Raw genomic sequence first — 87,040 nt, 5'->3', positions numbered from 1 at the left:
CCGTGTTCGGTTTTGACAAAAGCCACTTAAATAACAAGGACAAAACAGACTGTGTCCTTAACTTCGGCAGAATCGCAGCATAAACTGTCCGAAGTATTGTCAGAAAACAGGCCGAAAACAGCAGTTGGCATAATTTTCCCAGGCGTTGGGATTATTTTTTTTCGGGTGAAGGCCAGCCCGCGCACCTTTGGGCATCATTTCACCAAAACCCATTTCCCCATGCGCCGTCACCTCTACTACACCCGCTGCCTGTTCCTCCTGCTTCTGTTCACCGCGCTGCTGTCCCCGTGGGCATTGGCCCAGCCCGGCACCACCGTGAAAGGCCAGGTGCTGGAGGCTAAAACCCAGAAACCGGTGGGTTTCGCCACTATTCTGCTGGTGCAGCTGCCAGACTCCAGCGTGGCCAATTCTATGATGGCAGATGAGGCGGGCACGTACGTGTTTGAGAAAGTGGCCGCCGGCCGATACCTGGTAAAGGCCAGCCGCATTGACTTCAACACCGCCGTGAGCCAGCCGTTTGCCGTGAAGGGGCAGCCGGTGCAGGTACCGGCCTTACAAGCCCTGGAGAAAACCACCGCACTCAAAGAGGTGGTGGTGCAGGGCCAGCGCCCCTTGCTGGAACAGCAGGCTGACCGCCTCATCCTGAACGTGGAGAAACTGAATACCGCCGGCGACAATGCCCTGGAAGTACTTAAAAACGCCCCCGGCGTGCGCCTGGACAAAGATGACAACATTCTCTTTAGGGGCAGCGGCAGCGTGAACGTGATGCTCAACGGCAAGATGACCTACATGAGCGGCACCGAGTTGAGCAACTACCTCAAATCCTTACCCGCCTCGGCGGTAAGTAAGGTGGAACTCATTGCCAACCCACCGGCTTCTTATGACGCGGCGGGCACGGCGGGCGTGATCAACATCCAGCTCAAGCGCGAACTCACCAAAGGCATGAACGGCACCCTGAGCGTGGGCACCGGCTACGGCAAATATGAAAAGGCGTGGGCGGGCATCAACCTGAACTACAACCTGGGCAAGTTCAGCTTTTACACCCGCCTCAACACCGGCCACTACAACTCATACAACCGCCTCACCATGGAGCGCACCATCAGAGACAGCCTGTACCGGTCTGTGAACTTCTGGCACCCCAAAACCAAAAGCGTGAACGTAGTGGCGGGCGGCGACTGGTTCATCCATAAGCAGCACACCGTGGGCCTCATGCTCAAAGGCTACACCTCGCCAGAGAACACGCTCACCACCAGCAACTCAGTGAATTATGACGTGCCGGGCAACGCCATTGGCAGCGTGCAGATGAACAACCCCAGAGACGTGGCCTCTCACAACTACAGCCTCAACGCCAACTATAAGTTTGACATAGACACCACCGGCCGCTCCCTCTCCTTTGACGCTGATTTTGTGCGCTACCGCAACGGGGCAGACGAGCTGTTCACCAACCAGTACCTGGGGGCCGCCGTGACCGGCGAAAGGGAACTGGAGCAACTGCAGAGCTTCTCAGACGCCGCCATCCGTATTTTTGCTGTGAAGCTGGACTACGTGCACCCGCTGGGCAGCAACTGGAAAGCCGAGACCGGCTGGAAAAGCAGCTGGGTGCAGAATGACTCAGACATCAGGTTTGAGCGCCGCCAGGAAACCGGCTGGCAGAATGACGCGGGCCGCACCAACCACTTTCTGTATGACGAGAACATCAACGCCGGTTATCTGAGCCTGAGCAAGAAATTCAGCAAACAGCTGAGCTTCAAGGCGGGCCTGCGGGCCGAGCAGACCATCTCCGAAGGTACTTCGCTCACTACCCAGAATGTGGCCAACCGCAACTACTGGGAGCTGTTCCCCAGCGCTTTTGTGAGTTACAGCCCCAAAGATGACCACCAGTTCTCCACCTCGTACAGCCGCCGTATCAGCAGGCCCAACTACCGCAGCCTGAACCCGTTCACGTTCTACTCAGACCCGTACACCGGCCTCAAGGGCAACCCGTTCCTGCAACCGTCGTTCTCCCACTCGTTCCAGTTCAACTACATCTTCAAAGGTTTCCAGCTGTTGGGCATCAGTTACCTGGAGCAGAAAGATTTTGTGATGGAAGTGGTGCGCCAGAATGATGTTACCAAGGAAAGCATCAGCACGCCACAGAACCTGGCCCGCGCCACGTCTTTGAGCTTCAGCAGCGGCGGTACCCTGCCCGTGAAGAAATGGTGGAACGCCAACCTGCAGGTGCAGGCCAGCCTGAACAAGGTAAACACACCCGTGCAGGGTGAGCAGTACAACCAGGAGCAGTTCTCCTGGGACCTCAGCACCGACCATAACTTTGTGCTGCCTAAGAACTTCAGCGTGCAGATTGCCGGGTACTACAGTTCCCCGTCTGTGTCTGGGCTTTTCCAGAACAAGGCCAACTACCAGTTGAACCTGGGCGGCAAGAAGACCTTTCTGGACGGCCGCGCCACCGTGAGCCTCAAACTCAACGACATCTTTAACACCTCCCGTTTCAGGGCCCACCTGCACTATGACAACGTGAACATGTACTGGCAGAACGAGTGGGAAAGCCGCCGCCTCAACCTGAGCTTCGACTACAAATTTGGGAACAGCAAAATCAAGACCGCCCGCAACCGCAGAACAGGAACCGGTGACGAAGAAAACCGGGTAAGCAAGTAACCTTAGCGTGGCTACCAACTTCTGGCCCTGCACTTTTGCTCGCAACGGTCCCTCAGCTTTGATAGTTGAGGGGCCGTGTTTTCGGCCTGTTTTGGCCAAAACAGGCGAAAAACGCAAAAGCCGGGGTTGGAGAATGAAACTTGCCCAAACGTTCACAGCAGCTGCGATCACCACGGTGTCTTTGGAAATGGCTGATGGTGGATTACTGATGCGGTTGAGTCAGGCAACTGGCGCGAGACTGCTGTCTCGTGCCAAGGATGGTGCGAGTCTCCAGACTCGCCGGGAGCCGCGGGGAGATCAGCTATGCGTGAGAATACCCCTACCCCTCCAGGGAGGGGAGTAATCAGGCATGCGTGGATCAGCAGGTGTAAACATCCCCCTTCGCCCCCTTCTAAGGGGGAGTATCTGCTATTGATGTAAGGCACGGAAGTAACTTCCGCGCCTTAGTGGGAAACAGAGAGTTACTGAGAAAGCTGCAGTCAGTGGGGAATGGGGTATTGGAAAAGAAGGAGTAGTAGGAATAGCAGAAGAACAGCGCCCTAAAAGCTAGTTTGCGTTTTGGGTCTGTTTTCTGGAAAACAGGCCCGAAACAGAACAGAAGCCCCACCAACTGCACCACCAGTTAATTGTACCTAAGAATTACCGCAGACCCTTATACCTCCTCATCAGTGCCTGCGGGAGCGGGCGACGCAGAAGCCGCAGGCGCCGAGGAGCTTAGCGGGAGCACGGACAGACGGTTCAAAACCGTAATGGCCACAGCAGCTATGAAAAAATAGCGGTATCCAGGTGCGAAATTAAATGAAGCCCCTCCTGTTTGAGCGGCAGCGAGTCAGGGGCTTCTTGATTCTTTTGGTTAGGTTGAGCATCAAGAATCAACGTGACAAACGCAGGCAGAAAGCAACTGCAGTCAAAGGCTTGGCAGGAACGGGAATGGGAGCAAAAGGTAATTTAAGGTAAAAGTTCCCTCGGCAGGATCAGGAAGACGTTGTAGGGTAGGTTCAACAGGAACAAAAGCTGCTATAGAACAAAATAAGGAGAACCAGCTGCAAGCACCCCAACCCTTCCCGGGAGGGGAGTTATCTTCAATGCGTAAGAGACAAGGCGGTGCCTGGTCTCTACTAAAATCACCGCAACAACCGTCATTTGTCCTATCCCAATCTGCCTGCGGCACGTACCTTTGTAGTAGACTTAACCACCGGAAGCCATGTTAGGGAAAGGTTCTAAACTATACAGCATTGCCAAACTCAAATGCCCCCGCTGCCACGAAGGCGATTTATTTGAGAACAACAACCTCCTGAGCTGGAGCAGGTTCTCGCAGATGAAAGACCATTGCTCTGTGTGCCAGCAGGTGTACGAGCCGGAGCCGGGCTATTACTACGGCGCCATGTACGTGAGCTACGGCCTCACCACCGCCCCTACCCTTGCGTTTGTGGTGCTCATGATGCTCTACTCAGGCGAAGTAACCCTTTGGTCCCTCATGGCGGCCCTGGTGTTGAGCCTGGTGCTCTTTCTGCCGGCCATTTTCAAACTTTCCCGGGCCATCTGGATTAACATCTTCATCAGCTACAACCCCACCGCCGCCAGCAGTCCGCAGGCGCGGGGGCATTAACCAAAGTTGCTGTTTATAGGCTATTTTTGGTAATTTCGGGCGAAACCAGCGCGGCGCACACCGCTTGGCGTATGCCCGAAAAACTCCCTGTCTACCGTATTCCTGATTTTACCGCCGCCCGCGCCCTGACCCAGGGCTTTCACGTGGTAGACCTGCAGACCCACCGGCAGAAGCACGCCTTTGTGCAGGCCCCGCACAAGCACGACTTTTACCTGTTGCTCTATCTCCGGCAGGGCCGGGGTACCCACACCATTGATTTCACCGAGTACCCCATACAACCGCACACCGTTTTCTTTCTAACGCCCGGCCAGGTGCACGCCTGGGACCTGGCCCCAGACACGCAGGTACGTTGCTGTTCTTTTCACCGGAGTTTTTCCCCAACGGGCAGGAAACAGAGAAACTGAGACAGTTTCCGTTCTTCAGGGCCTGGCAACAACTGCCGTTGGTCACCCTTTCGGCGGCAGAAGCCGCCCCCGTTGAGCAGCTTTTTCAGAACCTGCTGCAAGAATACCAGACGCCCCAGCCACTGCAGACAGACGCCCTGAAAAGCTACCTGCACCTGCTTTTGATCCAGCTCTTGCGCCTGTACCCCAGCCAGTCCCCTCTGTCTGGCAGCACCACATGGCCCTTCCAGCTGTACCAGCTGGAGACGCTGGTGGAGCGGCATTACCGGGAGCACCGCCCCGTTTCGTTCTACGCCCAGGCCCTGCATCTCACCGCTAAGTACCTGAACGAGCTCTGCAAAGAGAACCTGGGCAAAACCACCTCAGATTTACTGCAGGAGCGGCTGGTACTGGAAGCCAAGCGGTTGCTCATCCATTCGCCGCACCTCAACATTGCACAGGTGGCGCAGGCCCTGGGGTTTGAAGACAATTCCTATTTCAGCCGGTTTTTCAAGAAAGAGGCAGGGCGCACCCCTGAGCAGTTCCGGCGGCAGGGGTAAATACTGATTCTGCCCGCCATTTCTGGTTTTGAACAACCAATTACCGCGGGCGGCGGTTTAAAGAACCGGTATCCAGCATTTGTCCCCATGGCCCGCTCACTTTTTCTTCTCGTAAGTTTATTCATTTTCGCCTGCTTCCCCCGGGCCACCAAAGCCCAACAGGTAACGGGCCCCAAGGGAGAAGTCTTCATGGTGCGGGTAGTCAAGGCTCACCTCAGCGACCCCTGGGAGGTGACGTACGGGCCGGACCAGCACCTGTGGGTCACAGAGGCAAAAGGGTACCGGGTAAACCGGATCAATCCTGCCACCGGCGCTCAAACCGTACTGCTGGACCTGAACAACGCCAAAAACTTCCCCCGGTATGACAAGGTCCCAGACAGCCTGGACGGGGGCAAGCCCTGGCCGCAGGGCGGGTTGATGGGTCTAGCCCTGCACCCGCAGCTGCTCACCGGAAAACCGTATGTGTACCTTGCCTACGCCTACCGTTTCGCGGGGGCCAACCAGCCGGGCGATGGCTGTGACCCCAACTTTGGCGGCTGCCATTTCACCATGAGGGTGGTGCGGTATGACTATGACCAGAAGGCACAGAAACTGGCAAACCCCACAATTCTCTGTGACAGCATACCCGGCAGCAATGACCACAACTCTGGCCGGCTACTCATTGCCCCCGTGAACGGAAAGCACTTCTTATTTTACACCGTGGGCGACATGGGCGCCGGGCAATTTAAAAATGTAGGCCGCCCCAACCATGCGCAGCAGATCAGCAGCTATGAAGGGAAAGTGCTTCGGTTCAACCTGGAGCCAGACAGGGACCGAGGCGGCTTTGACCGCTGGATCCCCAATGACAATCCGTTTACCAAACCAGGGAAGCAGAACGCCGTCTGGACCTACGGCCACCGCAACGCCCAAGGCCTGGCGTACGCCGAAATTGGGGGAGTTGGCCAGATTTACACCAGTGAACACGGCCCTTTCTCAGACGACGAGATCAACCTGCTAGAGAAAGGCAAGAACTACGGCCACCCGCTTATTATTGGGTACAATGACAACAACTACAACGGCTTGGCGGCGGGTGTGAGCAGCCACTCCCACCTTCCCGGCGAATGGCACACCACCTACCCCACCATCACCAGTGAGAACGCCAATGCGGCGGCCATTGGGAAAGACACCTACCGAGATCCTCTTCTCAGTCTCTACCCCCACTCAAACGCTTTCCTCCAGCGCATTCTGGAGCAGGAGCGAAGCGGGGGGAAGGCCTCGCCGGAGTGGCCGTCAGATGCGCCCAGCAGCATTGAGGTGTATACGGCCTCGGCCATACCCGGCTGGCAGAACTCGCTGCTCATTCCCACCCTTAAAACCGGGAAACTGATCAGGGTAAAACTCAATGCTTCGGGCACCGCCGTGACAGGTGACACCCTCTCTTACTTCCATCAATCCCAAACCCGCTACCGCGATCTGGCCCTCTCCCCAGACGGTAAAAAAATCTATCTGGCCGTAGACAGCTCCTCGGTCACTTCCGGCCCCTCGGGCGAAGACCCCAAAGGCAACCAGTACCGCGGGGCGATTCTGGAATTCACGTACCTGAGAGGCGGGAAATCAGGGAAAGGCGCTACCGCCCCCCTTCCGGTAGACCGGAAACCAGCGGGCACCAAAGAAGCGGTTCGGCCAGCTAAGAAAAGAAGAATAGAATGAGTTTTCCGTTTTCGGCCTGTTTTCTGAAAAACAGGTTGAAAATGGCTTTTGGCACTATTTAGACCTGAACTTTTGCTTACCAATCAGCAACTGGAAAAACAGCACAAAATCTGACGCCAGACTGTAGAGCGGGTATTGGAACGTGGCCGGCCTATTTTTCTCAAAGAAGAAGTGCCCCACCCACGCAAACCCGTAGCCAATCACCGGCAACCCCCACAGCCACGCATACCGCCCCAATACCAACGCCGCTATGAGCAGTATCAGAAGCAAGCCGGTTCCGGTAAAATGCAGCACCCGGCTGGTGGTGTTCTGGTGCTCTGAGAGGTAGAACAGGTAGAACTCTTTGAAGGAGGTGAGGCGGGGTGAGGGGTTGGCCATGGCAATTCACAGTTACTGTTTTTCTATTTGTACGAAGTGCCCATGATGTTGATTCCTGTTGCGATAGTAGCACATCTTATACCTTTCCTGTTTTTAAGCTATTTTCTTAAAAGTAGCTGAAAAACAGGAAAGGCAATTTGAGTATCTTGGTCGAATAAATCAATTTCTTCATTTCTTACCTATGAGGCGGCCTATTTACCTCTATCTTCTATTTCTCCTTTTTGCCTTTCCAGCTTTCGCTCAAACCGGGGAGAACTCCAATGCTAAAATTTATATTGCGGTAGAGGAAATGCCTGAATTCCCGGGTGGGAATGATTCATTGATCTACTACATCAGGGATAATTTTATCTTACCTAGGTACGCTTCTTCACCAGATACTTTGGCTACCATCTATGTAACGTTTGTGGTAGATTATTTTGGGTATGTACAGGATGTGCAGAACTTAAACAGGGTTCATCCTCGTGTAGACCAAAATGCAGTGAATGTTATAAAGGGAATGCCCCAGTGGAAACCAGGAAGGCAGGACGGGGAACCGGTCAATGTAAAATACACGGTTCCTATCAGGGTGCCCGCTCCAAGATCTATTCCTAGCTTTTTGCGTGGGAAATCTCCCTTTATAGAACTTGCCTATGATGAAGAAGCATATGAGGCAGGTGTCTTTCTGGGAACAATGGAGAACCCGGAATTTCCTAAAGGTGAAAAAGCCCTGGCCAGCTTTATCAGGCAACACTACAAAATTCCTGCAACAGCGGCACAGAAAAAAGTAAGCGGCACCGCAAAACTATCTTTCATAGTGACACCCGCCGGAAAGGTTACCAGAATCAAAACCATGTCAAACCTTGGCCATGGCATTGAAGAAAACCTCACCGAAACCCTTAGCCAAATGCCTGCCTGGAAACCAGGTGTAGATAAAGGGCTCCCCCAGTTCGTGAAAAGAACCCTTGAGTTTCAAATCACTAATGGGAAAGCGACTTTCAAAGCCATTGTTCCTTCTGAATATGACCAAGTAGATTTTGATTAAAAAGATCTTGTAAGCAAACCAAAAAAGCAGCGATAGTCAGTTTTTACTGTTCGCCCACAAGATCTTTCCAAGATGACCAGGAGGTGTGACTTCAGGTTTGTGACGTACAGAACAACTCAAATCCCCTTCGCCTTTTTCCGCTCCGCGAAGTACGACTCCACTTCCTCCCGGCTCTTGGCGTTGAAGGTCATCTCTGCTGTTAAACCGCCTTTTCGGCCTACCAACACGCCGTAGCGCATGTCTTCGTAGCCGCGCATGCTGTGGGCGTCTGGGTTGATGCTGAGCAGCACGTTTTGGCTAAGGGCGTACTCTACCCAGCGCCAGTCCAGGTCTAACCGCCAGGGATTGGCGTTGATTTCAATGATCACCTGGTGTTCGGCGCAGGCGTCAATGACGGCTTTGTGGTCAATGGGGTAGCCTTCGCGGCGCAGGAGCAGACGGCCGGTGGGGTGCCCCAGCATGGTGGTGTACGGGTTGGCAATGGCGGTGAGCAGGCGGTCGGTGGCTTTGATGATGTCCATTTTGAGGTTGCTGTGAATGGAAGCCACAATGAAGTCAAAAGACGCTAAGACCTCCGGGTCATAGTCTAAGGAACCATCGGCTAGAATATCTGACTCAATGCCTTTGAAGATTTTGAACGGACCCAGCTCCTGGTTCAGGCGGTCTATCTCTTTGTGCTGCTCTTTGATCCTGAATTCCTGCAGGCCGTTGGCGTAGTAGGCAGATTTGGAGTGGTCACAGATGCCCAGGTACTCATAGCCCAGCTGCTGGCAATGCACGGCCATCTGCTCCAGCGTATGGGCCCCGTCTGAGTAGGTGCTGTGGTTGTGCACCGTACCCTTCAGGTCAGCGTCTGTGAGCAGGGCGGGCAGCTTGTTTTCTTTGGCCAACTCCAGCACGCGCGCGCTTTCCCTTAGCTCCGGCGCAATGAACGGCAGGCTGACCCGCTGAAAGATTTCTTCTTCAGAAATGGCTGGTTCGCCGTAGGCTTCGGCCATGAGGGTGTCGCCGTTCTCATTCACGGGCAGCCCCAGCCAGTGCGGGTTGGCCGAATACAAGAACACCTGGTTCGCAAACCGCCGCTCCGGCACCAGCCGCACCTCCAGCTTCACGCCTGAGGCGTCATGCGCCCCCCGCCACACAAAGGGGCCGGAGAGGTTTTCCAGCGGCGTCACCCCCGGCAACTCCTGCAGGAAAGCCGGCCAGTGGCTGTCTTCTTTCAGGCTGATCAGGAACTGCAGGGTCTCTACGGTTTCCAGGTTGCGGCGTACCTCCCCCACCACTTCGGCGGAAGCCGTTTCTGGCCTGTTTTTCAGAAATTGGAGCAAATCCAGCGCCAGCGGCTCGGCCTCGGCCCACAGCAGTTTGCCTTTGTTGGCCTCAGTGTACTGCAGCCCCTCCAGAATGGTCTGCTGGGTTTTCGCCCCGAAGCCTTTCAGCTTAGAGATCTCATTTTTCTCACACGCCTCCCGCAGCCCTTCAATGGTTTCCACACCCAGGTCTTTCCAGATGGTTTTGATTTTCTTGGGGCCAATGCCTTTAATGCTGAGCATCTGCACTACGCCCTCGGGGGTGGTTTCCAGCAGGCGGTTCAGGTCTGCGTGGCTGCCGGTCTGCACGGCTTCCAGAATCTTGGCGGCCATGCCTTTGCCAATACCGTCCAGCTTCTCCAGTTGTGATTGGCTCATCTGGTGAATGGGCTGCTCTAGGCGCTCCAGCACCATGACGGCGCTGGTATAGGATCTTATCTTGAACGGGTTCTCGTCATGCAGCTCCATGAGTGAAGCCGTGAGCCGGAACATACGGATGAGTTCTTTGTTTTCCACGGAAAAGATTGGCTAAGGGTGGTCAAGCAAAGATACAAAGTTAGTCCTGAGTTCTGAGTCCTGAGTGCTGAGTAGGGGCTAAACCGCTTCTTCTTGTCAAGCCGTTACCCGCCTCTGGCGAGTGCGCGCCCTCAACCTGCTGTTTTAGGGCTGTTTTTGGGAAAACAGCCCTAAAACAGAAAAAGCTGCCAGAAAAATCTATGGTTTAAACTAAATCCAGCCCCCAGAACTCAAGTCTATAAACTCAGAACTCATAAAACAGAACTATTTATTATCTTGTGCCTAGTTTACCAGGATATGCGTCTTTGGCAAACTCACCCTATGAAGAAACTGTCTTTGCTTTGCCTTTTCATGTTGGGCCTGATGGCGTTTCAATGCCGCACCGGTGCCGCCTTACCAGACGCGGTGTATGGCCAGACCTGGCTGTACTCGTATGAGGAAGACTCCGCCGATGTGCGCACCTACCGCCCCAACACCTTCCGGTTTCCGCCGTCGCGCGGGCGTACCGGGTTTATGCTGAAGCAGGACGGCACCTTTATACACTATGGCATTGCCCCGGCAGATGGTCTGGAGGAGCAGCCCGGTACCTGGAAGGCAACTTCAAAAAACCAGATACAGGTTACGTTCTCAGATACCAGCAGGCAGCCTGCTAAACTTGAAATCATCTCAGCGGCTCCCACGGTTTTAAAAGTGCGCCGGTTAACCCCTGAAGAAAATTAGTATCCACCTTTATTCAACTTGTCTTGTACCTGCCACACAGGTCCTTGTTTTTACCTTATGAATTACTGGCTAGTAAAGTCTGAACCTGAAAAATACGCCTGGTCTGATCTGGAGCGTGATGGCCACACCACCTGGGACGGGGTAAGAAATTACCAGGCCCGCAACAATCTGCAGGCTATGAAAGAAGGGGATCTGGTTCTCTATTACCACAGTGTCTCTGAGAAAGCCATTCTGGGTATTGCCAAAGTGGCCAAAGAAGCGTACCCAGACCCCACGGCAGATGATCCCAGATGGCTGGCGGTCACGTTGGCGCCAGAGAAAGCGTTTGCCACACCGGTAACCCTGGACCAGATCAAAAAAGAAGAGCAGCTGCAGAACATTGCCTTGCTGCGGCAGTCGCGGCTTTCTGTCATGCCGGTCACCCCAACTGAGTTTGATTACCTGCTCAAGCTGGGGAACTAGCGTTACCTGAGTTTTGGCTGGCCCCGCTGGCATTTCTACGTGTTATAATCTTTCACTGGCACCCTCTTTTTATGTCACTACTCATCAGAAGCATTACCAAGTGGAGCCTGTTCCTAGCCTGCTGGAGCATCTGCCTTAGTAGCCAGGCACAAAAGAAACATAAAGAAAAGGAAAAACCGGCGGCCCCGGCCCAGACTTTCAGGGCTGAGCTGAAAAGTGATTCTTATGAAGAAGACCACCTGGTACAGCCGTTGCCAGACTCTACCCTTCTGGTCATCACCACCAAGCGCAGCACCTGGTTCTCTAAAGAGGATTTTGTACTGACTAAATTCTCTAAACGCCTGGAGCAGGTGTGGAGCACCAAGCATGAACAGCTCAACGGCACCAGCCTGGAGTATGTGACGGCTGACCAACAGAACATTTACCTCCTTTTTTCCACCAGGGAGCTCAAGAAGCTGATGCTCTACAAAGTAGACCCGGCCACAGGAGCCGCTTTCTATTCTGAGCACAAGCTGCCCACCGCGTATATTGACCTACGAGACATGAAAGCCCTAGACGGGCAGGTTTTTCTCTACGGATTGGAGCACATGAAACTCAACATGCTGCACCTTAACCCGGCAGAAGAGGAAATACGGCTGCTGCCGGCTGTTTTTGGCACAGAAGATGACCTGGGCGAATTCAGGGTTGACACGCTGACCAAGACAGTGGAGTTTGTGGTGGGCGAAACCAACGGTTGGCGCTCCCGGGTGCAAACCAAACGCATGACCTCCCTGGGCGAGGTAGTGGGCACGTATTTCCTCCAGCCCCGCGACATAGACAACAACCTGCAGCCGGCCCGCCTCACCCCCGGTGATACGCTCTCCAAACTTTTAATTGGCACCTTTGGCTACCGCACCACTATTTTCTCTAAAGGGCTTTTTACGGGTGATCTTGCCGGCAACCTGAAATACTATGAGTTCAGCCAGCTGAAGCATTTCTTTGAGTACACCACTCCAGGCAGACAAAAACGGCTCAGAGAAAAATTTGCCAAACGGGAAGCAAAAGGCAAACCTATGATCCTGCGGTACCGGTTGCTGCTGCACCCCCTTATGCCCCACCCCCAGGGATATGCGCTGGTGGGCGAAATCTACTACCCGCAGTACAACAACAATGGCTACACCAGCCCCGGCCCATCAGATTTCGGGAACGGACCGTTTACCCGGCGCGTTTCTGAAGGGTTCCGGTTTAGCCATGCCATTGCCTGTGTCTTTGACCGCCAGGGTAACCTGATCTGGGACAACGCCTTTAAGCTGCAAAATAAAACCTACCCTGTACTGGCCCCTACCATTGAAGCGGGTGTGATGCCCAACGGGCATATAGCCATGGTCTACCCAGAAGATGAGTTTCTCAGATTCAAAACCCTCCAGCCCAATGTCTCCCTCTCCAATGAGGAGAAAGTAGAGGTACGCCTGCAGGAGGAGACAGACAAAAAGGTGACCAGCAACAATGAAGGAATTGTACACTGGTACGGGGGCAATTTTGTGGCGTTCGGGTTTCAGCGAATCAGGCCCGCCGCCGGAGATGCCCGCACCGTGTTCTACCTCCAGAACGTGGTGTTTGAATAAGCGCCAGGGCCTGACCCTCCTTTTCACACTAAACCCCACGCCTTCAATCTGACACCTCGTTTATGTCTTTACCTCTTCGGCTGCTTTTCTTAAAGGTGCTCCTGATGGGGTTTCTTTTCCTGCCAAAGCCGTCTGTTTTGGCCCAGCCAATGAAGTTAGGCGTACGAACCGAGATGGAAAGTTCACCTTTTAGTGACCGCCACTGGCTACAGCCGCTCCCAGACAGTTCCCTCCTGCTGGTTACCACCAGGTCTGGGTCTGTCACCAAAAAAGACCATTTTCTGGTAAGCAAACTCAACCACCAACTGCAACCCGTGTGGCAACAGAGGTTTGAGCAGCAACCACTTACCAAACTGGTTGGAGTATCATCTGACTCTCAGCTCTTTTATTTATTATTCTCCATAAGTGGCACCCCTTCCCTTTTGCTGTACCAGATTTCCAGTTCCACAGGCCAGGCCTGGCTTACCCGCCATGAGCAGACAGCAGGTAACGTGACCATTACCGGAATGAGTGTGGCAGCGGGGCAGCTACTGATCTGCGCACAACAGCAGCGAACCGGAACCACCCTTCTATTGGCCCTTGACCCGGCTCAACAGCAGCTTTCTTTGCTGCCTGCCATGTATCACTCAAAAGAACAACTGACAGATGTAAGAACTGACCATGCCCTTCGCCTCACTGACCTGGTAGCCACTGAAACCAACAGCCTACAGTCCAGGTTTAAAATCAACCAGATTTCCCCCAGGGGCGATTTAAAGGAAAGCCTGGTGGTACCGGCCCAGCTGAACAGCGTTTTTCAGCAAGCCAGAATTACAACGGGCATTACCCCTTCAAAACAGATCATTGGCACCTACGGTGACAGGGGCAGCTCTTTTACCAAGGGCATCTTCAGCTCAGGCCTGGCAGGCAACGCTACCTTCTATGAGTTAGGCCAACTACAGCATATTTTTGAGTATGAGCATACCCCTAAGCTCCAGCGGCTCAAGAGAAGGTACAACCGCCAGAAAGCAAAAGGCAAAGACTTCTCCCTACGGCAACAGGTGTATCTCCACCAGGCAACGGCCCATCCCGCAGGTTTTTCTGTGGTGGCCGAAGTATATAAAACCATCTACAGCAAAGTTCCTTTTGAACCCGGGCCAGCGTATACGCAGGTAGCCAACTCTTCTGTCACCGTTGGCTCTAAGCAGCAAGGGTTTTTCCAATTTAGATCAGAGCATGCACCCACCACTACCATGCTGCAGGGGAAACGGATCTATGTCAGCTACCGGTTTCAAGCCGCACTCATTCTGGTCTTTGACCAGGGGGGCAATTTAATAGAAGAGGGCAGTATAGCGCTCCAGCACCATAAAACCACTGTCTCGCCCACAGTCACCTCAGCGGTAAATCCTCAGGGAGAGTTGGCCCTGGCGTATGTAAAAGACGGTTCCTTGCACTATTCCCTTTTCCGCAACTCATCCTGGCGCCTACAGCCACCGGTTGCCCTGCAGCAAGACGGGTATGAGGGAAAGCCTATTCTGAAGGAGCCAGACGGGGTGCTGCCCTGGTATAACCAAAATCTTCTGGCGTATGGGTACAGGCGTCTGCCCACCAAGGAAGGAAAGAGCAAATCGGTTCTGTTTTTACAGCGCATTCTTTTCCAGTGAGGGTTTTTCAGCAGATTAAATCTGGTTTTTACTACTTCGGCTTCTGGTAAGTCTTTATATTTGCCCAAAACCCGGACCATGCATAAACGCCTCATTGTTCCGCACGCTCTGTTTCAGATCATGATCAGGCGCCTGGCGCACCAACTGATTGAGACGCACCGTGATTTCTCTGACTCTGTCATTTTAGGCCTGCAACCCCGCGGTATCTATGCCGCAGACCGTCTGCAAAAGACCCTCCAGGAAATACTAGGGGTGACGGTGCAAACCGGTTATCTGGACATCACCTTCCACCGAGATGATTTTAGACGCCGGGCTGCCCCTTTGGCCCCCAATGCCACCAAAGTAGATTTCTCTTTAGAGGGTAAGCGCGTCATTCTGGTAGATGATGTGCTGTACACCGGCCGCTCAGTACGGGCAGCTTTAGACGCCATGATTTCTTACGGCCGCCCGGCGCAGGTGGAGCTGCTGGTGCTTATTGACCGCCAGTATACCCGCGATCTGCCCATTGAGGCTACTTATACCGGCCAGCGTGTTGATTCACAGCACTCCCAGCGGGTAGAAGTAGCGTGGCAAGGACCCAACTCTGCAGAAGATGCCATCTGGCTTTTAACCATTACCCCAGACCAAGAATAACCCATGCAACAGCTTAGCGTCCGGCACCTGTTGGGCATCAAAGACATTACCCCACAAGACATCCAGCTCATTTTTGAGACGGCAGACCAGTTCAAGGAGGTATTGAACCGGCCTATCAAGAAAGTGCCCAGCTTACGGGACGTCACCATTGCCAACGTTTTCTTTGAGAACTCCACCCGCACCCGTCTTTCTTTTGAGCTGGCAGAGAAACGGCTTTCAGCCGATGTGATCAACTTCTCAGCCTCCGGGTCATCTGTAAAGAAGGGCGAGACGCTGCTGGATACGGTCAACAACATTCTGGCCATGAAGGTAGACATGATAGTGATGCGGCACAGCAGCCCCGGCGCCCCCCACTTCCTGTCCCGCAAGATCACCGCCAACATTGTCAACGCCGGAGACGGCACCCATGAGCACCCCACCCAGGCCCTGTTAGACTCCTTCTCCATTAGAGAGCGATTGGGCGAAGTAGGCGGTAAAAAAATAGCCATCATTGGTGATATCACCCATTCCCGGGTTGCCCTTTCCAACATCTTCGCCTTGCAGAAACAGGGGGCTGAAGTGGCGGTGTGCGGCCCGCCCACGCTTCTGCCCAAACACATTGGCGAGCTGGGGGTAAAGGTGTTTTGGAACGTGCGCGAAGCCCTGCAGTGGTGTGACGTGGCCAACGTGTTGCGCATCCAGCTGGAGCGCCAGACCGGAAAGCTGTTCCCGTCACTGCGCGAGTACGCCCTTTACTTCGGGATCAATAAAAAGATGCTGGATGAGCTGAACAAAGAAATTGTGCTCATGCACCCGGGGCCTATTAACCGGGGCGTGGAACTTACCTCAGACGCCGCTGACTCCCACCACTCTGTCATTCTGGATCAGGTGGAGAACGGGGTGGCCATTAGAATGGCCGTCCTGTACCTGCTGGCCAGCAAAGGATAAGGTACCCCAACTTGCTTAGTGATTCCCGTTTTGGGGCTGTTTTTGTAAAAACAGCCCCAAAAGGGAATTTTGCGTTGTGCCGTCATGGGGCAGCCTACTAAATAATTTTCCTTTTCACTGAATGAAAACCAAGCATTTGGTGTCTCCTCAGAAAGTCCTGTTTAAAACTATGAAAAATGAGCTTGTTAATCCCTTCGGCAGAGTGTACATCACCGTGGAAGAGGATTTTAACAACCGGTTGATCTATGTGAACTGGATGGGCTATTTAACCGAGGAGAACGTGAAAGCTGGCGCCAAAGCCTACACCGAAGCCCTTGCCCAAGCCGGTTTCAACTGCGTACTGAATGATACCCGCCTGATTGTGGGCTCCTGGAACCACTCCATGAATTGGGTTTTAAATGAATGGGCACCTGCCGCCGCCAAAGCCGGGTTAAAACGCATTGCCATGCTCGCGAATCCAGACACGTTTGGAGGATCAACTGCGGCCACTTTTATCAATGAGTTGAAAGTGTTTGAAGCAAAGGCCTTTGATGCTATTGAAGAAGCCCAACAATGGCTTTCCAGCTATTACCCTGCTTAAAGTGCTACTTACCTTCTCTAAAAAAGGAGAGAGCCCGCCATTAGTAGCGGACTCTCTCCTTTTTTGTTTTAGCTGTGTTAGAATGGCAACGGAATGGTGAGCGGCTGGTTCAGCTCAAAGTCATACAAAGTCATGAGCCTGAGGTTGTAGTAGGCGTTCCAGAAGTTTCTGAGCGAGCCCACGTACCCTCTTCTAGCTGAATCACGTTCTGCCGCCGCCTGGTTCAGCTCCAGCAGCCCAATCTTTTCCTCCAGATACCTGTCTTTGGCACCCTGGTACCGGCGTTCAGCCAGTTCATTGGCTTTCTGCGCCACTTTCATCTGCTCCCGCAGCATCTTGAACCGCTTGATCTGCAGGTACACATCCTGGTCAAAGTTCACCTGCTGCTGCTGCAAATTGGCCTTTACCAGTTTCTGGTTGGCTTTGGCGGTTCCAATTCTACTCTTGGTTCGGCCCCAGTCCATGATGGGGAGGGTAAAGCCTAGCCGTACCCGCTGCTGCTCAGCCGGATCTCTATAAGCCTCCGCCACCTCAATGGCCTGCTGGGTAAGACCGTACTGCAGAAACAGGTTCGCGTTGAAACCGGTCTGGCCTTCTGCCACCGCCACTCCCCTTTCAGCCTCCAGCTCCTCACGCTGCATACCAATGACCCTGGCCCGGTATTTTTTTGCCTGGGCAAGGGCAAACTCCTCATCTACCGGAAACTGCGGGATCAAGTCTGGGGTTGTCAACCTGATAGGGTAGTCATCTGTAATGCCCAGAAAAACCTTGAGCCGCAGGGTACTGGTTTCCATGTCCAGCACGGCCTGCTCCAGGCTTTGCCGGGAGGTGAGCAAACTCAGCTCCAGCTGCAACAGTTCATTTTCCCCAATTCGCCCTTCTTTAAACCTGATTTGCGAAAGCTTGAAAAGAGTGTCATTATTGGCCACGTTTTTACGGGCAATGTCATAGCTCAGCTGGTTCTGCAGCAGAGTAAAATACATGTCTGTGGCCCGCACGGCCAGCTCTTCCATGTCTTCCCAGAAATTACGCTTGGCTTCCTCAAACCGGAGGGGCTCCAGCTTCTTGTCCCATTTCAGGCCGTTGAACCCAAAGATGGGCTGGCTGTAGGTGATGTTGGCCGGGTTGGTGGAGTAAGCCTTCTTCTGCACAAACCGGTCTGGCCGGGAGGGTCTGAAGTCATCAATGCGCTGCAGGTTGGAGTTGATAGAGATCACCCCGCCGGTTAGGCCAATGTTCTGACTCAGCGCCAGCTGCGCCGTAGAGGTGGAGATGTCCCGGTCCTGAAACTTTAAGCTACCGTCTGGCTGTAGAACCGGCTCAATACTCTTGGTATAATCTGGCAGCGTGGCGTACAGGGTTAACTGCGGCAGGTAATTACTCTTGAACGTATGGAATTGCCAGGTGCGGTTCTCCAGCGTAGTCAGGGCCTGCTGGTAGCCCGGAGACAGTTCTTTGGCCATTTTCACCACCTCTTCCAGGCTGTAGCGGCGGGTATTGGGGTCTTCCACCTCCTCAGGCAGGGTGGGCTTCTGGTGCTGCACCGGTGGCGCCGGAATCACTTTCTTTGGGACAGGCTTTCGGCGCTGCGCCTCTGCCAGAAAGGTAAAAAGAACAAGGCATATGATTCCCCCCCACTTGACCACACGGCTTATTCTTGCTACTGGTGTCACGCTTATTTGTAAACTTTGATTCAAATAGATTGTAAAAAAAACCAGATGGACGGCTTCCATAAGCAAGCCCGTCTGGAGGGACATGCTGTTTTAGGGCTGTTTTACCAAAAACAGCCCTAAAACAGGAAATGGAATAGAGGAAAGGTTAACCGCGCATCTCGCGCTCAATGTCTTCCAGTTCCAGCGGAATATTCTCCATGAGGTCTACCGGGCCGTTGTGGGTAATGAGTATGTCATTCTCCAGCCGTATGCCCAAGCCTTCTTCCCTGATATAAATCCCGGGCTCGCAGGTAAAGACCATACCCTCTTCAAACGGACGGTATTTATCGCCCACGTCATGCACGTCTAACCCCAAAAAGTGCGAGGTGCCGTGCGGGAAGTATTTCTTGTAGAGCGGGGCCTCTGGGTTCTGGTTGTTCACGTCTTCCTCAGTGAGCAGGTCCAGTTTAATCAGCTCGTTCTCCATGACCTTGCCCACAAACTTATGGTACTGGTCCAGGGTGTTGCCGGGCACCAGCATCTGCTTGGCGGTTTTCATGACATGCAGCACAGCGTTGTAAACCTCTGCCTGGCGCTTGGTGAATTTCCCGTTCACGGGTATGGAGCGGGTAAGGTCAGCGGCGTAGTTGGCATACTCGGCCCCAAAGTCCAGCAACAGCACGTCGCCGTCCTGGCACTCCCTGAAATTGTCAACGTAGTGCAGAATGCAGGCGTTGGCGCCAGAGGCGATGATAGACCCGTAGGCCGGCCCGCGGGAGCGGTTGCGCAGGAACTCGTGGCTGATTTCGGCCTCAATCTCATACTCCATCACGCCCGGTTTCACAAACTTTAGCAGGCGTCTGAACGCTTTCTCAGTGATGTTGCAGGCGGTGCGCATGAGCTCAATCTCACGCGGGTGCTTCCTGGAGCGCAGGTAGTGCAGGTACTGGGTGCTGCGGCAGTAGTTGTGCAGCGGGAATTTTTCTTTGATCTTCTTGATGAACCGCGCATCACGGGTCTCTACCTCTACCACGGCACGCAGTGCTCGTTTGAGTTGAGGTACACGTTCTCTGCGTACGGCATGAGCGCGTTGAGAATGCTGTCAAACTCATGGGTCCAGAAGATGGTCTGGATGCCAGACACCTCCCGGGCCTGCTCCTTGGTGAGCTTGTAGCCTTCCCAGGTGAGAATGTGGTCATTGGTTTCGCGCACAAAAAGGATCTCCCGCAGGCGCTCCTCCCGCGCATCTGGGAACAGCAGCAACACGCTCTCCTCCTGGTCAATGCCGCTGAGCCACAGCAGGTCGCTGCTCTGCCTGAACGGCATGGTGCCGTCTGCGTTGGTGGGCATGACATCATTGGAATGGAAGACGGCCAGCGACTGGGGCTTGAGGTAAGATATGAACTGCTGGCGGTTATGGATGTAGAGGTCTTTCCCGACGGACTCGTACTTCATGGCGGTGTCTTTTGTGTTGTTCTCTGGTTGGCGCAGCCCCTGTTTTTGACCTGTTTTTCAGAAAACAGCCCTAAAACAGGAACCCGTTTGAAGCTTAAATGTATGACAATAAATGATAATTTGCAGGCAAATACACTTCTATAACTTCTGTTGGGCGTGCGCTATTGTACCGTAATTCTTTTTTTCTGGATCTTTTCCCTTTCCTGTCTCACCGGTTTGCCCGCCCTGGCCCAGCAGCGGTATTGGGTGCAGTTTAAAGACAAACCCGCCCCGGCTTCGCCCGAAGGAAACCCCCAAACCCGGCGGCAGCTGGCAGACACCCCCGTTCACCAACCCTACCTGGACAGTCTGGCGCAGTGCGGAATAAAAGTGACAGGAGTCTCCAAATGGCTCAACGCCGCCGCCGTCACCGCTTCCCCGGCCCAGGTTGCCCACCTGAAGCAGATCGCTTTTGTGCAAGACATGGCACCCATTTCCGGGTTTTTCCGGCCTAGCGGCCGAAGCTCCCCTACGCCTCCTAAACTGCTGGCCAAAGGCGTGGCGCAACTGCAACCCGGCCCGCTTTTGGCCGCCGGCCTTACCGGCAAAGGGGTAAAGATTGGCGTGATTGATGCGGGGTTTTACCAGGCCTCTGAGAAGCCGGGCTTGCAGCCTCTTTTTGCGGCCGGCCGCATCAAAGCATTTAAAGATTTTGTGAACCCCGCCCAGACCGCACCTTACACCCAGCGGGAGAGTTATTTAGATTTTCACGGCACCGACGTTCTCTTAGCCATAGGCGGCTTTGACCCAGACCAACAACTCTTAACCGGCCTGGCTCCCCACGCAGACTATTACCTGGCCCGTACCGACCACGGCGGCCGGGAGAACCGCGTAGAAGAGGAGAACTTTGTGCGGGCGCTGGAGTGGCTGGATAGTCTGGGGGTACGTCTGGTGAATTCCTCTCTGGGCTACGCCCTGGGTTTTGACAACCCCGCTGAGAACTACCGCCCCCGCCAAATGGATGGCACCAGCTTTATTGCCCGCGCCGTGCAGACAGCCATTGAGCAGAAAGGCATGACCATTGTTGTCTCTGCCGGAAATGACGGAAACAACCGGAACTGGCAGATTATTGGTACCCCCGCAGATGCCCCCGGTACCATTGCCGTTGGCGCCACCGGCTACAGCACCTGGACCCGCCAAGGCTACAGCGGCATTGGCCCCACCTTTATACCATATCTCAAACCAGACGTGGCCTGTTTCGCCAAAGACGGCACCTCTTTCTCGGCCCCCTTAATCACGGGTTTAGCCGCCTGTCTGTTGGAAATGAACCCCAACCTCACCTCAGCCCAGCTAACAGACATTCTCAGGCGAAGCGGCCACTTGTACCCGTTTGGCAACAACTACCTGGGGTATGGCGTGCCACACGCAGGAAACGCACTGGCACTGGCCAAAGCCCCCACACCACCACCCCTAGAGAAAGCACTGGTGACCGCCCATGGTAATGCGTTTACCTTTAAAGACCCTACCTTTTTTTCCGAAGGCAAAGGGGCAATCGTTTTGTTTAGAAAAAGCTCCCCCACCCTGGTACTAGAGCAACAGACGCAGCCTTCCTTCACCAGAAAGATCAAACTGAAACGCCTGCCCAATGAAACCCGCACCACGCTCCAGAAAGGCCGCCAGGTGGTGGAGGTGGAGTGGGTTACGCCTTAAACCCTGCTATACTTTTTCAAAGATGGTATTTCTGGGGCGCTGGGGTTTCAGCTCTCTCCCATTCAGGTAGATTTTGCCTTTTTCTACGTCAACCAGATACTCCAGCTCTGGGTTGTACGGGAGGCTGTACCCGGTCTCCGGATCAAAGACCTTGCCCAGCTGTAGGTAGTAGCGCAAACCAGTAGCGATGTCTACGCTGTAGCTTTGCCATTTTTTCAGGGCGTTGGGCAAAGGCATGGCGCTACGGCTGCTATCAGGGGTGTACGTGGGCATAGGCACCTGCTTTGCCTGGCGTTGGTGGTGTCTGTCTTCAAAGGCTTTGAACCTGGCCAGAAACTCTGTCAAGCCAGCGGGAGGCGTCTGCGCCTGGGCCGCCCCTGCCCCAAGAAGAAGGCAAAAGGCCAAAACCATCTTTACTGCTTTCATCTTTCCTCAGGTTTAATTAAAAAATACGCTGCCGCCGGGCAAAAATGTACACCACCTCTGCCTGCACCTATTCCTTTTACGAAGATAAGCAACTGGCGCTTTGGCTGGAAAAGAAAAAAGCACCTTTACTTTGGCTATCTGTTTTGGGCCTGTTTTCAGAAAAAGAGCCCGAAAACGGAAACGTTCTCGGGCTCTGGAGGGCAACACGTACTATAAACAAAAAACTAATTGGCCTCAAACCGGTAAGGCAGGGTGTATTTTACATTCACCGCCTTCCCGTTCTGCTTTCCAGGTTGCCATTTGGGCATACCTTCAATGGCTTTGACCACTTGTTGGTCTACCACGGGGTGTAGCTTTTTCAGTACTTGCACCTGCTTGGTCACGCCGGCGGTGTCCACTACAAAAGAAGCCACCACGCTGCCGTTTACCTTTAACTGCCGCACCTCTTCAGAATTCCCCACCTGCTCTTTCAGGTAGATCATCATGGCGGTAATGCCCCCAGGGTATACTGGCATCTGCTCCACCGCAATATACACCTTGTCCTCTGCCACGGCTTTGGCTGCAAACGGAACATCTTTGGCCGGAGAATCTTTCTGGGCTATTCTGTAAGGGATGGTGTACCTCACGGCCACTGGCTTCCCGTTCTGGGTACCGGGTTCCCAATTGGGCATGGCGGTAATGACCCGCACCATTTCCTTACCTAGTTCGGGATTTAGACTTTTCAGCACCTCCACTTGCGTGATATTACCCTTGTTAGTCACCACAAAAGAAGCAATCATGGTGCCATGAACTCCCTGCCTCATGGCTTCTTTAGGCATTACAAAGTTTTCTGCCAAGTACTTGAACATTGCCTTTTGACCACCTGGAAATTCGGGCATTTTCTCTACGGCAATATAAATCTTGTCTCCTTCTGCGGTGGTGGTGGTGGCAAAGGATGCAGCAGGCGCCTTTGCCTTTTTGGCCTGCTCTGCCTTGTATTGCGCGAAAGTCTGCCCAGCCAGAACTTTATGCACACGTGCCAGGCTAATGGTCTCTATATGCGGCACCGGTTTCCCGTTTTCCAGCGCAGGAGACCATCTGGGCATCCTTTTGATCACAGCGGCCAGTTCCCGGACCAAGGCACTGGTTAGAGCCGCTGAGTGCAGGGGCTTACTTTCTACTGACACGCCGGTTACCTGGCTTACATATCCGTCTTTGTTGATGAGTACTTCGGCTTTGCCGAGCCAGGCAAACGTAAGGGGCTTGTTTCTGTCTTCGCGCAGTTCAAACAGGAGCTCCGGAAGCTGAAAATTGCTGGCTATGAAATTGGTCTTCGCGCCTTCGCCGCCCGGGAACTCAGCCGGCCTGGTTATCCCCGCCAGGTTCGCCTCAGTGCTTACCTGCGTCTTTTGCTGCACGCCGGCATTGGCAGAGCGGGGCACAAACTCTGTACTAACAGAGGCAATAGTTATGGTAGTACTGGAAGCAACCGCTTTGCCGTCCTTCACCGCGGGTGACCATTTGGGCATGCTGGCTACCATCCGGCTGAATTCCTGCCGTACCGCCTCCTGTACCTTAGCATGGTTGGGAGACACCTCTAACTGGACGGGTCGTTTGAAGACAGCTGAGCCGTCTGCTTTGACTTCCACCTCAACAGACCCAACCACCCGTACGGGATCATTGCCTCTGCGCAGCTCAAACGCTACCGCCGGTAAATAAAAGTGACTCTTCACATACTGCTTTAACCCCTCCTGACCACCGGGAAACTGGGCACTCTGATTGTCCTGCGCCCCAAATGAAAGCCAGCCAGAAGCATTTTGCTGCTGCGGGGAGAGCGGCACCAGCGATGCCGGGCGGGTAGCCGCCACTAGAACCACTAACCCCAGCAAAAAGGGGACCACCAGCAGCAGCCGGCCAAATCTGGGGGAATGGTGTTGCTTTTTCATCATCTTAATGCGGCTTAGGGTGAGTGATTTGTTGAAAAAAAAGTAGCTGGCCACGCTCAGGTCTAGCTTCTGGAAAACCTGTTTCAGCAGCAGGGAAGAGTACACCTGCGTGTCTGTCTGGCTTACCACACGGGCATCTGCAATAAACTCATGGGTCTCCTCAAGAGCCCGCTTGTACAGCACCAGCAGCGGGTTAAACCAGAAGACAATGCCCAGCAGACTGGCGAAAAGAATATCCCAGCTGTGGCACTGGGCAATATGCACCTGCTCGTGCTCCAGAATCTGGTCGCGTTCTAGGGTGGTAAGGGGCTGGCTGTTGTCAAAATAGATGCTGCGCAGGAAGGAGAAAGTGGGCAACCGGCCGTTGGTGTAATAGACAGGGACTTTATCTGCCAGAAAAAAGACAGACCCTTCTTTATGCGCAAACCGGTGCAATTGAACCAGCTGGAAAGCCAACCTGCCCGCAAAGAACAGCGCGCCCGCACCGTAAAGGAGATAGAGCACGAGCCAATACCCCAAACTGTCATCTTCTACCTGTACCTGCGCCCCCCAGGCCACATCAGCGGTCTCTACGGCAAATGCAACAGGAACCGCCTCTGCCACTGGTTCTGCTGGCTGCGCAAAAAGGCTCACCACCGGCAGCTGCAACAGCGGCAGCACCACCGCCAACAGCAACGCCCCCAGCAGATAGAAACGGTTGAACTGGAAACTTGTCTCCTTCCTGAGCACCAGCACAAAAAAGAGGTAGAAGAGCAACAGAACTCCCGTTGACTCTAACAGGTACTGCAGGAGGGCATCATTCATCTTTGTCTTGGTTAAGGTCGTTCTTTACATGCTTGAGCATTTCCTCCAGTTCCTGCAGGTCCATGTTCTCCTCTTTGGCGAAAAAGGAAACCAGCTTCTTAAAGGAGCCGCCAAAATAGCCGCCCAGAAAGTTCTTCAGGTAGAAGTGGCGGTACTCGTCTCTGGCCACCAGCGGGAAGTACTCATGGGTCTTGCCGTAGGCCTTGTAGGAGACAAAGCCCTTCTTCTCCAGAATGCGCACAATGGTGGAGACGGTGTTGTAAGCGGGCTTGGGCTCCGGCAGCTGGTCCAGAATGTCTTTGACAAACCCCTGGTTAATGTTCCAGAGCACTTGCATGACCTGCTCCTCGGCCTTGGTGAGTTCTTTCATAGTAGTGTTGCGCTTGTCTATCCCAAACATAAAACTAAATACTTAGTTTTCAAACTATAAGTTTAGTTTATTTTACTTTTTATTCCCTGCCCTTATATCTTATGTAAGAAAAAGCGGTCCCGCCTGACTAATAGCTGGGCCTCCCGGGAGGTGCGGGAGAGCAGCCTCCCGGCCTTGCCCAACGCGCACAGTTGCAGGATGCCGGCATTTTCTTTTAATTTTGCCTTCAGCTTATGAAGATAGGATACGACGCCAAACGCGCTTTCACCAATGCCTCTGGCCTGGGCAACTACAGCCGATATGTCATCTCTGGCATGATGGTGCATTTCCCCGGTGACCAGTACGCGTTGTTCACCCCCCGGCAGAAAGAGCTCTTCAAGCAATTTTACCCGCCCGTGGCCAGAACCCAGGTGATTCTGCCAGTCGGGCTGGGCAAACGCCTCTCCTCTATGTGGCGCACCTTTGGCCTGCGGGCGGCATTGCCTAAGCACGGGGTGCAGGTCTACCACGGCCTCAGCAATGAGCTGCCCTACGGCATTGACCGCACCAAGACCAAGCTGGTGGTCACCATTCATGACCTTATCTTCCTGCGGTTCCCAGAGCTCTACCCGGCCATTGACCGCTACATTTACCGCAAGAAATTCAAAGACGCCTGTGACACCGCCCACCAGATTGTAGCCATCAGTCAGCAGACGGCGCAGGACCTGGAAGAATTTTTTGGCGTGCCGAAGGAGAAGGTGCAGGTGGTTTACCAGGACTGCGATCCTGTTTTTCAGCAGTTTTTTGAAAAAAAGGCCCAAAACGCGGTTCGCGCAAAGTACAGTCTGCCCGCTGAGTTCATCCTGTGCGTGGGCACGCTGGAAAAGCGCAAGAACCAGCTGCACCTTCTAAAAGGCTGGCACGCGGCGGGCGCGCCGGTGCCGCTGGTGTTCATTGGGCGCAAGACTGATTACTATAAGGAGCTGCAGGCGTTCATTACCCGGCACAGGCTAGAGGAGAAGGTGCACTTTCTGCCGTACATCCCGTTCCAGGAGCTGCCCGTGATCTACCAGCTGGCCACACTGTTTGTGTACCCGTCAATCTTTGAGGGCTTCGGGATTCCCATAGTAGAGGCCTTGAACTGCGGCGTGCCGGTAATCACCTCCACCGGTTCCTGCTTTGCCGAGGCCGGGGGCCCTGCCGCCCGCTACGTCTCCCCCACTGACACAGACGCCATGTCTCAGGCCATTCAGGAAATCCTGGGCAGCCCTGAACTCCAAAAGGAAATGGTGAAGAAAGGGCTGGAACACGCCCTGTCTTTCAGGCCGGAGGTGACAATCCCCCAGCTGCACCAAGTGTATGAACGGGTGTTGAAATATTAATTCCTGTAAAGTGTATACAGAAAGGTTAACCGCTGTTTTTGGCCTGTTTTGGCCAAAATAGCCTGAAAACGCAAACCTGCGGCAGCCCCTCTGCTGGCGCGAGTCTCCAGACTCGTGACCTTTTGTGGGTGGAGTCTCCAGACTCCCGTTTAACTTTTTGTGGTTCCCGGCGAGTCTGGAGACTCGCATCACTTTTTGTCCCGAGTCAGGAGACTCGCGCCAGCGCATGAATATTTTACAATTAACCATCAGCAATTTCAAAAGACCTTGTAGCGTCCGGAGGACCTGCGAGCGTCTGTGCCAATAGCCGCTGCTTTTACCAATTGGACACTAGTACCCTCATCCTAACCTTCTCCCAGAGGGAGAAGGAACACCGCAATTTGCGTTTCTGGCCTGTTTTCTGGAAATCAGGCAGAAACGCTCTTTCAATTCTCCTCATTTCCAAATTTTCAAATCTTCTCATTTTCACATTGCACTCCTGCACGGCAACGCTTTGAATTCCTAATTACCAATTCTTAATTCTCCACTCCGTACCTTTGCAGGCTGTTTACTCCCGTTGGAATGAATGGCCCCGCAATAGTGTTTCAATTGTAAACGCAGAAGAAGAACTTGACTAAATTACCAGATTACCATATCCATACCCTTTCCAACGGCATTAGGGTGCTGCACAAGCAGGTGCCGCACACCAAGATTGCGCACTGTGGTTTTATGATGGACATTGGCTCCCGAGACGAGCTCCCGCATGAACAGGGACTGGCCCATTTCTGGGAACACATGGCCTTCAAAGGCACCCAAAAGCGTAAATCGTTCCATATCCTGAACCGGCTGGAGACGGTGGGCGGCGAACTGAACGCCTACACCACCAAAGAGAAAATCAGCTTCTACGCCTCGGTGCTGGAAAACCACTTTGAGAAGGCCTTTGAGCTGCTCACAGACATCACGTTCAACTCTACTTTTCCGTCTAAAGAGATTGAGAAGGAGCGCGGCGTGATCCTGGAGGAGATGGCCATGTACCTGGACACGCCCGAAGACGCCATTGTAGACGAGTTTGACGACGTGGTTTTTAAAAACCACCCGCTGGGCAATAACATTTTGGGCACCCGCGAAAGTGTGAGCCGTTTTCAGAAGGAAGATTTCCAGGCTTTTATTGACCGCAACCTCAGCACAGACCGGCTGGTGTTCTGCTCAGTGAGCAACTGGCCCATTGAGCGCGTAGTGAAGCTGGCTGAAAAATATCTAGGCCAGATACCGGAGAAGATCCAGCCCCGCCAGCGGCTCACCTTTCAGCAGTATGAGCCGCAGACGCTGGTGGTGGAAAAGGCCATTCAGCAGGCGCACTGCGTGATAGGCTGCCCCGCCTACGCCCTCACCGACCCCAGAAGGCTTACCTTCTTTATGCTGGTGAACATCTTGGGCGGCCCCGGCATGAACTCCCGGCTCAACCTGGCGGTTCGTGAAAAACACGGCCTGGTGTATACCATTGACGCCAACTACGCCACCTACATTGACACCGGCCTGTTTGGGATTTACTTCGGCACCGAGAAAAAGCAGCTGAAGCGCACCATTGGCCTGGTCCTGAAAGAACTGAAGCTGCTGCGCGAAAAACCCATGGGAAGTGTGCAGCTGCACACGGCCAAAGAGCAGCTCATGGGTCAGCTGGCCATGGCCGAGGAAAGCAACATGGGCTTCATGATGATGATGGGCAAGAGCATTCTGGACCTGGGCACCATTGAAAGCCTGAATGAGATTTTTGAGCAGATCAGAAACATTGAGGCCAAAGACCTGCTGGGCATTGCCAATGACACCCTGCGTGAGGAAAACCTGAGTTTCCTGCAGTACGTACCCAACGCTTAAGCGGCCCCAGATGCGCCGGAAACAGGAAACGGGAAGATCTGTCATCTTCCCGTTTCCTGTTTCCGGCCTGTTTTTTGAAAATCAGCCCAAAAACGTCTTTTACACTTGCTGTTGGTAATCCTGCAGGAACAGGGCTAGTTTGTCAAGGGTTTCGTCAAGCTCCACAATGGTGGGCAGGTACACTACCCTAAAGTGGTCTTGCTGCGCCCAGTTGAAGCCGGTTCCCTGCACCAGCAGCACGTGCTGGTCAATCAGAAGGTCCAGCACAAACTGCTCATCACGGTGAATGTTGAACTTCTGCACGTCAATTTTAGGGAAGAGGTAGAAAGCCCCCATAGGCTTTACGCACGTGATCCCGGGAATAGAGACCAACTTGTTATAGCAGGCGTCACGCTGTTTGGCAAGCCTGCCCGTAGGCAGTACCAGATCATTTATGCTCTGGTACCCCCCAATGCCGTCTGGATAGCGAACTGCGCCGGTACGTTGCTGCACAGCCGCATGCTGGCCAGGGCGTTCAACCCCTCTATGTATGATTTAGCCGTTGAGAGTTTGCCGCTCACCACCAGCCACCCCGCCCTGAACCCCGCGGCGCGGTAGTTCTTAGACAAGCCGCCAAACGTTAGAAACAGCACATCTGTAGAGAAAGAAGCCGTGGCGTGGTGTACGGTGCCCTCATACAGAATCTTGTCATAGATCTCATCTGAGAACACTATGAGGTTATGACGTTCGGCCACAGCCACCACCTGCCGCAGCACCTCTGGCGGGTACACCGCCCCGGTTGGGTTATTGGGGTTGATCAGGACAATCCCTTTGGTGCGAGACGTGATTTTGCTTTCCATATCAGCCACGTCTGGATACCAGTCAGCGGCCTCATCACAGAGGTAGTGTACTGCCTTGCCGCCAGACAAGTTCACCGCGGCCGTCCAGAGCGGGTAATCAGGGGCTGGCACCAGAATTTCATCGCCTTCATTTAAAAGAGCCTGCATGCTGAGCAAGATCAACTCGCTGACCCCGTTGCCAATGATAATATCGTCTACCTGCACGTTCTGGATAGCCTTGCTCTGGCAGTAGTGCATAATGGCTTTACGGGCGGCAAACAGCCCTTTAGAGTCTGTGTACCCTTGGGCATTGCGCAGGTTCATGATGATGTCATGCACAATTTCATCTGGGGCATCAAACCCGAAGGGGGCGGGGTTACCAATATTCAGGCGGGTAATCTTGAACCCCTGGCGTTCCAGATCCATGGCTTTCTCAAAGATAGGGCCCCGTATCTCATAGAACACGTTGTCTAACCTGCTGCTCTTCTTTATCATACAACCGCAAATGAAAGGGCTAAAGTTGAAAAGAACAACGGGTACTGCACTTAAAGCCACCCGCCACGGTGAATAAGACTTAAAAATAGATCCACTAACTGCACTTTACTTCGGCTATGAAAATTGCTACCATATTTGCCGCACGCACGTTTGCTTACAAAAGAAGGATTGGGTTAAACCTAACTCATGAAATTGCGTAGGGAGTACCCTTCACTATTTTCTATTGATGCCAAATTCTCTTTCTGCTCACCTTTGCTTCTCCAGAAAGAGATAATACCATTTATAGTAAACAAAGCAGGTCTGTACTGCTCTTTACAAACTCCTATTTTTAAGCTTTATAAAATTCACAATAAAACCACCTATGCGTTTAACCTTTATTTTCACCAAATCCCATTCATTAAATAATTACTAAGATTTAAGCATTATTGTATTATTAATTAATTTAATAAATGAGTAGCTATTTTTTAAATATAAACTTCAATCTATCCTGCCAATATAAAATCCATATGATCGAATAAAAATATTTATCAAACAGCTTGTAAATACAAACCAATATTCATAATATAGGCTTATCTTTTAACATAACCCCCAATAAGCTTTATGAGAAAATTTTACACAATCCAGCTGTTTGCTGCTGCCTTACTGTTAGGAAGCACCGCCTGTTCCACCACTGAGGAGGAAGTAGTAGAAAAGGCCGCCGTCTCAAAAGACACCCTTGCTAAAATCTACGAGATGGGCTTTGGCACTACTGATGTACAGGTAGTAGAAGGTGGCTATCTGGTGGAAGGAGACATCCTGTTAACCGATGAGCAACTAAACACCACGCATGACGCCAAATTCCTGCGTGTAGGGGAGACGGAGCAGTACCGCACCACTAACCTGGTCAACGTAGGCAGCGGCCGCACCATTAACGTAGCAGTCTCTACCACCCTGCCTACCGCTTACGCCACAGCGGTAGACGAGGCTATTAGAAGATACAACGCTGAAAACCTGCTCATCAAGTTCAGGAGAGTATCTTCTGGGTACAACATCTTACTGACCAAGTCGCCCACCAACGCCTCGTACCTAGCCTCAGCGGGCTTCCCCTCTGGCGGAAACCCGTACAACAAGGTACTGGTGAACTCCACCTACTTAGGCTCAAATCCGGGCACCAACTACCTGGCCACCATCCTGGCGCATGAGATTGGCCACTGCATCGGCTTCCGCCACACAGACTACATGGACCGGAGCTACAGCTGCGGCGGGGCCTACACCAACGAAGGGGCCAGCACCGTGGGAGCCGTGCACATTCCCGGCACCCCCACCACCGCAGACGCCACCTCCTGGATGCTCGCCTGCGTTGCCACCGGGCAGAACCGTCCGTTCAACTCCAATGACCGCACAGCCCTCAATTATCTTTACTAAACAGGCATGAATTTCAGCACTAGCTAAGGAAACAAGCACCTTTCACTAGCGCTATTTACTGTTTAAATCCAGGGTGAATTACAAAATTCACCCTGGATTTGTATTGCCTTTATTTTCCTAATTATACCAACCAATTTATTTTATTAATTTTCTATTAAACGGCAAAACCTCACCCGCCTTTTATTCGTTAAAACCAGCACCTATCCCATCCATCTACATTCACCTTTTTTTACAGTACTCCAAGTTAGCTACCGGAATAATTATTCTTGTTCTGACAATTGATATTCTTTAGCATAAACATAAAATAAAGTCTATTTCACAGTAATAACTTTTACCTGTTTTCAACCTTTAAATATCCAACCTATACTCCTACTTATCAACCAACCATTATTTTCAGCAACCCCCTAACAAACAATTTATGAAGTTACCTTACTCCCTCAAACTTGCGGCAGCAGTCTTAGTACTTGGCAGCACCTCTTGCTCAGTAGATGAAGAAGCCGCCGTAGAAAAAGCAGCCATCTCCCAGGATACACTTTCAAAAATTTACGCCATGGGTTTCGGGACCACTGATGTACAGGCCATGGAAGGCGGATACCTGGTAGAAGGTGATATCTTCTTAACTGACAAGGAACTGGACAGCAACCATGATGCAAAATTCCTGAGGGTTGGCGAGACGGAACAATACCGTACTACCAACCTGGTAAATGCCGGAACCGGCCGCGTGATCACCGTTAGCATGTCTAGCCGCTTGCCTTCCAGCTACGTGGCTGCCTTAGATGAAGCAATTGCCCGTTACAATGCGCAGGGGCTGTTGATCTCCTTTAGGCGCGTGGCCTCTAACGGAAACATAGACATTGTACGGGGCAACGGCAGCTACCTGGCCTCAGCGGGCTTCCCCTCTGGCGGAAACCCTTACAGCAGTGTGAAGGTGAATTCTAACGCCATAGGCTCTAACCCGAACACCAACTACCTGGCCACCATTCTGGCGCATGAAATTGGCCACTGCATTGGCTTTCGGCACACTGACTACATGGACCGGAGCTACAGCTGCGGCGGGGCCTACACCAACGAAGGGGCCAGCACCGTGGGAGCCGTGCACATTCCCGGCACCCCCACCACCGCAGACGCCACCTCCTGGATGCTCGCCTGTATTGGCACAGGCCAGAACCGTCCGTTCAACTCCAATGACCAAACGGCGCTGAACTATCTCTATTAAACACACCTCTAGGTTGGATATAAAAAAAGGCCTCCCTAACCGGAGGCCTTTTTTCATACCCTTTGCCTAGCTGGTGGCAAACATAACTTCAGGCAAGGCCCTAAAATAAAAGCTGTTTTGGGGCTACTTTTCAAAAAACAGCCCGAAAACAGGAAAAGAATCAGAAGGCTGTCTGCAACCGGCACACCACGTCACCTCTACTACAACGGTTTTTCCCCAGAATCAAACTAACGTTCTCCTTAGAATACCACCACCCGCGCCTGCAGCAGCTGCCCTTGGGCTGACACCACTCTCACCATATACAGACCTGCCGACAAACCTGCAGTAGACAAGGACTTCACCGCGCCGTCTTGATGGGTTTGCCGTAGCAGACGCCCCAGGTGGTCATACACCAGAATCTGGCTTTTTTGGTCATCATGGGTGATCAGGCTTAATTCATTACCGGCTTTGATGGGGTTAGGGAACACCTGGATATATTTTGCAGGAGCAAACACCACGGCCTCTGTTGGGCTGTAGAAGGTCTGGCCGGTGCTGGTGACCACCTTGATTCTGTATTCGTTTCTGCCAGGGGCTGGCTCCAGGTCCTGCAGCACATAACCAACCTGCCGCGACAAAGGAATCTCTGATAGGGTTCTGAACTCACTGCCAACCTTCTTTTCCAGAAAAAGCGCCGCCACCCCGTACGTGGTGCTCAGCTCTAGATTTAGCAGAACCGTGTCTGTGACAAACCGCTGCGCCAAAAAATTCTTTATGTAACAGCTTACCCCTTGCTGTGCATAGTGAAGGGTGAGGCTGCGCTGTCCATTTAGACCTGCAACCAGCGGGCTTACGGCATAATACAGGGAGCCATTCGTATTCTTAGACAGTACCACCATGGTGTCTGCTGTCTGCACCAGAGGCTCCAGAAATTTCTCCCCCAGGCTATACACCTGGTACTGTTCTGCGCCTTCTGCTTTGGGCCAGAAAAGCATCACCTCCTCCCCGCACTGGTACCCCACCTGCATCTGCAGTACCGGGCTCACAACCACCGTTCCTGTGGCAAACACTTCGGCCCCTATGACCATGCGCAGTTCTGCCAGCCCGGCGGTGTCTGCGGGAGCTGTCCAGTCAAGCTGCTCCTTAGCCAAATCTACCCGCTCTTGCAGCACCTGCCAACGCCCTGGTGCCGTTCCAGCCCATCTGAACTCCAACCGGCCCTTCTCCCCGGTATTAATAGGCTGGTGCCACCGGAGCCTGTTTTTCTCATCACTCCTTAGGGGGCTCCCGGCCGTTGGGTAGGCCCATGCAAATCTCTGCTCAAACTCATACACCACGCTGAAGTCCTGATCACCTGCATTCACCCCGAACCCTGTCACATGCAGCTCATAGGGACCTGCCTCTGGCAACGCCAGCGTGATCTGCTCCACATTGTTCAGACGGTCCACCTGCCGGCGGGCGGGCAACAGCAGGGAGTCTTTATGCGGAAACGTGCTAAGTCCCCACGGCAGCCACTCCTGCCCAGTAGCAGGAGAGGTTAACTTCAGGTCCAGGTCGTTGAGTAACGCAGCGGGGGCGTTGGGCAGACCTTCTACCTCATGCCAGACCAAGGTCGCTTTTAGCCGGGATGTTCCAGCCGGAACCAGAACGGGAATCTTCTGTACCTGCCCCTGCCCTACTTTCCCCAGCACAAATCTGTTCTCCTGCACAGCCTGCACCGCCCCCAGCGCATCTGCGTTGCCAAATCCGGCGGCGTAGTCCACCTCAGGGCTTCCTTTATCATCTGCGGCATTGAGAATGGCGGCTTTCACCAGGTGCGACGGCGGCAAATGCCCGCCCTGCTGTTTCTGATACGCCTGTTGCACCAGCAGCGCAATGCCAGACACCACCGCAGCGGCCTCAGATGTGCCAGACTCCCCAAAGGCCACTACCTCCGGCTTGATTCGCCCGTCATAGGTGGGGCCGCGCGAGCTGAGCAGCCCCACCTGCCCCGCCGTATCTATTGCCCCCACGGTTAAGGTATTTTTTGAAACTTTGAACTGCCCGGTGAGATTTGCAAAGCCCGTCAGGGCGGCATACGGCCCATCTGCCGCGGCCTGGTTTCCGGCGTTGCCGGAAGAGAACACGTGCAGCAGCTCTGGGTACTGCAACACCTGCCGGTCATAGGCCTGGCTTTCCAGCCCGTAATAATTCTCTACCCCCACCCCGTATGAATGGTTCTGCACCGTTACCCCCAGGGTTTTCAGCTGGTTCAGGTTATCTGGCATGAGGTTGGCAAAATCTGAGGCCGTGAGGGTGCTCTGCCAGGCCACGCCCTTTCCGGCTGGTGAGGAATTGCCGCCGCCGCCAATGAGTGTGGCCATAGTGGTGGCATGCGGATTGGCCACTCCCGTAAGCCCCGCTGAGGGAATCACCCTGTGTTTGAAATCAATGTCTGCCGAGTCAAACTGGTTCTCTTTCACTGACGCCACCAGCCCTACCCCGGTTAAGTGGGGAAACCGCAGGTGCAGCGCCTCTACGTTATTTACAGTAAGGTCAGCGTTCTGCAGGTGCGCCTCTTCCCGCGCCTCTCTGTTTGCTACATCTACAAAGGTTACCCAAGGGCATTGCGTCAGGGCCAAATAATCTTTAGAATGTAGGTTTGAAAGAAGGGTTGTGCGGCTGGCTGAGTCTACCTGAAGTAGCTGGGCGGTGGGCAGCGTTTTGGAAAGCCACTTGGTGAAGGATGGAACATCTGTTACCTGCACCCGCACCTGGCGCTTGCCTTTACTTTTCAACTGCCTCAGAGCGGGAGCCAGTTTTGCTGTTGTCTCATGGGCAGAAAGAGGCGCTGGCGCGTTTTGACCAGCAACAGGAGCTACCGCCCCTGCGCACAGAACCGCCGCCAGAAAAGCACTTACAATAAAACGAGTCAATGTATCTCCCATAAAGGCTCCTTCTCCTGCCACAGCATAGAAAGATACATATTTTCAGCTTCGTTTCAAGTGCCTTGGGCTTACAATCTGCCTTATAAGTAGAAAGATAAAATAAATTATACATTATCATACTGGAAGGATCTTGTGAGCGAACTAGAGAAGCTCTTTTTGGCCGCTTCTGCCGTTTGCCACCGAGATCCTTTCAGGATGACAGAGAGTAAAGTATGTATAGGTATTTCTGTCCAAGTACTTAAGTTACCATTGCCCAACATTTCAACGCCGCAGGAGGAGCATAAAAAAAAGCTGCCCCTCTGAGCAGCTTTTCAATCTTTCTGTTTTCGGCCTGTTTTACAGAAAACAGCTCAAAAACGCATTTCTTACCAATCGTCTCCTTCCTTAAAATCTTCATCACCTGTCTCGTCTTCGCCCTCAGAAGGGTCTTTCTCTTCAGAGGCAGAGGCTACGGGATCATCAGAGAGCACCTCCAGCAGTTTTTCTATTTCTACGGCCTTCTCAGGATCGTTCAGTTTCTCAAAAGACAGAGAGAGGTTCCGGAGGGCGCGGCGCACAATGTCAATGGGTGCGCACGGCTCATAGAAGATATCCACCGGGTTCAGGTTCAGCTGCAGAATGTAGTTGTCAATGTCTGCCTTGGTGAGAATAAGCCCCCGGTTGTAGACATTGATGTAGAACTGCGGAAGAATATCGCCTTTAAACGTAAGGACAAAGAGGTTGGGCAGGTTTACCCCGTACACGGGCAGCCCCAGCCGCTGCGCCAGGTTCAAATAGATCACACACAGCGAGAGCGGATTCCCCCGCTTAGACTCCAGCACCTGGTTGAGCATGGAGTTGGCCGGCGCGTGAAAGTTCTTGGTGTTGGCTGAGAAATGGTGCAGTTTGAAAAGCACGTGGTTCAGCGCTTTTACCTGGTCATACGGGTGCATGTCTTCCTTCACGTGCACCCAGGCCTCATAATAGAGCTCGGCCAGGCGCTGGTTCAGTTGCTCCAGCGTCACGTCTGGGTATTGGTAGGTATTGACCAGCCACATGCCGTGCAACAGGTCAGTTGCCCCCTCCTCTTTCCAGGCCTTCATTCTGCGGCGCAAGGCCTCATACTGCAGGTCATGGATCAGGTCTTCCAGCTTTTTCTGGTAATCTGGGTTCAGGCTTTCCTCCCAGGACTCCTCCAGAAACGGAATGATGGTCTCCCCCAGCTCTACAATTTTGCCCTGCACGTGCGCCACCACATCCGGGTCTTCATCATCTAACAGGGAAATAAGCGCTTTTATCTCTTTGTTCGTCAACTCTATTCAATTAAGAATTTAAAATTAGGAATTAAGAATTACATCTGCTCAGAAAACCTAGCAACAGATTCTCCAAAACCCACTTTTAGAGAACGTGAATCAAGGACAAAGCGTTTCCGGGCTGTTTTTCTGAAATCAGCCCAAAAACGCATTTCATCCTCCTTCCTTGGTTTGCTACTGCTTTTGAACCTGCCCACCAGTGCCTGCAGTCCTGTTTCTGGCCTGTTTTCCTGAAAACAGGCCAGAAACGGAAACCAGAGCAGAAGTTTGTGCCAGACACCTCTTGCCCTTCGCCCGCCTCTGGCGAGCGTGGGGTACAAACGGCGTCCCGCTTCAACTACACCCGTGATTCGGCCAGAGGCCGAAGACAGCCCACACTCGCCAGAGGCGGGCCAGGGAATCCCTGTCAAATTCTTAATTCTTAATTCTAAATTAAAATCAGGTTTGGATCACGCCTACGTTAAAGGGCTTGGTGATAGGCGCGTGGTTGGCGGCCTCAATGCCCATGGAGATCACTTTGCGGGTTTCCAGCGGGTCAATGATGCCGTCTACCCACAGCCTCGCCGCCGCGTAGTACGGACTCAGCTGTTCATTGTAGCGCGCGGTGATTTTGTCCAGCAGTTCTTTTTCGGCCTCCGGGGTGATCTCTTCGCCTTTGGCTTTGAGAGACGCCACCTGGATCTGCAACAAGGTTTTGGCCGCCGAGGCGCCGCTCATCACGGCCAACTGCGCCGTGGGCCAGGCGTAGATGAGGCGCGGGTCATAGGCTTTGCCGCACATGGCGTAATTGCCCGCGCCGTAGCTGTTGCCTACAATAATGGTAAACTTGGGCACCACGCTGTTGCTCATGGCGTTCACCAGTTTAGCCCCGTCTTTAATGATGCCGCCGTGTTCGGCTTTGCTACCCACCATAAAACCAGACACGTCCTGTAAGAATAGGAGCGGAATCTTCTTCTGGTTGCAGTTCATGATGAACCGGGCGGCTTTGTCTGCGCTGTCTGAGTAGATCACGCCGCCCATCTGCATCTCGCCTTTCTTGCTTTTCACAATCTTGCGCTGGTTGGCCACAATGCCCACGGCCCAGCCGTCAATGCGGGCTAGGCCGCAGATGAGGCTCTGCCCGTACAGGTCTTTGTAAGGCTCAAACTCTGAGTTGTCTACCAGCCGCAGAATAATGTCCATCATGTCATAGGGCTTCACGCGGTCCTGGGGCAGAATCCCGTAGATCTCCTTCGGGTCCAGTTTCGGCTGCGCCGATGCCACGCGGTTGAAACCGGCTTTGGGGTTGTCGCCCATCTTGTCAAAGATGTTGCGTATGTGGTCCAGGCACTCCTGGTCGGTTTTGAACTTGTAATCGGTTACGCCGGAGATTTCTGAGTGGGTGGTGGCTCCGCCGAGGGTCTCGTTGTCAATGGTTTCGCCAATGGCCGCTTTCACCAGGTAAGAACCCGCCAGAAAGATGGAGCCGGTGCCTTCCACAATCATGGCCTCGTCACTCATAATAGGCAGATACGCGCCGCCCGCCACGCAAGAGCCCATGATGGCCGAGATCTGCACGATGCCCTCACTGCTCATGATGGCGTTGTTTCTAAACATGCGCCCAAAGTGCTCTTTGTCTGGGAAAATCTCGTCTTGCATGGGCAGGAAAACGCCCGCGCTGTCTACCAGGTAAATGACCGGCAGTCGGTTCTCCAGGGCAATCTCCTGGGCTCTAAGGTTTTTCTTAGCGGTGATGGGGAACCACGCCCCCGCTTTCACGGTGGCGTCATTGGCCACTATCATGCACTGCCGGCCTTTTACGTAGCCAATGCCCGTGACCACGCCGCCGCTGGGGCAGCCGCCGTATTCCTGGTACATGCCTTCGCCGGCAAAGGCGGCAATCTCCAGGAATTCAGAATCTTCATCTATTAAATATTGAATGCGCTCACGGGCGGTAAGTTTTCCTTTCTCGTGCTGCTTGGCAATGGCTTTCTCGCCGCCGCCCTGTGCCACCTTTTTAAGTTTGGCTGAAAGCTGAAAGGAAAGCTGCTTGAGGGCGTCTTCGTTCTTGTTGAATTCAATGTCCATGATGGGTGCGTACAATAGATGTTGTTGGGTACGGGAATAGTGAAGCAAAAAGCCTTCAGGTGCAGAGGTTCTACAGAAGGCGCCCCTTATTCTCTGCATACGGTTCGTTTACAAATATAGAAATTATGGCGAGCCAACCTAACACCTGTTAGCAAAGTTTCTTTTTTTGGTAAACGGAAGAAACAAAAAAGCGTTTCCGGGCTGTTTTTGAAAAACCAGCCCGGAAACGCTTCCTGTAGGGTATCCCTTCTCAGGGGTAAACGTTAGTTTTTCTCTACCTCCTCCACCGTGCCTGCCTTCTGCACATTGGTGGCATTTTTTACTTTAGCGGCTTCTTTCACGCTGCCGGCTTTGTCAACTTTGGTACCGCCGCCAATCTGCAGCAGGGAGAAGTGCACGTAGCGTTTAGGGTTGGCTTTCAAGTCCATCAAAAGGGCATTCAAACTCTCAGAAGAGGCATTCAGGTTGCGGTACAGGGAGTCGTCATTCATGATGCGGCCCAAGGTACCGGTGTTCTCATTCAGCCTGCGCATGGTCAGCTGGGCCTGCGCCACGGTGCTGTCCAGCCCCCGTATGGTCCGGTTCACTGACTGAATATCAAAAGTGTCTGAGAGGGTGTTCAGGTTAGAGGCCAGCTGACTGAATTTGGCCTCAGTCCCCCGCAGGGAAGCGGTTAGCGCGGCCAGGTTGCCCGTAATCTGGTTGATGTTGCCCTGGTTAGACAAGGCTATCATGCGAAGCGCCTCTGAGGTGGCCTCTGCATTGAGCAAGATAGACTGGATGCTCCGTTTGGCATCTTTGTCCAGGAACTGGTTCAGTCTGACCAACGTGGAGTCAACCGTATCTAAAACCGGCATGGCTTTTTTGGTGAACATATCGGTCAGGCTTTCCTTCTGGAAAGGGATCAGGTGTTCCCCGCCTTCATAGCGCGTCCTGTTCCGGCCCATGTACAGTTCTATGGACTTGCCTCCCAGCAGGTCTGAACTCACCAGCTGGGCCACGGTAGAGTCTCCCACTTCAATGTCTTTGTTGATCGCCAGCGTGACCATGATCGCGTTCCCCTTGTTCTGCTGCAGCTGCATCTCCTGCACCAGCCCCACCCGCAGACCATTCAGCACCACCGGGTTTGATTTGGTTAGGCCTTCTACGTTCTGATAGGTGACATAATAGGTACGGGTATCTGAGAAGATATCTGTTCCTTTGAGGAATATATAGCCCACATAGAGGAGTACTACGGCTACAATGCCGAGTAGCGCCACTTTGAGTTCTTTAGAAAATTTCACAGTGTAGGATTAGTTAGTTCATGGCCTCCAGCTCTTGCTTGTATTCTTTGAAAGCGCGGTAAATGCCTGATGCCATATACGTTTGATTGGTCTTATCGTTGAGAAACACTTCTTCCTTGGGATTGGTCAGGAAGCCAATTTCAATCAACGCGCTGGGCATGGCTGATTTCCAGAGCACTAAGAAGCCCGCCTGCTTTACGCCGCGGCTGGAGCGGCCCACTTTATGTTTGAATTGCTGCTCTACTTTCTGGGCAAATCTAAGACTGTTGTCAATATAGGCGCTCTGGTACAGGCTGAAAAGAATATGGCTCTGCGGGGAGCTGGGATTAAAGCCGTTGTATTTCTCTTTGTAGTTTTCTTCCTGCAAGATAACCGAGTTCTCGCGCTGGGCCACAGACAGGTTGCTGGTGGTTTTGTGCAGCCCCATGGTATAGGTCTCGGTCCCGAAGGCGGCGCTGGGGCCGGAGTTGCAGTGAATGGAGATAAACAAATCTGCGTGGTTCTTGTTGGCGATGCCCGCCCGGTCAATCAACTCTACAAACGTATCATTCTTACGGGTGTAGATGACGTTCACGTCTGAAAGATTTTCTTCAATCAGGCTGCCCAATTGCAGGGCCACCTTTAAGGCAACATCTTTCTCTTTGGCAGAGTTACCGTTACACCCGGTGTCTTTCCCCCCGTGACCGGCATCAATCACCACCGTGCGTATTTTCACTTCCTTCCGCTTGACAGGAGTGAAGGAAGGCAGAAATAAAAGAACAAGTACGGTAAGCAGGACAATATTTTTCACGGTATGCGTTAGTTAAAAGCTATTGTTAATAACTTTGTAGCTAAGTAACAAAATAACAAAAACTTTACTTGATTCCGAAAAGATCCCTCCAGTTTTTGGTACTAGGCCTGTTGCTACTGGCTGCGTTTTTTTCCGGCACAGAGGGAAATGCACAAGTACGTCCCGCCTCTACTACCACCGCCTCACCTGACTCTGTCACCGTTAACGCCGCCGCTGATACTACTAACGCCGCCAAGCGCGGCGATATTGAGACCACTATCAATTATAAGGCCAAAGATTCTATCAGGTATGACGCCATCAGCCAGATCATGTTTCTGTACGGTGACGCGCACATTGATTATGGAGAGATAGCCCTGGACGCCGCCTTTATCCAGATCAACTGGAAAACCAACATCATCACCGCCCAGGGGGTGCAAGACTCTACCGGAAAGCTCCAGCAGCAGCCGGTGTTCAAAAACGGGGCGGAGACCTACCAGGCGGAGAGCATGACCTATAACTACAAAACCAAGCGGGGCAGGGTCATGGGGGCCATCACCACCCAGGGGGAGGGCTACATTCACGCGGAGACCATCAAAAAAAACGAGCTGAACGAAATTTACGGCCAGCACGCCAAATATACCACTTGTAATCTAGAGCACCCCCACTTTTACATCAAGGCCACCAAAATGAAGGTGATTCCCAATGACCGGGTGGTGGCCGGGCCGTTCCATCTGGTGTTTGCAGACGTACCAACGCCCATTGGGTTTCCGTTCGGGTTCTTCCCCTCACCGCGCACCCGGGGGTCTGGGGTGATCATTCCCACCTTTGGCGAGTCTGCCCAGCTGGGCTATTACCTCAGCAACGGGGGCTTTTACTGGGCCATGAATGAGTACATGGACATGCGTTTTACCGGTGATATTTATTCCCTGGGAGGCCATGCGGTAAACGTACAGTCTAACTATACCAAACGGTACAAGTTCAACGGCAGCTTTAACATCAGGTATGCCTCTAATAAAGGGAATGAAAGCATCCCGTTTGGCCGCACCACAGACCAGGTGCTGAACCTGGGCGATTCAAAAGACTTCTCCCTTAGCTGGAACCACACCCCTATCACCTTACCCGGCAAAGGGCAGTTCTCAGCAAATGTGAATGTAAGCAGCCAGTTTGCCAATATCAGAAACCCCAATGCTACCATTCAGAACACTTTATCCCCCAGCTTTTACTCCACCGTCTCTTACCGGAAGAGCAGCCCCAATTCGCCTATCAGCTATGATTTTGTTCTGGCCCAATCCCAGACCAATTCATATGACGTAACCAAACCCCAGGTCATGACCCTCAACCCCCAGGCCAGCTTCTCGGTATCCAGCCAAAGCCCTATTGAGTGGTTTGGCGGCACCCTCACCGGCAGATGGATTGAGGGGATCAGGCTGGGGTATAACCTGCGTTTAAGTCAGAATATTTCTAACAATGTACGGTTGAATGGCGGGCAAAGCTATCCGTTTACCAATGTGGCAAGCCGTGACACCATTTACCCTATCAGCTTTACGAACCTGGGGGAGATCTACCGTAACAGCAACAGACCCACCATTACCCATGATATTCCTATCACTTTAGGGACAGTAAACCTGTTCAAGTATTTCAAACTCACCCCTGGCGTAAGCTACAGTGAAAGCTGGTTTACCCGCAAATACACGTATAGCAGCCTTCCCGGGAGTGATGTGTTGAAAGTAGACACCCTCAACGGATTACACCGGGCCTACCAATACTCCGGCAACCTTTCCCTCACCACCAACATTTACGGCATTGCCCAAATCAAAGGGAAAAAGCTGGAAGCCATCAGACACACGCTCACCCCTTCTGTCTCTTATAACATTACCCCAGATTTTGGCCGGCCGGAGTATGGTTTTTACCAGCGGGTACAGACAGACAGCCTGGGCAATTCCAGACTGGTCTCCAGGTTTGGGGAGGGCGCCTCTGGTATTCCGGGCGTTGGATTCAGTAGCGCCATTGGGTTCAGCATTCAGAACAACGTGGAGATGAAAGTGAAGACAGACAGCGCCGGGGTATTCAAGAAAGTGAGTCTGATTGACGCCTTTGGCATTAGTGGCTCTTACAACATGGCCGCTGACTCTTTCAAACTTTCTACTATCAATGTCAACCTGAACACCAGGCTGTTCAATGATTTCGGGTTCAACCTCACCGGTAGCTTTGACCCTTACCAGTACGTGAACGGCCGCCGGGTTAGCCGGTATCTGCTGCAAGACGGGGGCCTGCGGTTTGCCCGCCTCATGAACCTGAATTTCAACACCAGCTTTGAGCTAAACCCCACCGCCCGTAAACAGCAGAACACAGCCGCCGCCAACACGGGAGCTCCACAGCCTACCAACCTGCCGTCACTGCAGCGCAACCTGACCGCCGCAGACTATGTGGAGTTTAGCATTCCCTGGACCATGTCAGTGCAGTTCACCTCCAACTTCGCCCGTGACTTCAGCACTGACCGCCTGGTGAACAATGCCACCTCTGCGGGGATCAACGGCTCAGTGACCCTCACAGATAAATGGGCGCTGACCTACACCACCAACTATGACTTCAAAAACAAGACACTCAGCTATACCAGCCTGAACATAAACCGGGACCTGCACTGCTGGCAGATGTCTATCAGCTGGGTGCCGCTGGGGCCGTTCCAGAGTTACTCTATTAACATCAACGCCAAATCTTCTCTGTTGCAGGACCTGCGCATAAGACGCAGCGAGAGCGCCACCGGCAGGTACAGATAAGTAGAAGCACCTGCATGAAACTGCACCAGAAGGCCATCTTTGAGATGGCCTTCTGTTTTTCACCTGTTTTGGCGAAAAGAGGTCAAAAACGCTTTTGGTACGGTAGGTTCTTTTATACCTTTGCCCCGTTCAAATTCATACTGCTATGTCGGTTCACAAACCCGAAGTCAAGATTGTCACTACCCACCAGCTGCACAGCATGAAAGAGCGCGGGGAGAAGATCTCTATGCTCACCGCCTATGACTACTCCATGGCTACCCTGCTGGATGCCGCCGGTACAGATGTCTTACTGGTGGGTGATTCGGCTTCTAATGTGATGGCGGGCCATGACACCACGCTCCCCATCACGCTGGACCAGATGATCTACCATGCGTCTTCAGTGGTGCGCGGGGTGCGGCGGGCCTTTGTGGTGGTAGACCTCCCCTTTGGCTCGTACCAGGGAAATTCCTCAGAAGCCCTGCGCTCAGCCATCAGGATCATGAAAGAATCTGGCGGCCACGGCGTGAAGCTGGAAGGCGGCGTAGAAATCAAAGAATCCATCTCCCGCATCTTAAGCGCCGGGGTACCGGTTATGGGCCATCTGGGGCTTACCCCGCAGTCTATCTATAAGTTCGGGACCTACTCAGTGCGCGCCAAAGAAGAGGCCGAGGCTGAAAAACTCCTCTCTGACGCCCGCCTTCTCCAGGAACTGGGCTGCTTTGCCATTGTACTGGAGAAGATTCCGGCCTCCCTGGCCAAACGGGTGGCAGAGGAACTGCATATTCCCATTATTGGCATTGGGGCCGGACCGCACGTAGACGGGCAGGTGCTGGTGATCCATGATTTGTTAGGCATCACCAAGGAATTCAAACCACGCTTTCTCCGGCGGTACGCCGAACTGCACGAAACCATCACCACGGCGGTCAGCAACTACGTGAGTGACGTGAAATCCCGCAACTTCCCCAGCGAAGACGAGGCCTATTAGTCCCTGGTCTTCAACTACAGCCCCAGAGAAGACTGCCCGCGCGGTGCCCAGACTACCTGAGTCGCTGCTGAAGCCGAGCACCTCTTCTCCCAGCAAGTCTGTTTTGGGGCTGTTTTTCTGAAAACAGCCCCAAAACAGAAGGTTACGTTACCCACAGTACCGCTCTCTCTGAACAGCAACCAAAGACTATCTCTCAACCAGACAGAAAATGCCCTACCCGCCCCTAGACGTTTTGTTTGAAGACAACCATGTGCTGGTGGTAAACAAACCAAGCGGGCTGCTGGTGCAGGGCGACGAAACCGGGGATGTTCCTTTATCTGAGCTGGCCAAAGACTACCTGCGGGAAAAGTACCAGAAACCCGGCAATGTCTTTATAGGAGTGGTGCACCGGCTGGACCGGCCGGTAAGCGGGGTGGTGGTGCTGGCCAAAACCTCTAAGGCCCTCACCCGGCTGAACGAGCAATTCAAAACCCGTAAAACTCAGAAAATCTACTGGGCCATTACGCAACGGGCACCCCAGCCCGAGGCGGGCACGCTGGTTCACTGGCTGGTGAAAGACCCCGCCCGCAACGTCACCAGGGCCCTCTCCTCAGAAAAACCCGGTAGCCAGCGGGCTGAGCTGAGCTATACTCTGTTAGCGACCAGAGGCGGGCAACACCTGGTGGAGGTAAGACCCGTGACCGGGCGCCCCCACCAGATACGGGTCCAGTTGGCTTCCCTGAAATGCCCCATTCAGGGTGATGTGAAATATGGTGCCCCCGCCCCCCTCCCCAACAAAAGCATCTGCCTGCACGCCCGCGAACTGGGATTTGAGCACCCTGTCCTGAAAACCTGGGTGACGGTGCAGGCCCCCCTGCCGGCCATTCCCGCCTGGCAGCCGTTCCAGCCCTAGGTTCCTTCTACACTTCGGGCGCTGGCCGCACACCTGTTTCCGGGCTACTTTTTAGAAAACAGGCTGAAACCAGGTAGGGCGGCCGCTGCGTAAAAGGTACGGCAAAAGTGATTTTCGTCATTTTTCCAGATTTTTAAAGAGTGCTTTTTGTTAGGTAAGCAGCTTGAGTTGTAGCTTTGTGAACTTATTCTCCCTGAGACTGTTTCTTTAAGTGCCTGTACAGGCGTAAACCAATTGCATCACCCAGCATGATTATCCTTATTTTCTTTGTAGCGCACTGGTATCTGTCGCTGTTTGTTCAGACGTTCTACCTGCACCGCTATGCCGCCCACAAAATGTTCACCATGAACGCTTTCTGGGAAAAATTCTTCTTCCTGTTCACCTACATCAGCCAAGGCTCATCATTCCTCTCACCCAGGGCCTACGCCATTCTGCACCGCATGCACCACGCGTTCTCAGACACAGAGCGCGACCCGCACTCCCCGCACTTCTCCAGCAACGCGTTCACCATGATGTGGAAGACCAAGAACATCTACAATGATGTTCTCAAGCACCGCGTGGAGCCGGAGATGCGTTTTGACGGCAATTATCCGGTTTGGAGACTGGTAGAGCGCATTGGCGACCACTGGATCTCCCGCATTGCGTGGGGCACCTTCTACGTAGTCTTTTATATCTATTTTGCTGAGTACTGGTGGATGTACCTGCTGCTGCCCGTGCACTTCTTAATGGGTCCTATCCATGGCGCTATTGTAAACTGGAGCGGCCACAAATACGGCTATCAGAACTTTGACAACCATGACAAGTCCAAGAACTCCCTGTTCTTTGACTTCCTGACCGGCGGCGAGCTGTTCCAGAACAACCACCACAAACTGCCTAACCGTGTGAACTTCGGGGTGAAATGGTGGGAGGTGGACCCTACCTACCCGGTGATCTGGACCTTAGACAAGCTGGGCATCATTAAACTAAAGAAAGCCCGGGTTCAGTCATAAAACCTGATGGATATTGTTAAACACCTCCCCAACGGTCTGAAACCGTTGGGGAGGTGTTTTTTTATCTTCTGGTAAAATAGCGCACCAGTTTCTCAAAAGGCCCCTGCCCAAAGCGGCCCAACCACCAGTAAGACGCCAGTACTTGTACCAGAACCAGCACCAGGTAACCAACCCATAACGTGACGGGTGCCACCTGCCCATACCAGCCCAAGCCGTACCCAAAGAACAGCCAACTGAACAGTAGGTTCTGCAGCAGGTAATGGGTCAACGTCATCTTCCCGAAGGAGGAAAGCAGAGCCACCACCCTTCGGGCTACGCCCGAAACATAGAAGGCAACCGGCAGCAGCAACAGCAGCAAAACGTTCCCGGCATAGAACACTGCTGTCAGCGCCAGTTTCAGAAGTTCCGTCTCCCATCCACGCCCCTGCTCCCCCCGCAACCCCAAAACCTGGATTAACACACCGGCCAGAAGCAGTGACATGCCCGCGGCGAGCAATACGCGCACAACAACTTTGGGGCGCAGGAACTGCTCATACTGTTTGCCCTCACCCAGCAGGTACCCCAGCAAGAGCCAGGCAAAGATCCTTGCCTAGTATAACCAGTCCTCAAGTGCCCAGGAGGTCAGAAAAGTATGGCTAGACCGCTCCCAGACCGCTTGCCAATAGCTGCTGTCCGGCAGAGGGATTGGCTCAGGGGCGGGAGGCGCCAGCCACGTTTCGGCAAAGCCAAGCAAGAAAAGGGAAACCGCCACCCCTACCTGCAGCGTTGTGGGCCACCGCCTAATGAGCAGCAGCAACAGCCCCATGAGCGCGTACTGGAGCAGCACGTCTCCCCTCCAGACCAGCAGCAGGTCCAGCACACCCAGCACCCCTAAAACAGCAGCCCGTTTCAGGAAAGGCCCAACGCCTCTAGCCTGCAGCGCCAGCGCCGCCGAGAGCCCGAACAGCAGCGCAAACAGGGAGTAGAACTTCCCCTTCAGGAACACCATGAAGAACTGGAGGGCAAACTGGTTCAGCGCATCTGGGAACCTCTGGGCGTAGCTTTCAAAGTGACCGTTACTGGTGTTAAAGACGAGCAGGTTGGCGGCCCCCACCCCCACCAGTGCCACCCCTCTGAGCAGATCAACCACCTCTTCCCGCCCGGGCGGGGCAGGTGAAGAACCAGATTCATGGGGAGAGGTGCCGTTTGTCACAGAAGCTTTTATTAATTTGCCCAAGTTCACAAATTTATATGGGATCTTCTCTATTATCAGCTTCCCGCCGGGTGGTCACGTCTCCTTTGGGACTTTTAGCTTTGCTGGGGATGTACGTGGCGGTGGTGGAGATGCGCCCGGGCCGGCTGTACTACATTCTCAACTTCCTGCTCTTTAGGGACAGCCTTGCCCATTTCCTGCTTTTTTTGCTCTGCCTGGGCATCTCTCTGGCGGGAGTACTTTCTTTACTGCTGAACAGGAATAAGCCTCTCTACTGGGCTACCCTGCTGCTGTGGTTCCCCTGTTTAGTGGTCAGCCTCACCTACCGGTTTATCATTGGTTACAACTTCATGCACTCAGACGCGGTGCTGGCGTGGAATAACCGGTCTTTAGCGGGCAGCGCACTAGAAAACTACGCCCCCCTGGTAGCTGCAGCCATCTTGGCGTCTGTTGTAGTACTAGCGTTGCTGCACCTGCTCCGGAAGAAAATAAAATGGCGGGCGGCCCCTGCCATGGCGCTGGCGTTCCCCTTGGCCGCCGTAGCCGTTTACACCCACATCACATGGACGACCGGTGTTGTTGATGATTTCCCAGCCTTGTACCGGGTGCCGCTCAACTTTGGGGCGGCCATTGCGGGGCAGGTTCCTCAGCCGGCGCGGGAGCCAGTGCCGGTTTCCCCTGCAACCGCCGGGGTGCCCCACCTCTTTCTGATCATGGACGAAAGCATTACCGCCACAGAGCTTTCCCTCAACCACCCCCAGAAGAAGACCACCCCCTTTCTGGCGTCTCTACAAGACCACCTCTACAACTACGGAGTTGCCAGTGCTACCGTAAACCAAAGCGCAGGCTCCAACATGGCTCTCATGAGTGGCACCAGGCTTTCTGAGCTACCAGACACCGCCTTCAGAACGTTATCCAGAACCAATATCTTCCAGTTCGCCCAAAAAGCAGGCTACAAAACCTACTACATAGACGCCCAGCTGGGGGCTGATGTGCTCCAGAATTTCATGTCGCCGGAAGACCTCAAATACATAGACTCCCTGCTTCGCCCGGCGGCCCTCCACCCCGCTCTGCCGTACTATGAGCGGGACATGTGGGTGGCAGAGTACCTTGTACGGCTGGCCAAGCAGCCAGAGAGGATATTTGCCTACGTAGTGAAAGCCGGGGCTCACTGGCCGTATGCCCGCACCTATCCCGCAGACTCAGCTTTCTTTCAACCCACGCTCACCCAGCGCAGCCTCTACAAAGACCGCACCCGCACCCTCAACACCTACCACAACGCCCTGCGGTGGACGGTAGATGCGTTCTGGCGGAAGCTTACCACAAATATTTCCGGGCGGGACAGCACCGTGATCGTGTACACCTCTGACCATGGCCAGAACCTCACAGAAGCCGGCATCAGCATTGCCCACGCATCAGTGCAGGACACCTCCCCGCAGGAAGTGGCCGTGCCGCTCTGGGTCTGGGACCCGGCGCAGATTTCCAGCCTACCTCCTCCTCAAAAACAGGGCTACAGCCATTTCCATATCTTCCCTACCCTGCTCCAGCTGCAGGGGTACGCCCCTAGCTGGGTCCAGACCCGGTATGGCTCATCACTGTATGATCGCGTCTCCCCGGCAGCCCCACGTCTTTTTCTGGCCGGCGACTTGTTTGGCCGCGGCCCGCACTCCCTGCAGCGTTTTGTCTGGCCCCTGAAGGCCGGGAAGTGAATCTGGTGTTTTGGGGCTGTTTTTCTGAAAACAGCTCCAAAACAGGTTTTGCTCCCCGCACAGACATTCCCAGAGCTGTCTTTCCCTTCATTCAAATCAATTGATTTGTAGCACATTCAAAATATTTGCCGTACCTTTGCAGCCCAATGCCGGACGGGTTCCGGCGCATTAACAAAAGTTAACTATGGCTGTTAAAATCAGACTGGCCCGCAGAGGCCGCAAAAAAGCTGCAATGTATGATATCGTTGTAGCAGATTCTCGTTCACCACGTGATGGTCGTTTCATTGAGAAACTGGGTACGTACAACCCCTTAACCAACCCCGCCTCTATCAACTTCAACGAAGACAAAGCGTTGGATTGGGTATTGAAAGGCGCGCAGCCAACTGACACCGTGAAAGCCATGCTTTCTTACACGGGTGTTATGTTCAGAAAACACTTGCAGATTGGTGTATTGAAGGGTGCCATCACCCAAGAGCAAGCTGACACCCGCTACCAGGAGTGGAAAGCTGCCAAAGACGCCAAAATCACTGGCAAGAAAGAGCAGTTAGGTTCAGACAAGGCAGCTAAGAGGCAAGCGGCGTTAGAGGCTGAGGCCAAAGTAAACGCAGCCCGTGCAGAAGCTATCCGTTTGAAAAACACTCCAGAGCCTGTTGCTGCTGAAGAAGAAGCCCCTGCTGCTGAAGGCGAAGCCACAGAAGGCGCCGCTGACGCTCCGGCTGCAGACGCCACTGAAGAAGCTCAAGCTTAATTTTACCGGCCATGACGTTAGACGCATGCTTCCAACTGGGGTATATTGTGAAGACGCATGGCACCAAGGGCCAGGTAGTCGCGTTTTTTGACGTGGACTTCCCCGAGGAGTATGACGAATTGGAATCAGTTTTCCTGTTGATAAACGGGAAGCTGGTTCCTTTTTTCATTGATGACCTCAACCCGCAGGACAAAGGCCGCAGCATCATTAAGTTTGAAGACATCAACACCCCGGCAGACGCTGACAAGCTCAAAGGCGCGGCCCTTTACCTCCCCTTAAACCAACTCCCTGAACTGGAGGAAGACCAATTTTACTTCCATGAGGTGATTGGCTATACCGTGGTAGATGAGCAGCTGGGCGAACTGGGAACCGTGCAGACCTTCTTTGACCTGCCCAACCAGGACCTGCTGGCCATGGACTACCAGGGCCATGAAGTATTGATTCCGGTGCAGGACGAGATCATTCTACGCACTGACCGCGAAAACAAAAAGCTGTTTGTGCACCTGCCCGAAGGCCTGCTGGAAGTCTATACCACTCCTTCTAACCGGAACGAGGAAGAGCCGCCGCTAGCCGGCGAGGAAGACGAAGACGATGACGCGGTTTGATATCATTACCTGCCAGCCCCACCTGCTGGACGGCCCCTTTAGCCATTCTATCTTAAAGCGCGCCCAGGACAAAGGCCTGGTGGAGGTGCATTTGCATGACCTCAGGCAGTACGCCATCAACAAACACGGCCAGATAGATGACTATGCCTTCGGCGGCGGCGCCGGCATGGTGCTCATGATAGAGCCCATTGCCAAGTGCATACGCCAACTGCAGGCCCAGCGCACCTATGACGCGGTGATTTACATGACCCCAGACGGGAAAACCCTGAACCAGCCCATGGCCAACCGCCTGTCTCTGCTGCAGAACATCATCATTCTGTGCGGGCACTACAAAGGCGTGGACCAGCGCGTGCGGGACCTGTTTGTGACCCATGAGATCAGCATTGGCGACTACGTGCTATCGGGCGGTGAACTGGCGGCGGCGGTATTGGCAGACTCCATCATCAGGATCATCCCGGGGGTGCTGAATGACGAGAGCAGTGCTCTGTCAGATTCATTTCAGGACAACCTGTTGGCCCCCCCGGTGTACTCCAGGCCTGCTGACTTTGAAGGACATACCGTTCCAGACATTCTAATCTCAGGCAATACGCCCAAAGTAGAGGAGTGGCGGTTTGAGCAGGCGGTGCAGCGCACCAAGCTTCTGAGGCCAGATTTGCTGGCCGATGATAAAAATATTACTTCTTGATTTACAATTACAAAAATTACGTCTATATTTGCACTCCATTTTGCAGATCAATAGACACTATACTATAGTCATGAGCGAATTAATTAAACTAGTTGAGCAGGAATACGCTGAGAAGCGCGCGTCTATCCCTGCTTTTGCTGCTGGCGATACCGTGAACATTCACGTGAAAATCCGTGAGGGGAACAAAGAGCGTATCCAGCAGTTCCAAGGCGTGGTATTACAACGCAGAAACTCAGGTGCCAGCGAGACTTTCACCGTGAGAAAAGTGTCTAACCAGATCGGTACTGAGCGTATTTTCCCCATCCTTTCTCCAAACATTGAGAAGATTGAGGTGATTCGCCGTGGTAAAGTGAGAAGAGCCCGTCTGTTCTACCTGAGAGGTCTTTCTGGTAAAGCAGCCCGTATCAAAGAAAAAAGAAGCTAAGCTTTTCCGTTTTAGTTTTTCCATAGTTTTAGTTTTGAAAGAAGCCGGTCTCACCACCGGCTTTTTTTTATTTATAGCTAAGAAGAAGGGCAAAAATACTTTACACCATTTTGTCATCCTGGAAGGATCTCGGTGACGAACGGCAGTAGCAGTTAATAATTGCCATTCTAGTTCGCCCACAAGATCCTTTCAGGATGACAGCATAGATAGCTTTTATCGCCCAGCTACTTAATTGCTTTTTATCGTTTTCGCCTGTTTTTGAGAAAACAGGCCGAAAACGGGAATCTGCCCCGTTACGTTTGCGAAGCACCTTTCCCTTCTGTCAATTTCTGCGTAGACTTACCTATTCAAGACAATTTTTGAAGTAAGTAAATGCAGAATAACCGTTGGAACTTAGAAGGGCGCAGAGCCCTGGTTACCGGAGGCACCAAAGGGATTGGGGCCGCCATTGCCGAAGAATTGTTGGTGCTGGGCGCCGAAGTGCTGATTGTGGCCCGTAAGGAACTGGAGGTAAACCAGGCCGTTACCGACTGGCGTTCCCGCGGTCTCAACGCCTCGGGCATGGTGGCAGACGTGAGCCAACCCGCTGACCGGCACAACCTGATCCAATTGGTTGAAAATACGTGGGGCGCCCTGGATATTCTGGTGAACAACGTGGGCACCAACATCCGCAAGAAAATAGGCGAATACACCCCTGAGGAATACAACTACCTGCTGCAGACCAACCTCACCTCAGCCTTTGAGCTTTGCCGGCTCACGCACCCGCTGCTGAAGAACTCGCCACAAGGCAACGTGGTGAACGTGTCTTCGGTGGCAGGCTTAGGGCACGTGCGCACCGGCGCTATCTACGGCATGACCAAAGCGGCCTTGGTGCAGCTCTCCAAAAACCTGGCCGGCGAATGGGCCCCAGATGGCATACGGGTGAACTGCGTGGCGCCCTGGTACATCAGAACGCCGCTGGCGGAGCAGGTGCTGCAGAACCAGGAGTATCTGGAGAGTGTGTTGAGCCGCACCCCCACCCGCACCATCGGCAACCCCGAAGACGTGGCTGGCGCCGTGGCCTTTCTCTGCATGCCCGCCGCCGCCTACATCACCGGTCAATGCCTTGCCGTAGATGGCGGCATGAGCGTGAATCTCTTTGGGTAACGGATAAGAATTGAAATTTGATAGTTGAGTATTGGTGGATTGCTGGGAACCTTCCTAATAAATTCTCTCCCTTTTGTCATCTTGGAAAGATCTTGTGGGCGAACCCGGGTAGCGTGCACTAACTGCAGTTACCGCTCGCTACCAAGATCCTTTCAGGATGACAAAAGAGAAAGAGTTAGACTTTGAAAAGACTGAGAGAGCGTACAAAAAAGCAACATTGCAAACACTACTACTGTTTGCAACCAAGATCCTTATAGAAGGACAAAGAGCGAGGGCTTCTCTGAGGAAAATCTTTGGCCATCACTTCTTATCCTGTTTCAGGGCTGATTTTCATAAAACAGACCTAAAACAGGAATTTGTTTGCTTCCCCTAATTTCCTAAGTCCGGTACTAACTCCTTCAACGCCTGATAATACTTCTCTAGCGCTTCTGCGTGCGTGTGCAGGAACAGGAACGGCTCTATCAACTCCAACTCCATCAATTGCAATTTACCGTTCACATCCACCCCATCTACGCGGGCATAGAGGCAGCCTTGGGCGAATTGGTCTATGAACTTCTGCGCCTGCGGCAACAGATGGGCCGGAGCCGGTTGCGGATGGATAGTCCCGCCAAAGAAATGCTGCACCCTGAAATCCCCAGACTTAGCGGATTTGAGCAGGCAATGGCTGAGCGTTCCGTTGAAGAACAGAAAAGACCACTCCCCTTCCGCCTGAATCTGCGGCATGAACGGCTGCACCAGAAAATCCTCCTGCTGTAGCAGCTCCTGCAGCTTTGGCAACACGGCCTGCACCTCGTCTCTAGAGACAGTAAACGTGTTTTTCGCGCCGCCGCTCACGCTGGGCTTGATGATCAATTTAGAAGAATCAAACTGGCGGAAGAAACCATCCAGCTGAGCTTGCTCCCCTTTCTTCAACAAAGCCGTGGGCACAATGGGCAAACCGGTCTTCTCCACCTCCAGCAGGTAGTGCTTGTCTGCATTCCAGCGTACCGTTGAAATGGGGTTCAGCGTACGCAGCCCCACCGTTTCCATCTGGTCCAGCCACGCCTGGAACGCGGCAAACTTGTCAAAGTAGTCCCACGGTGATTTGAAGATGGCCAGGTCATACTGCTGCCAGTTTACCGCGGGGTTGTCCCACACTTCTGGGGTAATGTCAATGCCTTTAGACGAAAGATACGCCAGCAGCACGCTGTCTTCGCTCCCGCTCAGGGAACCGTAGCTCTGGATTTCAGAATAAGTAACTAGTGCAAGTTTCAAGGTATAGCCTGGTAAGGTTGAACTGCCCCTGTGGCGATCAGTTCAAGCGGTGATGTTCTTCCTGTTTTGGAGCTGTTTTCCCAAAAACAGCCCGGAAACGCAAAAGTACTACACCTGCCTGGGAAAAAGAATTGCACGGGCGGCAAGCAAGGATCTTTGAAAGAAACTGCTTTTGTGTCTACACCCACTTTTAAAGTTGTAGAAAATCTAATCACAGTCCTGAAACACTCCCCACATGCTTGTTCAGGACTTGAAACCTCGAACGCAGCAAACTGCAAATTTGCCATCTGCCGTTTACTGATCCTGATGCAAGAAGGGAATTACAAATACCCGTGGAACCTGCTTCCGGATTGCACATCTGGAAGAGCGGAGAGATAACCTTGCTGCTTTCCGTCAGGTTGGGCAAGCATATACGTTCGCCGTCAAATCTAGCATGTAGAGCAACAGAACTAACTGGCACCCTCTTCTTTTCATCCTGAAAGAACCTTGCGGGCGTACTGGAATAGGCTTTTAACAACGGCTATCACTGATCGCCCACAAGAGCTTTCCAGGATGAAAAGACAGAGTTTCTGTTTTGGGCCTGTTTTCCTGAAAACAGGCCAAAAACAGAAACTCTGCTACTCCTCACCTGCCTCTGCTACGGCACCTTCCAGGGGTTCCTCCAGATGCTGACCGGCGGCTTTGTCACCTTTCTGAATGGCCGCGGCAATGTTGTCAGCAGACTGGGCGGCTACCTGGGTGGTGAACGGCACAATCTCAGGGTCAGCCAGCACCTCTACCACCACGGGCCGGTCTGCAGCGAGGGCCTGCTGCAGGGCGTCGTCTATCTGGTCAGGGGTTTCAATCCGGATACCTTTCAGGCCCAAGGATTCGGCGTACGCCGAAAAATTGAATTCTGGCAGCACTTGGGAGGCGTCAAATTTGGGGTTGCCCTCGTTCATGCGCTGCTCCCAGGTCACGAAGTTCAGGTCACGGTTGTTAAGCACCAGCACCAGCAGGCGCGGATCTGCCCACTGCTGCCAGTATTTCTGGATGGTGAGCAGTTCAGCGTTGCTGCTCATCTGCATGGCACCGTCGCCCACAAAGGCCACGGCCAACCGGTCTGGATAGGCAAACTTAGCCGCGAGTGCATACGGCACGGCGCAGCCCATGGTGGCCAACGTACCAGACACCGAGAACTTCATACCCTCCCTGATCCTGATGTACTGCGACATCCAGCTGGAAGAGGAGCCAGAATCGGCGGCCATGATGCAGTTGTCAGGCAACAAGGGCGACAGCTTCTGAAAAACCAGTTTGGGATTGACAGGCTGGCCAGGGTGCTGGGCCTGCTCTTCGGTCTGCTGCCACCAATCTTTAATGTCTTGCTCTATCTTTTGGCGCCAGCTGCGGTCTTCTTTGCGTTTGAGCAGCGGAAGCAGGGCTTTTAGTGTTTCGGCGCTGTCGCCTATGAGCGGCACCTCCATGGGGTAACGCAAACTCACCATGCGTCCGTCCAAATCAATCTGCACGCCGCGCGCCTGTCCTTCTTTGGGTAGAAATTCTGAATACGGGAAGCGGGAGCCCACCATGAGCAGCGTGTCGCACTCCTGCATCATCTGGTGGCTGGCGGTGGTGCCAAAGAACCCAATCCCGCCCGTCACAAACGGCAGTTCGTCTGGCAGCACCGCTTTGCCCAGATAGGCTTTGGCCACCCCGGCTCCCAACACCTCGGCTACTTGCATCACTTCCGCCGCGGCGTCTTTGGCACCAATCCCTATCAGAATGGCTACTTTCTGGCCGGCGTTCAAAACATTGGCGGCGCGTTGCAAGTCTTCGGGGCGGGGCAGCACGCGGGGCTCCAGATAGCCCGTGCCGGTGTGGATGGTGCCGTGGGTGTGCTCTGGGTCCTGGTATTCTTCGTCCTGCACGTCACTGGGCAGAATCACGCAGGTAACGGTGCGCTGGTATTTGGCAATCCTAAACGCCCGGTCCAGCACGTGCCGCACCTGGCTAGGGTCTGTGACCATGTGCACGTACTCACTGGCCACATCTTTGAACAGAGTCATCAAGTCTACCTCCTGCTGGGCATGGCCGCCCAAGGCTTTCTGTCCCTTCTGCCCTACCAGCGCCACCACCGGCTGGTGGTCCAGCTTGGCGTCATACAACCCGTTGAGCAGGTGAATGGCCCCCGGCCCCGAGGTAGCCAGACACACGCCCACCTCTCCCGTGTATTTGGCGTGGGCACAGGCCATGAGCGAGGCCACCTCCTCATGCCGCACCTGCACAAACTCCAGCTTTCCTTCGGCGCGGTCAAGCGCCCCCATAATGCCGTTGATGCCGTCACCGGGATACCCGAAGAGGCGTGTTACGCCCCATTCGCCCAGCCGCTGTATAAGAAAATCGCCTACTTTCTGCTTTTCCATAGTACCTGTTTTTGAGAGTTAGCCCTGCGCATGAACACGCAAAGCCCATTAGAGGTACGACCTTGCCCCCAGATGGTTAAGAAGTGGCCGCCATAAAGCAGAAACACTAATCAGCGGTTCAATCACTTTGTTTTCAAAAGAAGAAGAGCGGTTAATAGTACAAACCCGGGTTCCCAGTCAGGAATCAAGCGCCGCAGGGAATTTGTAATCCTGTTCTGCCCCTAAGCGCTGGTTTCCATCATTATTTTGCGGGCGAAAACGGGGAGCAAAAGGTTTTTCTATAGCGTTTTTTGAGCAGCGCCATGGTGCGAGGCAACCCAGAGGTCAGGTTCTTTTGAAGGCCGGTTGCAGCGCAAAGGCCCCGTGTAAACAACCTCTAAGATTTTCTGTAGGCCAAATTTCAAATCTGCAGAGGAATTAAGGTGTGACGCCCCCCCGAACAGCAGAGAAGAACTAAAGAAACCGGGCCGGAAAAGATGCGGCTCCCCGTGTTTGCGTTTTGGAGCCGTTTTTCAGAAAACAGCTCCAAAACGCCATGGGCCGGAATATAAACCACAGCTACCTGTTTTCTAAACCGGAAATGTAAAAGCATACCGGGAGAGGCTGGCAGCCAATTGCAGCCGTGGTTCATCATTTGCGTTTTAGGCCTGTTTTTCAGAAAATAGCCCTAAAACGCAATAGAAATCTTTTCAGGCGTTACTTCTACAGAAGCTTTCCCAACAAAATGAAGAATCTTACCACGGCTACTTTTTACGCTTGCACGACTCCGTTTCGGGTATTGTTACCCGTGCTCCTGTGCCTCACTGCCTTTGGCTGCAAGAAGAACCTGCGGGAGCTGCCGGCGTTGACCCAGACCAAGCATTGGCAGGCGGTCATTGAGACCCCGGCCGGCTCTTCGCACCCGCTGGTGTATGCCGCCGAGCAGAAGGAGTTTGTGCCCCAGACCGAGGCTGGCCAGCCCCGCCAGCTGGAGTTCCTGCCGTACCCCGCCAACCACGGGTTTATCCCGTCTACGCTGGTTGATTCGGCCCAGGGCCGACCGGCTGCGCCGCTTCCCGTTCTGGTGATCAGTGAGAAACTGGAGCCGGGAACGGTACTGGAGATACTGCCGGTGGGCGTCATGATTCTGGACCGGGACGGCGAACTGCACCATTTGATTATTGCCGTTCCCGCCCGCCCCAGTGAGCAGACCATTTCGCCCAACAGCTACAGTGACTTCTCTGCCCGCTACCCCGCCGTGAAAAGTATTCTGCAGCAGTGGTACCTGAATGAAAATCCCCGTAGACCCACCCGCCTCTCGGGCTGGAAAGACGAGCAGTTTGCCGAGCGGCTAATCCAGCAGTGGGTGCGGTAATCTTCTATTTTTGCTTCCGGTATTCTCCCTTATTCAGCCAAATCATCAAGAGGCAACGGCAGCGGCTCCCTTTCCGGCACTGACCCATCTGGCAATCGCCACGGGCGAAGGGAGGTGAAGGGAAGCTGCTGCAGTTGACCATACGTGAGTTCCTGCGGGTCACGGAAGGCCGGCACGCCAACGGTGATCTCCTGCTGGGGCACGTTCAGCCGCACGGTCTGGTGCAGCCGATCCCAGAAGGAAAAAACTACTGAAAAATTGCTGTCAGTTTCCTGGTGCACAATGGAGTGGTGTATTCCGTGCATGCGCGGCGTGACCACCAGCCAATTCAAAGCCTTCTCCAGCCGGTACGGCAGCCGCCAGTTGCTGTGGTGAAATGCAGTAGCCGCCTCATAAAGCAACTCATAGGCGAGCACCTGTTGGGGAGTGGGCCCCACCACCCGCGCCACCGCGCCCCGGTAAAACGCACTGACCAGCACTTCGCCCAGATGGAACCGCCACGCCGTGGTCACGTCCAGATCCAGATCTGTGTGGTGCACGTGGTGGAAGCGCCAGAGCAGCGTGAACCGGTGGTTCAGCACGTGCCACAGGTAATTGCCGTAGTCCAGCAGCAGGAACGCCAGCGCCCCCTGCGCGGCGGCGGGCAAGGGCAGCATAGGCAGGAGCCCGCTTTGCTTCTGGCTTGCCCGCTGCGCCGAAAGCACCAGCGCCGGCACCAACACCAGCCGCAACCCTACAGACGCGGTAGCCGCCACCGCCGCATTGGTTTTCCGGCGGTCCCAGCCGGGCTGTGTGCGGGGCCGGAGGGGCTTTCTGGTTTCCAGGTAGAGCAATGCCAGCGCCACGCCCCCCACTACCGGAGCCGCTTTGTCAAAGAGAGCCAGCCATTTGTTTTTCGTCATATCCTTCCTTACGCAAGGTTCTTCTTTTGGTAAAACGAGGGCAGACATTCATGGTATTTGGGGTGCTGACTAACCTTGCGTTTTTGGCCTGTTTTCCTGAAAACAGCCCCAAAACAGGAAACCTGGCGGCGGCGCTCCTTAAAAGAGTTTTCCTAAACCCCCGTCTTTTCCTAACTTCGCTCCCCTACATCATTCAGAAAAGACGCATTTATTTCATGTTTCCAGCCGTAAACCCTACCACTACCCAAGCCTGGGAGAAGCTTTCGCAGCATTTCAGCCAACTACAGTCAGCCCACCTGATAGACCTGTTCGCGCAGGACCCGGAGCGTTTCCAGAAATTCAGCCTCACCTTTGAGGATATTCTGCTGGACTACTCCAAAAACCGGATCACCGAGGAAACCCGCTCGCTGCTGGTAGAACTGGCGCAGGAATGCGGTTTGCAAGATGCCATTGCCGCCATGTTCTCTGGCGAGAAAATCAACTTCACTGAAGACCGCTCGGTACTGCACGTGGCGTTGCGCAACCAGTCTAATACCCCGGTGCTGGTAGACGGCCAGGATGTGATGCCCGAAGTGAACCGCGTGCTGGCGCAGGTAGAGAAATTTTCTAACGCCATCATCAACGGTGACTGGAAAGGCTATACCGGCAAACCCATTTCCACCATTGTGAACATTGGTATTGGCGGCTCAGATTTGGGTCCGGTGATGGTAACCGAGGCCTTGGGAGCCTATAAAAAACCGAACATCACCACCTACTTTGTCTCCAACGTAGACGGCACCCACATTGCCGAGACGCTCAAGAAGATTGACGCCGAGACCACGCTGTTCATGATTGCCTCCAAGACGTTCACCACGCAGGAGACCATGACCAACGCCCACAGCGCCCGCAGCTGGTTCCTGGAGCAGGTGAAAGACGAGGAGCACATTAAAAAGCACTTCGTGGCGCTGTCTACCAACGCAAAGGCGGTGGCCGAATTTGGCATTGATACCCAGAATATGTTTGAGTTCTGGGACTGGGTGGGCGGCCGTTATTCGCTGTGGTCGGCCATTGGGTTGTCTATTGCCTGCACCGTGGGCTATGAGAACTTCAAGGAGCTTCTGGCCGGGGCCCACGCCATGGACAACCATTTCAAGACGGCTCCTTTTGAGCAGAACGCCCCGGTACTTCTGGCCTTGCTGGGCATCTGGTACAACAATTTCTTTGAGGCCGAATCTCACGTCCTGCTGCCGTATGACCAGTACATGCACCGTTTTGCCGCGTACTTCCAGCAAGGCGACATGGAGAGCAACGGCAAGTACGTAGACCGCAACGGCCAACCCGTGAACTACCAGACCGGCCCTATTATCTGGGGCGAACCCGGCACCAACGGGCAGCACGCGTTCTACCAACTCATTCACCAGGGCACTAAATTGATACCATGTGATTTCCTGGCCCCGGCCCTCAGCCACAACCCGCTGGGCGACCACCACCCTAAGCTCATGGCCAACTTCTTCGCGCAGACCGAGGCGCTCATGAACGGAAAGAATGAGGAGCAGGTGATTGAAGAAATGCACCAGCTGGGCTGCTCAGAGGAAGACATTAATACCCTCAAGGTCTACAAAATCTTTGAAGGCAACCGCCCTACCAATTCTATTTTGTTCAAGCAACTGGACCCTAAAACTTTGGGTGCCCTGATTGCGATGTACGAGCACAAGATCTTCGTACAGGGCGTGATCTGGAACGTTTACAGCTTTGACCAGTGGGGCGTGGAACTGGGCAAACAGCTGGCCAAGAAAATTCTACCGGAGTTGACCAGTGCGGAGGAAGTGACCAGCCATGACAGCTCTACCAATGGGTTAATTAACCAGTTTAAGGCGTTCAGGAAGTAGAAAAAAATTATCCCTCTGTCCTGTACAGAAACATACATCTTATAATTACATGGAAGTATTTAAGCAGATAACGGCAAATAATATAACTCTCAAAGAATATCCTTTTTGGAAAGAATTAGCAATGGAAGCTTATTTAATTGAGAATGAGGAAATATTAAAACTTGATAAACAAAATTTCAATGATGTTACAATTCTAGATGCAGAAATAGCTTTAAGGCAAGGAAGAAAAGCAGGCGATGGTAGAATTGATATACTTGCTAAGTACTCTGGTGAATATCTTGGGATAGTTGAAATTAAGTTGAACGAAATTAATGATTTAAGCCTTAGGCAACTAGAAGACTATTTAATTCAAAAAGATCAAATCCTTACAATAGACCAAAATTATTGGACAGAATCTATAAAACCAAAATGGGTTGGAGTACTTGTTGGAAGTGACATCTCAAATGACCTTCGAGAAAAGCTAAGTCAAGGGTATGAATACAATGGCATACCTATTGCTGGAATGACAATAAAACGATTTAGAAGTCTTACTAATGAAATATACGTTATCTCTGACACGTATTTTCGATTTAAATATTTAAGTAAAGACTATTCTAAGTTTATTTTTAAAGGACAAGAATACAATAAAGGACGTTTGGTAAATGCTGTTCTGAAGAGTTATGTTGAGCAAAATCCTACAATAACATTTGCTGAACTTAAGACAAAATTTCCAGACAAAGTCCAAGGTAGTTTTGGCGTATTCAGCACGAAAGATAACGCTGAGGAAATTTTCCAGCGTTGGGGACACAAGAGGCATTATATAAAACCTGAAGAGGAGATAAAGCTTTCAGATGAAACAATTGCAACATGCACTCAATGGAATCCTGACAACATAAAGCAATTTCTCCATCAATCAAATATACTTGGACTAAAAATCGAAATAAAGTAGTGGAGAACAAACATACTAATCCCATAATAGGAGAAATTTAAAATAATTAATATGCACAATCAGCATGAGTAATAATAGTTTTGATCGAAGTATTGCTTTTTTTGACTTAATTTCAAAAATCGCACTACCTATAGCTATAGCGTATTTTGGCTGGACTCAACATCAGATGACTGCAAAATTCGACAAATCAAAGCTTGATAAAGAAATTATGCTTAAGTTTATTGAAATTTCTTGGAATTCATTAAATAGTAAAGACACAATTGAAATAAAGAATGCAATTAGATTAATTAGTACAATTGACCCTAAATATTCAATTCAACTTCTTGATGTTCTCCTATTAGATTCTACAAGAACAGAATCTGCTAGAAAAGAAATCAAACGGTTGTCAAGAATTACTCAGGAAAGCATAATAGAGGATTTACAAATCGAAATCCATTACACTTTTAATGCATTAGAAGATATAGCAAAGGGAATTGAAGCTAATCTTTTAGATGAAACCAGACTAACTGTTAACAATATAGATTTGAGACCTAAGAGAAGGGTGAGTTCAATGGTTTGTGAGAATGAAATTATATATTCAGAAGACAATGATTTTCAAAGAGTCAGAGCATTACAATCATTTATAAATAATTCCTTTCAAGGTAAATCTTTCAATTTAAGAAAACAGAGATCTATGGCCAGTGAAAAAGTAATTATAAACATCTGCAAATAAAGTTATTCTGAAGTTTAGAATTCAAAGAAAGTTCCTTTTATGCATGACAACTTTATAATATAACAAGCAATTAAATAATATTTAACAATGCAAGGTATTTAGTAACGACAACTAACTACCTAAATTATATCCAACTACCATGAGTGAAAAACTAGAAACCTCCAAAACAACAGGTGCCCATTCTCAGCTAAGCAGGCTCGTGGGCGAATGGGAGGGAACGGCCAAAGTCTGGTTTGACCCCAGCAAGCTGGAAGATGAATCACCGGTACGGGGAACCATGAAACCCATTCTGGATGGGAGGTTTATCTTGCATGAGTACCGGGGAAGTTTCAAAGGGAAACCCATTACGGGCATGGCCATTTACGGCTACCACCTGGAGCTGGAAAAATTCCAGTGTGCCTGGGTTGACTCCTTCCACAATGGTTCGGCCATCATGTTTTCAGAGGGACAAAGAGGCGGGAAAGACCTTTCGGTTCTGGGCGGCTATGCGTATGTAACGCCTGAAATGGAACAACACTGGGGCTGGCGAACCAACATTGAGGTTATCAGTGATGAGGAAGTAGTCATCACAGCCTATAATATTACCCCAGAAGGGCAGGAATCAAAAGCCACCGAAACTACCTACAAAAGGGTGAACAAATCTGCTGAATAAGAAGGTAGACGCATAAAACCTGAAATCATCTGCTTTCAAGCCCCACTAGTGGCTAACTTTTCATGCGCCTACAGAAAATTTGGCAGATAAGGCACCAGTCACACCAAAGACTGAAAACTTTCATTAAAAATGAAGGTTAATAATTAAGAATACCATCTTCCCACTATGAGAACCATCAAGAAAATCCATACCGCTGAATACCGCCCCATTGCTGACCTGGTCACCTATTCGCCGCTGCCTACGCGCAGTTTGCAGATGATTGACCCGTTCCTGTTTCTGAACCACCACGGGCACCAGGTGTACAAACCCAAGAACAACGGACTGCCGTTCGGGCCACATCCGCACCGCGGCATGGAGACCGTGACCTTCATTCTGGAGGGCGACATTATGCACAAAGACTCCGGCGGGCATGAGAGCGTGATCACGGCGGGCGGGGTGCAGTACATGACGGCAGGCCGCGGGTTGATTCATGCCGAGGTTTCCTCCTCAGACTTCAAGCAGACGGGCGGCCCGCTGGAAATCCTGCAACTGTGGCTCAACCTGCCAGCCAAGCACAAGATGATGGAGCCGCAGTACAAAGGCCTACAGAAAGAAGACATACCGGCCATTTCCTTAGAGGAAGGGAAAGTGACCGTAAACCTGGTTTCTGGTGAGTGGAACGGGCAGAAAGGCGCTTTTGACACCGTCTCAGACGTACTACTTAGCACCGTGTACTTCCAGGCGGGCGGGCAACTCAACGTGACGGTTCCCGCAGAGCGGAATATCTTCTTCTACATCATCAAAGGCACCTTGACCGTGAACGGACAAGACGTACCGTTCCGGAATCTGGTGGAGTTCAACAATGACGGGGAGGAACTACAGGTAACCGCCTCAGAGGAAAGCATTCTGCTGTTCGGGCATGCGATGCCGTTCAATGAGCCGGTGGTGGCGCAGGGGCCGTTTGTGATGAACACTGAGGCTGAGATTTACCAGGCGTACCAGGACTACCAGCAGGGCAAGTTTGGCGAGTGGCGGCATTAAAAAATAGCTTAATCCTGTTTTGGAGCTGTTTTTCTGAAAACAGCTCAAAACACACAGGTTTTGAAAACCTGTGAGGTTTTTCTTTTAGTGAGGCCCAGAAATGGCGCCAGCCGTCTTCGCACCAGACAGAAAGCCCAAGCTCCTGAATGACGCGCATTGTCTGAAGCAAGCTTTTCAGGACTGGTTTGAAATACAGGATTTGAAGAGCAACGGCTACTGGCACAGACACTCGCAGGTCTGGAAGACACTGCGAGGTCTTTTGTGTTAACGGAGAAGCGGTGGCAGGCAGTTAAAGTTTATGAGCGGAAGAAATTCTTTCTGGAGCTTACTTTCTGTTTTCGGCCTATTTTCCTGAAAACAGGCTAAAAACAGGAAGCCCCTGCTGTTGGGTAACAGCAGGGGCTTCCTGTTTTATAAATGCGCGGGATTAGTTGATCTTATCCATTTTGGCTTTTACAATCTCTACCGCTTTGCGCATGTTCTCCACTTCCTGCTTGGCGGCTTCCTGCTGCTTCAGGTTGGTTTCCACGTCACGGTTCAGTTGCTCCAGCTCCTGGGCATTGGCTACTAAAGCGGCTTCCAGCTCCAGTTTCTTCTGCTGGTTCTTGGCAATTTTGTTCTGGATTTCTTCGGCTTGCCGGGCTACGCGGTCTGCTTCAGACTGGGAGTTGGCCAATACTTTCTCCGCATCAGAAATCTGGTTGTGCACGTCCTGCTTGTACACATTGCGGGCGAACTGCTGCAACATGGCCTCACCGCGCTCCCACTCCTTCTGGGTCTCCTTCTTGCTCAGGTAGGCGTTGCCCATATCCAGCGTCCACCAGACCATGGTGCCCTGCTCAGAGCCCTCTACCTTAGACATGATGCGCATGGGGTTGCTGGTGATGGTGTCAATCTTGGCTTTCTCTACCGTGTAGATGCCTTTGCTGGCCTGGGCTTTGGGCGTAGGCAGAATAGACGGGCCTTTCACCGTTCCGCCAGACTTCTCTTTCAAATAGCTGGACCACGCCTTCTCCACCAGTTTGCTGTCCAGCTGAATCATGATGCGTTGCCCTTTGCGGGTAATGCCGTTGATCTCCACTTCGGCCTCATCAACCGTTGAGCGCTGCGCCCAGGCCGTTGACACCGCACCCCAAAGCACCAGCAGCAGCAGCGCTGCCTTCACATGCGTACGTTTCACTTTCATATTCCTTTACTCTAAAAATTGCACCATGAAATTAGGCAAAATTTCAGAACCTGAACAGGCGCGGGCAAATTTTAAATGCAAACGGGTGCTATAAATCTACCCGCAGAAAACTAAATTGCCCCCTTAGCTGTTTGCCCTCTTATGAACGTGACCGTCTGCCGAAAGGAAAACTTCAATGCCGCCCACCGGCTGCACAACCCGCTCTGGACAGAGGAACAGAACCAGCAGGTGTTTGGCCTCTGCAACAACCCCAATTACCACGGCCACAATTATGAGCTGGTGGTGAAGCTGACGGGGCCGGTTGACCCAGACACGGGCTATGTCTATGACATGAAAAAGCTGAGCCTGCTGATAAAAGCGGAAATTTTAGATAAATTTGACCACAAAAACCTGAATCTGGACACTGAGGAATTCCAACACCTGAACCCCACCGCCGAAAACATAGCCGTGGTCATCTGGCAGCGCCTTCGCCCCCACCTGGCCGAAAACCTCACCTTGTCTGTTACTTTATTTGAAACCGAGCGAAACTTTGTTGAATACCATGGATAGCAGGGACTGGAACGAAGACCAAGATCCCGAAGAAGAACACGTAAGCGGATCTTTAGACACCCCGCTGCGGCCAGACGCCTTCGCCCTTTCTGATGACCAGAAGATTGAAGGCATTGCCTACCACTTTAGGGAGATCATGCACCTGCTGGGGCTTGACCTGGAAGATGACAGCCTCAAAGGCACGCCCAAGCGGGTGGCCAAGATGTATGTGAAGGAGATCTTTGACGGCCTGCACCCAGACAACCGCCCGGCCGCCCGCCTCTTTGAGAACAAGTACGGCTACAAGCAGATGCTGGTAGAGCGGGACATCACCCTGTACTCCAGCTGTGAGCATCACTTTGTGCCCATCATTGGCAAAGCCCACGTGGCCTACATTCCCAATGAGCACGTGATTGGCTTGTCTAAGCTGAACCGCATTGTACAGTACTTCGGCCGCCGGCCGCAGGTACAGGAGCGCCTCACCCGCCAGATTGCCCAGGAGCTGCGCGATGTGCTCAAAACTGAGAACGTAGCCGTGCTCATTGAGGCCGACCACCTCTGCGTGATGAGCCGCGGCGTGAATGACGTGAGCAGCAGCACCATTACCTCAGAATATTCCGGTTTATTTGAGCAGGACACGTACCGCCTGGAGTTTCTGCAGGCCATCAGACACAACAAATAGACATAGTTGAATGAAGATGAATTTTTCAGTCTTCGGCAGCGTTTCACCTTTCACTACTACTTCTATCTAGAAAGCAGACCGTCTCCCTTTGCAGATTTTGCCGTATAAGCAAGTCGGCGGGCAGACCGTAGAGAACGCAACATGTCACAGAAGATATTGATTGCCGGTGGAACCGGCTTATTGGGAACACGCCTCTCTGAGATGCTGATTGACAGCGGCTATGAGGTGGCGCACCTCAGCCGTACCCCCGGCAAGCACGCCCACTACAAAACCTTTAAGTGGGACATTGCCCAGGGGTACATTGATGAGAAGGCGATGAAGTACCCAGACTATATCATCAATCTGGCCGGAAACAGCGTGGCCGGTGAAAAATGGACGGCCGCCCGTAAGAAAGCCATTCTGAGCAGCCGCCTGCAGAGCACCAACCTGCTGTGCAAGTACCTGCAGGAGACCTCGCACCACGTGAAGGGCTTTGTGGCCTCTTCGGCGGTGGGCATTTACGGCAACTCCGGTGAGCGGCTCATGCTGGAGGAGAGCAGCTACGGCTCAGATTTTCTGGCCGAAGTCTGTAAGCATTGGGAAAACGCCTCCTGGCAGGTACACCACCTGGGCATTAGAACCGTGATCTTCCGGATTGGCATTGTGCTGAGCAACAAAGGCGGGGCTCTGCCCCAGATTGCCCGGCCGGTGAAGATGATGGCTGGCTCGCCTTTAGGCTCCGGCAAGCAGTACATGTCCTGGATTCACATTGATGATATGTGCCGCCTGTTCATCAAAGCCATTGAAGACCCGCAGTTCACCGGGGTGTACAACGCCGTAGCCCCTAACCCGGTCACCAATGAAGAGCTGACCCGCACCCTGGCCAAGGTCATGCACAAGCCCATGATGCTCCCCAACGTGCCCGCCTTTGGGTTAAAGCTGATGCTGGGCGAGATGAGTGAGGTCATCCTGAACAGCAACCTGGTGAGCGCCAACAAAGTGCTGCAGACCGGCTTCACCTTTGAATACAACCAGATCCAGGAGGCGCTGGAGTCTTTGTATGACAAGGATAGTTGAGCAGGCAAGTACTAATTCTATTCTGAGTGCGTATAATTGGTTGAATAGCAAAGCAAAAAGCCATGGTTTCAAAGATAAAAGTATTAGAGTCTGTTCAAGCCCTGCCTGATCATTTTTCTATTGACGAGTTAGTAGAACGGCTGATTATAGTGCAGAAAATTGAGGAAGGGCAGCGCCAGGCAAAAGAAGGCAAAGTAAACACTACTCAGGAAGCAAAAGATAAGCTAGCCAAATGGTTACAGTAGCCTGGACAGACCAATCTATTGCAGACATTAACACTATTGCCGAATACATTGCGGCCAACTCTCCTAAATTTGCCTCTGTCACGGTTAACAAGTTCTTTTCAAGGGTTCGGGCACTAGAAAAACAGCCAAGAATGGGCAGAGTTGTACCAGAGCTAAATAATGAAGCTGTTAGAGAACTAATTGAAGGAAATTATAGAATCATCTATCAGTTAGTGTCAGAACAGCAGGTTGAAATCTTGACAGTACACCACAGCGCAAGGCAGCTTTACAATTTAAAATAAGAACCCACTGATCTTTAAAACAGGAATCCCCAACCGCAGGCACGGTTGGGGATTCCTGTTTTCGGCCTGTTTTCCAGAAAACAGCGAAAACGCAAACTTATTACTTCTTAGAAACCCGCTGAGACACTGTCATTCAACTGCTCCAGCATGGTATCTACCGCCACAGAGTCTTCCACTTTGGGTCTGCGCGGCACTACGGTTACGCAGTTGTACGGCTTCTTGATCTTCACGGCAGGCTTAGGGAACGGGCCCAGCTTAATGCCCAGATCAGGGTCTTTGTAGACTTTCTCCATGAACCGGCCAAAGATGGGCAAAGCGGTTTTAGACCCTTCGCCGGTGGCGGAAGTCCTGAAGTGAATACTGCGGTCTTCGCCGCCTACCCACACGCCCGTCACCAGATCTTTGGTCACGCCCACGTACCAGCCGTCTGAGTGGTTAGAGGTGGTTCCGGTCTTGCCGCCAATCTGGTTGCCTTTCTTCCAGAGGTCATACTCCCAAAGCGCCTGCGAGGTGCCGCCGGGTTCTTCCATGGTGCCTTTGAGCATGTGTACCATCAGGAACGCGGTCTCTTCACTGACCACCCGTTTCTGCTGCGGGTTGAACTGCTCAATGATGTTGCCGTTGCGGTCTTCTATGCGCATGACCAGCATGGGCTTGTTCAGGAAACCGTGGTTTACAAACGTGCTGTAGGCATTCACCATCTCATAGATGTTCACATCAGAGGACCCTAGCCCAATAGACGGCACGGCCTCAATAGGGCTGGTGATGCCCAACTTGCGGGCAAACTTGCGTACGGTGTCCCAGCCAATGGCTTCGGTGAGTTGGGCGGTTACAGTGTTGATGGATCGGCCCATGGCGTGCCGCAGGGTCATTTGCCGGCCAGAGATTGAATGGTCTGCGTTGTGGGGCGTCCATTCCATAGGCTTGCCGTTCTCCACGTATTTAATGGTCACGCGCTGGTCCTGGATCTTATCACACGGCGAATACCCGCCGTCAATGGCGGCCGCATAGACAAAAGGTTTAAAGGTAGATCCCGGTTGGCGCTTGGCCTGCTTCACGTGGTCAAACTTGAAGTTCTCGTAGTCAATACCGCCTACCCAAGCTTTGATGTGGCCAGTGTAAGGGTCCATGGTCATCATGCCGGCGTGCAGGAACCGCTTGTAGTACCGAAGGCTGTCCATAGAGCTCATGGTCATTTTCTTGGGGCCGTTCCAGCTGAACACAGTCATCTCCTTAGGCGTGTTCAGCGCCTTGTTGATGGCGGACGTGTCTGTGCCGTACTTGTTTTTCAGGGACTGGTAAACGGCTGTACGTTTGATGGAGCTTTCAATAAAGCCGGGAATCTCCTTGTCTTTGTCATCTACCCACGGGTTGCGGCCTTTCCAGTGCCCTTCAAACCGGCGCTGCAGGTTCTTCATCTTCTCTTTGAGCGCCTCCTCTGCCAGTTGCTGCATGCGCGAGTCAATGGTGAGGTAGATTTTGAGCCCCTCTGAGTACATGTCCAGCTCTTTCTCCTCGGCCCACTTGCGCACAAACTCATTGACCGTCTGCCTGAAGTACGCCGGCACCCCGTCTAAATGCTGCTCCACATGGTATTTCAGCTCAATGGGCAACTGGCTCAGAGAATCAGCCTCAGCTTTGGTAATGACCTTGTTGCGGGCCATCTGCTGCAGCACCACGTTGCGGCGGGCCAGGGCATTCTTAGGGTTGAACCGAGGATTATAAGTAGTAGGAGCCTTGAGTACGCCCACCAGCATGGCGGCTTCCTCTGGTTTCAATTCATTGGGCGTGGTGCTGAAAAAAGTCTTGGCAGCCACTTTGATCCCGAAGGCGTTGCTCCCAAAATCTACCGTGTTCAGGTACATGCCCAGAATCTCGTCTTTGGTGTAGCGCTGCTCCAGTTTGATGGAGGTGTTCCACTCCTTGGTTTTGGAGATGACGGTAGATACCCCCGGAATATACCCCAGCGGCCCCTTGGTGTTTTTGGTACGCAGCTTGTACAGGTTCTTGGCCAGCTGCTGGGTTAAGGTAGAGGCGCCGCGGGAGTCACCTTTCAGGTTGTCTTTCACCGCCGCCACCACACTGACCGGGTCAATGCCCTGGTGCTCATAGAAACGCTCATCTTCTGTGGCCACCAGTGCCTTGACCATGATGGGCGCAATGCTGTCAAAGGGCACCGGATCCCGATTCTCCCGGAAATAGCGGCCCACCAATACGCCGTCTGCGGTGTATATCTCAGAGGGCAGGTTGTTGCGCGGATTCTCCAGTTCATCCAGCCCCGGCGAGGCGCCAAACAGGTAGAACAGGTTCAGGTCTACGGCAAAAAAATAGCCCACCGTGAATACCAGACCCAATGCAAAGAGCTTCCAAAGGGTTCTGATCCATTTATTGTATTTGCTACGGGGGGCTTTGCTTTTCTTTTCTTCAGGCATGCGGCTGTTCACGGGTACCGGTACCCGTTCTCTCAAAAACGCACAAAGTTACGGGAAAGTGTTGGGTTTCGTGCTTTTACGCAGCTGTTTTAGGCCTATTTTCTGAAAAACAGGCCTAAAACAGAAATCCTTTTTCGGCCGAAGGGCATCTATAAAAGCTTGCGGTACAGGCTGTACAGAATCTTGAGGTCGCGCTCGGTGAGGGTGGCGGTGAGGTCTGTCTGCACATAATGCAGCTTGAACGCCTTCACCGCCGCCTCCAGGTTTCTGGTGTCATACCCCAGCACCCTCAGCGCCAGCCGCGGGTTGAATGACGCCGGAATGGTGTCTGACAGCGCCTGGTTCATGTTCTCAGTGAAAACCATGAGGGGTGTATGAGCTTTCGGCGCAGCCGAAGGAATCCCAGTAGTAGCCAAAGAGTCTACGCCTGCGGCCATGGTTGAATCCTGGCCTATGTTCTGCTCAAACACCAGCTTCTCCAGCTCGGCCTCGTCATACCAGACGCCAAAACCGGCTTCGGCCAGACGTTTCCAGGGGAAGGTGGGATTGGGGTCTACTTTGCGGCTGGGGGCAATGTCTGAGTGGCCAATGAAGTTGGCGGCCGGAATGCCGTGGGTTTTCTTAAGAATGGCCAGCACCTTGAGCAGGCTGCTGATCTGGGCCTCCTGAAACGGTTCATAGCCGTTGTTATCCAGCTCAATGCCAATGGAGGTGGAGTTCAGGTCAGTGGTGGTGCCCCATCTGGCGTTGCCGCCGTGCCACGCCCGCAGGTAGTCATGGAGCATGTGGTACACCTTGCCGTCCCGGCCAATCACATAGTGCGCACTGACCTGCGTCTTGGGCATGGTAAAGGTCTTCAGGGTCTGGTCAGTGGAATTTTGCGCGGTGTGGTGAATGACTACGTAGTTGGGTTTGCGCATGCTGAAGTTGGTGGTGCCCACCCAGTAATCGCCCTGCTGCAGGGTGTCTTCGCCGGGGTTGGTGACGGGCGTGGCGCGCAGGGTTTTGGCAAAGGTTTTCACCTGCTTCTTATAGACCTTGTTGGTGGTGGCGTAGGGGTTTTGGGAACAGCCGTACAGAAAAAAAGCGGCGAGCAGGAACAGGCCCGGGGAGATAAGGGAGCGCTTCATATAAAAGGAATTAAGCTGCCAAAGATGCGCATTTATCTCTTTCTGGCAAGCAGGCGCCTTCCCTTTCTGCCTTTGAGGCTCCTGCGGCTACCTCTGCTTGGTCTGCGTGGCAAGGACGGAGGCGCCCTGCCCGCTTTTCTGTTTTCGGCCTGTTTTCTGAAAAACAGGTCAAAAACAGCAGGCTTCTGCGCAGGTTTTTGGGTGAAAAATAATACCTTAGGTACTTGTTCTATTTCTGGTAACACCTACGCATTCTCCCATGGACTTACCACCGCTACAGCTTTCGCATGAATTTCTGCCGGTGCCGGCTCTATTCTACTCCTCTGAAACGGGCCAGCCGTTCAGGCACTGCCTCACCTGTGACGGCCATTTGCTGCAAGATGGCACGCCTTACCTGGTGGAGAAGGCTATCAGGAATTATCCTGGGGCCGGCCTGCAGGATGTGATTTTTGAGTACGCCATGTGCCTCACCTGTGCCCAGCAGCTGCGGGAAGAACTGTCTGTAGATTCCCGCACCCGCATTGACGCCTACTTTTCTGAGAACGTGAACCTGGTAGCGCGCCGCGAAGCCCTGCTTTCCCTGCCAGACCCTTTGCGGCTGGAGAACTGGCTGTCTCATTGCCTGATCACCGGCACCTCCCTGGAGCGGTGCACCGAATACCAGCTCTTTGCCCAATGTGACGGCGGGGACCTGCTCTTCGGGTACATGCCCTACGTGATTTCCGGGGAGGCCATGGAGGAGATACAGGAGCTGATCTCCCCCCACACCCGCGAAATCCTGGACAACTTCATGGACACGCACTTCGGGCTTCCGCCGGAACTGCGGGAGCTACTGCAAGACAGGCTGGTGTTTTTGTAAATGGGGTTGATTGACGGGGACAGGTCTGATACCTGTAATTGGTGCGGTTGTGTGGTAGTTGGGTGGCTATTTTACATAGACAACATAACTAATATATGGCAGACACTGCATTAGAACTAAAGATTGGCATTGACAACGGAGAGAAATATTCAGACAACCAGATTATTGATAAACTTCAAAAATCTGAACTTGTAGCCGAACTTACGTCTAATTTGCCCGAAAAACCACTTGCACTGACTTGGCGACTGATTTGTATTAGTGAAATACCATTTAGTTACAAGTTAGACTACACACAAAAGCTCATCTACAAAGTTTACGAAAAACTTTCAACACCATTTGGCTTCTCATTAAGTGGAGACGAAAAGATGTTTCTACCCTGTTACAACGCAATGATAGTTTCTGCTTTGTGCCGTTTAGGCAGAGCCAACGACCAACAAGTACAAAGTGCAGTTGAATGGATCAACACAAACCAGCCAATGCAGAAAGGTCAAAAAGTAGAATTGCCAAATTTCAACTTTGACAAATATGGGGGATGTTTTAAAAACACACCTTGCTATATTGGTTTAGCAAAATCAGTTTTTGCGTTGAGAGACTTCAAAGAACAAACAAACGGAACGAAATACGACAAACAGCTAAAGAAAGGAACAAATTATATTCTTCAACACAAATTTTTTAAACGCTTAAGCAAAGATGAGCCTATCACAAAACACATTACTGATATTTCCTTTCCAGAAACCTATCATTTAAATGCTGTTGAATTATTGCGATTTGCGAAAAAGACTAATTTATTATTACATGAAAATGCAGCAGACTTAATAGACCTCATAAACAAAAGGCAAAATAAACACGGAAAATGGAAGAACAGTTTTACCTATAAAGCAGACGGTTATATAATTTTTGACAAAGACCCAAAAGAAAGTCAATGGACAACTCAAATAATAAAACAAGCATTGAAAGTATAAAAAAACAGCCAATAACACTGTATTAAAGCCATCTCGGCCAACGGCCTTCACCGTCGTTTATACTAGTCCGTTGGGTGGTAATTCTAATAATGAAGAAAGTATTACAGATTATATTGATTGGAGTGGCGCTAGCTAGCTGTAAAGGAAAATCTAATTCATATGAGCAGGCGGAAATATCTGTAAAGCTAGATGCTGACTCATTACAAAGGGAGCGACAACGCTACACAATCATAAGTGATTTAAAACAGGTAAACCTAGTTTCAGAAGGTAATATTACTCTTTGGAATCCTACAAAAGAACAAATCAACCAAATCCTTTCATTAGCCAAAAAATCGATTGCAGCCAATGAAGATAAGTTTTCCGGGCATCTAAAAGCCGATAGCCTCGACCGCTCCTACAAGCAGATGATTTACTATGTCAACAGCAAAGGGGATTCTTTGGTTTTCATAAAGGAACTTTGCCGTGTTGGGGATTACCCAATGGAGGATTCAACTGGAAAGCTAAGGTTTTACAGGCAAGACTGGCAAAACAGATTAATTTTAGTAAAAGATGGAGGAGACTGTTATTGGCGCACCAGAATCAATTATTCTACGAAGAAAGTAGCAGGCCCTTTCACAAACGGTGAAGCGTGAAAATAAAAAGTACTCCGCCCAACATTGTACAAAAAACCATACTTCGACCGAGTGCCTCTTCCACCGTTTACACTAGTCCGTTGACCGTAAATTTGAATACGGATAGGGCCCTTAATTATGGGTGAATTCTTTTGTTATGGTCTGTATAGCTTATGGACTTGTGGCGAACCAGAACAGTTCATATTGATTGCTATGGCCGTTCGCCACGAAAGGGTCTTTCAGAATGACAGAGAAGAAAAGAATATTTTTATTGAACCTATTTACAAGGGGAACAACCTCTCTCCACTCTCATAGAAACGTTAGCCCGCGCCTGAATCAACTGAACACATTTCACAACCTTCTCCCCCACAACTCATCATCTACCAGCCCTCCGCTGTTCGCACATTTGTAGATAAATCTAGCACTATTTCACTTTTCTGCTCCTGAACTGGACTCCCAATGAATAAAGTATCAAATTAGCCTGGCAGCAGGTTCTTCGCCGGGAGAACGGGCTTTCAGCAGATGCCTAAACGCTTTCAGTTCATGATGTTTTTAACCAGACCATTCTTTTCTCTGAGGTGCCTTTGGGCGCTGCTTGTAATTTGCCTACTCGGCTGCCAAGGGGCAGAGGCGCAGGTACACCGGGCTCCAGCCTACCCTTTGATTACCCATGACCCGTTCCTCAGCCTCTGGTCCACCACAGATGAGCTGGCGGCTAGCGCTACCAGGCACTGGACTTACAGAGACCAACCGCTTCTTGGTTTTCTCAGAGTGAATGGAAAAACCTACCGCTTCTTAGGCAAAGAGGCGCAGGAAGGTTTCCGGGCGGTGCTGCCCACAAGTGATGAAATGGCCTACACCGCCCGCTTCACAGAGACAGCCCCTCCGGCAGATTGGCATACCCCCTCCTTTAATGACAGCGGCTGGAAAACCGGCCAAGCCCCCTTTGGGGATAATGAGAAGCAGCCCCGCACCCTCTGGAGCTCAAAAGACCTTTGGGTGAGACGCGCCTTTACCCTGGAGGAAGCCCCCAAGGAGCATCTATTCCTGAAAATAAGCCACAGCCGCCAGGTAGAGGTCTACCTGAACGGCGAACGCATTTACCAATCAGACAAAGGGACGTCAGACTTCCAGTACATTCCCATAACCGGTGCAGCCAGAAAAAAAATCAAAAAGGGCGCTCACATCTTGGCGGTACACGCCACCGGAGCAGATGAAGGCAGGTGGCTGGAGGTAGGCCTGGTGACCAGTAAGAACAGAAAAACAGAGGCAGACATTCTTCCGGCCCGGCAGCAGGAGGTCACCGTCACCGCCACCCAAACCAAATATACCTTTACCTGTGGCCCCGTTGCATTAAAGGTGACGTTCACCTCACCGTTGCTCTTACATGACCTGCACCTGGTAGCCCGTCCTATTTCATACGTCTCCTTTGAAGCCACCTCTACAACCGGTGACGCCCACAACGCCACTATTTATTTTGGGGCCTCTTCTGCGCTGGCGGTCAACACACCAGACCAGGAGGTAACAGCCCTGGCGTACACGGCACAGAACCTGGGTGTGTTAAAGGCTGGCACCACCCAGCAACCAGTACTGCAGAAAGACGGCGATGACCAGAGAATTGACTGGGGCCACGTTTATGTGGCCGTGCCCCAGATCCCGAAGGCCACCATAGGGGTTTCTAAAGGCGCTGAGGCCCTCTCCCAATTTACCCATGGCCAGCCTCTTCAATCAGGCCAACTCACAGGCCAGAACCTGATGCTCAATGCTTTTTTGCCCCTCGGCAACGTGGGGAAAACCCCTGCCAAGGCATTCGTACTGGTGGGGTATGATGATGTGGAGAGCGTGCAGTTCTTTGGCCAGAACCTGAAACCCTGGTGGAAGGAAAAACCCGGCACCAACATAGAACTGGAACTGGCCCAGGCGGCCAGGGAGTACCAGACTATTCTGCAGCAATGCGGTGCCTTTGACCAGAAGCTCTATGAAGAGGCCAAAGCCGCCGGGGGCGAAACCTACGCCAATCTGTGCGTACTTGGCTACCGGCAAAGCATTGCGGCCCACAAACTGGTAAAGAGTCCGCAGAACGAGCTTCTGTTCTTGTCTAAGGAGAACTTCAGTGGTGCCGCCATGAACACCGTTGACGTTACGTACCCCTCTGCCCCGCTGTTCTTACTATACAACCCGGAGCTCCTGAAAGGCATGCTGAACGGTATTTTCTACTACAGCGAGAGCGGGAAATGGACGAAACCGTTTCCGGCGCATGACCTGGGCACCTACCCCTTAGCCAACGGCGTCATGTACAAAGAAGACATGCCCGTAGAAGAGGCCGGCAACATGCTCATCCTCACGGCTGCCATTGCCAAAACAGAGGGGAACGCAGCCTACGCCCGAAAACACTGGGCTACCCTTACCACCTGGGCAGCGTTTCTGGCAACAGAAGGCTTTGACCCCGCCAATCAACTTTGTACAGATGACTTTGCCGGTCATCTGGCCCGCAACGCCAACTTGTCTGTAAAGGCCATTGTGGGCTTACGCTGCTACGGCCTGCTGGCCCACATGCTGGGGGAGAAAGAGACGGCTCAAAAATACACCGCCCTGGCGGAAGGCATGGTGCAGAACTGGATGAAACTAGCAGATGCCGGAGACCACTACGCCCTCACCTTTGACAACAAAGACACCTGGAGCCAGAAATATAACCTGGTATGGGATACAGTGCTTGACTTAAACCTGTTTCCCCAGAAAGTACGGGAGCAGGAGGTGGCGTATTATCTAACAAAACAGAACCCCTTTGGGCTACCGTTAGACAGCCGCAAGACCTACACCAAATCAGACTGGATTATCTGGACCGCCACCCTGGCCCAGAATCAGCAGGATTTCTCTGCCCTCATCACGCCCGTGGCGAAATTCAGCGCCCAAACCCCTAACCGGGCCCCCCTCACAGACTGGCATGAGACCACCAATGGCCGCCAGGTGGTGTTTGCGCAATACGGCCGGCACATGGGGTTTCAAGCCAGAAGTGTGGTAGGAGGCTACTTCATGAAACTACTGGCAGAGAAAATGAAGAAACAAGAACCTGGGAAAAGACCGTAACAGCGCCTTTCACTTTATAGAGCCAGCTTTCACGCAATTTCACTGGACAAGCCGGAGCTTCTCTGCCTTGCTGGGGGGCAGCAGGTTCTGTTGCCGCCTGCGTAAGTTTTTGCCAGTTTGCGCTACTTATGGAAGAAACTGACCAACAAAAAAATGTTATGCGCTCATTCCTTTTCCTTTGCGGCTGCCTTGCCGTTGGCCTTTCTGCAATTGCGCAACCTAAGAAGACGGCTCCCGCCAGCACCGCAGACGCCAGGGCGGTAGAAGCAGCCGTAGTGAGATTCTTTGACGGCATGCGGGCCAATGACAGTACTTTGGCGCGGTCGGTGCTGGCGCCCAACGCCCGCCTGCTCACGGTAGCCGCCGGAAAAGACGGCGTGGTACGCACCCATGAGACGCCGCTGGACAGATTTATGGAGATGATCTCCAAGCCGCAGGAGAAAGTGCTGGATGAGCGCATCTGGGGCGTGAAGGTGAACATTGACGGCGACCTTGCCACCCTCTGGTGTGACTATGCCTTCTACGTGGGTGACACCTTTAGCCACTGCGGGGCAGACGCGTTTCTGTTGTACCGCGGCAAAGACGGCTGGAAGATCTTCAGCATTGCAGACACCCGCCGCAAGCAAAACTGTGACCTGAAAGCCGCCCAAGCCGCCAAAACCAAATCTAACTAACCCGTAGCTGCTCCTCTCAACCAGAGCCAAGCTGTTCTTTTTAAAGAAACCGGAGGTCTGTTTTGGGGCTGTTTTTTCGAAAACAGCCCAAAACAGACCTCGGTTTTTCTGCCGCCGGCCCTTCTTTCCCGGTTAACGGGGCAGGAAAGCAATTAGCAGGCGGGTACCGTGTTCCGCGGGGCGGGTATAAACATAACTGGAACGGGTGGGCGGCTCGTACTATGGGGGTACTATACGTTTTGTTCACTTTATCACCTGCCGCCTGGGCAGCCGTATTCTTGCACATGGATAGCACCCTTCTGGACAGAGTCTACTACCACAACACCGTTCTTGACTACCTCATTGCCATTGGCATTATTGTAGTGGGCCTATTGCTGGCCAAGTCATTCAAACACCTGTTCCTGCAGCGGGTCAAGAACTGGGCCCACCACACCAAAACCAACCTGGATGACTTCATTGTAGACAGCATTGACCGCTTTCTGGTACCCGCGCTCTACTTTGCCATCATCTACGCCGGCATTCACTTCCTCACGCTCTCAGAGAAGGTGCAGAATGTGCTGCGGGTGGCCTCTACCATAGTGATCACCTTCCTGTTTGTGCGGCTGATCTCCTCTACCATTCTGCTGCTGCTGAGGTCTTATGTAAGGAGGCAGGAGCGCGGGGAGGAGAAGGTGAAGCAGCTGGGCGGCCTCATGCTCATCATCAACGCCGTGATCTGGGTCATAGGCCTGCTGTTCCTTTTTGACAACATGGGCTACAACGTGACCACCATTGTCACCGGGCTGGGCATTGGCGGTATTGCCATCGCACTGGCGGCGCAGAACATTCTGGGGGATGTGTTCAACTACTTCGTGATCTTCTTTGACCGCCCCTTTGAGACCGGTGACTTCATTGTGATTGATGAGAAAGCCGGTACCGTAGACTACATTGGCATCAAGACCACGCGCGTGAAGAGCCTCTCTGGCGAGCAGCTGGTGTTCTCTAACAGTGATCTCACCAACTCCCGCATTCACAACTACAAGCAGATGATGCGGCGGCGGGTAGTCTTTAAGCTGGGGGTGATTTACCAGACTTCGCTGGAAAACGTGAAGCTGATCCCCAGCCTGCTGGAGGAAATTGTGAAAGAGCAGCGCCCCGTGCAGTTTGACCGCGCCCACTTTATGAGCTACGGAGACTCCAGCCTGGACTATGAGGTTGTTTACTACGTGCTGGATTCAGACTACAACAAGTACATGGACATTCACCAGAGCATCAACTTCAAGATATTTGAGGAGTTCCAGAAACGGGGCATTGAGTTTGCCTACCCAACCCGCACGCTGTTCATGGTGCAGGAAAACGCTGAAGCCGGCGCCGGTGCCTCTCCCGCCTCCCCTCTGGAATAAAAAAGGCGTTTTTTAGGGCTGTTTTTCTGAAAACAGCCCTAAAACGCAACCGGCTTTTTTCTACAGATTACTTGGCGGAGTAGCTCAGGGCCGTTTTCCGGTCCCGTTCCTGACAGCTTTTGAGCCAGGCAAGGGCTTCTTCGCGGCTGTAGAACATGCAGTACTCCAGTTGCTCGCCAATCTGCTGATGCGCAGGACCTCTCCGGCCACCTCGCCGTAAGAGTGTCTGTTGGCCACGTGTGCCAGGTACCTCAGCCCCGCCTGCATAGCCCTTGGCAGCCATTCTTTCTCCAGCCACCCCACCGCATCACTCCACGGGCCAGACAGCTGGCTGTTGTCATTGAGCTTGTAGGCGCAGGTACTTTTCTCCAGCACCTCCAGGCCCAAACCGCAGGCGTTCTTTAAATCCTGCTGCGAGGCGTAGCCGTACCAAAGCGTATCAATCACCCCCAGCCCCTGGTTGTGTTCCACCACGTAAAAGGTTCTGTCAAAAGAATTCTTGGCTTCCAGACGCATGAGACAAAGGGTGTGGGAAGTGTTTGTGAAAAGTATAAAGAAATAGTGGCAAAGGAAAAAAAACGGCAATTTATCTTCTTCTGGCGCGGGCATTCCAGAGGAGAGGGTGCATGCATGTATAACCGCCCCGCGGAAAAAAAGTTTTAGGCCTCTGACCTGGCGGCAAGCCCAGCCCTCAGAGAGACACCCGCTACCTCTCTTACACCTACCCCGGGGTTTCTGCCGCAACGCCGCTCCTTCTCCCCCCCTCCCGCACTGCGGTGGGTTTTCTGCTGCCGGTTTGGCGGTGAAGGCTACTGTTGAGGATAAGGCCAACCTGTCTCCCCTGCGGCAGGCAGCCCCTGCCATACCCTGCCCGTTGCCGCGGTTGCTTCCCCTGCCAACTACGAAAGGAACCCTGGAACGGGAATACCCTGGCCACTCCCTTGCGGCAGAGGTTCCCTGCAGAAAACTAGGGGAGTCCGCTTTTTCTGTTTTAGGGCTGTTTTAGCCAAAACAGCCCGAAAACAGAAAACTTTCACCTACTTAGCAGCCCCAAACATGGCTAAAGTTTAGTTTATGAAACCGTACCGGGTGCTCCTCCCCCTCCTGCTTTTCGTCTCAACCTGCCTCTGCCGGGCGCAAGACCTGCAGCAGCCGTTCAAAGACTGCCAGTTGGAAGGCAGCATCACCGTCTATGACTATCACCAGAAACGCTGGATCTACAGTGATTCAGCAGACGCCCACCGCGCCTCCCTGCCCGCCTCCACGTTCAAGATCCCCCACTCGCTGATTGCCCTGGAAACGGGGGCGGTGAAAGATGAGCACGAAGTTTTTCCCTGGGACGGCACCCCGCGCAAAGTAGCCGCCTGGAACGGTGACACTGATATGAAAAACGCCTTCGCCAATTCTACAGTCTGGTTTTATGTGCGGCTGGCTGAACGCTTGGGCAATAGCACCTACCGCCGGTATTTCAAACGCATGAACTACGGCAATGGCAAAATGGCCAAGGCCCAGGGGCAGATTTCTGGAACTACGGTGATTTTGCCGTCAGCCCCCGAGAACAGATCCTGTTTCTGCAGAAGTTGCATGAGGGGAAGCTGCCGTTCAAGCAACAGAACCTGCAGAAGGTGAAGCAGTTTATGGTAGTGGAGCAAACGCCCGCTTACACCCTTCGGGCGAAGACCGGGTGGACCAAATACAACAACGTTGACAGCGGCTGGTGGGTGGGGTATGTAGAGACCAGAGGCAACGTCTTCTTCTTTGCCACCCGCCTGCACAAACCGCACAGCACCGTACACCGCCACTTTTCAGACTGCCGCAAAACCATCACCAGAAAAGTACTGCACCAGCTGGGGGTGCTGCCTTCGGCGTAGCCGTTGCGTTTCTAGCCTGTTTTTCCTAAAATAGCCCTAAACCAGAAAACTGACTCTTCCCTATGGAACCCAGAATCACCCTCATCACCCTTGGCGTGCAGAACGTGGCCACGGCTACTGCCTTTTATGAACGCGTCTTTCAATGGCAACCAACCGAAGCCAGTCAGGATGGCATCACGTTCTTCCAGCTCAACGGCCTGCAGCTAGCGCTCTTTGGCAGGGACGCCCTGGCCGAAGACGCCCACCTGTCTGCCCGGGGCAGCGGGTTCAGCGGGTTCAGCCTGGCCCACAACCTCCGGAGCGAAGCTGAGGTGGACCAGCTTTTCACCCATCTGCAAACCGAAGGGGTGGCTATCACCAAAATGCCGGAGAAGGTTTTCTGGGGTGGGTACAGCGGTTACTTCCAGGACCTGGACGGGCATCTGTGGGAGGTGGCCCACAACCCGTTTCTGCCGCTAGACGAACAGGGAAACGCTGTGGGGTAGTGCTGTTTCTAGTCTGTTTTCACAAAATCAGCTCGGAAACAGGAAGTGCTTTATTATGAGAGATCTAAATCCTATATTCGGTAGCGCGATTACGTTTATCCAGCTACCGTTGGTTGGATAAACGTATGTTTGGGTACGAGTATAGGGGTGATAAATGTAATTGTGACGGTTATACGGTAGTTGGCAATAATTAATATGGACACAAGAGAACAAAACATATTTAAAGATTCTGACCAAGATATTTCAAGTTGGTCAAAAGATACTCTTGTGAAGTGCCCTTCATGTAGGAAAAGAGCATTTCTGAAAAATGACAGAAGCATTTTTCAATGGTTTTTTAATGATAATTCTGAAATACATTGCCCCAACTGTGGATTGACAATAAATCAAGGTGAGTTAATTCGATATCGTCTTGAATTAAGAAAAAATTGCTCCAATTGCGGAAAAGAAATTAGTAGAACAATTCCGAATCTAAAAGAGAAGAAAGAATATCTGACAGTTAAATGCGAACACTGTGGAGATACAGAAAAGCACAAACCAAGAAATGAATCTCATAAAGTTTTCTATTCAAATCAAAATGGTGCCAAAGACCCTATTTTTGGAGTTGAACTTTGGCTTCAAGAAGAAGTCAAAGGGAATATTCTATGGGCATTCAATTTTGACCATCTAAACTACCTTAGAAACTATATCTCTGCAGATTTAAGGGAAAGAAGCGGAATGACAATGTCCGCAAAACTTCCCCAATTTATTAAGGACAGAAAAAACAGAACCACTCTACTCAAAGTAGTGGACAGAATGTGGAATAAAAAATAACTATTGCCAACATTGTGTAAACATCATGCGTCGGCCGACGGCCTAGCACGTTGTTTACACGAGACCGTTGTGCGTCACCCTAAAAACCCACCGCACATTTAGCACATTTGGTTTTTCCGACACTCAAAGCCAACGCTAAAAAACCAAAAGAGCTAAATCACCCACCGCTGACAAAGAAGAATTGTTAAAAACTATAATTAAGTATTTGCTTAAATAAGAAAACTATTTGTATCTTTGCTGCGTTATTAAATCCCAAACAGGAAGATTATGGAAAACAATCAATCGTGTATCCGTGTGTTTGCCGACAAGGTTCAAATAGACAATTGTAGAGAAATACTTCAAACCAATGACAAGGCATTCACCCAACTGAGTGGACTTTTAGCATTGGCAGGAAACGAAGTAAGGTTAAAAATCTTATTTCTCTTAGAAGAAGAAAACGAACTTTGTCCTTGCGACCTTTCAGACATTCTCGGAATGAGCATTCCTGCCGTTTCGCAACACCTCAGAAAACTAAAAGACGGAAATGTCATTGAAGGAAGAAGAGAAGGGCAAACCATCTTCTATTCTTTGAAACAAGAGCAACTGACTTTACTTCGTCCATTTTTTAAACACATCATAAACAATTCAAAAAAGGAAACAGTATGAACAAGAAAAACAACAGACTTGTCGGAGCGGGAGTGCTTTCGGCAGTAGCAGCATCACTTTGCTGCATTACACCTGTATTGGCTCTTATTTCAGGAGCGTCAGGAGTGGCATCTACCTTTTCATGGATGGAACCAGCAAGACCTTATCTAATCGGTATCACTGTTTTGGTGTTGGGTTTTGCTTGGTATCAGAAACTTAAACCACGAACAGCCGAAGAAATTCAATGTGATTGCGAAGAAGACGAAAAGAAACCCTTTATGCAGACCAAAACATTCTTGGGAATTGTAACCGTATTTGCAGCCTTGATGCTCGCTTTTCCGAACTACGCACACATTTTCTATCCTTCAAACGACAACAAGGAAGTTGTAATCGTCAATGCTTCTGACATCCAAACGGTAACTTTTGATGTAAAAGGAATGACTTGCAATGGTTGTGCTTCACACGTAGAAAATGATGTGAACAAATTGCCAGGCATTGTTAAGGTAGATGCGATTTATGAAGAAGCGACTGCCAAAGTAGAATTTGACCAAACCAAAGTGAGTCTTGCTCAAATTGAAGAAGCCATCAACGGTACAGGTTACAAAGTGGTTGGCAAGAAATAGTATTTTTTTGCCCCTCGTATTTAAGAACTTAATTAAATAATTATACTATGAAAAAGAATTTAATTCTATTGAGTGCTTTGTTCCTAATTGGAATTGCTCAGCTTAATGCTCAATGTTGCAAACCGACTGACAGTAAAGCACAAACAGCAAATACAAACCAGCAAGAAGGTAAAACCCTGAAATTGAAAATAACGGGAATGACTTGTGCAGGTTGCTCCAACCACATTTCAAATGCCCTCAAAGAAGTGGACGGCATTATTGAACACAAAGTGGAATATCCAGGCGATTTGGCAACTATCCAGTACGACCCAAGCAAAACAAATCCTGAAGCTATCATAAAAGTAATTGAAAAAACAGGTTATAAAGCCGAAATCATTAAAGAAAATTCTAAATAATATGAAAACTGTAAAATTAATTTTAGGCATTGTTACTATCGGGATGATAGTAGCTAGTTGTAATAAAGAAGTACAGGAACCGGAAGTAAAACCAACAAATTCTTCAACTCCCGGTACTAATTCTTCCACCCCAACAGGTACTTCGACCATTTCTTACACAGATTTGAGTGCGGAACAAAGCACCATTGCAATTGGGGCAACCACAAAAGTAACAGCTACAGCAACAGGAGATGGTCTTTCTTATATCTGGAGTGTATCAGATGGCGATATTATAGGAAGTAAAGCATGTTTGCAGTAAAACCCCAAATAGAAAACTTATGAAAAATCAACGAAAATATATTGACGGTCAATTAAACGACATTCTTTTTTCTGAATTTAAGATAAAGAATAGCGATTTTATTTTACGAATATTTCAAGAATTGATGCTAGGCAGTTCTATATCTAAAAACAGATTTTATAAACTAATAAAAGTGTCCAAAGATAAAGCGGACGCTATTTTGAATAAACTGGGCGAAACCGATGTACAAGGAAATATTATTGCATTTTCTGGTCTATCTACAGTTCCTACCAAACATCGCTTTATTGTAAATGGTAAGATGTTATACACATGGTGTGTAGTAGATGCCATTCTGTTTGCTGAATGGTTAGGTGTAGAAGCCAATGTTCATTCAACTGACCCGATTGATAACTCTCCCATCGAATTACAAATAAACGGAGGTCAGCTATTATGGACAACTCCTTATCCTTTATTTATTTCTTGGTTAGAATCTGTTGACACCTGCAATATTAAAGGGTCGCTATGTAATCACGTTTCATTTTTTGCAAGCGAAAGAACAGCAAAACAATGGTTAAAAAATAATCCTGATGGAAAAATATTGACGCTTGAGGATTTCTTTGAGCCTAAAAACATAGGAATGAAATGTTGTTAAGTATAGTCCTAAATAAATTAAAAAAATAAGATGAAAGAAGAAAAAATAAAATTGGAAATTGCAGGTATGACCTGCGACCATTGTGCCACAGGAATAAAAAAAATGCTTTCACAAAATGAGGGTGTTAAAGAAGCCAATGTGAGCTACCCAAAAGCTACTTGTGAATGTTCTTTTGACCCTACCAAAACCAGCAAAGAAGAAATCATCAATACCATTAACGGCACAAAAAACTATCGTGTAAAAAGTGAAATTTCTGAAAATGGAAATAGTAGGAATAATCAATTTGATTTAATCATTATCGGTGGTGGTTCGGCTGCATTTTCGGCAGCTATCAAAGCCGAAAGTTTAGGTTTATCGACCTTAATGGTAAACGGTGGTTTGGACTTTGGCGGTACTTGTGTCAACGTGGGTTGTGTGCCTTCTAAAAATCTTATTCGTGCAGGCGAGTCGGCTTATCACGCTACACATTCCAACTTTGAAGGCATCAAGCCAAAAGGAGTTGATATTGATTTCGCTCAAATCATCAAAGACAAGAAAAAATTAGTAGCCACACTTCAAGAGAAAAAATATATGGATGTGGTAAGCGATTTTGAAAACTTGACTATGCTAAAAGGTTGGGCAACTTTCAAAGACAATAAAATCATTGAAGTTGACGGCAAGGAATACAAAGCCTTCAAATTTTTAATTGCTGCGGGAGCTACGACCAACATTCCGACTATTGAAGGATTGGACAAAATTGACTACTTGACCAACGTTTCCCTTTTCGACTTGGAAGAAAAACCCGAAAGCTTGACCATTATGGGAGCAGGTTACATAGGTTTGGAAATTGCAATGGCGTACAATCGTTTAGGCGTTAAAGTCCGAATCATTGAATTTACCGACCGTGTTCTACGGACACAAACCCCAGACATCAGTGAAGCATTGGAAACCCAAATGCGAAAAGAAGGCATTGAAATCTTACCTAATTTCAGAGCCGTGAAATTCGAGAAACAAGGGAATGAAACCATCATTCACTGTAAATGTCCTGACGGTTCATTTACGCAAATTATAGAAAAAGGTAAGGTAGTAATTGCCACAGGCACAAAAGCCAATACAAGCCAATTAGGGTTAGATAACATTGGTTTGGAACTCACCAAAAGCGGACATATCGCTGTAAATGAAAAAATGGAAACCAATCTACCTAACATTTACGCAGCAGGTGACGTAACCAACACCCCTGCATTTGTTTATACAGCCGCTTTTGAAGGTAAAATTGCCGTTGAAAATGCGTTCTCAGGAACAGATAATAAAGCCGATTATTCTTCTTTACCTTGGGTGGTGTTTACTGACCCACAAATTGCAGGGGCAGGTTTAGATGAAGCACAGGCAGAATCAAAAGGCATTCCGTTTGAAGTGTCAAAATTGGAATTGAAAGACGTACCGAGAGCCATAGCAGCCAACGACACAAGGGGTTTCATCAAACTCATTCGTAACTCGGAAACTGACAAACTTATAGGCGCAAGAGTAGTCGCACCCGAAGGTGGAGAACTCATCCAACAATTAAGTATGGCAATCAAATACAGAATAATGGTGAAAGACTTAGCAGACAGTTTCTACCCTTATTTGACTTTGGGAGAAGGTATAAAATTAGCAGCAATAACTTTCGGAAAAGACGTATCAAAATTAAGTTGCTGTGCCAGTTAATCCGCCCCAAAGGCACACACTCTTGCAAGTCGCACCAGCCAACGCTTGACCAAAACTTGCAAGAGAGAGTGCCTTCCCTACCCCAAAAAATCCTACCTTTGAAAATTGACTAAACCGACTGAAAATAAAGGGCGAACGCACAACATTGTGTATAAGCAATAGCGGGTGAAGTGGTAAAATCAAGGTCTGTGCTTTTAATAAGCTTTGTGCTAAACTGAAAGGTTTGTACTTTCAAATCCGCTACTGCTCATACACGAAACCGTTGTGCGTAATTAATGAATTAATGAAGTGTTCAATATCAAAGAAAAGCTGACAATCGAAGATGTTCATCTTTGGATGGACGGAGGAACGGTAACTCTGGTTATGCAAGACCAAAATTCTCAAACTTATGAAATTGAGTTTGTTCAGAATGTATCTCTAAAAAGATATGAAAACCTTCCCCGACCAGGAAGTCTTCTCCTAAACAGAAAGGAAGTTGAAGTAAGGTCAAAACTTGAAAAAGAAATAGTGAATGCAGTTCAGCAAGCAGAATGGGGAACAGGAATCAGAGAAGAGGAAAAGGAAAGTTTAAAAATGATTATAGGAGACTGCATTAATTTTATCAAATCAGAGCGCTATATAGAATTAGCCAAAATCCATAAATAAAATAACTCCGCACAACAACGCGTAAACGTCAGCAGCGGCCGACGGCCTCGCCGTCGTTTACACAAGTACGTTATGCAACATATATAAATATGAGAAACCATTTAATTTTAATCTTCTGCCTAATCCTTTCAGTTTCAGTTCTTGCACAAGAAAGAGAAACCTTTCAA

At 51.7% G+C, this 87,040-nt stretch carries 75 protein-coding genes and 3 pseudogenes; 56 read left to right on the top strand and 22 right to left on the bottom strand.

What is annotated here, in order from left to right; all coding sequences use genetic code 11:
• The first annotated feature begins 219 nt into the window (after positions 1-219).
• From A8O25_RS09005 to A8O25_RS08985, 5 genes are all read left to right on the top strand, one after another.
• Positions 220-2,655, top strand: coding sequence for a TonB-dependent receptor (locus tag A8O25_RS09005; RefSeq protein WP_153042666.1), 2,436 nt, complete (start codon positions 220-222; stop codon positions 2,653-2,655).
• 1,204 nt (positions 2,656-3,859) lie between these two features.
• Positions 3,860-4,264 (top strand): DUF983 domain-containing protein, encoded by a 405-nt coding sequence (locus A8O25_RS08995; protein ID WP_066833801.1) that lies wholly within the window; start codon positions 3,860-3,862, stop codon positions 4,262-4,264.
• A 71-nt stretch (positions 4,265-4,335) separates the two neighbouring features.
• Positions 4,336-4,668 carry an AraC family ligand binding domain-containing protein gene (locus A8O25_RS22640; protein ID WP_082893539.1) on the top strand — a complete coding sequence of 111 codons (333 nt, stop codon included), beginning with the start codon at positions 4,336-4,338 and terminating at the stop codon, positions 4,666-4,668.
• Positions 4,614-5,207 carry a helix-turn-helix domain-containing protein gene (locus A8O25_RS08990; RefSeq protein ID WP_161947722.1) on the top strand — a complete coding sequence of 198 codons (594 nt, stop codon included), beginning with the start codon at positions 4,614-4,616 and terminating at the stop codon, positions 5,205-5,207. The genes A8O25_RS22640 and A8O25_RS08990 overlap by 55 nt, the downstream gene beginning before the upstream one ends.
• 87 nt (positions 5,208-5,294) lie before the next feature.
• On the top strand, positions 5,295-6,896 hold the full coding sequence (locus tag A8O25_RS08985) for a PQQ-dependent sugar dehydrogenase (protein WP_066833798.1): 1,602 nt from the start codon (positions 5,295-5,297) through the stop codon (positions 6,894-6,896).
• A gap of 54 nt (positions 6,897-6,950) precedes the next feature.
• On the opposite strand, the gene A8O25_RS08980 is transcribed toward A8O25_RS08985, so the two are convergent.
• Positions 6,951-7,274 carry an Mpo1-like protein gene (locus A8O25_RS08980; protein WP_066833795.1) on the bottom strand — a complete coding sequence of 108 codons (324 nt, stop codon included), beginning with the start codon at positions 7,272-7,274 and terminating at the stop codon, positions 6,951-6,953.
• Between the two features lie 181 nt (positions 7,275-7,455).
• Between A8O25_RS08980 and A8O25_RS08975 the strand changes: the two genes are divergently transcribed.
• Positions 7,456-8,295, top strand: a complete 840-nt coding sequence (locus A8O25_RS08975; protein WP_066833792.1) for an energy transducer TonB — start codon at positions 7,456-7,458, stop codon at positions 8,293-8,295.
• 116 nt (positions 8,296-8,411) lie between these two features.
• Here the strand turns inward: A8O25_RS08975 and polX are convergent, their stop codons facing one another.
• On the bottom strand, positions 8,412-10,121 hold the full coding sequence (polX, locus tag A8O25_RS08970; protein WP_066833789.1) for a DNA polymerase/3'-5' exonuclease PolX: 1,710 nt from the start codon (positions 10,119-10,121) through the stop codon (positions 8,412-8,414).
• A gap of 321 nt (positions 10,122-10,442) precedes the next feature.
• On the opposite strand from polX, the gene A8O25_RS08965 reads away from it, so the two are divergent.
• The 7 genes from A8O25_RS08965 (at position 10,443) to A8O25_RS08935 (ending at position 16,687) form a co-directional block, all read left to right on the top strand.
• Positions 10,443-10,841, top strand: a complete 399-nt coding sequence (locus tag A8O25_RS08965; protein ID WP_066833786.1) for a hypothetical protein — start codon at positions 10,443-10,445, stop codon at positions 10,839-10,841.
• A 57-nt stretch (positions 10,842-10,898) separates the two neighbouring features.
• On the top strand, positions 10,899-11,303 hold the full coding sequence (locus A8O25_RS08960) for an EVE domain-containing protein (protein ID WP_066833783.1): 405 nt from the start codon (positions 10,899-10,901) through the stop codon (positions 11,301-11,303).
• A gap of 71 nt (positions 11,304-11,374) precedes the next feature.
• Positions 11,375-12,907: a hypothetical protein gene (locus A8O25_RS08955; protein WP_066833781.1), complete on the top strand. Its 1,533-nt coding sequence runs from the start codon at positions 11,375-11,377 to the stop codon at positions 12,905-12,907.
• A gap of 62 nt (positions 12,908-12,969) precedes the next feature.
• Positions 12,970-14,547, top strand: a complete 1,578-nt coding sequence (locus A8O25_RS08950; protein WP_066833779.1) for a hypothetical protein — start codon at positions 12,970-12,972, stop codon at positions 14,545-14,547.
• A 78-nt stretch (positions 14,548-14,625) separates the two neighbouring features.
• Complete coding sequence (pyrR, locus tag A8O25_RS08945; protein ID WP_066833776.1) at positions 14,626-15,180, top strand: bifunctional pyr operon transcriptional regulator/uracil phosphoribosyltransferase PyrR; 555 nt, start codon at positions 14,626-14,628, stop codon at positions 15,178-15,180.
• 3 nt (positions 15,181-15,183) lie between these two features.
• A complete protein-coding gene (locus A8O25_RS08940) occupies positions 15,184-16,107 on the top strand; it encodes an aspartate carbamoyltransferase catalytic subunit (RefSeq protein WP_066833774.1) in 924 nt (307 codons plus the stop codon).
• A gap of 169 nt (positions 16,108-16,276) precedes the next feature.
• Positions 16,277-16,687 carry an STAS/SEC14 domain-containing protein gene (locus A8O25_RS08935; RefSeq protein WP_066833826.1) on the top strand — a complete coding sequence of 137 codons (411 nt, stop codon included), beginning with the start codon at positions 16,277-16,279 and terminating at the stop codon, positions 16,685-16,687.
• A 77-nt stretch (positions 16,688-16,764) separates the two neighbouring features.
• Here the strand turns inward: A8O25_RS08935 and A8O25_RS08930 are convergent, their stop codons facing one another.
• Entirely contained in the window at positions 16,765-18,360 is a 1,596-nt protein-coding gene (locus A8O25_RS08930; protein WP_161947720.1) for a TolC family protein, read from the bottom strand.
• A 145-nt stretch (positions 18,361-18,505) separates the two neighbouring features.
• Positions 18,506-19,794, bottom strand: a pseudogene (locus tag A8O25_RS08925) (aminopeptidase P family protein).
• A gap of 156 nt (positions 19,795-19,950) precedes the next feature.
• Between A8O25_RS08925 and A8O25_RS08920 the strand changes: the two are divergent.
• Entirely contained in the window at positions 19,951-21,483 is a 1,533-nt protein-coding gene (locus A8O25_RS08920; RefSeq protein WP_066833822.1) for a S8 family serine peptidase, read from the top strand.
• Positions 21,484-21,489: 6 nt separating this feature from the next.
• Here the strand turns inward: A8O25_RS08920 and A8O25_RS08915 are convergent, their stop codons facing one another.
• The 3 genes from A8O25_RS08915 to A8O25_RS08905 form a co-directional block, all read right to left on the bottom strand.
• Positions 21,490-21,909 (bottom strand): hypothetical protein, encoded by a 420-nt coding sequence (locus tag A8O25_RS08915; RefSeq protein WP_066833771.1) that lies wholly within the window; start codon positions 21,907-21,909, stop codon positions 21,490-21,492.
• A gap of 224 nt (positions 21,910-22,133) precedes the next feature.
• Complete coding sequence (locus A8O25_RS08910; protein WP_066833768.1) at positions 22,134-24,638, bottom strand: M56 family metallopeptidase; 2,505 nt, start codon at positions 24,636-24,638, stop codon at positions 22,134-22,136.
• Complete coding sequence (locus tag A8O25_RS08905; protein WP_066833819.1) at positions 24,631-25,008, bottom strand: BlaI/MecI/CopY family transcriptional regulator; 378 nt, start codon at positions 25,006-25,008, stop codon at positions 24,631-24,633. Before A8O25_RS08905 ends, A8O25_RS08910 begins: the two co-directional genes overlap by 8 nt.
• A gap of 233 nt (positions 25,009-25,241) precedes the next feature.
• On the opposite strand from A8O25_RS08905, the gene A8O25_RS08900 reads away from it, so the two are divergent.
• Both A8O25_RS08900 and A8O25_RS08895 read left to right on the top strand, forming a co-directional pair.
• On the top strand, positions 25,242-26,369 hold the full coding sequence (locus tag A8O25_RS08900) for a glycosyltransferase family 4 protein (protein WP_066833762.1): 1,128 nt from the start codon (positions 25,242-25,244) through the stop codon (positions 26,367-26,369).
• A gap of 609 nt (positions 26,370-26,978) precedes the next feature.
• Positions 26,979-28,223 carry a M16 family metallopeptidase gene (locus A8O25_RS08895; protein WP_066833759.1) on the top strand — a complete coding sequence of 415 codons (1,245 nt, stop codon included), beginning with the start codon at positions 26,979-26,981 and terminating at the stop codon, positions 28,221-28,223.
• Positions 28,224-28,322: 99 nt separating this feature from the next.
• Here the strand turns inward: A8O25_RS08895 and A8O25_RS08890 are convergent.
• Positions 28,323-29,536, bottom strand: a pseudogene (locus A8O25_RS08890) (pyridoxal phosphate-dependent aminotransferase).
• A gap of 600 nt (positions 29,537-30,136) precedes the next feature.
• Between A8O25_RS08890 and A8O25_RS08880 the strand changes: the two are divergent.
• Both A8O25_RS08880 and A8O25_RS08875 read left to right on the top strand, forming a co-directional pair.
• The gene (locus A8O25_RS08880) at positions 30,137-30,940 is read left to right on the top strand and encodes a M57 family metalloprotease (RefSeq protein WP_066833754.1); all 804 of its coding nucleotides are present in this window, start codon (positions 30,137-30,139) and stop codon (positions 30,938-30,940) included.
• 418 nt (positions 30,941-31,358) lie between these two features.
• On the top strand, positions 31,359-32,156 hold the full coding sequence (locus tag A8O25_RS08875) for a M57 family metalloprotease (RefSeq protein WP_066833752.1): 798 nt from the start codon (positions 31,359-31,361) through the stop codon (positions 32,154-32,156).
• A gap of 239 nt (positions 32,157-32,395) precedes the next feature.
• Here the strand turns inward: A8O25_RS08875 and A8O25_RS08870 are convergent, their stop codons facing one another.
• The 5 genes from A8O25_RS08870 to A8O25_RS08845 all read right to left on the bottom strand — a co-directional run bounded on the left by A8O25_RS08870 (position 32,396) and on the right by A8O25_RS08845 (position 40,491).
• Positions 32,396-35,059, bottom strand: coding sequence for a S8 family serine peptidase (locus A8O25_RS08870; RefSeq protein WP_082893535.1), 2,664 nt, complete (start codon positions 35,057-35,059; stop codon positions 32,396-32,398).
• 365 nt (positions 35,060-35,424) lie between these two features.
• Positions 35,425-36,351: a transglutaminase-like domain-containing protein gene (locus A8O25_RS08865; protein ID WP_066833746.1), complete on the bottom strand. Its 927-nt coding sequence runs from the start codon at positions 36,349-36,351 to the stop codon at positions 35,425-35,427.
• Positions 36,352-36,789: 438 nt separating this feature from the next.
• Positions 36,790-38,418 carry an acyl-CoA carboxylase subunit beta gene (locus tag A8O25_RS08855; RefSeq protein WP_066833739.1) on the bottom strand — a complete coding sequence of 543 codons (1,629 nt, stop codon included), beginning with the start codon at positions 38,416-38,418 and terminating at the stop codon, positions 36,790-36,792.
• A 263-nt stretch (positions 38,419-38,681) separates the two neighbouring features.
• Positions 38,682-39,701: an MlaD family protein gene (locus tag A8O25_RS08850; RefSeq protein WP_066833736.1), complete on the bottom strand. Its 1,020-nt coding sequence runs from the start codon at positions 39,699-39,701 to the stop codon at positions 38,682-38,684.
• 13 nt (positions 39,702-39,714) lie between these two features.
• Entirely contained in the window at positions 39,715-40,491 is a 777-nt protein-coding gene (locus A8O25_RS08845; protein WP_066833733.1) for an N-acetylmuramoyl-L-alanine amidase family protein, read from the bottom strand.
• A 68-nt stretch (positions 40,492-40,559) separates the two neighbouring features.
• Between A8O25_RS08845 and A8O25_RS08840 the strand changes: the two genes are divergently transcribed.
• The 4 genes from A8O25_RS08840 (at position 40,560) to A8O25_RS08825 (ending at position 46,092) form a co-directional block, all read left to right on the top strand.
• Complete coding sequence (locus A8O25_RS08840) at positions 40,560-43,247, top strand: putative LPS assembly protein LptD (RefSeq protein WP_153042665.1); 2,688 nt, start codon at positions 40,560-40,562, stop codon at positions 43,245-43,247.
• Positions 43,248-43,392: 145 nt separating this feature from the next.
• Complete coding sequence (gene panB, locus A8O25_RS08835; RefSeq protein WP_066833727.1) at positions 43,393-44,211, top strand: 3-methyl-2-oxobutanoate hydroxymethyltransferase; 819 nt, start codon at positions 43,393-43,395, stop codon at positions 44,209-44,211.
• A gap of 208 nt (positions 44,212-44,419) precedes the next feature.
• Positions 44,420-45,103 (top strand): RluA family pseudouridine synthase, encoded by a 684-nt coding sequence (locus tag A8O25_RS08830; protein ID WP_066833725.1) that lies wholly within the window; start codon positions 44,420-44,422, stop codon positions 45,101-45,103.
• A gap of 248 nt (positions 45,104-45,351) precedes the next feature.
• Positions 45,352-46,092 carry an acyl-CoA desaturase gene (locus A8O25_RS08825; RefSeq protein ID WP_066833722.1) on the top strand — a complete coding sequence of 247 codons (741 nt, stop codon included), beginning with the start codon at positions 45,352-45,354 and terminating at the stop codon, positions 46,090-46,092.
• A 61-nt stretch (positions 46,093-46,153) separates the two neighbouring features.
• Here the strand turns inward: A8O25_RS08825 and A8O25_RS08820 are convergent, their stop codons facing one another.
• Together A8O25_RS08820 and A8O25_RS08815 are read right to left on the bottom strand one after the other, a co-directional pair.
• On the bottom strand, positions 46,154-46,660 hold the full coding sequence (locus A8O25_RS08820; protein WP_066833719.1) for a DUF418 domain-containing protein: 507 nt from the start codon (positions 46,658-46,660) through the stop codon (positions 46,154-46,156).
• Between the two features lie 21 nt (positions 46,661-46,681).
• Positions 46,682-47,308, bottom strand: coding sequence for a DUF418 domain-containing protein (locus tag A8O25_RS08815; protein ID WP_153042664.1), 627 nt, complete (start codon positions 47,306-47,308; stop codon positions 46,682-46,684).
• Between the two features lie 14 nt (positions 47,309-47,322).
• Here A8O25_RS08815 and A8O25_RS08810 point away from each other — a divergent pair, with 14 nt between their 5' ends.
• From A8O25_RS08810 to A8O25_RS08785, 6 genes are all read left to right on the top strand, one after another.
• Positions 47,323-48,993, top strand: a complete 1,671-nt coding sequence (locus tag A8O25_RS08810; protein ID WP_082893534.1) for a sulfatase-like hydrolase/transferase — start codon at positions 47,323-47,325, stop codon at positions 48,991-48,993.
• Positions 48,994-49,177: 184 nt separating this feature from the next.
• A complete protein-coding gene (locus A8O25_RS08805) occupies positions 49,178-49,741 on the top strand; it encodes a 30S ribosomal protein S16 (RefSeq protein ID WP_066833712.1) in 564 nt (187 codons plus the stop codon).
• Between the two features lie 11 nt (positions 49,742-49,752).
• On the top strand, positions 49,753-50,346 hold the full coding sequence (gene rimM, locus A8O25_RS08800; protein WP_066833709.1) for a ribosome maturation factor RimM: 594 nt from the start codon (positions 49,753-49,755) through the stop codon (positions 50,344-50,346).
• Positions 50,333-51,031: a tRNA (guanosine(37)-N1)-methyltransferase TrmD gene (gene trmD / locus A8O25_RS08795; protein ID WP_066833706.1), complete on the top strand. Its 699-nt coding sequence runs from the start codon at positions 50,333-50,335 to the stop codon at positions 51,029-51,031. Before rimM ends, trmD begins: the two co-directional genes overlap by 14 nt.
• Before the next feature lie 70 nt (positions 51,032-51,101).
• Positions 51,102-51,455, top strand: coding sequence for a 50S ribosomal protein L19 (rplS, locus tag A8O25_RS08790; RefSeq protein WP_066833703.1), 354 nt, complete (start codon positions 51,102-51,104; stop codon positions 51,453-51,455).
• Positions 51,456-51,827: 372 nt separating this feature from the next.
• Complete coding sequence (locus A8O25_RS08785) at positions 51,828-52,601, top strand: SDR family oxidoreductase (RefSeq protein WP_066833700.1); 774 nt, start codon at positions 51,828-51,830, stop codon at positions 52,599-52,601.
• 369 nt (positions 52,602-52,970) lie between these two features.
• Here A8O25_RS08785 and A8O25_RS08775 read toward each other — a convergent pair whose 3' ends face one another.
• Entirely contained in the window at positions 52,971-53,855 is an 885-nt protein-coding gene (locus tag A8O25_RS08775) for an ATP-grasp domain-containing protein (protein WP_066833694.1), read from the bottom strand.
• A gap of 30 nt (positions 53,856-53,885) precedes the next feature.
• On the opposite strand from A8O25_RS08775, the gene A8O25_RS22940 reads away from it, so the two are divergent.
• Entirely contained in the window at positions 53,886-54,233 is a 348-nt protein-coding gene (locus A8O25_RS22940; RefSeq protein WP_153042663.1) for a hypothetical protein, read from the top strand.
• Positions 54,234-54,472: 239 nt separating this feature from the next.
• On the opposite strand, the gene A8O25_RS08770 is transcribed toward A8O25_RS22940, so the two are convergent.
• On the bottom strand, positions 54,473-56,257 hold the full coding sequence (locus A8O25_RS08770) for a thiamine pyrophosphate-requiring protein (RefSeq protein WP_066833692.1): 1,785 nt from the start codon (positions 56,255-56,257) through the stop codon (positions 54,473-54,475).
• Positions 56,258-56,981: 724 nt separating this feature from the next.
• Here A8O25_RS08770 and A8O25_RS08765 point away from each other — a divergent pair.
• Positions 56,982-57,611: an inorganic diphosphatase gene (locus A8O25_RS08765; protein WP_066833689.1), complete on the top strand. Its 630-nt coding sequence runs from the start codon at positions 56,982-56,984 to the stop codon at positions 57,609-57,611.
• A gap of 29 nt (positions 57,612-57,640) precedes the next feature.
• On the opposite strand, the gene A8O25_RS08760 is transcribed toward A8O25_RS08765, so the two are convergent.
• Entirely contained in the window at positions 57,641-58,513 is an 873-nt protein-coding gene (locus A8O25_RS08760) for a sterol desaturase family protein (protein ID WP_066833686.1), read from the bottom strand.
• A gap of 215 nt (positions 58,514-58,728) precedes the next feature.
• Here A8O25_RS08760 and pgi point away from each other — a divergent pair, with 215 nt between their 5' ends.
• The 5 genes from pgi (at position 58,729) to A8O25_RS08735 (ending at position 63,693) form a co-directional block, all read left to right on the top strand.
• Positions 58,729-60,381 carry a glucose-6-phosphate isomerase gene (pgi, locus tag A8O25_RS08755; RefSeq protein ID WP_066833816.1) on the top strand — a complete coding sequence of 551 codons (1,653 nt, stop codon included), beginning with the start codon at positions 58,729-58,731 and terminating at the stop codon, positions 60,379-60,381.
• Between the two features lie 49 nt (positions 60,382-60,430).
• On the top strand, positions 60,431-61,309 hold the full coding sequence (locus tag A8O25_RS08750; protein WP_066833683.1) for a PDDEXK family nuclease: 879 nt from the start codon (positions 60,431-60,433) through the stop codon (positions 61,307-61,309).
• Positions 61,310-61,373: 64 nt separating this feature from the next.
• Positions 61,374-62,021, top strand: coding sequence for a hypothetical protein (locus A8O25_RS08745; RefSeq protein ID WP_066833680.1), 648 nt, complete (start codon positions 61,374-61,376; stop codon positions 62,019-62,021).
• A gap of 139 nt (positions 62,022-62,160) precedes the next feature.
• Positions 62,161-62,673: a DUF1579 domain-containing protein gene (locus tag A8O25_RS08740; RefSeq protein WP_066833677.1), complete on the top strand. Its 513-nt coding sequence runs from the start codon at positions 62,161-62,163 to the stop codon at positions 62,671-62,673.
• A 165-nt stretch (positions 62,674-62,838) separates the two neighbouring features.
• Positions 62,839-63,693, top strand: coding sequence for a pirin family protein (locus A8O25_RS08735; RefSeq protein ID WP_066833674.1), 855 nt, complete (start codon positions 62,839-62,841; stop codon positions 63,691-63,693).
• A 427-nt stretch (positions 63,694-64,120) separates the two neighbouring features.
• Here A8O25_RS08735 and A8O25_RS08730 read toward each other — a convergent pair whose 3' ends face one another.
• Positions 64,121-64,879 carry a hypothetical protein gene (locus A8O25_RS08730; RefSeq protein WP_066833672.1) on the bottom strand — a complete coding sequence of 253 codons (759 nt, stop codon included), beginning with the start codon at positions 64,877-64,879 and terminating at the stop codon, positions 64,121-64,123.
• Positions 64,880-65,020: 141 nt separating this feature from the next.
• Here A8O25_RS08730 and A8O25_RS08725 point away from each other — a divergent pair, with 141 nt between their 5' ends.
• The 5 genes from A8O25_RS08725 to A8O25_RS08705 all read left to right on the top strand — a co-directional run bounded on the left by A8O25_RS08725 (position 65,021) and on the right by A8O25_RS08705 (position 67,671).
• The gene (locus tag A8O25_RS08725) at positions 65,021-65,428 is read left to right on the top strand and encodes a 6-pyruvoyl trahydropterin synthase family protein (protein ID WP_066833669.1); all 408 of its coding nucleotides are present in this window, start codon (positions 65,021-65,023) and stop codon (positions 65,426-65,428) included.
• Entirely contained in the window at positions 65,421-66,089 is a 669-nt protein-coding gene (gene folE, locus A8O25_RS08720; RefSeq protein ID WP_066833668.1) for a GTP cyclohydrolase I FolE, read from the top strand. Before A8O25_RS08725 ends, folE begins: the two co-directional genes overlap by 8 nt.
• A gap of 141 nt (positions 66,090-66,230) precedes the next feature.
• Complete coding sequence (locus A8O25_RS08715) at positions 66,231-67,145, top strand: TIGR01777 family oxidoreductase (RefSeq protein WP_066833666.1); 915 nt, start codon at positions 66,231-66,233, stop codon at positions 67,143-67,145.
• A gap of 62 nt (positions 67,146-67,207) precedes the next feature.
• On the top strand, positions 67,208-67,390 hold the full coding sequence (locus A8O25_RS08710; RefSeq protein WP_066833655.1) for a hypothetical protein: 183 nt from the start codon (positions 67,208-67,210) through the stop codon (positions 67,388-67,390).
• Positions 67,378-67,671 carry a type II toxin-antitoxin system RelE/ParE family toxin gene (locus A8O25_RS08705; protein WP_066833652.1) on the top strand — a complete coding sequence of 98 codons (294 nt, stop codon included), beginning with the start codon at positions 67,378-67,380 and terminating at the stop codon, positions 67,669-67,671. Before A8O25_RS08710 ends, A8O25_RS08705 begins: the two co-directional genes overlap by 13 nt.
• Before the next feature lie 107 nt (positions 67,672-67,778).
• On the opposite strand, the gene A8O25_RS08700 is transcribed toward A8O25_RS08705, so the two are convergent.
• Complete coding sequence (locus A8O25_RS08700; RefSeq protein WP_066833814.1) at positions 67,779-70,103, bottom strand: penicillin-binding protein 1A; 2,325 nt, start codon at positions 70,101-70,103, stop codon at positions 67,779-67,781.
• A gap of 149 nt (positions 70,104-70,252) precedes the next feature.
• A complete protein-coding gene (locus tag A8O25_RS08695) occupies positions 70,253-71,233 on the bottom strand; it encodes an N-acetylmuramoyl-L-alanine amidase (RefSeq protein WP_066833649.1) in 981 nt (326 codons plus the stop codon).
• Positions 71,234-71,492: 259 nt separating this feature from the next.
• Here A8O25_RS08695 and A8O25_RS08690 point away from each other — a divergent pair, with 259 nt between their 5' ends.
• From A8O25_RS08690 to A8O25_RS08665, 6 genes are all read left to right on the top strand, one after another.
• Positions 71,493-72,092, top strand: a complete 600-nt coding sequence (locus A8O25_RS08690; RefSeq protein WP_066833642.1) for a hypothetical protein — start codon at positions 71,493-71,495, stop codon at positions 72,090-72,092.
• 95 nt (positions 72,093-72,187) lie between these two features.
• Positions 72,188-73,054 carry a hypothetical protein gene (locus tag A8O25_RS08685; protein ID WP_066833640.1) on the top strand — a complete coding sequence of 289 codons (867 nt, stop codon included), beginning with the start codon at positions 72,188-72,190 and terminating at the stop codon, positions 73,052-73,054.
• Positions 73,055-73,143: 89 nt separating this feature from the next.
• Entirely contained in the window at positions 73,144-73,686 is a 543-nt protein-coding gene (locus A8O25_RS08680; protein WP_153042661.1) for a hypothetical protein, read from the top strand.
• 501 nt (positions 73,687-74,187) lie between these two features.
• Complete coding sequence (locus A8O25_RS08675; RefSeq protein ID WP_338152740.1) at positions 74,188-76,752, top strand: glutaminase family protein; 2,565 nt, start codon at positions 74,188-74,190, stop codon at positions 76,750-76,752.
• A gap of 158 nt (positions 76,753-76,910) precedes the next feature.
• On the top strand, positions 76,911-77,426 hold the full coding sequence (locus tag A8O25_RS08670) for a nuclear transport factor 2 family protein (RefSeq protein ID WP_066833636.1): 516 nt from the start codon (positions 76,911-76,913) through the stop codon (positions 77,424-77,426).
• A gap of 284 nt (positions 77,427-77,710) precedes the next feature.
• Positions 77,711-78,808, top strand: coding sequence for a mechanosensitive ion channel family protein (locus A8O25_RS08665; RefSeq protein WP_066833808.1), 1,098 nt, complete (start codon positions 77,711-77,713; stop codon positions 78,806-78,808).
• Positions 78,809-78,892: 84 nt separating this feature from the next.
• Here A8O25_RS08665 and A8O25_RS08660 read toward each other — a convergent pair whose 3' ends face one another.
• A complete protein-coding gene (locus A8O25_RS08660; RefSeq protein WP_066833634.1) occupies positions 78,893-79,324 on the bottom strand; it encodes a hypothetical protein in 432 nt (143 codons plus the stop codon).
• Between the two features lie 558 nt (positions 79,325-79,882).
• On the opposite strand from A8O25_RS08660, the pseudogene A8O25_RS08655 reads away from it, so the two are divergent.
• The 10 genes and pseudogenes from A8O25_RS08655 (at position 79,883) to A8O25_RS08620 (ending at position 86,873) form a co-directional block, all read left to right on the top strand.
• Positions 79,883-80,679: pseudogene (locus A8O25_RS08655) on the top strand (penicillin-binding transpeptidase domain-containing protein).
• 62 nt (positions 80,680-80,741) lie between these two features.
• Entirely contained in the window at positions 80,742-81,164 is a 423-nt protein-coding gene (locus tag A8O25_RS08650; protein ID WP_066833632.1) for a VOC family protein, read from the top strand.
• 195 nt (positions 81,165-81,359) lie between these two features.
• A complete protein-coding gene (locus tag A8O25_RS22935; protein ID WP_153042660.1) occupies positions 81,360-81,974 on the top strand; it encodes a hypothetical protein in 615 nt (204 codons plus the stop codon).
• Between the two features lie 267 nt (positions 81,975-82,241).
• The gene (locus A8O25_RS08645) at positions 82,242-82,619 is read left to right on the top strand and encodes an ArsR/SmtB family transcription factor (protein WP_058699658.1); all 378 of its coding nucleotides are present in this window, start codon (positions 82,242-82,244) and stop codon (positions 82,617-82,619) included.
• The gene (gene merTP / locus A8O25_RS08640) at positions 82,616-83,221 is read left to right on the top strand and encodes a mercuric transport protein MerTP (RefSeq protein ID WP_034736775.1); all 606 of its coding nucleotides are present in this window, start codon (positions 82,616-82,618) and stop codon (positions 83,219-83,221) included. The genes A8O25_RS08645 and merTP overlap by 4 nt, the downstream gene beginning before the upstream one ends.
• Before the next feature lie 47 nt (positions 83,222-83,268).
• Positions 83,269-83,616 carry a heavy-metal-associated domain-containing protein gene (locus tag A8O25_RS08635; protein WP_040508535.1) on the top strand — a complete coding sequence of 116 codons (348 nt, stop codon included), beginning with the start codon at positions 83,269-83,271 and terminating at the stop codon, positions 83,614-83,616.
• A gap of 1 nt (position 83,617) precedes the next feature.
• A complete protein-coding gene (locus A8O25_RS22460) occupies positions 83,618-83,914 on the top strand; it encodes a hypothetical protein (RefSeq protein ID WP_040508533.1) in 297 nt (98 codons plus the stop codon).
• A gap of 19 nt (positions 83,915-83,933) precedes the next feature.
• Positions 83,934-84,545, top strand: coding sequence for an organomercurial lyase (gene merB / locus A8O25_RS08630; RefSeq protein ID WP_016545527.1), 612 nt, complete (start codon positions 83,934-83,936; stop codon positions 84,543-84,545).
• 30 nt (positions 84,546-84,575) lie between these two features.
• On the top strand, positions 84,576-86,228 hold the full coding sequence (gene merA, locus A8O25_RS08625) for a mercury(II) reductase (RefSeq protein WP_066833630.1): 1,653 nt from the start codon (positions 84,576-84,578) through the stop codon (positions 86,226-86,228).
• Between the two features lie 288 nt (positions 86,229-86,516).
• On the top strand, positions 86,517-86,873 hold the full coding sequence (locus A8O25_RS08620) for a hypothetical protein (protein WP_066833628.1): 357 nt from the start codon (positions 86,517-86,519) through the stop codon (positions 86,871-86,873).
• Positions 86,874-87,040 lie beyond the last annotated feature (167 nt).

Origin of the sequence: Rufibacter ruber (genome assembly GCF_001647275.1) — a bacterium.
Classification (GTDB): domain Bacteria; phylum Bacteroidota; class Bacteroidia; order Cytophagales; family Hymenobacteraceae; genus Nibribacter; species Nibribacter ruber_C.
This window is presented reverse-complemented; position numbering and strand designations above follow the sequence as displayed.

Bases quoted from the DNA above. Each gene is read 5' to 3' on its own strand.
- A8O25_RS09005 (WP_153042666.1), top strand. From the start codon at position 220: ATGCGCCGTCACCTCTACTACACCCGCTGCCTGTTCCTCCTGCTTCTG.
- A8O25_RS08995 (WP_066833801.1), top strand. From the start codon at position 3,860: ATGTTAGGGAAAGGTTCTAAACTATACAGCATTGCCAAACTCAAATGC.
- A8O25_RS22640 (WP_082893539.1), top strand. From the start codon at position 4,336: ATGCCCGAAAAACTCCCTGTCTACCGTATTCCTGATTTTACCGCCGCC.
- A8O25_RS08985 (WP_066833798.1), top strand. From the start codon at position 5,295: ATGGCCCGCTCACTTTTTCTTCTCGTAAGTTTATTCATTTTCGCCTGC.
- A8O25_RS08980 (WP_066833795.1), bottom strand. From the start codon at position 7,274: ATGGCCAACCCCTCACCCCGCCTCACCTCCTTCAAAGAGTTCTACCTG.
- A8O25_RS08975 (WP_066833792.1), top strand. From the start codon at position 7,456: ATGAGGCGGCCTATTTACCTCTATCTTCTATTTCTCCTTTTTGCCTTT.
- A8O25_RS08965 (WP_066833786.1), top strand. From the start codon at position 10,443: ATGAAGAAACTGTCTTTGCTTTGCCTTTTCATGTTGGGCCTGATGGCG.
- A8O25_RS08960 (WP_066833783.1), top strand. From the start codon at position 10,899: ATGAATTACTGGCTAGTAAAGTCTGAACCTGAAAAATACGCCTGGTCT.
- A8O25_RS08955 (WP_066833781.1), top strand. From the start codon at position 11,375: ATGTCACTACTCATCAGAAGCATTACCAAGTGGAGCCTGTTCCTAGCC.
- A8O25_RS08950 (WP_066833779.1), top strand. From the start codon at position 12,970: ATGTCTTTACCTCTTCGGCTGCTTTTCTTAAAGGTGCTCCTGATGGGG.
- pyrR (WP_066833776.1), top strand. From the start codon at position 14,626: ATGCATAAACGCCTCATTGTTCCGCACGCTCTGTTTCAGATCATGATC.
- A8O25_RS08940 (WP_066833774.1), top strand. From the start codon at position 15,184: ATGCAACAGCTTAGCGTCCGGCACCTGTTGGGCATCAAAGACATTACC.
- A8O25_RS08935 (WP_066833826.1), top strand. From the start codon at position 16,277: ATGAAAAATGAGCTTGTTAATCCCTTCGGCAGAGTGTACATCACCGTG.
- A8O25_RS08915 (WP_066833771.1), bottom strand. From the start codon at position 21,909: ATGAAAGCAGTAAAGATGGTTTTGGCCTTTTGCCTTCTTCTTGGGGCA.
- A8O25_RS08910 (WP_066833768.1), bottom strand. From the start codon at position 24,638: ATGAATGATGCCCTCCTGCAGTACCTGTTAGAGTCAACGGGAGTTCTG.
- A8O25_RS08905 (WP_066833819.1), bottom strand. From the start codon at position 25,008: ATGAAAGAACTCACCAAGGCCGAGGAGCAGGTCATGCAAGTGCTCTGG.
- A8O25_RS08900 (WP_066833762.1), top strand. From the start codon at position 25,242: ATGAAGATAGGATACGACGCCAAACGCGCTTTCACCAATGCCTCTGGC.
- A8O25_RS08880 (WP_066833754.1), top strand. From the start codon at position 30,137: ATGAGAAAATTTTACACAATCCAGCTGTTTGCTGCTGCCTTACTGTTA.
- A8O25_RS08875 (WP_066833752.1), top strand. From the start codon at position 31,359: ATGAAGTTACCTTACTCCCTCAAACTTGCGGCAGCAGTCTTAGTACTT.
- A8O25_RS08870 (WP_082893535.1), bottom strand. From the start codon at position 35,059: ATGGGAGATACATTGACTCGTTTTATTGTAAGTGCTTTTCTGGCGGCG.
- A8O25_RS08855 (WP_066833739.1), bottom strand. From the start codon at position 38,418: ATGGACATTGAATTCAACAAGAACGAAGACGCCCTCAAGCAGCTTTCC.
- panB (WP_066833727.1), top strand. From the start codon at position 43,393: ATGTCGGTTCACAAACCCGAAGTCAAGATTGTCACTACCCACCAGCTG.
- A8O25_RS08830 (WP_066833725.1), top strand. From the start codon at position 44,420: ATGCCCTACCCGCCCCTAGACGTTTTGTTTGAAGACAACCATGTGCTG.
- A8O25_RS08825 (WP_066833722.1), top strand. From the start codon at position 45,352: ATGATTATCCTTATTTTCTTTGTAGCGCACTGGTATCTGTCGCTGTTT.
- A8O25_RS08810 (WP_082893534.1), top strand. From the start codon at position 47,323: ATGGGATCTTCTCTATTATCAGCTTCCCGCCGGGTGGTCACGTCTCCT.
- A8O25_RS08805 (WP_066833712.1), top strand. From the start codon at position 49,178: ATGGCTGTTAAAATCAGACTGGCCCGCAGAGGCCGCAAAAAAGCTGCA.
- rimM (WP_066833709.1), top strand. From the start codon at position 49,753: ATGACGTTAGACGCATGCTTCCAACTGGGGTATATTGTGAAGACGCAT.
- trmD (WP_066833706.1), top strand. From the start codon at position 50,333: ATGACGCGGTTTGATATCATTACCTGCCAGCCCCACCTGCTGGACGGC.
- rplS (WP_066833703.1), top strand. From the start codon at position 51,102: ATGAGCGAATTAATTAAACTAGTTGAGCAGGAATACGCTGAGAAGCGC.
- A8O25_RS08785 (WP_066833700.1), top strand. From the start codon at position 51,828: ATGCAGAATAACCGTTGGAACTTAGAAGGGCGCAGAGCCCTGGTTACC.
- A8O25_RS08770 (WP_066833692.1), bottom strand. From the start codon at position 56,257: ATGGAAAAGCAGAAAGTAGGCGATTTTCTTATACAGCGGCTGGGCGAA.
- A8O25_RS08765 (WP_066833689.1), top strand. From the start codon at position 56,982: ATGAAGAATCTTACCACGGCTACTTTTTACGCTTGCACGACTCCGTTT.
- A8O25_RS08760 (WP_066833686.1), bottom strand. From the start codon at position 58,513: ATGACGAAAAACAAATGGCTGGCTCTCTTTGACAAAGCGGCTCCGGTA.
- pgi (WP_066833816.1), top strand. From the start codon at position 58,729: ATGTTTCCAGCCGTAAACCCTACCACTACCCAAGCCTGGGAGAAGCTT.
- A8O25_RS08750 (WP_066833683.1), top strand. From the start codon at position 60,431: ATGGAAGTATTTAAGCAGATAACGGCAAATAATATAACTCTCAAAGAA.
- A8O25_RS08745 (WP_066833680.1), top strand. From the start codon at position 61,374: ATGAGTAATAATAGTTTTGATCGAAGTATTGCTTTTTTTGACTTAATT.
- A8O25_RS08740 (WP_066833677.1), top strand. From the start codon at position 62,161: ATGAGTGAAAAACTAGAAACCTCCAAAACAACAGGTGCCCATTCTCAG.
- A8O25_RS08735 (WP_066833674.1), top strand. From the start codon at position 62,839: ATGAGAACCATCAAGAAAATCCATACCGCTGAATACCGCCCCATTGCT.
- A8O25_RS08730 (WP_066833672.1), bottom strand. From the start codon at position 64,879: ATGAAAGTGAAACGTACGCATGTGAAGGCAGCGCTGCTGCTGCTGGTG.
- A8O25_RS08725 (WP_066833669.1), top strand. From the start codon at position 65,021: ATGAACGTGACCGTCTGCCGAAAGGAAAACTTCAATGCCGCCCACCGG.
- folE (WP_066833668.1), top strand. From the start codon at position 65,421: ATGGATAGCAGGGACTGGAACGAAGACCAAGATCCCGAAGAAGAACAC.
- A8O25_RS08715 (WP_066833666.1), top strand. From the start codon at position 66,231: ATGTCACAGAAGATATTGATTGCCGGTGGAACCGGCTTATTGGGAACA.
- A8O25_RS08710 (WP_066833655.1), top strand. From the start codon at position 67,208: ATGGTTTCAAAGATAAAAGTATTAGAGTCTGTTCAAGCCCTGCCTGAT.
- A8O25_RS08705 (WP_066833652.1), top strand. From the start codon at position 67,378: ATGGTTACAGTAGCCTGGACAGACCAATCTATTGCAGACATTAACACT.
- A8O25_RS08700 (WP_066833814.1), bottom strand. From the start codon at position 70,103: ATGCCTGAAGAAAAGAAAAGCAAAGCCCCCCGTAGCAAATACAATAAA.
- A8O25_RS08695 (WP_066833649.1), bottom strand. From the start codon at position 71,233: ATGAAGCGCTCCCTTATCTCCCCGGGCCTGTTCCTGCTCGCCGCTTTT.
- A8O25_RS08690 (WP_066833642.1), top strand. From the start codon at position 71,493: ATGGACTTACCACCGCTACAGCTTTCGCATGAATTTCTGCCGGTGCCG.
- A8O25_RS08685 (WP_066833640.1), top strand. From the start codon at position 72,188: ATGGCAGACACTGCATTAGAACTAAAGATTGGCATTGACAACGGAGAG.
- A8O25_RS08680 (WP_153042661.1), top strand. From the start codon at position 73,144: ATGAAGAAAGTATTACAGATTATATTGATTGGAGTGGCGCTAGCTAGC.
- A8O25_RS08675 (WP_338152740.1), top strand. From the start codon at position 74,188: ATGCCTAAACGCTTTCAGTTCATGATGTTTTTAACCAGACCATTCTTT.
- A8O25_RS08670 (WP_066833636.1), top strand. From the start codon at position 76,911: ATGCGCTCATTCCTTTTCCTTTGCGGCTGCCTTGCCGTTGGCCTTTCT.
- A8O25_RS08665 (WP_066833808.1), top strand. From the start codon at position 77,711: ATGGATAGCACCCTTCTGGACAGAGTCTACTACCACAACACCGTTCTT.
- A8O25_RS08660 (WP_066833634.1), bottom strand. From the start codon at position 79,324: ATGCGTCTGGAAGCCAAGAATTCTTTTGACAGAACCTTTTACGTGGTG.
- A8O25_RS08650 (WP_066833632.1), top strand. From the start codon at position 80,742: ATGGAACCCAGAATCACCCTCATCACCCTTGGCGTGCAGAACGTGGCC.
- A8O25_RS22935 (WP_153042660.1), top strand. From the start codon at position 81,360: ATGGACACAAGAGAACAAAACATATTTAAAGATTCTGACCAAGATATT.
- A8O25_RS08645 (WP_058699658.1), top strand. From the start codon at position 82,242: ATGGAAAACAATCAATCGTGTATCCGTGTGTTTGCCGACAAGGTTCAA.
- merTP (WP_034736775.1), top strand. From the start codon at position 82,616: ATGAACAAGAAAAACAACAGACTTGTCGGAGCGGGAGTGCTTTCGGCA.
- A8O25_RS08635 (WP_040508535.1), top strand. From the start codon at position 83,269: ATGAAAAAGAATTTAATTCTATTGAGTGCTTTGTTCCTAATTGGAATT.
- A8O25_RS22460 (WP_040508533.1), top strand. From the start codon at position 83,618: ATGAAAACTGTAAAATTAATTTTAGGCATTGTTACTATCGGGATGATA.
- merB (WP_016545527.1), top strand. From the start codon at position 83,934: ATGAAAAATCAACGAAAATATATTGACGGTCAATTAAACGACATTCTT.
- merA (WP_066833630.1), top strand. From the start codon at position 84,576: ATGAAAGAAGAAAAAATAAAATTGGAAATTGCAGGTATGACCTGCGAC.